The following is a 112,407-nucleotide window of genomic DNA, read 5'->3' as shown; positions in this document are numbered from 1 at the left end:
TCGATGTCGCGCAGCAGCTGCACCAGCCAGTACGTGCCCTCCCGGCACGGCGTGCACTTGCCGCAGGACTCGTGGGCGTAGAACTCGGTCCACCGGGTCACGGCGCGGACCACGCAGGTGGTCTCGTCGAAGCACTGGAGGGCCTTGGTGCCGAGCATCGAGCCGGCCGCGCCGACGCCCTCGTAGTCGAGCGGGACGTCGAGGTGTTCGTCGGTGAACATGGGGGTGGAGGAGCCGCCGGGGGTCCAGAACTTGAGCCGGTGCCCGGGGCGCATCCCGCCGCTCATGTCGAGGAGCTGGCGCAGGGTGATGCCGAGGGGCGCCTCGTACTGGCCGGGGCCGGCGACGTGCCCGGAGAGCGAATACAGCGTGAAACCGGGGGACTTCTCGGTCCCCATCGCCTTGAACCACTCCTTGCCCCTGTTCAGGATCGCGGGAACCGAGGCGATGGACTCGACGTTGTTGACGACAGTGGGGCACGCGTAGAGGCCCTCCACAGCGGGGAAGGGAGGACGCAGCCGGGGCTGACCGCGCCGGCCTTCGAGGGAGTCGAGGAGCGCCGTCTCCTCACCGCAGATGTACGCGCCCGCCCCCGCGTGCACCGTGATGTCGAGCCCCATCCCGCTCCCGAGGATGTTCTCCCCGAGGTATCCGGCCTCGTACGCCTCGCGCACCGCCTCGTGCAGGCGCCGCAGGACCGGCACGACCTCGCCGCGCAGGTAGATGAAGGCGTGTTCCGAGCGGATCGCGTAGCAGGCGATGACCATTCCCTCGATGAGGGAGTGCGGATTGGCGAAGAGGAGGGGGATGTCCTTGCAGGTTCCCGGTTCCGACTCGTCCGCGTTCACGACGAGGTAGTGCGGCTTCCCGTCGCCCTGCGGGATGAACTGCCACTTCATCCCGGTGGGGAAGCCGGCGCCGCCGCGCCCGCGCAGACCGGAGTCCTTCACGTACGCGATGAGGTCGTCCGGGGTCATCGCGAGGGCCTTGCGCAGGCCCTCGTAGCCCTCGTGGCGCCGGTAGGTCTCCAGCGTCCACGACTCGGGCTCGTCCCAGAACGCCGACAGGACGGGCGCCAGGAGCTTCTCCGGGCTCCCTCCCCCGGCCTGCGGCCGGGAGGCACCCTCGTTGCTCAGGTCGGAAGACACGGACATCACTCCCCTCCCTCGGTGTCGGCGTCGCCGCGCGCTTCGCCGCGCGGGTGGACGATCGGGGTGTGCGGGGACTCGCCGCGGGCGATGCGCAGGCCGATCAGCGAGGCGGGGCCCGCGCCGCCGCCCGCTTCCACCGCGCCCTCGCGCTCGTCGGGGAAGCCGGCCAGGATCCGGGCGGTCTCCTTGTACGTGCACAGCGGCGCGCCCCGCGTCGGCACGACCTGGCGGCCGGCCAGCAGGTCGTCCACCATCGCCTTCGCGGACTCGGGGGTCTGGTTGTCGAAGAACTCCCAGTTGACCATCACGACGGGCGCGTAGTCGCAGGCCGCGTTGCACTCGATGTGTTCGAGGGTGACCTTGCCGTCGGGGGTGGTCTCGTTGTTCCCGACGCCCAGGTGCTCCTTGAGCTCGTCGAAGATGGCGTCGCCGCCCATCACGGCGCACAGGGTGTTCGTACAGACGCCCACCTGGTACTCGCCGGACGGCTTGCGCCGGTACATCGTGTAGAAGGTGGCGACGGCCGTCACTTCGGCCGTGGTCAGGCCCAGCGTCTCGGCGCAGAACCGCATGCCGGTGCGCGTGACGTGGCCTTCCTCCGACTGCACCAGGTGCAGCAGCGGCAGCAGCGCGGAGCGGCTGTCGGGGTAGCGGGCGATGACCTGGGCGGCGTCGGCCGCCAGCCTCTCGCGGACCTCCGCCGGGTAGTCGGGGGCCGGGAGCTGGGGCATGCCCAACGACACGTCTGTCATCGGTCGACGCCTCCCATCACGGGGTCGATGGAGGCGACGGCGACGATGACGTCGGCGACCTGGCCGCCCTCGCACATCGCCGCCATGGCCTGGAGGTTGGTGAAGGACGGGTCGCGGAAGTGGACCCGGTAGGGGCGGGTGCCGCCGTCGGAGACGACGTGGACGCCGAGTTCGCCCTTGGGTGACTCGACGGCCGCGTACGCCTGCCCGGCCGGGACCCGGAAGCCCTCGGTCACCAGCTTGAAGTGGTGGATGAGGGCCTCCATCGAGGTGCCCATGATGGTGCGGATGTGGTCGAGGGAGTTGCCGAGGCCGTCGGGGCCCATCGCGAGCTGGGCCGGCCAGGCGATCTTCTTGTCCGCGACCATCACCGGGCCCGGCTCCAGCCGCTCCAGGCACTGTTCGACGATCCGCAGCGACTGGCGCATCTCCTCCAGGCGGATCAGGAACCGCCCGTAGGAGTCGCAGCTCTCGGCGGTCGGCACGTCGAACTCGTAGTCCTCGTAGCCGCAGTACGGGTCCGACTTGCGCAGGTCGTGCGGCAGGCCGGCGGAGCGCAGGATGGGGCCGGTGGCGCCCAGGGCCATGCAGCCGGTCAGGTCGAGGTAGCCGACGTCCTGCATGCGGGCCTTGAAGATGGGGTTGCCGGTGGCGAGCTTGTCGTACTCCGGCAGGTTCTTCTTCATGGTCTTCACGAAGTCGCGCAGCTGGTCGACGGCGCCCGGGGGCAGGTCCTGGGCGAGGCCGCCGGGGCGGATGAACGCGTGGTTCATGCGCAGGCCGGTGATCAGCTCGAAGACGTCGAGGATCAGCTCGCGGTCACGGAAGCCGTAGATCATGATCGTGGTCGCGCCCAGCTCCATGCCGCCGGTGGCGATGCACACCAGGTGGGAGGAGAGCCGGTTGAGTTCCATCAGCAGGACGCGGATGACGGTGGCGCGATCCGGGACCTGGTCGGTGATGCCGAGCAGCTTCTCGACGCCCAGGCAGTACGCCGTCTCGTTGAAGAACGGCGTCAGGTAGTCCATGCGCGTCACGAACGTGGTGCCCTGCGTCCAGTTCCGGAATTCGAGGTTCTTCTCGATGCCGGTGTGCAGGTACCCGATGCCGCAGCGGGCCTCGGTGACCGTCTCGCCGTCGATCTCCAGGATCAGCCGGAGCACGCCGTGGGTCGACGGGTGCTGCGGACCCATGTTGACGACGATCCGCTCGTCGTCCGCGCGGGCCGCCGACTGGACGACCTCGTCCCAGTCGCCGCCGGTGACCGTGTAGACGGTGCCCTCGGTGGTCTCGCGGGCGGACGCGTGCTGCGATGTGTTCGGCGTGTTCATCAGCTGTACGACCTCCGCTGGTCGGGAGCCGGGATCTGGGCGCCCTTGTACTCGACGGGGATGCCGCCGAGCGGGTAGTCCTTGCGCTGCGGGAAGCCCTGCCAGTCGTCCGGCATCATGATCCGGGTGAGGGCGGGGTGCCCGTCGAAGACCAGCCCGAAGAAGTCGTACGTCTCGCGCTCGTGCCAGTCGTTGGTCGGGTAGACGGAGACGAGCGAGGGGACGTGCGGGTCGCTGTCGGGGACCGAGACCTCCAGGCGCAGGACCCGGCCGTGGGTGATCGACCGCAGGTGGTAGACCGCGTGCAGCTCGCGTCCCTTGTCCTGCGGGAAGTGCACGCCGGAGACCCCGGTGCACAGCTCGAAGCGCAGCGCCGGGTCGTCGCGCAGGGTGGACGCGACCCGCACGAGGTGCTCGCGGGCGATGTGGAAGGTGAGCTCGCCCCGGTCGACCACCGTCTTCTCGATGGCGTTCTCGGGGACCAGGTCCTGTTCCTCCAGGGCGCCTTCGAGCTCGTCGGCGACCTCGTCGAAGTACGAGCCGTAGGGGCGGCTCGTCGCCCCGGGCAGCGCCACGGTGCGCAGCAGACCGCCGTAGCCGCTGGTGTCGCCGCCGTTCTTCGCGCCGAACATGCCCTTGCGGACGCCGATCACCTCGGGGCCGGCCGAGCCCCGGGGCGCGGGCACGTTGTTGCCGTTGTCCACGGCCGGGTCGTCGCTCACCGCAGGAGCCCCTTCATCTCGATGGTGGGGAGGGCCTTGAGGGCCGCCTCCTCCGCCTCGCGCGCCGCCTCTTCCCGGTTCACGCCGAGCTTGGAGCCCTGGATCTTCTGGTGGAGCTTGAGGATCGCGTCCATCAGCATCTCGGGGCGGGGCGGGCAGCCGGGCAGGTAGATGTCCACGGGCACGATGTGGTCGACGCCCTGGACGATCGCGTAGTTGTTGAACATGCCGCCCGAGGAGGCGCAGACGCCCATGGAGATCACCCACTTCGGGGCGGGCATCTGGTCGTACACCTGCCGCAGCACCGGCGCCATCTTCTGGCTGACCCGGCCGGCCACGATCATCAGGTCGGCCTGGCGCGGGGAGCCGCGGAAGACCTCCATGCCGAATCGGGCGAGGTCGTAGCGGCCCGCTCCGGTGGTCATCATCTCGATGGCGCAGCAGGCCAGGCCGAAGGTGGCCGGGAAGACGGATGACTTGCGCACCCAGCCCGCGGCCTGTTCGACGGTGGTCAGCAGGAAGCCGCTCGGCAGCTTCTCTTCCAGTCCCATGGAAAATTCAGCCCCTCAGTCCCATTCCAGGCCGCCGCGGCGCCAGACGTAGGCGTAGGCGACGAAGACGGTGAGCACGAAGAGCAGCATCTCGACGAGCCCGAAGATCCCCAGGGAGTCGAAGGTGACGGCCCAGGGGTAGAGGAAGACGATCTCGATGTCGAAGACGATGAAGAGCATCGCCGTCAGGTAGTACTTGATGGGGAAGCGGCCGCCGCCGGCCGGCATGGGAGTGGGCTCGATGCCGCACTCGTACGCTTCGAGCTTCGCCCGGTTGTACCGTTTTGGGCCGATCAGCGTGGCCATGACCACGGAGAAGATCGCAAACCCTGCGCCGAGGGCGCCGAGCACGAGGATGGGTGCGTACGCATTCACGCTCCTCGCTCCTTCCAGTCGTCCTTGACCGTTGGACCGCTGTGCCGGCGCCGAGCGCCCCGCCTCGCGAAGATCTTGTACATGTGAGGCAGTTCACAAGCCGGACTGGTGCGCATCTTATGCCTGCCGATCTGTGATCTGCGACACGGGTAACAACAACGAGTTTGTGATCTCCACCACCCGACGAACGATCATGAAGTCCGATGAGCGGTGATCTTCATACGCAAGGCATCCACATGACTACCAAAGGTGACATCTGCACCCGTCACCCCAGGTGGGAGCGGGGTTGCACTATCAAACGATGGCCATTGCAGGCAAATTGGCCACGGGGCGGACCCGGTGGTAAAGGAATCCGAGTCGCCCGCCCGGGGGAGCGGCCGGGGACGGGAGTGGACGCGGGGGCGGCGCCGGGGTCCGTCGCCCGGGATCCGTCGCCCGGGATCCGCAAGATCGCGGAGCCTCGGAAGCTGTGCATCCGTTCACGAACGCCACCGGAAGCTCACAGCGTGATCACGGACCGGCCACAGCGCCCGCACAGCGGTAGGTAACTGTGACCTGCGCCACACGGAATCGAGGCCGCCGAAAGGGGGCTTGGCCAACTGTCGGGCGGAATGGTAGGCGCGGATCAATTCGGACTTATTAGAGAAACCCCTTGATCACAGGCTTGTGAGCGCCTGTCCGATTCGCCCGTTACGGCGTCAATATCCCGCGCAACGCGCCCGGTTAGCGCGCTTCGCACGCAACTGTGGCGCACACCACGTTTCTTGAAGCCGACCGCTGCGCCCTGATAGCGGTTGTCCCATGTCCCACACCGCTCACATACCCAGCCACCGGAAGCCCCGCCGCAGTACCTCGAAGCTCGCGGTCCGCGCCGGAGTTGCCGGTGGCGTCCTCAGCACCCTCGCCATGGCCGGCACCGCGAGCGCGTCCCCGTCCGCCGAGCCCGTGGCCGAGACGACGCTCGAAATGCCGGTCCTGAGCCTGGACCTGACCGCCGACGTCGCCTCCGCGGTCACCACCGCAGCAGAGAACACCCGCGTGGCAGCCGTCGAGGCGGCCGTCACCGGCGAGCTGAACGCCCAGGAGGAGAGCGCCCGCAGCGGCGCCGCCGCCGAGGCCAAGCAGGCCAAGGAACAGGCCCAGCAGAAGGCCGAGAAGACGGCCAAGGAGGAGGCGGACCGCAAGGCCGAGGCCGAGCGCGCCACCCGCAGCTCCGGCCGCACCACCCTCCAGACCGCCTCCGCCTCCGCGTCCGCCGGCGCCTCCGCCGACGACGGCGAGGGCACGGTCACCGCCCCGGCGACCGGTTCGGCCTCCGCCATCATCAACTTCGCCCGCAACCAGGTCGGCAAGGCGTACGTCATGGGCGGCACCGGCCCGTCCTCGTACGACTGCTCCGGCCTCGTGCAGGCCGCGTACCGCAAGGCGGGCATCTCCCTGCCGCGCATGTCCCAGGACCAGTCCTCGGAGGGCACCTCGGTGTCGCTGAGCAACCTCCAGCCGGGCGACGTCCTGTACTGGGGCTCCCGCGGCAACGCGTACCACGTCGCCCTGTACGTCGGCGGCGGCAAGTTCATCGGCGCGCAGAACCCCAGCACGGGCATCGTCGAGCGCAGCCTCAGCTACGACATGCCGACGGGCGCCGTCCGCATCCTCTGACGCCCCCGAGGCCACAGAGAGCCGCACAGGCCCCACTGGGCCCAGTGGGGCTCTCTGGCCTCCCGAAGGGACCCGCAAGCCGCCTGAGCCGCCCTCAGGGGCCCTGGCGGGCCCTTCCGGCCACCTTGCGCCACGCGAAAGGGCCGGTACTCCCCCGCTCGGGGGCGGAGTACCGGCCCTCGGCCGTACCCGGTTCAGCCGGCCGAGGCCGCCAGCTTGAAGCGGGCGGCCCGCTGCCGCTCGTAGAGGGCGAGCGTCTGCGCGTTCTCCTCGGCCAGCCGCTGCTGGTAGGCCTTCTCGACGGCGTACCAGATCCCCACGAGGTTCACCTCGCGCTTGCACGAGACGTCGGCCTTCGCCGCCGAAACGGCCTTGGCGCCTCCCAAGTCGCTCTGGAGATCCAGCTTCTCGACCACCTCGTACGGGGTTTTGATCCCGGTGTAACCGGACTTGTCCATGCAGGCGGGCCACCTGCGCAGGACGTCGACGACCCGGGAGTCCCCCTTGGAGCGGTCGTGCGCCTCGCCCGCCAGACCGAAGGCGAAGAGCAGGTCCACGCTGTCCTTGGCCGGCGCGTACAGCTTGCGGTACGCCTCCCGCCCGCAGCCCCCGGCCGGCACCTTGCGGCCACCGACCTCGATGCCGCTGTCCACGCGCGCGGCGTCCTCCTCGTTGAGCGCGTCGGGGGCCGGCGGTGCGCCCAGCCCGCCGCCGCCCGGCGGTTCACCGTGCAGGACGGTGTACGCGCTGTCGCTCAGCTTCGGGGAGGGCGGCTTGGCCGGTTTCCCCTCGCCCGCGGTCTTCTCGTACCCGTGGGCCGCCGCACGCGCCGGGTCGGCCAGGCCGAACAGATAGGCGTGCCGGTCCTCGGTCGCCCCGGCCGGGGCGCGTTCGACCGCCGTCACCCCCTCGTACGCGAACCCGTACCGGGCCATGCCCCGGGCGACGAGGCCCTCCTGCACCACCATCCGCGACGGGCGGCTCAGCCGGTGAGCGCCGTCCGCCCCAGCCGGCTGTCCCCGTTGCGACACCGTCTCCGAGGCCGTCGCGGGCATGCTGCGCCGCCCCGGGCGGGCCGTGCTCACCGCGCTCGGCACGGTCCTCGGCGTCGGCAGCTTCGTCGCCGTCCTGGGCCTGACCGCCACCATCTCCTCGCAGATCGACGGCCGGTTCAACGTCCTGACCGCCACCGAGGTGAGCGTCGCCGACGTCGCCGCCCAGCACGACCCGTTCGCCGGCCCGGCCTTCCCCGCCGACGCCGGACAACGGCTGCACCAGGTCGCCGGCATCGCCCACGCCGGGGTGCTCTGGACCGTGCGGCTCGACCCGGGCACCCCGATCGGCGCGCTCCCACCGGCCGGCGGCCCCGGCGCGGCGGGCACCGCGGGCGGCACCTCCGTGGTCGCCGCCTCCCCCGGGGCCGTCGCCGCCCTGGCCCCGACGCTGCGCCAGGGCCGGCTCTACGACGAGTACGCCGAACGCGGCCACCTGCGGGTCGCGCTCCTCGGCGGCGGGGTGGCCGACCGCCTCGGCATCACCACCCTGGCGACCCGGCCCGTGGTCTTCGTCGGCGAGGAGCCGTTCACCGTCTGCGGCATCATCGGCGATGTCGAACGCCGCCCCGAGCACCTGCTGTCGGTCCTGGTCCCGAGGTCCACGGCCGAGGAACTGTGGGGGCCACCGGGCCCGTCCGGCGCCCACCTCCTCATCGCCACCGAACTCGGCGCCGCCCGGCAGGTCGCCGGCCTCGCCCCGCTCGCGCTGCGCCCCGACCACCCCGAATACCTGAAAGCGGTGCCGCCTCCCGACCCCCGGCTGCTGCGCTCGGGGGTGACCTCCGACCTCAGCGCCCTGTTCCTGCTGCTGGCCGGAATCTGCCTGGTCATCGGCGCGGTCGGGTCGCCACCACGACGCTCGTCGCCGTCCTGGAACGGACCGGGGAGATCGGGCTGCGCCGTGCGTTGGGGGCCCGCGGGCGCCACGTGGCGGCCCAGTTCCTCGCCGAGTCCGCCGCGCTGGGGGCGCTCGGCGGCCTGGTGGGAACGTCCCTCGGCGAGCTGACGGTGGTCGGGGTGTCCCTCGTACGGGACTGGACGCCGGTCATCCACCCGCTGACGGTGGCCGCGGCTCCGCTCGCCGGGCTCGTCACCGGACTGCTGGCCGGCGTGCATCCCGCCTGGCGGGCTGCCCGTGTGGAACCGGCCGAAGCCCTGCGAAGATAGCGGAGGCGCAGTGCCCGCCCGCCCCGATTTCACCTGAGGAGGTGGTGGCCGTGTTGAGCGAGAACGCCCCCGAGGACGCAGGGTTCGACGTGAACACAGCGGACTCCGCGGACTGCGCGCACGCCACCGCAGACCCCACCGCCGTGCCGGCCGCCGCCGGGCTCTTCCTGCTCGCCGTCGGCGGCTGGCTCCTCAACACCGCCCGCCCCTGGCACAAACCAGGACATCCACTCACCCTGGGCCTCGGCTGGGCGGCCAGCCTGACGATGCTCCTGTACGGCCTGCTCCTCCTGGCCCGCTCCGTCCGCACCGTCCACGGCACGGACGCCGAAGACGCGTAGCCACCCCGTCAGGCCTTGGGGGCGACCTTCGAGAGGCCGTTGATGATGCGGTCCATCGCGTCGCCGCCCGTGGGGTCGGTGAGGTTGGCCAGCATCTTGAGGGTGAACCGCATCAGGACCGGGTGGCTCAGGCCACGCTGCGCGGCGACCTTCATCACCTTCGGGTTGCCGATCAGCTTCACGAAGGCGCGGCCCAGCGTGTAGTAGCCGCCGTACGTCTCCTTGAGCACCTTCGGATAGCTGTGCAGGGCCAGTTCCCGCTGCGCCGGGGTGGCGCGGGCGTGGGCCTGGACGATGACGTCCGCCGCGATCTGCCCCGACTCCATCGCATAGGCGATGCCCTCGCCGTTGAACGGGTTGACGAGCCCGCCCGCGTCACCGACCAGCAGCAGGCCCTTCGTGTAGTGCGGCTGCCGGTTGAAGGCCATCGGCAGGGCCGCGCCGCGGATCGGCTGCGTCATGTTCTCCGGGGTGTACCCCCAGTCCTGCGGCATGGACGCGCACCAGGCCTTGAGGACCTCGCGCCAGTCCAGCTCCTTGAACGCGGAGGACGAGTTGAGGATGCCGAGGCCGACGTTCGACGTACCGTCGCCCATGCCGAAGATCCAGCCGTAGCCCGGCAGCAGCCGGTCCTGCGGACCCCGCCGGTCCCACAGCTCCAGCCAGGACTCCAGGTAGTCGTCGTCGTGCCGCGGCGAGGTGAAGTACGTGCGCACCGCCACGCCCATCGGGCGGTCCTCGCGCCGGTGCAGGCCCATCGCCAGCGAGAGGCGGGAGGAGTTGCCGTCCGCGGCGACGACCAGCGGCGCCTTGAAGGTGACCGGCGTCTTCTCCTCGCCCAGCTTCGCCTGCACACCCGTGATGTGGCCGGTGCGCGGGTCCCGGACGGGCTCGCCGACGTTGCAGCGCTCGTACAACCGCGCCCCGGCCTTCTGCGCCTGGCGGGCCAGGGTCTCGTCGAAGTCGTCGCGCTTGCGTACGAGTCCGTAGTCCGGATAGGAGGCGAGTTCCGGCCAGTCCAGCTGGAGCCGCTGCCCGCCGCCGATGATCCGCAGGCCCTTGTTGCGCAGCCAGCCGGCCTCTTCGGAGATGTCGATGCCCATGGAGACCAGCTGCTTGGTGGCGCGCGGGGTCAGCCCGTCGCCGCACACCTTCTCGCGCGGGAAGGCCGTCTTCTCCAGCAGCAGCACGTCCAGCCCCGCCTTGGCGAGGTAGTAGGCGGTGGTGGAGCCGGCGGGTCCGGCCCCGACGACGATCACATCAGCGGAGTGTTCGGAGAGGGGCTCGGTCACTGCCTCGGTCACTGCGGGCTCTCCCGAAGGCTCGATAAAGGGTGCCCAACGGCACGGGACATGTCGCAGTCTATGCAGCGGAAGAGATCGCGATCCGAAGGGCTGCCCCTGTGACCACCTCGCCGACCCGGCCGCCGCTCCCGGCCGTACAGCTCCGCGTGCCCACCGATGAGGACGCGCACGCCTGGCACGCCGTCTTCGACGACACCGACGTCATGGAGTTCCTGGGCGGCCCCGCCGAGCTCTCGCTGTACGAGGAGTTCACGGCGCGGCAGCGCATGCACGACGCCCGGCTCGGCTACTGCCTGTGGACCCTGCTGGACGAGCAGGGGGCGGTGATCGGGTTCACCGGCGCGCAGCCGTGGCCGCAGGAGGACTGGGGGCCCGTCGGGGAGATCGAGATCGGTTGGCGGCTGGGGCGTTCAGCATGGGGGAAGGGGTACGCGTACGCCGCTGCGCTGGCCACCCTCGACCGGCTCAGGGAGGCCGGGGTCCCGCACGTGGTCGCGATGATCCACGCCCGGAACGCGCGTTCGGTGGCGGTGGCGGAGCGGCTGGGCATGGACCTGGCCGAGGAGTTCACCAGCCCGGGCGGCAACCCGGGCCGCCGCTACGAGCTGGCCCTCGCCTGAGCCGCCCGGCGCGGTACCACCGGCGGCCCGGAGCCCGGAAGGCGCCCCGGCGCCGACCGGTGCAAGGGGCCCAGTGGGAGGGGCGCCGAGGAAGGGCCCAGCGGAAGGGCTCAGTGGAAGGGGCGTCAGAAGACGGACATGCCGGTCAGGGTCGTGAAGCGGTCCAGTGCCGCCACGCCCGCGACCGAGTTGCCGTGCGCGTCCAGCCCCGGACTCCACACCGCCAGCGCACACCGGCCCGGCACCACGGCGACGATGCCGCCGCCGACGCCGCTCTTGCCCGGCAGGCCGACGCGGTAGGCGAACTCGCCTGCCGCGTCGTACGTCCCGCAGGTCAGCATCACCGCGTTGATCTGCTTCGCCCCGCTGCGCGTCAGCAGCCGCGAGCCGTCCGCGCGCAGCCCGTGCCGGGCCAGGACCCGGGCGGCGCGCGCCAGGTCGGCGCAGCTCATCTCGATGGAGCACTGCCAGAAGTAGTGGTCCAGCAGTGCCGGTACGGGGTTGTCGATGTTCCCGTAGGAGGCCATGAAGTGGGCCAGCGCCGCGTTGCGGTCGCCGTGCTCGTGCTCGGAGGCCGCCACCTCGGCGTCGAAGGCGACGTCAGGGTTGCCGCTCTCCTCCCGCAGGAACTTGAGCAGTTCGCTGCTCGCGTCGCCCGTCAGCGTCTGGAGCCGGTCGGTCACGACGAGCGCGCCCGCGTTGATGAACGGGTTGCGCGGGATGCCGTTCTCGTACTCCAGCTGCACCAGCGAATTGAACGGGTTGCCGGACGGCTCCCGCCCCACCCGCTCCCACAGGCTGTCGCCGCCCTCGGCCGACAACGCCAGGGCGAGCGTGAACACCTTGGTGATCGACTGGGTGGAGAAGGGCACCTGCCAGTCCCCCACGCCGAAGACCTTGCCGCCCATCGTGACCAGCGCCATCCCGAACTGCGCCGGGTCCACCGAGGCGAGCGCCGGGATGTACTCGGCGGGGGTGCCGGCGCCGACCAGCGGCGCGACGTCCCGCGCGACCTGGTCGAGGACCGCCTGGTAGTCGAACGGCGTGGCGTCCACGGGATCGTCTCCTCCGTACGCCGCTACGCCTTGACCCCGCGGTGCAGCGCGACGATGCCACCGCTCAGGTTCCGCCAGGCGACCTTCGACCAGCCGGCCTTCTGCAGCAGCGCGGCCAGCGCGGGCTGGTCCGGCCACTCCCGGATCGACTCGGCGAGGTACACGTACGCGTCCGGGTTGGAGGACACCGCGCGGGCCACCGGCGGCAGGGCGCGCATCAGGTACTCGGTGTAGAGCGTGCGGAACGGCGCCCACGTCGGCTGGGAGAACTCGCAGATGACCACCTGCCCACCCGGCTTCGTCACCCGGTACAGCTCGCGAAGCGCCGCGTCGGTGTCCTGGACGTTGCGCAGACCGAAGGAGATCGTGACGGTGTCGAAGACGTCGTCCTTGAACGGCAGCTTCGTCGCGTCACCGGCGGTCAGCGGCAGCCAGGCGTGGCGCTTCTTGCCCTCGCGCAGCATCCCGAGGGAGAAGTCGCAGGGGACGACGTACGCGCCGGTCGCGGCGAAGGGCAGCGAGGACGTCGCCGTGCCGGCCGCCAGGTCGAGCACCTTGTGCCCGGGGCGCGCGCCGACCGCCTTGGCGACCTCCTTGCGCCACAGCCGCGCCTGGCCGAGGGAGAGGACGTCGTTGGTGAGGTCGTAGTTCGCCGCGACACCGTCGAACATGGAGGCGACTTCGTGCGGCTGCTTGTCCAGGGAAGCGCGGGTCACTGGCGTAGGCCCCTCGGTGCGGTGTGGCTCGGGTCGGTCGATACCGGGCCATTCTCGCAGGCGGCCCGGCCGTCGCTGCGGGCGGCTCAGCGCCGGCGGTGCAGGAGCCGGCCGCCGATGACGGTGGCCACACAGCTCGTCGCGCCCTGCTCCAGCAGGTCCCGCGCGTCCGCCACCGCGAACACCGCGAAACGGGCCGGGGCGCCCGCCTCCAGCACCCCGTGGAACGCCTCCTCGGCCGCGGCCCGCCCGGCCAGCGGGTCCAGGGACGGCGCGGCCCCGTACGGCAGCGGCGCGATGAGCGCGAGCCCCGACCGCACCACCGCCGTCCGCACCGCCGGCACCGTCAGCCGCCCGGCCACCGCCACCACCCCGCGCGCCAGCAGCTTCTGCGTGGCCCGGCGTGCGCTGTTGCCCCAGCGGGACTCGGTCAGCTCCAGGCCGGCGAGCGCGGTGGTCCCGTACGGGCCGTGGGCGTCGTCGGCGTCCCCGGCGTCGTCGGCGTCCCCGGCGTCGTCGGCGTCCTCGGACTCATCGCGGTAGTACGTCCGCTCCAGCAGCTCGTCCGCCCCGCGCACCAGCAGACCCGGGGTCAGCACCCCGGGCCAGCGGCGGACCCGCGCGTGCGCGAAGGCCGCCCCGAGCTGCTCGTACGGTCCCACCTCGGCGATCCGGCCGCCCTCCACGAGGACGGCCCCGCCGGGCAGCGCGGCGCGGCCCGGTCCGGGGACGAGGAGTTCGGCGGTGTGGAGCGTCAGCACGGGCGGTCAGTTGGTCGAGATGAGCTTCAGCTCGGGGTGCGCCGTGCCGCCCTCGATGGCGGTGGAGGAGATGTGCGAGACCACGCGGTCGTCGACCGGGTCGTTCGCCGGGTCGTCGTGCACGAGGAGGTGCTCGTACGTCGTCGCGCGCTGCGCCGGGACCCGGTCCGCCTTGCGGATCAGGTCGATGATCTCCTGGCGGTTCGAGCGGTGCCTGGCGCCGGCCGAGGAGACGACGTTCTCCTCCAGCATGATCGAGCCGAGGTCGTCCGCACCGTAGTGCAGGGACAGCTGGCCCGCCTCCTTGCCGACGGTCAGCCAGGAGCCCTGGATGTGCGCGATGTTGTCGAGGAACAGGCGGGCGATCGCGATCATCCGCAGGTACTCGAAGACGGTCGCCTGCGTCCGGCCCTTGAGGTGGTTGTTCTCGGGCTGGTACGTGTACGGGATGAACGCGCGGAAGCCGCCCGTGCGGTCCTGCGTGTCACGGATCATCGCGATGTGCTCGATGCGCTCGGCGTTGGTCTCGCCGGTGCCCATCAGCATGGTGGAGGTGGACTCCACACCCAGCTTGTGGGCGATCTCCATGATCTCCAGCCAGCGCTCGCCGGACTCCTTGAGCGGGGCGATCGCCTTGCGCGGCCGCTCCGGCAGCAGCTCGGCGCCGGCGCCCGCGAAGGAGTCGAGACCGGCGGCGTGGATGCGGCGGATCGCCTCTTCGGCGCTCACACCGGAGATCCGGGCCATGTGGTCGACCTCGGACGCGCCGAGGGAGTGGATGACCAGCTGCGGGAACGCCTTCTTGATGGCGGAGAAGTGGTGCTCGTAGTACTCGACGCCGTAGTCCGGGTGGTGGCCGCCCTGGAACATGATCTGCGTGCCGCCCAGCTCCACGGTCTCCGCGCAGCGGCGCAGGATGTCGTCGAGGTCCCGGGACCAGCCCTTCTTCGTGTCCTTGGGGGCGGCGTAGAAGGCGCAGAACTTGCAGGCCGTCACGCACACGTTGGTGTAGTTGATGTTGCGCTCGATGATGTACGTCGCGATGTGCTCGGTACCCGCGTAGCGCAGCCGGCGCGCCGCGTCGGCTGCCTGGCCGAGCGCGTGGAGCGGGGCGTGCCGGTAGAGGTCGAGCGCCTCTTCCTTGGTGATCCGGCCCCCTGCGGCGGCACGGTCGAGGACAGACTGGAGAGCGGCCTGGTCGGTCACCGGTGCTTCACCTTTCGGCGGTGTGTCAAGGTCCGGACCGATCCAGCCTACGCCAGGGGGCTCACGGGCCGGGGCTCAGGGCTGGGGGCTCACGGGCTGGGGCTCACGGGCTGCGGGTGAGGTCGCCTTCGGGGTTTCCGGCCGCGCGGTCTCCGGAGCGGTAGTGGAGGGTTCCGTTGGGGTTGAGCGTGAAGCGCTCGTCGGCCGAGCCGTCGGAGCAGATGCCGGGGGCGGGGTTGGGGCCGCCCGCCGTGTCGAGGACGAGGGAGCGGTCGGTGGCGGAGGCCAGCTTCCAGTCGCCGCTGCAGTCGGTGCCGAAGAGCGGGATGATCGACTTGTCCCGGGCCACCACCTCGCCCGTCCTGCCGCCCTTGATGGTGATCTCGAACTGCCCGGGCGCCCCCAGGTTGGTGGTGGTCGTCCCCTTCCACGTGCCGATCAGCGCCTTCGGCACGGCGTCCCGGGTGCCCCCGGGGGTGGTCGAAGGGGTGGGGGCGGGGCCGGCGGTGGAGGGACCCGCCGAGGTCGACGGCTCGCTGCCGACCGGCGGCCGCCGGCCCTCCTCACCCTGACCGGGCAGCAGACGGAGCCCGTACAGGCCGCCCGACAGCGCCGCCAGCACGGCGGCCACCGTGACGACCACCGTGCAGCTGACACGGCGGCGCCTGCCGGGGCCGCCCTCGCGGTCGCCGTCGCTTCCGGGCGCCTCCGGCACGCGCGGCGCGCCCGTGCGACCCGTGCGGGTGTCGGTGTGGACCGGGGGACTCGGCGAACCCGGGGAACCACCGCCGTCGGGCGGGCCGTAGGGGCCGACCGGGGCCGGGGCCCGCCCCACCTCGGAGTCGAGGTTCAGCAGCGCCACCGCCGCGCGGCTCGCCTCCTCCACCAGGGGCGCGGGCATCCACCCCGGCGTGCGCAGGGCGCCGTCCAGCGCGTCCGCGAGCGCCCCCGGAGCCGGGCGGTCGGCGGGCGCCTTGGCCAGGCAGGCCTCGATGAGTTCGCGCAGCTCCCCGGGCGGAACCCCGTCGAGCTCCGGCGGCTCGTGCACCACCTTGTACAGCAGCGCCGCCGAGTGGTCCCCGGTGAAGGGCGGCCGCCCGCTCGAAGCGAAGGCGAGCACCGCCCCGAGCGAGAACACGTCCGCCGCGCCCGTGACGCCACCGCCGATGATCTGCTCCGGCGCCATGTAGCCCGGCGAGCCGACGGAGACCCCGGTGGAGGTGAGGGAGGCGGTGCCGGCGGTGGCCCGGGCGATCCCGAAGTCGATCAGCCGGGGCCCGGGTCCCTCCAGCGTCAGCATCACGTTCGACGGCTTCACGTCCCGGTGTACGAGGCCCAGCGCGTGCACCGCCACCAGGGCGCGGGCCAGACCCTCGCCGACGGCCCGCACCGAGGCCTCGGGCAGCGCTCCGTACGCGGCCACCGCCCGGTCCAGGGACGGGCCGGCCACGTAGCCGGTCGCCACCCACGGCACCGCCGCGTCCGGGTCGGCGTCCAGCACGGGGGCCGTCCACTGCCCGCCGACCCGCCGGGCGGCCGCGACCTCCCGGCGGAACCGGGCGCGGAACTCCGGGTCGGCGGCGAACTGCGGGTGCACGACCTTGACGGCGACGGTCCGGCCCCCCGCGTTCCGCCCGAGGTACACCCGGCCCATGCCGCCCGCGCCGAGCCGGCCGAGCAGCCGGTACGCGCCGATGGTCCGCGGGTCGTCGGTTTCGAGCGGCTGCATCGCGTCCCTCCCCCGTCCGGCCCCGTGGTCCCCTGTGGCGTGGCCAAGAAGCACCTTAGGGCGGGGCGGGCGGGAGCGGCGGCGGTATCCGCCATCGCGGCAGGGGCGTTGGGCTCCGCTCCCCACGACGCACACCTCGCGGGCGGTGCCCGCAGGCCCGTCGGCTGCGGGCACGTGCTTTGCCGCTATCGCGGCGCGGGGCCGCCGTCGATTCCCGGCGGGAAGTGAAAGGGGAGCGAATTCCCGGGAAACGGGCTATTCCCCTTTCCGCGATACGGAAAGGGGTTCGCTCGCGTTCTCCGCTCCGCGGGCATAAGCCGCGCTAACGCACCGGCGCGGTCGCAGCCAGCAGTTCTACCGCCACATCCGCCGCGTACCCCGAGGCGGAACCGGTCCGGCGGGCGAATTCACGTACGCCGGCCAGCTGGTCCGGGCCGAAGCGGAAGTCGAGGGTGGTGAAGTACCGCTCCAGCAGCTCGGCGTCGAAGGCCTCCCAGCGCGCCGCCTGCTCGGCGACCTTGGTGACCTCCTCCAGGGAGACGTCCCGGGAGGCGAGGAAGGCCTCGTGGACCTTGCGCACGACGACGGGCTCGCGGGCGAGGTAGTCCTTGCGGGCGGCCCAGACGGCGAACACGAACGGCAGTCCGGTCCACTCCTTCCACATCAGCCCCAGGTCGTGCACGGCCAGGCCGAGCCGCGGCGCGTCGTGCAGCGAAGCCCGCAGCGCGGCGTCCCCGATCAGGACCGCGGCCTCGGCCTCCTGCATCATCACCCCCAGGTCAGGGGGGCAGGTGTAGTAGTCGGGCTGCACTCCGTACTGCTCGGCGAGCAGCAGCTGGGCGAGGCGGACGGAGGTCCGGGAGGTCGATCCGAGGGCCACCCGGGCGCCGTCGAGCTGGTCCAGGGGGACCTGCGAGACGATCACGCAGGACATGACGGGGCCGTCACAGCCCACGGCGAGGTCGGGGAAGGCGACGAGCTGGTCGGCGTTGCGGAGGAACTCCACGAGGGTGATCGGCGCGATGTCCAGGTCCCCCTGGACGAGCCGTTCGCTCAGCTTCTCGGGGGTGTCCTTCGTCAGCTCCAGGTCCAGCAGCGTGCCGGTTCTGGCCAGCCCCCAGTAAAGAGGGAGGCAGTTCAGGAACTGGATGTGGCCGACTCGGGGCCGGCTGCGATAGACGTCCACATCGCGAGACTAGCCCCCGGGGTGCCGTCAGCCTCCGGGCGGGTCTCAAACGTCCGGGTGACGTGATCTTTCCCTCTGGTCTCGGCCGCAGGGTGCGTGCTAGGCTCGTCGCAAGTTGCAGTTTGGTTTCCCTTGCAGTACGAGGCCTGCGGAGAATGTGACCCGCAGGCTTTTGTAGTTTTCAGACTTCTTAGCAGGTTCTGGAGCAGGGCGACCCTTTGGCCCATAGGAGGGCTCATGGCTACCGGAACCGTGAAGTGGTTCAACGCTGAAAAGGGCTTCGGCTTCATCGCCCAGGACGGCGGCGGCCCGGATGTCTTCGTCCACTACTCCGCGATCAACGCCTCTGGCTTCCGCTCCCTCGAGGAGAACCAGCAGGTCAACTTCGACGTCACGCAGGGTCCGAAGGGCCCGCAGGCGGAGAACGTCACCCCGGCCTAGTCGCCTGGCCGACCGGATCGCGGTTGGATTAGCAGTACCCAAGGAGCCCTGCCTCCTCCGTGCGAGCGGAGGTGGCGGGGCTCCTGCCTTTTCAATGGGGGTCCGGCACGGCAAACGCCCCCCGGCACCGTGCGTACGGTGCCGGGGGGCGGCTGGTCCGGTTCCCGCTACGGCTTGGCGGCCGTGGCAGTGGGCGTCGGGGTGGGGGTCGGGGTGGGCGTCGCCGGAGCGGTGATCTTGAGCTCCAGGACCAGCTCGACCTTCTCCGGGGTGATGACCCGGAGGAAGTACGTACCGGGTTCCACGTCCGTGGTGAACAGCTCCGGCAGGGTGATCTTCCCGTCGGCGCCGCTCGGGGCGAGGTCGACGGTGAACAGCTTCTTTCCGTCCTGGCCCTTGAAGTACGGACCGGTCGCCTTCGCCGGGTCCACCGGGACCCACACGCCGTCCGCGCCCTTCACGCCCAGGCCCGCGCTGGTCTTCGTACCGACGACCGGCCGGCCCTCGGACGTGGCGACCAGTTGGAAGTCCCTGACGCTGGTACCGACGACGGCCTCCAGCGGCTTCGTGCCGTGGTCGGCCCGCACCAGCAGGTTCGCGACCGGCTTAGCGGTGACGGTGCCCTTGAGCACCACCGTGAAGTTGTCGGCGTCGTAGGCCGAGGCGCGGAAGGAGAAGGTGCCGTCCTTCGGGCCCGCGGTGAGCGCGGGCACGCCGGCGAAGCCCTGGGCGTCGGTGAGGACGACGGCGCTGTCCTTCTTGTCCGCCTGGAAGACCGTGCCGCCGGTGGTGTCCGCCTCGACGGCGAACACGACCTTCTGCCCGACGGCCGGCTTGCCGTCGGAGAGCACCGCCTTGAACTTGGCGCCCGGGGTCAACGCGTCCCCGGCCTCGGCCTTGAGCTCCGGGTCGCCGACCAGCTCGAACTTGGCCAGCCTTGGGGCCGTGGGCTTCGGCTTCTCGGGCACGGTGGGCGGCTTGGGCGCCGGGGGCTTGGGGGCGGACGGCTGGGGCGCGGGGGGCCGCGGGGTGGGCAGGGGGGCCGTGACCGGGGGCGTCGGGTAGTTGCCCGCGGGCGGGTTCGGCACCTCGGCTACGCCGCCGTCCTGGTACTGGCGCATGTAGCCGAGTACGGAGTTCACGTAGTCGCGGGAGTCGTTGTAGCTGAGGATCGCCTGGTCGAGCTTGGCCGGGTCGGAGAGGTCCCGGTCGCCGGCGCACAGGTAGAGTCCGGCGCCCAGCGCGGCGTCGTAGAGGTTGTTCGGGTCGCGCAGGCCGTCGCCGTTGCCGTCGGCGCCCCACGTCTTCCACGTGGAGGGGATGAACTGGAGCGGCCCGACGGCGCGGTCGTACTCGGTGTCCCCGTCCCACTCGCCCTTGTCGGTGTCCTTGATCTGCGCGTAGCCGTTGCCGTCGAGGCGGGGGCCGCGGATCGGCTTCTCGGTGGAGCCGTCGGACTTGAGCCCGTAGCCGGAGGCGTGCACGGACTCGACCCTGCCTATGCCGGCGACCAACTGCCAGGGCAGGTTGCAGTGCGGCAGCGCGGCGGCGACCGACACCGCGGCCCGCTTGTAGGCGTCGAGGGCGGTGGCCGGTATGCCGCTGGCCCCTTCGGGGGCGGCGGCTCCCGGCGGCACGGGCGGGTCGGCGACCAGTCCCGGCAGATCCAGCCGGGCGTCACCGCGGTCGGTGGCCTGCGGACTGTCGGGCGTGGGCTCGGACTCCCCCGCCCCGGCGGTGGGCGTGTTGGTCACCACCGCGGCGGTGGTCAGGCTGGCGGCGAGTGCGGCGGTGCACAGGACTTTGCGCGAGGTGTTGACTACGTGGCGGTGAAGCGGCTTCACAGTGCGGCGATCCCCCCGAGGCGGCCGGCAGTACGTGTGGCAGGGCGTATGGCTGGTCGAGCCGTGAATATTCTGTCTATCAGGTATTCGTCTGCGACTCGCCGTCACCCTGGCAGATTTGACACGCCATTCGTCTCACCTTCGCCAGATGTTCGACGGGTACCGAGGCCCGGGGGGCGGTTTGGGCATGTCCGGGCGGGTTGCGGTTGATGGATCCCCACGTGCGCACGTCCCGGTCACTCGTACGTCAGCTCCTCGACCCGGACTTCGTGGAGGTCGGCGCCCCCGTTCCCCCGGAGGCCGGGTAGCCACTGCGGATGCCGCGTTCGGTCGTCCGCCTCCCGGACCTCGCCTCCGCCTTCCCATTCGGGCTCCGCACCCCTACCCTGACGAGCCGTCAGATGGACAGGAGGAGGGGTCATGCTGCTTCGCGGGAGGACCGTCGTCATCTCCGGGGTCGGGGCCGGGCTCGGACATCAGGTGGCGGCCGCCGTCGTGCGGGACGGGGGGAACGCCGTGCTCGGAGCGCGGACGGCGGCGAACCTCGTCAAGGCCGCCGCCGAGATCGACCCCGACGGCGCGCACACCGCCCACCGCCCCACCGACATCACCGACGAGGCCCAGTGCGAGGCCCTCGCCGCGCTCGCCGTGGAACGGTTCGGCGGCATCGACGCCGTCGTGCACGTGGCCGCCTGGGACTCGTACTTCGGCGGCCTCGAAGACGCCGACTTCGGCACCTGGCAGCAGATCATCGACGTCAACCTCCTCGGCACCCTGCGCATGACCCGGGCCTGTCTGCCCGCGCTCAAGCGGGCCGGCGGGTCCGTCGTCATCATCGGCACCCAGTCCGCCGTGGCCTCCCCGTCCCAGGTGCAGCAGGCCGCGTACGCCGCGTCCAAAGGGGCGCTGACCTCCACCATGTACTCCATGGCGCGGGAGCTCGGCCCCCACCGGATCCGCGTCAACACCGTGCTGCCGGGGTGGATGTGGGGTCCGCCCGTGCAGGCCTTCGTGACGTTCACCGCACACTCCGAAGGCGTGCCGGAAGCCGACGTACGGGCCCGGCTCACCGAGCGGATGGCGCTGCCGGACCTCGCCACCGACGGGGACGTCGCGGACGCCGCCGTCTTCTTCGCCTCCGACCGCGCGCGGGCCATAACCGGCCAGTCCCTGCTGGTCAACGCCGGTGAGCTGATGCGATGACGCTCCCCCGGTCCGGTCGACCGGATCGTATGCTCGGCGCATGACCACTGCGAGTGACGCCCCGACCGACAACGCGATGCGCCGCGCGCTCCGGCGGGCCCGGGACGGCGTCGCGCTCGACGCGACCGAGGCGGCCGTGCTCCTCCAGGCGCGAGGTGCGGCCCTGACGGACCTCGCCGCCTCCGCCGCCCGGGTGCGCGACGCCGGTCTCGCCGCGGCCGGCCGGCCGGGCGTGATCACCTACTCGAAGAGCGTGTTCATCCCCCTCACCCGCCTGTGCCGCGACAAGTGCCACTACTGCACCTTCGCCACCGTCCCCGGCAAGCTCCGCAGGGCCGGTCACGGTATGTACATGTCGCCCGACGAGGTCCTCGACATCGCCCGCCGCGGCGCCGCGCTCGGCTGCAAGGAAGCACTCATCACCCTCGGGGACAAGCCCGAGGACCGCTGGCCCGAGGCGCGCGAGTGGCTGGAGGCGCACGGCTACGACGACACGATCTCCTACGTACGGGCCGTCTCGATCCGCATCCTGGAAGAGACGGGCCTCCTCCCCCACCTCAACCCGGGAGTGATGTCCTGGGCCGACTTCCAGCGCCTCAAGCCGGTCGCCCCGTCGATGGGGATGATGCTGGAGACCACCGCCACCCGCCTGTGGTCCGAGCCGGGCGGCCCGCACCACGGCTCCCCCGACAAGGAGCCGGCGGTCCGGCTGCGCGTCCTGGAGGACGCCGGGCGTTCCTCCGTACCCTTCACCTCCGGCCTGCTCATCGGCATCGGCGAGACGTACGAGGAGCGCGCGGAGTCGCTGTTCGCGCTGCGCCGCGTCTCGCGCGCCTACCACGGCATCCAGGAGCTGATCATCCAGAACTTCCGCGCCAAGCCGGACACGGCGATGCGCGGCATGCCGGACGCGGAACTGGACGACCTCGTCGCGACGATCGCCGTGGCCCGGCACATCATGGGCCCCTCGGCCTGCCTCCAGGCACCGCCCAACCTGGTCGACGGCGAGTACGCGCGGCTGATCGGCGCCGGCATCGACGACTGGGGCGGCGTCTCGCCGCTGACGCCCGACCACGTCAACCCCGAGCGGCCCTGGCCCCAGATCGACCTGCTGGCACAGCAGTCGGCGGCCGTCGGCTTCGAGCTCCGCGAACGGCTGTGCGTGTACCCCGAGTTCGTGCGGCGCGGCGAGCCGTGGCTGGACCCGCGCCTGCTGCCGCACGTACGGGCGCTCGCCGATCCGCAGACGGGGCTGGCGAACGAGGCCGCCGAGGTGACGGGCCACCCGTGGCAGGAGCCGGACGACAGCTTCACCGCCTACGGGCGCACCGACCTGCACGCCACCATCGACACCGAGGGGCGTACGGGCGACCGGCGCGAGGACTTCGACCTCGTCTACGGCGACTGGGAGGCGCTGCGCGAGGCCGCCGCGCCCGGCATGGTGCCCGAGCGCATCGACACGGACGTACGGGCCGCGCTCGCGCAGGCCGCCGACGACCCGACGAAGCTGAGCGACGCCCAGGCGCTGGCGCTGCTGCACGCCGACGGGCCCGCGCTGGACGCGCTGTGCCGGGTCGCGGACGACCTGCGCAGGTCGGTCGTGGGCGAGGACGTCACGTACATCGTCACGCGGAACATCAACTTCACCAACGTCTGCTACACCGGCTGCCGGTTCTGCGCGTTCGCGCAGCGCCGCACGGACGCGGACGCGTACACGCTCTCCTTGGACCAGGTCGCGGACCGGGCCGCGCAGGCGTGGGACGTCGGCGCGGTCGAGGTCTGCATGCAGGGCGGCATCCACCCGGACCTGCCCGGGACGGCGTACTTCGACATCGCGCGGGCGGTGAAGAAGCGGGTGCCGGGCATGCACGTCCACGCGTTCTCGCCGATGGAGGTGGTCAACGGCGCCACGCGGACGGGTCTGTCGGTACGGGAGTGGCTGACCGCCGCCAAGGAGGCCGGGCTGGACTCGATACCGGGTACGGCGGCGGAGATCCTGGACGACGAGGTCCGCTGGGTGCTGACCAAGGGGAAGCTGCCGACGGCCGACTGGATCGACGTGATCACGACGGCGCACGAGCTGGGCATCCGCTCGTCGTCCACGATGATGTACGGGCACGTGGACCAGCCCCGCCACTGGCTCGGCCACCTGCGCACACTGGCCCGCATCCAGCAGCAGACCGGTGGTTTCACGGAGTTCGTGACGCTGCCGTTCATCCACACCAACGCGCCCGTGTACCTGGCGGGCATCGCACGGCCCGGGCCGACGGTGCGGGACAACCGGGCGGTGACGGCGATGGCCCGGATCCTGCTGCACCCGCACATCACCAACATCCAGACGAGCTGGGTGAAGCTGGGTGCGGAGGGCGCGGCCGAGATGCTGCGCTCCGGCGCCAACGACCTGGGCGGCACGCTGATGGAGGAGACCATCTCGCGGATGGCGGGCTCCTCCTACGGCTCGTACAAGTCCGTCCGGGACCTGGTCGCGGTCGCGGAGGCCGCCGGGCGGCCGGCGAAGCCCCGTACGACCCTGTACGGGGAGGTTCCACAGGAGCGCCGGCGTGCGGCCGAGGCGTCGGACGGGCACCTGCCGGAGCTGCTGCCGCTGGTGGACTGACGGGCTGCCGCGGGGGGGCGGGTTGCGGACGGTTTAAGGCCGGGCGGCGGCCCGGTTCCGCCGGCCGTGGGCCGGGTGAACAGGCGCGGAACACAAGGCTGTTGCTATTCCGGCCGCCGGTCTACGCGCGTCAGCATGGCCGGCATGAGGATCTCCCCACGCATCGCAGCCCTCGGCGCGGCCACCGCCTTCGCCGCCGCCCTCCTCGCGGGCCCGGCCGCCTCCGCCGCGCCCGCCTCCGTCACCCCCGCCTCCGTCGCCCCCGTCACCTCGGTGTCCGCCTCGGTCGGCCGGATCTGTTACTCCGCCCTGCCCTCCCAGGCGCACGACACCCTCGACCTCATCGACGAGGGCGGCCCGTTCCCGTACTCCCAGGACGGCGTCGTCTTCCAGAACCGCGAGGGCCTGCTGCCCAGCCACTCCACCGGGTACTACCACGAGTACACCGTCATCACCCCGGGCTCCCCGACCCGTGGCGCCCGTCGCATCATCACCGGGCAGCAGACCGCCGAGGACTACTACACGGCGGACCACTACGCCTCTTTCCGCCGCGTCGACTTCGCCTGCTGACGCCGCTGTCGCGCAGGCACGCGCGCGCCCCCGGGCGGTCGCCGACCGTCCGGGGGCGTCGTCGCGTCCGCATCAGCCGACGAGGAGGTCCTTCTTGAGCTGCTTGAGTTCACGGGCGTCGACGCCGAGGCCCTGGCCGAGGTAGCGGTCGAAGGTGCCGTACGAGGCCTTCACCTCGTCGTAGCCCGCGTTCAGGTACTCGGGGCGCACGTCGAGCATCGGCTTGTAGACGGCGGCCTGCTGCGCCGGGAGGCGGGACAGGACCGCGTCGTTGGCGGCCTTGCGGTAGTCGTTGCTGGCCAGGTAGTCGGCCATGACGGTCTCCCGCGGCACCCCGAGGGCCGTCAGCAGCGCGGCGCTCGCCCAGCCGGTGCGGTCCTTCCCGGCCGTGCAGTGGAAGATGACGGTGCGGCTGCGGCCGGCGCCCTCGATGCCCTCGAAGACCTTGGCGTACGCCGCCTTGCCGCCCGTGCCGCTGACCATGGTCTTCTCGGCGTCCGTCATGGCCTTCACGGCCTCGTCGGGGGTCTTGGGCCTGGTCAGGAAGGACGGCGAGCCCGCGAAGACGTCGGCGACGGTGTACGTGGCGTCCGCCGGGACCTTGTCGGGGGCCGTCGTGCGCTCGCCCTCCATGCGCAGGTCGAAGACGGTCTTCACGCGCAGGCGCTGGAGCACGGCGAGGTCGGCGGCGGTGAGCTTGTCCAGCGCGTCGGAGCGGTAGACCTCGCCCATCTTGACCCACTGGCCGCCCGCGGTGCGGTAGCCGCCGGCGTCACGGAAGTTGACGGCGCCTTCCAGCTTGACCAGCCGGTCCGCCAGGCGCAGGCCCTGGCCGCGGTCGGGCGTGAAGTCGAACCACTGGCGGTCGGCGGCGGGCAGCCCCGTCACCACGGCCCGCCCTTCGGCGCCGCCCTTGGCCACGGCCTTTCCGTTGGCCCTGATCTCGACCCGTCGGACGCCGCGGGCCTTCCACTTCACCGTGTACGAGCCGTCGGCGCCGGCGGTCACGGTGGCCTCGGTGAAGGGAACGGCCTGCCCCTGGTGGTGGCCCGACCAGGGCAGCTCCCAGCCGGAGGCGGTGGCGGCGGGGGCCGCGATGAGGGAGACGGTGAGTGCGGAGGCGACGACGGTCGCGGTGAGCAGTGCCTTCTTCATGCCCCGAGGCTGTGGGGCCGCCGCGAACGCCGGGTGAACGAGATGTGGCCGAAAACGACCTGCACCAAGGCCAGTGGCAAAACGTGCCATGAAAGTCCGACGGCTGAGACGGCGGCCTGAACTGTTCGGATTCCGGCCGTTCTCCGACCACTTCTGCCCGACGTGACTCCTACCTTCCGGGTTCGACCGAACATGTCCACTAAAGTGCGCGCCAAAGCCTGGGGGGAAACAGCATGGACACGAGTACGGCGACGCCTACGGCCCTTCCGGACACGGCGGCCCCCACGGGCACCCGCACACTGGCCGGCACGTCCACCTCCACCGCGTTCTGGGGCCGGGCCGAGCAGCAGGACTTCCGCAGCCGGGTCCGCGGCACCCTGCTCGGCTCCGCGATCGGAGACGCCCTCGGCGCGCCCGTCGCCGGCCTCTCCCTCGACGGCATCCGCGAGACCCACGGCCTGGCCGGCCTGACCGAGCCGGCCCCCGCCTACGGGCGCCGGGGCAGCGTCACCGCCTCCACGCAGCTCGCCCTCTTCACCGTCGACGGGCTGATCCGGGCCCACGTACGCCGGGACACCGGCGGCTGGCACCCGCCGACCGACGTCCACCGGGCCTACCTGCGCTGGGCCGCGACCCAGCACGACTGGGGCCCCGACGAGCGCCGCCGGGACAACGGCTGGCTCGCGCAGCAGGAGTGGCTCTACGCCCGCCGCGGCCCGGACCGCGCCTGCATGACCGGCTTCGCCGACGACATCCTCGGCACCCCGGACCAGCCGAAGAACCCCACCGCCCGGGACGCCGCCGCGACCGCCCGCTCGGCGCCCTTCGGACTGCTGGTCGGCTGGGAACCGGCCCTCGTCCTGCAACTCGCCGTCGAATGCGCCACGCAGAGCCACGGGCACCCCACCGCCTTCCTCTCCGCCGGGGCCTTCGCCGTGACCGTCCACGGCCTGACCCGGGGCGACTCCCTGGACGGCGCGGTCCAGCGCGCCCTCGGCCTCCTCGGTGCCCGCCCCGCCCACCAGCCGGTCACCGACGCCCTCCAGCGCGCGGTGTCGGCCGCCACGCAGGGGGAACCGAGCCCGAAGACGGTCGAATCCCTGTCCCCGGGGGACGGCCGCGACGCCGAGGACGCGCTGGCCGTCGCCGTGTACTGCGCCCTGGTCGCCGAGGACGTGCCGCACGGGCTGCGGCTGGCCGTCAACCACGGCGGCGACTCCACCGTCACCGGCGCGATGTGCGGGGCGCTGCTCGGGGCCCTGCACGGGGAGACGGCACTGCCGGCCGCCTGGCTGGCCGATCTGGAGGGCCGCGCCACGATCCTGGAGCTGGCCGACGACTTCGCGCTGGAGATGACCCAGGGGGCCGCCCTCCACGGCCCCTCCGCCTCCGCGCCGGGCTGGCTGTCGCGGTACCCGCGCGGCTGACGGGGTGTCGCAGGGGTGAAGTAGCGTTCCGATCATGAGCATGCCGCCTCCGCCCCCGCCCCCGCAGTCCCCGGGCCCGTACGGACCCCAGCCGCAGCCGAACCCGTACGGGGGCCCGCCGTTCCCCCAGCAGCAGGGCCACCCGGGGCAGCCCTACCCGCCGCAGCCGTACCCCGGCCAGGCGCCGTGGGGGCAGGCGCCGTGGGGGCAGCCGCCCATGGGGCCGCCGCCGCGCAGGAACCGGACCGGGATGGTGATCGCCGTCGTCGCGATCGCCCTGGGCGGGCTGTTCGTCGCGGGGTTCGTGGTGAACCGGATCAGCGGGGCGGGGGCCGTCGTGAGCGGGGCCGGGTTCCCTGCGGCCGAGTACCAGCTGACGGTGCCGAAGACGATGCTGAGCGGCACGTACCAGCTGTCGCAGGACGCGTCCCAGACCAAGGGCAAGGAGATCGTCGACGGCGCCTACGACCCCAAGGTGCGTGACCCGAAGCCGGTGGTCGCCCAGTACGCCTCCGCCGATTCCGCAACCGATCCCGGCGTCCTCGTCGTCTCCGGCATGTACGGCCAGTTCAAGGACCCGGCGGGCGCCCGGCGCAAGATGATCGCGGGCGCCCAGGAGGGTGACGGCGCCCAGTTGGCCGTCCCGCCGAAGGACATCACCCCGACCGGCTCGGACGTCACCTTGACCTGCCAGGTGCTGACCTCCCTCCAGAACGGCACCAAGGTCCCCCTCCCCATGTGCGCCTGGGCGGACGCCAACACGGCCGCCACGGTGGCCGTGGTCACCGCCGGAACCACCCTCCAGGACCCCGCCTCCATCGACCTCGACCGGATGGCCGAGACCACCCTCAAGGTCCGCACGGAAGCCCGCCAGCCACTGCACTGACGCGACGCGGCACGTGGTGTCGTCGGTCGGCGGCGAACGGGCCCCGGCCGGCCGTGAGCAGCGCGCGGCGCGGCCGGCCGGCCGGGTGGGCGCGGGTTGCCGGGCGGCGGGACACAGGCGGCAGGCGGCGTGGCCCGGGCTTCGGGGTGTCGGAGGGGACGGGGGAGCCGTACGTTGGGCGTCCGACGTCTCGGAGGTGTCTTCACCCATGCGGATCGCCACGACCATCTTCCTCACCGACCGCACCATCACCCCCACCCGCCTCGCCCGCACCCTGGAGGAGCGCGGCTTCTCCGGCCTCTACCTCCCCGAGCACACCCACATCCCCGTCACCCGTGACACGGCCGCACCCATGGGCGGTGAACTCCCCGAGGAGTACGGCCGCACCCTCGACCCCTTCGTCGCGCTCGCCCAGGCCTCCGCCGTGACCGAGCGGCTCGCCCTCGGCACCGGGATCACCCTGGTCGCCCAGCACGACCCCATCGTCCTCGCGAAGCAGGCCGCCACGCTGGACCACCTCTCCGGCGGCCGCTTCACCCTCGGCGTCGGCTACGGCTGGAACGTCGAGGAGGCCTGCGACCACGGCGTCGAGTGGCGCACCCGGCGGGAACTGGTCCGGGACCGCCTGGCCCTGATGCGCGCCTTGTGGGCCCCCGAACCCATGCCCTACGAAGGCGCCTTCAACTCCGTCCGGGCCAGCCACGCCCACCCCAAGCCGGCCCGCCCGGCCCGTGAGCTGCGCCCCGGCGTCCCGCTGTACGGCCCCCGCACCCTCATCGGAGGCGCCGCCGGCCCGAAGCTCTTCGCGGCCGTCGCCGACCACGCCGACGGCTGGCTCCCCATCGGCGGCGGCGGCCTCACCGAGTCGCTGCCGGTGCTGCGCCGCGCGTGGGAGGACGCGGGCCGCGACCCGAAGGCCCTCCAGGTGGTCCCGTACGCGGTCCGCCCCGACCCGGGCAAGCTGTCCCATTACGCGGACCTCGGGATCGAGGAGGTCGTACTGCAACTGCCGCCCGCGGCCGAGCAGGACGTCCTGCGCGTACTGGACGACTTCGCCCAGTACCTCTGACCGACACCGGGGCCGAACCCGGGCCGAACCATCGAGAGGTCCCCCCATGAGCGCCCCCACCCCGAGCGACCTCGCGGTCAACCTGCTCGACGCGCACTCGCTCCTCGCCACCTTCGGCGTCATCGGCGTCGCGGTGGTGATGTTCGCGGAGACCGGGCTGCTGGTCGGCTTCTTCCTGCCCGGCGACTCCCTGCTGTTCACGGCCGGTCTGCTGTGCGTCGCCGGTACCCCGGACGGTGACGCCCGGCTGTCGCTCCCGCTGGTACTGGCGGCCTCCGCGGCCGGCGCGCTGGCCGGCGCCCAGTGCGGCTACCTGATCGGGCGGCGCGCGGGCGGCGCCCTCCTGGAGCGCAGCCGGTCCGGGAAGCTGCACGAAGGCGCCGCGCGCGCCGAGGAGTTCCTGGCGAAGTACGGGCACGCCAAGGCGATCGTGCTGGCCCGCTTCGTCCCCATCGTCCGTACGGTCCTCAACCCGCTGGCCGGGGCCCTGAACGTCCCGGCCCGCGTCTTCGCCCTGTGGCAGGTCGTCGGCGGCCTCGTCTGGACGGTCGGCCTGGTCCTCGCGGGGTACGCGCTCGGCTCCTCCATCCCGAACGTCGACCGGTACCTGCTGCCGATCGTCGCCCTGGTCGTCGCCGTGTCCCTGCTGCCCCTCGGCATCGAAGTGCTCCGCTCCCGGCGGGCCCGCAAGCAGCAGAAGGGGACGGCTACTCCGTGAGGTCCGCGACAGTCGGTGCGACGACGCCGAACAGGTCGGCGATCGTCGTCAGCGCTGCCGCCTGCAACGCGCCGGCCGACAGGACGGTGCCGTCGGCGGCGGTCAGCGGGCGCGTGGCGGTGGCCTCGGCGACGACCGTGGGACGGAAGCCGCGGTAGAAGGCGCCCTCGGCGGTGAAGGTGACGCACATGTGGGTCATGAACCCCGCCAGCACCAGCTCCTTGCCCGCGCCGACCTCGTGCAGGGCCTTCTCCAACCCGGTGCCGTGGAAGGCGTTGGGGGCCTGCTTGACCACCACCGGCTCACCCGCGATCGGCGCGACTTCCTCGCTGATCGCACCGATCTCGGCGCGGATGTCGTACGGGGTGCCCTCGCCGCCGTCGTTGACGACGTGGACGACGGGGATCCCCGCCTCGCGCGCCGCCGCCAGCAGCCGGGCCCCCGCCGCGAGGGCCTGCTCGGCGCCTTCGAGGGCCATCACGCCGGTGCGGTAGGTGTTCTGGTAGTCGATCATCACGAGGGTGGTGTCGGCGAGGCGCGGCAGTTCGTCGTCGAGACCGATCACGTCGCGCAGGCGCGTGGAAGCAGGCATGGCAAAGCTCCTCGTACAGTTGATGGAACAAGATCACGGAAAACGGTCAGAGAGTGGTGCGGAAGCGACGGCGGTAGGCCGCCGGGGTGGTGCCGATCTGCTTGCGCAGCGCCCGGTGCAGCGTCTCCACCGAACCCAGCCCGCAGGCGGCGGCGACCTGCTCCAGCGGCTGGTCGGTGCCCTCCAGCAGACGACGCGCCGCCTCCACCCGGGCCGCCTCGACGTACGCGGCGGCGGTCGTGCCGGTCTCCTGGCGGAACACCCTCGCGAAGTGGCGCTCGCTCAGGCACATCCGGGCCGCGAGTGCCGCGGCGGACAGATCGCCGTCCAAGTGCTCACAGACGTACGTCCGCAGCTCGTCGATGTCCCGGCGGGAGGCGGGCGGGCGGCTCAACGGGACGGAGAACTGGCTCTGGCCGCCCTGCCGCTTGAGGTACATGACCAGCTGTCGCGCCACCGCCAGCGCCACCTCCTCCCCCGAGTCCTCGGCCACCAGGGCCAGCGCGAGATCCATGCAGGCACTGATCCCGGCGCCGGTCCACACGTTCCCGGACCGTACGAAGACGGGGTCCGGGTCGACCGTCACCGCCGGATGATCGGCGGCCAGTTGGGCCGCTGTCGACCAGTGGGTGGTGGCCCTCTTCCCGTCGAGCAACCCGGCCGCGGCCAGGAGGTGCGCCCCTACGCACACCGAAGCCACCCGCCGGGCCAGTGGCGCGACCGTCTCCAGCCACTGCACCACGTCCCGGTCGATCCGGGCGCGGGGCCCGTCGGGGTGCGGATCGACGGCGCCGGGCACCAGCAGTGTGTCCAGCACCCCGTCCACGTCGCCGAACGCGAGGTCCGCGACCAGGCGCACCCCCGCCGACGTGGTCACCACGCCCGCCGTCGGCCCGGCGAGCTCCACCCGGTAGCCGGCCCGGCCCCCGGTCTCCCGGTTGGCGAGCGCGAACACCTCGGCCGGGCCGGTGACGTCGAGGAGGTCGACGTCGGGGAAGACCGCGATGACGACGCGGCGGGTGGTGGACATGCCCCCATCGTCGTGCCCGCCGCCGGATGGCCGCAATGACGTGGTTCTGTCACATCCGGCCACCGGACACCCCCTAGGGCGGGGGGATCGGCCCCGGGGCGGTCACGCCCACGGCGGGACGCCAAAAGCGCCCGTCAGGCAAGGCCTGACGGGCGCCGAGGTAGTAGTCCGCATCACGCTGGAAGCCGAGCCCCGGGACGGCCTGCCGCAGGTGCCCCCAGATGCCGGGCGCGACGCGGTACTCACCGGCCACCATCCAGGGATCGTCCCCGAGCACGAACAGGTGCCGTATCGCCAGGAACTGGTCCCGGGTGAGGGTGACGGACTCGACCATCTCCTCGTCGGCACCGAAACCGGTCAGGTCCCAGACGAGGTTGTGCCCATCGGCAAATGGATAGTCGCTGCTCACGGCCTCAAGCTAGGCGTCCGCCATGCGGGCCGCACCTGCTTTTCCCGGCGCCGGGCGGCACCGGGGGCGCCGGCCCCCCTCCACCCGGCTCGGGGAATACGGCTAGCCGCCCGCTTCCCAGAACTGCGCGAGCGCCGCCTGCTTGTACGGGGCCGGGCTGACGCTCAGGTCCCCCGCGAACGGGCGGTCCAGGACGAGCACCAGCAGCAGGCTGAACCCGATGAGCGCCGCCACCGCCGACACGAACAGCAGCTGCATCTTCAAGCTCCGCAGCCCGAACAGGAACGTGAGCGGAAGGATCACGAGCGCTCCCCCGTACACGAGCACCTGCAACAGCGTCGGCAGTGAGGTCTCCGCCATCGTGACCCGCGCCCTGCGCTGCGCCGCGACGTCGTTGAGGTGGCTCGCGGCCTCCTGGTAGAAGGTCTCGCTGCGCGGCCCGACGGGCTCGTACGCCTGGAGCGCCGCGTAGATCGCGCGCGTCTGCTCGGCGGTCGCGTCGAAGCTGGGTCTGCCCTCGCGCATCAGCGGCCACTGGACCTCGACCACGGCGTGTACGTACGAGCCCACCGCCCGGTCGACGTTGGCGCGGTCGGCCGGGGGGAACACGTCAGCGCTGCGGACGACCAGGGCGAGGTCGGTGGCCTCGTTGGCCACGACGTTCTGGGTGTTCTCCAGCTGCGTCCAGAGCGTGACGACGACGAACGCCAGGATGATCCCGTAGATGGCTCCGAACATGCCGAGGGCGACCCCGACCATCTCGTTGTGCTCACCGGCCGCCAGGTGTGGGAAGCGGCGCCGCGCGGCGAGGCTGCCGGCCACCGCGAGGGCCGTGAAGCCGCCCACCAGGAGGACGCCCAGAACGAACGTGCTGAGGTTGTTGAGTAACCAGAGGATCATGCCCTGCCCAACGAGTACGGCCGCCCGCGGCGACGGCCGCCGCGTCCCGTCAGCCGACCTTGGGAGCCTTCGGCAGCCCGGACGTCAGTGCCGTGCCGGTGCTCTTGACGGATCCGTCGGCGGCCTTGGCCGCGCTGCCGGCCGCCGAGGTGGTGATGCCCACCGCCGTCTTCGTGTCCTGCACTGCGTGACCGGGGTGGTCGACGATGTCGCCGACGCGCTCGGTGATCGGGGGCCCTTGGACGGCGGGCTCGTCGGCGTGGGCGAGGGAGGGGGTGAGGGCGAGGGCCGCACCGCCGGTGAGGATCAGGGCGGCGAGGCTGCGCTTGATGGGATTCATGCCCGGCCCAACGACCCCACCGCGCCGGGGTCACCCCCGGGCGGACCCCGCCAGCGCGCCCTCAGTCCTCGACCACCAGCGCCGGCGTCGACTTCGTCAGGACCTCGCCCCGGAAGAAGGCGGGGCTTCGGCGTTCGGTGACCAGCATGACGACCAGGCCGAGGGCGAGCAGGCCGACGCCGATGATGAACACGCTCCCGACGCCGAGGACGGTGGAACCGGATCCGTAGGACGGGTTCCACATGTCGGTCAGGGTCTTGCAGAAGACGCAGGCCAGCAGCAGACCGCCCAGGACGGGGAAGACGCCCTTGAAGAACAGGTCGCGGACCGAGTCGCGCAGCTCGCGCCGGAAGTACCAGGCGCAGGCGAAGGCGGTCAGCGAGTAGTAGAAGCAGATCATCAGGCCGAGCGCGAAGATCGTGTCGGTCAGAACGTTCTCGCTGACCAGGGACATCACGGTGTAGAAGACGCCGGTCGCGACGCCCGCCATGACGGTGGCACGGCCCGGGGTCTTGAAGCGCGGGTGGACCTTGGCGTAGGAGGCGGGCAGCGCCTCGTACGTGGACATCGCCAGGACCGTGCGGGCCACCGGGATGAAGGTGGTCTGGAGGGAGGCGGCGGCGGAGGCGAGGACGGCCACGAAGAGCAGGATGCCGAGCAGCGGCCCCATCACGGGTCCGGCGAGGGCGGCGAAGACGTTGCCGGAGGTCTCCGGGTTGCCGAGGCCGAGGCCGGAGGTGCCGGAGCCGACTGCCATCTGGGCGGCGATGCCGGTGGCCAGGTAGGAGCCGACGAGGACGACCATGGCGATCAGCGAGGCGCGGCCCGGGGTCTTGGCCGAGCCGATGGTCTCCTCGTTGGCGGTCAGGCAGGTGTCCCAGCCCCAGTACATGAAGATCGAGAGGGAGAGTCCGGCGGTGAAGGCGCCCATGGACTCGACCGCGAAGGGGTTCATCCACTGCCAGGAGAAGTGCACGCCGGTGTCGAAGGCGCCGGTGTCGAAAGTGCCGGCGGAGGCCTTCTGGAAGGCCATCGCGACGAAGATCGAGAGGACGGCCAGTTGCAGGCCGACCAGGGTGTACTGGACGCCCTTGGTGGCGGTCATGCCGCGGTAGCTGATGGCGGTCGCGGCGGCGATCAGGGTGAGGCAGGTGACGATGTGGACGGGTTTGTCGTCGTCCAGGGCGGCGATCGCGTCGTTGCCCGTGATCTGCCCGGCCAGCAGCCAGAAGTAGGAGGTGGCGACGCCGGCCAGGTTGGACAGCACGATGATCGTGGCGATCACCAGGCCCCAGCCGCACATCCAGCCGACGCGCGGACCGAAGGCCTTCACGGTCCAGGTGAAGGAGGTGCCGCAGTCGGGGACGGCCTTGTTCAGCTCGCGGTACGCGAAGGCGACCAGCAGCATCGGGAGGAAGCCGGCGAGGAACACCGCGGGCATCTGGACGCCGACCTCGCCGGCCGTGGAGCCGAGCGTGGAGGTCAGGCAGTAGACGGGGGCGACGGTGGAGATGCCGATGACGGCGCTTCCGACGAGGCCGACGGAGCCCTTGCCGAGGCCCTTGCCGCGCACGTCGCCGTCGCCGCCCTCGCCGCCGGCGACGCCGTTCACCGTGTCCGCGCCCCGAGGCATAACGTCCAGCTGTGTCATGAGTCAGGACGTTAGAGGCTGCGTTTTCCATATCCGGAGGGATTGAGTCCGGGCAGCTACCGGCGGGAACACCTTGGAATCCTGCAACCGACTGCGTTCACGGGCATGTAATTCAAGGTTCACACTCCCGCCCGCCCCCTGGACCCCAGGAGGCGGACATCGCGTTCCGGAATGCGGAAACCGCAGCAGTGCCCCTTTTGTGGCGGTTCGAACTTTCCCGTGTGACGCCCGTCTCATGTCGTCCAGACGATCGACTGCATCTCGCTGTACGCGTGCAGCGCGTACGAGCCCACGTCCCGCCCGACGCCCGAGCGCTTGAAGCCGCCGAACGGGGCCTCCATGTTCCGGCCGATCGTGTTCACGCCGACCCCGCCCGCCCTCAGCCGCCGCGCCACCCGGAAGGCGCGCGCCGCGTCCCCGGACCACACGTAGCTGAGCAGCCCGAAATCGCTGTCGTTGGCGAGCCGGACCGCCTCCTCCTCGTCCCCGTCGAAGGGCACGACCACCACGACCGGGCCGAAGATCTCCTCCCGCACCACCCGCATGTCGTTCGTGCAGTCCACCAGCAGCGTCGGCGCCACGTAGAAGCCCCGGCCGTCCCCCACCACCGGGCGCTCGCCGCCGTGGGCGATCCGCGCGCCCTCCTTGCGGCCCAGCTCGACGTACGACTCCACCCGGTCCCGGTGGGCCGCCGAGATCACCGGGCCGACGACCGTGCCCCGCGCCCGGGGATCGCCCACCTTCATGAACGCCAGATAAGCGGTGAGCTTCTCCACCAGGGCCCCGTACACCGACCGGTGCACGATCACCCGGGTCGGCGCGGTGCAGATCTGGCCGCTGTAGAAGGAGAAGGTGGTCCCGATCCCCGCCACCGCCGCGTCGAGACCGGCGGCGCCCACATCGTCCAGCACCACCGCCGCGCCCTTGCCGCCCAGCTCCATCAGCTGCCGCTTCATGGAGCGGCCGCACGCCTCGGCGATGCGCTGCCCGACCGCCGTGGAGCCGGTGAACGACACCATGTCCACGTACGGGGAGTCCACCGCCGCCTCGCCCACCTCCACGGAGGCACCCGAGACGACGTTGACGACGCCCGCCGGGACCCCCGCCTCGTGCAGCGCCTCGGCCATCTTGAACACCGACAGCGGGTCCTGCGGGGCCGGCTTCACCACCACCGTGTTCCCCATGGCCAGCGCCGGGGCCACCTTGCCCGCGGGGTTGGCCCACGGGTTGTTGTACGAGGTGATGCAGGTGACCACGCCGACCGGCTGGCGCACCTCCAGCGCGCCGAGCACGGCCGCCTTCCCCATCGGGCCGGCCTCGGTGACCTGCGGCGGGAGCCCCCGCTCCACCGGTTCCAGGGCGCCCTTCGCGTACCGCCGGAAGCGGGCCGCCCCGACGCCCACCTGCATGCCGCGCGCGGTGCCCGTGGTCGCGCCCGTCTCGGCCTGAGCGAGCGCCGACCACGGCTCGTACTCCCGCTGGATGATGTCCGCGGCCCGGTCCAGGACCGCCGCCCGTTCCTCCGGCTCCGTACGGGACCATCCCTCGAAGGCCTCGGCCGCGGCGCGCGCCGCCTCCTCCACCTGGCTGCGCGAGGCCTCCGGGGCCAGTCCCACCACCGACTCGTCGGCCGGGTTCACCACCTCGTAGTGGCCGCCCGCCGGCTCCACCCACTCGCCGCCGATGTACAGCCTCTGCGGAGCGTTCACCGGGTGCTCACCGTCCTCGTGTCGCGGCCCGAGCGCAGCACGGTGCCGGGGACCGCGCCCGTCACCTGGTCGTCGCGGATGGTCTCCACGCCGTTGACGCGTACGGAGACGATCCCGACCGCCCGCGCGTCCAGCCGGGGGCTGTTGCCGGGCAGGTCGTGGACGAGCGTCGCCGGCCCCGCCTCGATGCGCTGCGGGTCGAAGAGCACCAGGTCCGCGTGGAACCCCTCGGCGATCCGCCCGCGCTCGCGCAGCCCGAACAGCCGGGCCGGGTCGTCCGTGAGCATCCGTACCGCCTGCTCCAGCGGCACCAGTCTGCGGCCGCGCAGGCAGTCGCCGAGGAACCGGGTCGTGTAGGGGGCCCCGCACATCCGGTCCAGGTGCGCGCCCGCGTCGGAGCCGCCGAGCATCACGTCCTCGTGCTGCCAGGTCTGTGCGCGCAGCGCCCAGCTCGCCGGGTCGTTGTCGGTGGGCATGGGCCAAAGGATCGTGCGCAGGTCGTCGTTGGCGCAGATCTCCACCAGGCAGTGGAAGGCGTCCTGACCGCGCTCGGCCGCGATGTCGTTGACGACCCGGCCGGAAAGGCCCTCGTTCTCCTTGCTGTACGTGTCCCCTATGACGTAGCGGCCGAAGTCCGCGAGGCGGCGGAAGACCCCGGCCTCCTTGCTGTCGGCGCGGCGCAGCATCTCGGCGCGCACGTCCGGGTCGCGGAGCTCGGCGATCCGCTCGGGGACGGGCAGTGCGAGGATCCCGCCCCAGCCGGGGATGAGGTTGAGTGCGCAGAAGGTGCCGAGCGACATGTTCATGGGGGTGAGGATCGGCATGGTCAGTGCGACGATCCGGCCGCCGGCCCTGCGGGCCCGCTCGCTCGGTACGAGCTGGCGCGGCACCCGTTCGGGGACGGAGGCGTCGATGGTGAGGACGTTCCAGTTCAGGGGGCGTCCGGCGGCGGCGCTCATCTCCACCAAGAGGTCGATCTCCTCGTCGGAGAACTGGTCGAGACAGCCCGCGACGATCGCCTCCAGCTGGGTGCCTTCGTGCTCGGCGACCGCCCGGGAGAGGGCGAGGAGTTCGGCGGGCCCGGCGTGCCGGGAGGCGACGGGGGCGCCCGCGCCGTCGGAGTGGGTGGAGGACTGGGTGGTGGACAGGCCCCAGGCGCCGGCGTCCATGGCGTCGTGGAAGAGGTCGAGCATCTGCCGCATCTGCTGCTCGGTGGGCTGCCCGCCGATGGCGTCCTCGCCCATGACGTGCCGGCGCAGCGCGCAGTGGCCGACCATGAAGCCGGCGTTGACGGCGATCCGCCCCTCCAGGGCGTCGAGGTACTCCCCGAAGGTGGACCAGGTCCAGTCGACGCCTTCCTCGAGGGCGGCGAGGGCCATCCCCTCGACCTTGCTCATCATGCGGCGGGTGTAGTCGGCGTCGTCGGGGCGGGACGGGTTGAGGGGGGCGAGGGTGAAGCCGCAGTTGCCGCCGGCGACGGTGGTGACGCCGTGGTTCATGGAGGGAGTGGCGTACGGGTCCCAGAACAGCTGGGCGTCGTAGTGCGTGTGCGGGTCGATGAACCCGGGGGTGAGGACGAGTCCGGTGGCGTCCTCGTCGGTACGGGCCGTCTCGGTGACGGTGCCGGGTTCGCCGATGACGACGATCCGCCCGTCCCGGATGCCGATGTCGGCGACGTACGCGGGCGCGCCCGTGCCGTCGACGACGGTGGCTCCCTTGATCAGGTGGTCGAGCATGACGCTCCTTCTTCCCGGTCCGGGGCGCGGGTACGGGCGGAGCCCGGCGCGGGCCCGGGGGCCGTGCACCGGGGCTCCGCCCCGAGACCGCGCGCCCCAGGACGCCGGCGAGGCTGAAACGGTCGGACGTCGGACGCTCGGACGCTCGGACGGCCCGGCGGTCGGACGTCGGGCGGTCAGACCGCCTGGCGGAAGCGGGTCGTGCGGTGGACCGGGTCGGTGTCGATGTGCGGGATCACGTGCTCGCCGATGAGCTTGATGGTCGTCATCGTGTCCTCGTAGGACACCCCGGTCGGCAGGCCGAAGGACAGCTGGTCGGCACCGGCCTGCTCCCAGCGCTTGCACTGGGCGCGCACCTCGGACGGGTCTCCGCAGATCAGCAGCTCCTCGGCGATCAGGAGCTCGATGATCTCCGCGTTGTACTCGGGCAGCGTCTCGGGCCACTGCGGGATCGCCTCGGGGCGCGGGAACGTGTCGTGGTAGCGGAAGACCAGCGACTGGAACCGGTTCATGTTCGCGTTGACGGCGATCTCGACGGCCTTGTCGTGGGTCTCGGCGCAGATCGCGGTGGAGGTGACCATCACGTTGTCGTTGACGAACGCGCCGATGGCCTTCGCCTCCTGGACGGCCGTCTTGTACTGCTCCAGCACCCACTCCATGTCGGAGACCTTCTGGACGCTGAAACCGAGGACGCCCAGGCCCTTCTTGGCGGCCATCGCGTACGAGGACGGCGACCCGGCGGCGTACCACATGGCGGGGTGCGCCTTGCCGTACGGCTTGGGGAAGATCTTGCGCGGGGGCAGCGACCAGTGCTTGCCCTGGAACCCCTCGTATTCCTCCTGGAGGAACATCTTGGGGAACTCCGCGATGGTCTCCTCCCAGATCTCCTTGGTGTGGTTCATGTCGGTGATGCCGGGCAGGAACCCCAGGATCTCGTGGCTGCCCGCGCCGCGGCCGGTGCCGAACTCGAAGCGTCCCTTGGAGAGGTGGTCGAGCATGGCGACCTTCTCGGCCACCTTGACCGGGTGGTTCACCGGGGCGAGGGGGTTGAAGATGCCGGAGCCGAGGTGGATGCGTTCGGTGGCGTGGGCGAGGTAGGCGAGGAACACCTCGTTCGCGGAGAGGTGCGAGTACTCCTCCAGGAAGTGGTGCTCGGAGGCCCAGGCGTACTTGAAGCCGGACTTGTCGGCCTGGATGACGTACTCGGTCTCCTCGATCAGCGACTTGTGCTCCGCCTCGGGGTCGACCTTGGACCGCGCCTCAGGCACGTATCCCTGCACGAAGAGCCCGAATTCCAAGGGGTTCACCGTCCTTAGTTTTCTGACGTAGCGTCAGATTTGATGAGGCCGACTGTTTCACCGCGCGCCGGGAGCGTCAATACCTGATGCACCATCAGCTAGAGGATGCTCACCCCGGCCATCCACCCGCCGTCGATGACGAACGGCTGACCGGTGATGTACGAGGAGTCCTCGCTGGTCAGGAACAGCGCGAGCCGTGCGACCTCCTCCGGTCGGCCCACACGGCCCAGCGGGACCACCCGCTTGTAGAGGTCGGCCATCGCGTCCCTGGCCTCGTCGGTCATCCCCGCCGGATCCAGCAGCCCCGGGTTGGCCATCGGGGTGTCCACGGCGCCCGGACACATCGCGTTGACCCGGATGTTCTTCGCCGCCAGCTCCAGCGCGGCGACGCGCGTCAGCCCCAGAACGGCCGCCTTGGTGGCGGCGTACGCACCGACGTACGCCATGCCTGTCAGGCCGGTGTAGGAGGAGGTGTTGACGATCGTCCCGCCGCCGGCCGACTCGATCTCGGGGGCCAGCGCCTTGATGCCGAGGAACGCGCCGACCTGGTTGACCCGCACGACCTGCTCGAACTCCTCCAGCGGGGTCGCGGTCAGCTCGTTGAAGCGCAGGATGCCCGCGTTGTTGACCAGGCCGTCGATGCGGCCGAAGGCCTCCTTCGCGGCGGTGGCGGCGGCCGCCCAGTCCTCCTCGCGGCTGACGTCCATCCGCACGTACCGCGCCCGGTCATCGCCGATCTCCTTGGCGACCGCCGCGCCCTGCTCGTCCAGTACGTCCCCGAGCAGCACCTTCGCCCCCTCGGCGGCGAAGAGGCGGGCCTCCTGCTCGCCCTGGCCGCGCGCGGCGCCGGTGATGAGGACGACGCGGCCCTCCAGCTTGCCGGTGTTCGTTCCCGTGCTCTTCGTCATACCCGGGCCCCTGTCGTCAGTCGTTGAGGTGTGGGGCGACCTCGGCCCCGAACGCGGTGATCTGGTCGGTGAGCTCGGCGCGGTCGCGACTGCGGAAGCGCACCTGGATCTGGTCCACGCCGAGCGCCCGGTACGCGCGCAGCGACTCCGCCAGCGCCTCCGGCTTGCCCGTGAGGGCGCGGCGGCCGGTGTCCCAGGCCGGCTCCCCGACATAGAGCGCCTCGGTGATCGCGCCGATCTCCAGCGGGCCGTCCACCCCGGCCGCCTCGCGCAGTTCCCGGATGCGGGCGATCTGCGCGGGAAGCGCGTCGCGGGGGTCGCCCTGCGGGAGCCAGCCGTCGCCGCGTACGGCGGCCCGGCGTACGGCGGCGGGCGAGGAACCGCCGACCCACACGGGAATCCGCGCCTGGGCGGGGCGGGGCAGCTGGCCGAGGTCCTTGAAGGCGAACCGCTCGCCCTCGAACTGCGGGTACTCCTCCGGGCCGAGGGCCGCGCGCAGGGCGTCCAGGGTCTCGTCGAGGACGGCCCCGCGCCGCCCGAAGTCCACGCCGAGCACCTCGAACTCCTCCGCCACGTGCCCGGCCCCGACCCCGAGGATCAGGCGGCCGCCCGAGAGGTGGTCCAAGGTGGCGTACTGCTTGGCGGTGAGCAGGGGGTGACGCAGTCCGACGATCGCGACGTGGCTCAGCAGCCGCACGTGCTCGGTGATCCCGGCGAGGTAGGCCAGGGTGGCGACCGGGTCGTACCAGACGGTGCCCATGGGCCCGGCGAGGCGGCGCGGGACGGCCACGTGGTCGCAGGTGGCGAGGTAGCCGAAGCCGGCCCGGTCGGCGGCCCGGGCCACCTCGGCGAGGTCGGCGGCGGTGGCCGCGGCCTCCCAGGGCTCGGCGTACAGGGTGCTCTGCGACTGGACCGGGAGTTGCATCCCGTATGCCAGCCGGCCTTCCGTAAACACGCGCGCCATGCCGTGACCGCCTCGCCTTCGTGTGGGCCGTGCGTCCACCGGTTCGTCGTACCGGCTCGGGGCATCGTCGTAGCTGACGGTCCGTCAGGCAATAGGCCTGACGGGATCCCGCCCTGGCGCGGGCCCGCGGCCCGGGCCTAAGGTGCGGCGCGCGGGATGGCGCGAGCACGGGAGACGTGGCGTGGAACTGTTTCTGACCCTGGTCAGCGGGGTCGCGTGGACCGGTGTGTACGCGGAGGCGATCCGGGTCGGGCTCCGGGACCGCACGTACGCCGTTCCGGCGGCCGCGCTCGCGCTGAACTTCGCGTGGGAGGCCACGTACGCGGTCGCCGAGCTGCGCACCGGGCTCTCGGCGCAGGGTGTGGTGAACGTGGTGTGGGCGGCGGCCGACATCGCCATCATCGCCACCTACCTGCGCTTCGGGCGGTCGCAGCTGCCCCCGTTCGTGACCCGGCCGCTGTTCACGCTGTGGAACGCGCTGCTCTTCGGCGCCGCCTTCGCCGTGCAGTGGCTGTTCCTGGCCCACTTCGGGATGCACGACGGGGTGCGCTGTTCGGCGTTCCTGCAGAACCTGCTGATGTCGGTCCTGTTCGTCGCGCTGTACGCCGGGCGCCGGGGCCGGAGGGGGCAGTCCATGGTCATCGCCGTCGCGAAGTGGCTGGGAACCTTGGCACCGACCGTGCTGTTCGGGGTGATCGAGGACTCCCCGTTCGTCCTCGGGCTGGGCGTGCTGTGTTCCGTGTTCGACCTGGCGTACATCGCACTGCTGGCCCGTGACCCGGCGGCCACCGGGGACTAGGCGCGGCGCTTCACCAGGACCGATCCGAGGAGCATGGCGCCGGGAGCGATCCCAGCGATCAACGCGATGACTGCTGCGGAGGAGCCGTAGGCGCCCAGCACCAGTCCCACCGCGCCGCACACCGACATCGCCGCCGCCAGCCAACACAGTGACGGCCGCCGCCAGACGGCCGCCAGGCCGAAGAAGTGCAGACCGACCACCAGTGCGATCCAGCCCACCGTCGCCTGCGCGGCGTGCAGTACGGGATTGATCACGACGAGGCCTGCCGCACCGACGACGACTTCGGCGGCGACGACATAGCGGTAGTTCCGACCGAAGTCCGCGCCGCCACCGTCGGTGACCGGCTGCTCCCCCCGGGTGCGACGCAGTGCGAGCACCAGGGCGAGGAAGGCCGCGACCCCGAGCATGCGCGTGGGGATGGCGACGGCCTCCGGCAAGGCGCCGGCGTTCGCCATGATGAAGAAGAAGCCGAATATGCCGCCGATGAGCCGGCCTGTCTGCGTTCGTGTCATGGCGTCAGTGTCAGCTATGTGGATCACCGGGGGGAATTCCGTTTTCCGGTCTCTGACCAGGCGTCTTGCGTCCGTTCCGGTTGCGCACCACGTGCGGACGCCTCCGGGGCGCGCCGGTGGCAGTTCGGGCGGCGGCTCCGACGTCAGGGCACGTCAGCCGTCTAGCGATCGCCGGCGGCCCATGCCCAGCCCAAGGCGGCCTGCGGACGCCATACGGGAGAAGCGCGTAGCGATGGCCGGCGGCCCATGCCAGCCCAAGGCGGGCCGCAGACGCTGAGCCGGGAGGAGCGCGTAGCGATCTGTCGCGCCCGTCGGTAGGCCCCACGAGGCTGAAATCGGCGGCGCGACAGTCCCTCGGAGGTAGCTCCGGCGAGGCTGAATTGGCGGGGCTCCGGAGGCGGCCCTGCGCTCGGGGCTTCGGTCCGGGGTCCCTGAGACGGGGTCATCGGAAGCTGTACCTCCCGGCCGTTCCCCTGGGGGCTTCCCGGCAGTCTTTGGCGTTTCGGGGCGGGACGGCCTGTCAAGGGTGGCCGAAGGCCATCGCGAAGCGACGCGACGACGAGGAACGAGGAGGAGCGCCCTTGACAGGCCGGACCGACACGAAAGGACAGTGGACTGACGGGAAGCCCCCAGCACCTCCCCGACACCGGGAAAAGGAGACACCGCCCACCCGGCACCGCCCCGGAACCTCCCCGGCACCGGGAAAGGGGACACCGCCTCCCGAAGCCGGCCCCCGGCCCCCGGCCCCAAGACCGTCCCGCCTCCGCCCCTCCCCCCGTACGCTGGGTCGATGAAGAGAACTCCACGGCAGGCAGCGCGAATTGTCGTACTCTCCCCGACCGGATCCGTGTTCCTCTTCCGGGAGAACAACATCGAAGTCGGCATCCACTGGCTCCCGCCCGGCGGGGGGATCGATCCCGGGGAGAGTCCCGAGGAGTGCGTGCGGCGCGAGTTGCGGGAGGAGACCGGGTGGACCGACCTGGAGCCACAGCGGCTGCTCTGCACCTGGGAGCACGACTTCACCCATCAGGGCATACCAGTCCGCCAGTACGAGCACATCTACGTCACCAGCGGCCCCCGCCGCGACCCCGTCCCGGAGTATCCCGAGGCCCACTGGCGCTGGCTCTCACAAAATGCCCTGGCCGCGCTCGGTGAGCCGCTGTGGCCGCCGCGGCTGGACGAGCTGCTGGCCCGCACCCCCGCCGGACCGGTGCACCTCGGGCTCATCGCCTGATCAGCGTGCGGACGTCGCGCGGGCGTAGAGGGACGCCGCGTACTCCCCCAGGACCGTGCTCGTGGAGACGTCGTCCGTGTCGCCGCCCGTGAGGATGCCGACGATCTTCCCGTCCCGGGCGATCCACGCGCTGCCGCTCGTGCCGCCCGGGAAGTCGGCGCAGTCGAAGCGCTGCTCCGTCGCCTTGTCCCGGATCGATACCGCCGTGCACGTGCGGGGCACCTTGCGGTCGGCCGGGTAGCCCGTCACCGTGACCTCCTCGCCGGTGCGGCCGGAGGTGTCCAGGACGGCGGCGCCGGTGAGGTCCTCGATGTTGCGGCCCGAGGCGTCCGGGGCCAGGCGGGCGAAGGCCAGGTCGTAGTCGTCGTTCCCGTCGTCCGTCCAGCGTTCGTCCTCGTAGACCTCTTCGAGCTTCCAGGCCCCGTACGGTGCAACCCCGTTCGCGTACGCGGGTGCGAAGACGGCACTGCCCACACCGCCCTTGCCCGCCACCAGACAGTGCCCGGCGGTGACGATCAGGTTGCGGCCGGGGCTGTGCACGACGGTCGCGGTGCAGAAGTGGTCCCCGTCCACACCGCCCTCGAACAGCGGTCCCGTGAAGGCGGACGGGCCGCCCGGGCGCGGGATCACGGGTGATGAGCTCGGCCGGGGCACCTTGGACAGCTGTGGCTGCTTCGGCGATTGCGAACGCGACGTCGGGCTGGACGAAACACCCCCCGAAGGGGCCGACTTCGGGTGTGCCGCCACCGTGCCACCCGCGGCCGGCACCACCGTCGTCATGGCCGCGGACGCGCCCAGCGCCGCCACCCCGCACAGCACCGCGGTCACCACGGTCCGCTTGTCCACCACCGCCACCCTCCCCACTTTGCTCTGGCGAAGCATGCCCGGCCATCCCCGCCGCCGCAAGGGCCGGAGCCCGCCAAGGTCCCGGGCTCCACCATCGCACCTCCGCGCCACGGCGTGGACACCACCTGGCGAACGGCCCCCGCTGCCCCTGCCCACCAGAGACAGCTTCCCGCGGACACGACCACGGGGGCCCGCCGGCCGGGGGCCCGGCCGCGTTGCCTCCGCCTACCGGTACCTCCCGGGGCGGCCGCGCGCCGCGGGGAACGATCTGCTCACCCCGCCCACAGTCCCTCCGGCGTCAGCCCCAGCAGCTCGATGGCGTTGCCCCGCACGATGCGCTCCACGACGTCCGGAGCGAGGTGGCCCATCTGGGCCTCCCCCACCTCCCGGGATTTCGGCCAGGTGGAGTCGGAGTGCGGGTAGTCCGTCTCGTAGAGGACGTTGCCCACGCCGATCGCGTCGAGGTTCCGCAGCCCGAACGCGTCGTCGAAGAAGCAGCCGAAGACGTGCTCCGCGAAGAGCTCGGACGGCGGCCGGTGGACCTTGTCCGCCACTCCGCCCCAGCCGCGGTTCTCCTCCCACACCACGTCCGCGCGTTCCAGGATGTACGGGATCCACCCGATCTGGCCTTCGGCGTACATGATCCTCAGGTTCGGGAAGCGCTCGAACTTGCCGCTCATCAGCCAGTCCACCATCGAGAAGCAGCAGTTGGCGAAGGTGATGGTGGAGCCGACGGCCGGCGGGGCGTCCGCCGAGGTGGACGGCATCCGGGAGGACGAGCCGATGTGCATGGCGATGACCGTGCCGGTCTCGTCGCAGGCCTGGAGGAACGGATCCCAGTCGTCGGTGTGCACGGAGGGGAGCCCGAGGTGCGGGGGTATCTCGGAGAAGGCGACGGCCCGTACCCCGCGCGCGGCGTTGCGGCGGACCTCGGCGGCGGCCAGGCGGGCGTCCCAGAGGGGCACGAGGGTGAGGGGGATGAGGCGGCCCTGCGCATCGGGGCCGCACCATTCCTCGACCATCCAGTCGTTGTAGGCGCGTACGCCGAGCAGCCCGAGTTCGCGGTCGGCGGCCTCGGTGAAGGTCTGTCCGCAAAAGCGCGGGAAGGTCGGGAAGCAGAGGGCGGACTGGACGTGGTTGACGTCCATGTCGGCGAGCCGGTCGGGAACCGAGAAGGAGCCGGGGCGCATCTGCTCGTAGGTGATGACTTCCAGTTTGATCTCGTCGCGGTCGTATCCCACGGACGTGTCGAGGCGGGTGAGCGGCCGGTGCAGGTCCTCGTACACCCACCAGTCGCCCATGGGCCCGTCGTCGCCCTTGGCCCCCATGACGGGGGCGAACTTTCCCCCGAGGAAGGTCATTTCCTTCAACGGGGCGCGGACGACGCGGGGGCCGATGTCGCGGTACTTGGACGGCAGCCGGTCCCGCCAGACGTGCGGGGGCTCCACCGTGTGGTCGTCCACCGAGATGATCTTCGGGAAGGTCTCCATGCGGTCTACGGTAGCGTCGATCTGACGGATCGTCAGCTACTCGTGCGGTCCCGGCGACCGCGTACGCCGCCGACCGGTAGCAGCCGCCGGCCGGTCGGTGGTCAGACGGCCGCCGGTCGGCCGTCAGCCGACGGGCAATCCACCGTCATCCCACCGGCAATCCACCGCCGGCCGACCGGCAGTCGACCGCCGTTCCGTCCTCCGCCCGTCGCCGGTCGGCCAGTTGGGCGTCGGTCAGGAGGGGATCACTCCGCTGCGGGCTGACGGGTACGTGCAAGACAGGGCAGACTGGCCCTTACAACAACGGAAGGCAGGGGGGACGACAGATGGACGGCATACCGGCCATCCCGCACCAGCGGAACCACCCCGAGGCAGCCCGGAGGAACCCCACCCCGGCCGAAGCCCTCATCCCGTCCGCCGCCGCCCCCGCCGACCCCGAGCCCACCGTCCCCGCCACCCGCTTCGCCGTCCTCGGCACCGTCCGTGCCTGGCGCGGCGCCGAGTCGCTGCCCTCCGGCAGCCCCCAGCAGCGCGCCCTGCTCGCCGCACTGCTGCTCCGCGACGGCCGCACCGCCACCGCGCCCGAGCTCATCGACGCCATCTGGGGCGAGGAGCCGCCCCAGCAGGCCCTCGCCACCATCCGTACGTACGCCTCCCGCCTGCGCAAGGTCCTCGACCCGGGGCTGCTCGTCACCGACGCCGGCGGCTACGCCATCCGCCTGCACCACGCGGCCGCCCTGGACCTCGGCGTCGCCCGCGCCCTCGCCGCCGACGCCGACAAGGCCCGCGCCGCCGGGGACCGGGCCCTGGCCCGTACGCTGCTCGCCCGCGCCCTGGACCTGTGGGACGGCGAACCCCTCGCGGGAGTCCCCGGCCCGCACGCCGACACCGAGCGCACCCGCCTCGCCGAATGGCGCCTCCAGCTGCTGGAGACCCGCCTCGACCTGGACCTGGAGGTCGGCCACCACGCCGAGGCCGTCTCCGAGCTCACCGCCCTCACCGCCGCGCACCCCCTGCGGGAGCGGCTGCGCGAGCTGCTGATGCTCGCCCTGTACCGCAGCGGCCGCCAGGCCGAAGCCCTCGCCGTCTACGCCGACACCCGCCGTCTCCTCGCCGACGAACTCGGCGTCGACCCCCGCCCCGAACTCTCCGCGCTCCAACAGCGGATCCTGCGCGCCGACGCCGAACTCGCCCGCGCCGAGGACCCGGTCCCGGCCGCCGCCCCCGTCGCCGTCAGGCCCGCCCAACTGCCCGCGACGGTCCCCGACTTCACCGGGCGGGCCCCCTTCGTCAGCGAGCTCGGCGAGATCCTGTCCGGCGCCGAGGGCCAGGTCATGGCCGTCTCCGCGCTCGCCGGCATCGGCGGGGTCGGCAAGACCACCCTCGCGGTGCACGTCGCGCACGCCGCCCGGCCGCACTTCCCCGACGGCCAGCTCTACGTGGACCTCCAGGGCACCGAAACCCGTCCCGCCGAGCCCGTCGCCGTCCTCGGCTCCTTCCTGCGGGCGCTCGGCACCCCCGACACCGCCATCCCCGACACGGCCGCCGAACGGGCCGCGCTGTACCGCTCCACGCTCGACGGCCGCCGCGTCCTGGTCCTGCTCGACAACGCCCGCGACGCGGCCCAGGTGCGCCCGCTGCTGCCGGGCACCGCGGGCTGCGCCGCCCTCGTCACCAGCCGGGTCCGCATGTCGGGCCTCGCCGGAGCCCACCTCGTCGACCTGGACGTGATGAGCCCCGACGAGGCCCTGCAGCTGTTCACCCGCATCGTGGGGGCCGAGCGCGTCGGAGCCGAACGCCAGGCCGCCCTCGACGTCGTCGGCGCCTGCGGGTTCCTGCCGCTCGCCATCCGCATCGCCGCCTCCCGGCTCGCCGCCCGTCGCACCTGGACCGTGTCCGTCCTCGCTGCGAAGCTCGCCGACGAGCGCCGCCGCCTGGACGAGCTCCAGGCGGGCGACCTCGCCGTCAAGGCCACCTTCGAGCTGGGCTACGGACAGCTGGAACCCGCCCAGCAGCGTGCGTTCCGTCTCCTCGGGCTCGCCGACGGCCCCGACATCTCGCTGCCCGCGGCGGCCGCCGTACTGGACCTGCCCGAGCACGAGACCGAGGACCTCCTCGAAGCCCTGGTCGACTGCTCGCTGCTCGAATCGGCCGCGCCCGGCCGCTACCGCTTCCACGACCTCGTACGCCTCTACGCGCGCGCCTGCGCCGACCGCGACGAGCAGCCCCCGGGCGGCCGCACCGCAGCCCTCGACCGGCTCCTCGACTTCTACCTGGCCACCGCCGCCGGGGTGTACGCGCTGGAGCGCCCCGGCGACCGGCTGCCCGCGCACATGTCCGCCACCCGCCACCCCGGCCTCGCCTTCACCGAGGCGCGCGCCGCTCTGGACTGGCTGTTCGCCGAGGCGGACCCGCTGCTGGCGTGCGTACGGCAGTCCTCCGTGCGCGGCGCCGAGCGGCCCGACGTGCTGCGCCGGGCGGTGGACCTGCTGTGGGCGGCGAAGGACCTCACCGAGTCCGGGGCCAACTCCAAGCAGTACGAGTCCGCCGCCCGCGCCGTGTGCGAGACGGCGCGCGCGGTGAAGGACCCCTACGCCGAGGGCCGGGCCCGCACCACGCTGACGATGGTCCACCTGGTCGCGGGCCGCTTCGCGGAGGCCGACGACGAGGCCCGCCAGGCCATGGCCCTGGCCCGGGAGGCAGACGACCCGCTGCCCAGCTGCTGGGCCCCGAACGACCGCGGGATCATCGCGCTCTACCAGGGGCGGCACGCCGACGGCGAGCGGTTCCTGCTGGAGGCGATCGCGAACTTCCGGGCCGACGGCAACTTCGTCGGCGAGGCGAGCGCCCTGTGCAACCTCTCCCGGATCCACGTCGAGCTCGGCCGCCTCCCCAGCGCCATAGACCTCGCGCAGCAGGGCATCGCGATCTACGACCGGATGGGCCTGACCCTGCGCCTGGCCAACGGCCGCTACGCGCTGGGCATCGCGCTGACGCAGGCGGGCCGGCTCGGAGAGGCGCTGGAGCAGCTGGGCGAGGCCCTGTCGCTGTTCCACGAGAACCGGCAGCCGCTGTGGGAGGGCGTGACGCACTTCCGGCTCGCCGAGGCCCATCTGGCGGCCGGCCGGCCGACGCTGGCCGCCTCGCATGCCGAGCAGGCCATCGCGCTGCGCGGGATCGGCGGCGAGTGGCGCCGGGCGACGGTGCTGACGGTGCTGGGGAAGGCCCTGGTGCGGCTGGGGCAGCGGGACCGGGCGCGGGTGTGCTGGCGGGACGCGGAAAGCGTGTTCGCGCAACTGGGTTCGGCGGAGCTGGCCGAAGTCCGTACGTTACTGGCATCGCAGTTGGCCGCCTGACCTGCACGGTCGCCCGATGAACGGGACGTTCATCGTTCGTTTATCGCCGCTCGGCATGATGAACGCATCGGCTCGGCGCGTCGGGGGGCTCGCGGGTCGACTGGAGGACTACCCGTTCGGCGGTCCACGGGGGAATCGCCGAACGGGCCCGACTCATCCATCAGGAGATCCGACGATGACGACGAACGAGAACGCCCTGCCGAACAACACCCTGCCGAACGAAGGCGACATCAAACCGCTCGACAACCACGCGTCGGGCATCGAGATCAAGCCGCTCGACAACCATGCCTCTGGCGGTACGCCGCTGCCCGGGCAGGAAGACAAGGCTCTGGACGCGGACATCGTGACGCTGGACAACCACGCGTCCGGAACGCGCCCGTAGCCGAGGCGAGCACGGCACGTACGGGGGAGACGTACGGGGACACGTACGGGGGAGACGTGCCGGTGTAAAGCACGGGGGAAACGTACGGGGGACGTACGGGGGAAGCCCACGGGGATGCGTACGGGGGGATGCGTACGGGGGAGACCCGGGGGCTCGTACGGGGGAACGGCGGCCGCGGTGGCCCGGGGGGACCACCGCGGCCGCCGCACGTCGTTGTGACGGCCCTGTGACCGGAAGCATGGCCTCCGTCACAGCCACGGGCATCCGCCCCTGATCTCCTTGGGCGATGCGCCCCGCCCCCGCCGCCACCACCGGCCCCGCCGTTCTGAGTGCCGCCCTCGCCACCGGCGTCCTCGCCGTCACCGTGCTCCTCGCCGGATGCGGAACGCGAACCGCCGCATCCGGCACCTCCGACGGCCCGGTTCCGGCGAGCTGCGCCCCCACCGCGTCGGCGCGGGCCGCCGGGGAGGACGGCGTGAGCCTCATCGACCCGGGCTGCGGCCCCTCCCCCGCCCCGGGCCCCGCGTTCCGGGTCACCAATACCGGCACGGAAGCCCTCACCTACACCATCACCTTCACCCTCCTGAACGGCTCCGGCGAGGCCATGGACGCCGTCCGGCAGACCGTGGCGTCCGTGGGCCCCGGCCAGGGCGTCACGCGCACCGTCGAGGGGGCGGCCACCACGCCCGGGGCCGGGCCGCGGGTGCGGATCGCCAAGGTGCGGGCCGTTCCCGCCGCCGAGGCGCCCGACCAGGCCGGCACGTGCCCGCCGTCCGGGATCCGGGTCACGAACGACGAGGGTGACGCCGCCATGGGACTGCGCGTCGTCGGGATCCGGCTGACGTATTGCGGCCCCGGCCGCTACGAACTCGACGGCTACCCCGGCCTCCAACTGCTCGACGAGAGCCGCAAGCCGGTGACCGGCGTCGAGGTCCTCCACGGCACCGCCGACATCTCCACGGGCCTGCCGGGCGACGTACCGCCCGCCCCGTTGACGCTGGGCCCGGGAGAGTCGGCGAGCGCCACCCTGGCGTGGCGCAACACCACCGGCTCCGGCGACGCCGTGAACGCTCCGTACGCCAGGGTGACGGCGAAGCCCGGGGCTCCGGCCATGACCGTGACACCGGAACTCGACCTCGGTACCACGGGCCGGCTCGGCGTCAGCGCCTGGCGCAAGGACCGGCCGCGGACCCCGTGAGGCCGGGCGGGCACCAGCCGCGGCAAGAGGAACGCGTCTAGGCTGGAAGGGTGTTCACCTCCCAGGGGCCGACCCTCCGCGAGCTGGCCGTGCAGGCGCTGACCTCCGTCGAGCGCGGCTACGACCTCCTCGCGCCGAAGTTCGACGAGACGCCGTTCCGCACCCCGGTGCGGATGCTCGACGCGGTCGAGGAGGCCCTGGCCGAACACGGGGGGTCCTTCGGCTCGGGGCTGGACCTGTGCTGCGGCACCGGCGCGGCCCTGCCGCTGCTGCGGCGCCTGTGCCGGGACCGGGTCACCGGGGTGGACCTCAGCGCCGGCATGCTGCGGCAGGCCGCGCTGTCCCTCCCCGAGGGGGCCGACCTCGTACGGGCCGACGCGCTGGCACTGCCTGAGGCGCTCACGGCCTCGTACGACCTGGCCGTGAGCTTCGGGGCGTTCGGCCACTTCCTGCCGACGCAGCGGCCCGCCCTCTTCTCCGGTGTCCACCGGGCGCTGCGTCCCGGCGGCGTGTTCGCGTTCCCGATCGGGGCGCCGATCCCGCCGACGTCGCCGCTGTGGTGGGCGGTGGCCGGCTTCGACGCGGCGATGCGGGTCCGCAACGCGGTGTGGCGGCCGCCGTTCGTCATGTACTACCGCTCCTTCCCGTGGGGACCGGTCCGGGCCGAACTGGACGCGGCGGGCTTCACGGTGGGGACGGTCCCGCTGGAGCACTTCGGCCGCCGGCCCGACGGGACTCCGCGCTGGCGCCTGGTGCTGGCCCGCAAGGACCGCCGGGCTCCGGCCGGAGATCCACCTGGTGGGCTGTAGCAGGCTTCGGCCCCGGACTGGGGTATTCCGTAAACGTTGTCCATTCTCCGGCAAAGAGTTGGCCGGATCCTTGCCCTGTCGGGGGCGACCGGATGAGATGCGCGAAGCCCTTTCCCGAGGCCCCACCCCCGTGACGTGCCGGACGATCCGGTACGTCACGCTTGCGAACATCGAGGTCGAGTCACACCGTGCGTCAGATATCCCTGGCCGCCAGGCTTTTCACCGTCGCGGCACTTCCGCTGGCGCTGACCGCCTGCTCCACCATCGCCCCGAAGGCCGCGGGCTTGGCGGCTTCCGCCGCGGCGCCTGTCCCCGATCCCAACAAGGGGCTGCTGACGGGCAGCCAGCTCAAGACGGCGCTCGCGCCGGCCTCGTTCTTCGCGACCGGCTTCACCGCCGACCCGGAATCCTCGCGCGACACCGGCGACGGCTACCGACCGCCGGCCGCCACCGAGGTGCCCACCCCGGACTGCACCAAGCTCGACAAGACCGCATGGACGGAGATCACCGGAATCACCGGCGTCTCCTTCGCGCAGGACGCGTACGTGAACAAGAACTCCTCCGAGGAGTTCGCCCAGGAGATCGACGTGTACCGGGGCACCACCGCCACGACCGTGCTGGACGCGCTGGGCAAGATCTCCAAGGGCTGTCCGAAATACACCGACGGCGACACCAACGCCAAGGTGGCGGTCACCGAGAAGCCCCTGGCGGGCGTGGGTGACGGTGCCTGGGCCATCACCCTGACCAGCTCCGCCTGGCAGGGCGGTACCACGCTGGTGGCCGCGCGGGTCGGCACCGCGGTGGTGACCGTACTCGCCAGCAGCAGCACCGACACCGGCATGCCGGGCGCGACCAAGCTGACGAAGCAGCTGGTGACGTCCCTCGCGGGCAAGGCCTGACAGCAGCGGTTCTCCGCCCGCAGTGCCGCTCCCGTCCGGCGGGAGCGGCACCACCCGGGGCCGACGGACCGACGCCGGGCACAGGGGGCGGCCCGTCGGGCGGCCGTCCCGCCCGCGTTGCGGAAGCCACGGCCTCCCGCAGCCCGGTCAGGGTCATCGCCCCTCCGTCGGGCGAAATGTCGTTCTCCGACAGGTCGCGCAGCAGCCAGAACTGGCGCGCGACCTCCCGGATGCCATCCCGGCCGCGCCTCATACCCGGCTGCGCAGCTCCCGCTTGAGGACCTTGCCGCTCGCGTTGCGGGGGAGCTCGGTGACGAACTCCACCGTGCGGGGGACCTTGTAGTTGGCCATCTCCCGCCGGGACCACGCGATCAGGTCGTCGGCGGTGAGGGTGGCGCCGGGGCGCCGGACCGCGTACGCCTTGCCGACCTCGCCGAGGCGCGGGTCGGGGACGCCGACGACGGCGACGTCCGCGATGTCCGGGTGCAGGCCGAGGAGCTGCTCGATCTCGGCGGGGTAGGCGTTGAACCCGCCGACGATGAACATGTCCTTGATCCGGTCGGTGATGCGCAGGTTCCCGGCGGTGTCGAGGACGCCGACGTCGCCGGTGCGCAGCCAGCCGTCGGGGGTGATGGTGCGCCGCGTCTCGTCCGGGTCCTCGAAGTAGCCCCGCATGACGTTGTGGCCGCGCACCCACACCTCGCCGGGGGTGCCGGCGGGCGCCGGTCCGCCGCCGTCGCCGGCTATCCGTACCTCGGTGTCGGGGATGGCGCGCCCGGAGGTGGCGGCGATGACCTCGGGCGGGTCGGCGCGGCGGCACATGGTGACGATGCCGCCGGCCTCGGAAAGTCCGTAGGCCGTCAGGACGGTGGCGATGTGCAGTTCGCCGCGCAGCCGCTCCACGAGCCGGAGCGGGACGACGGCCGCGCCGGTGACGACCAGGCGCAGGGCGGACAGGTCGTGGTGGTCGCGCTGGGGGTGGTCGAGGAGGGACTGGTGGAGGGTGGGCGGGCCGGGGAGGACGGAGATCCGCTCGGCGGCGACGTTGGCGAGGACGGTGTCGACGTCGAAGACGGGCTGGGGGATCATCGTCGCCCCGCGCATCAGGCAGGCGATGATCCCGGCCTTGTAGCCGAAGGTGTGGAAGAAGGGGTTCACGATCAGGTAGCGGTCGCCTTCGCGCAGTCCGGCGAGCTCGCTCCACACGTCGTAGCAGCGCAGGGTCTGGGCGTGGGTGATGACCGCGCCCTTGGGGCTGCCGGTGGTGCCGGAGGTGAAGATGATGTCGCAGGGTGCGTCGGGGCGGAGGGCGTCGGCGCGCTCGCGGACGGCCGCGGCCGGTACGGCGTCGCCGCCGGCCAGGAAGTCCTTCCAGGTGCGGAACGCCTCGGGGGCGTCTTCCGCGAGGACGACGACCTGTTCGAGGTGGGGAAGGCCGGGCAGCGGGCCGCTTCCGGGGCCTTCGGCTGCGGCGCGGCGCAGGGAGGCGACGTAGGAGGTGCCGAGGAAGGTGCCGGTGACGAAGAGGAGCCGGGCCCGGCTGCGCTGGAGCACGTACGCGGCTTCGGCGCCTTTGAAACGGGTGTTGAGGGGGACGAGTACCGCGCCGGCGGTGACGACGCCGAGGGCGGAGACGATCCAGTCGAGGGTGTTGGGTGCCCAGACGGCGACCCGGTCGCCGGGCTCGATGCCGGCGCCGAGGCAGGCGGCCGCGGCGCGTTCTACGCGTTGGCCGAGCTGGGCGTAGCTGATGCGGACGCGGCCGTCGGCGACGGCTTCGCGGTCGCGGTACCGGGCGGCGGCGTCACGCACGAGCCCGCCTATGGTCCCCCACCGCAGATCCCCGCGCCCCCCACCCCCACCGCCGCCGGGTCCCGCGACGGAACCTCCGGCCGGGCCCACGGGTGCTCCCACAAGGTCCGCGGCGTCGCCGACGGGCCCCGCGGGGGCTCCGGCCAGGCCCGCGACGTCTCCGACGGAGTTCGAAGGAGGGGTGGTGCGTTTGCCGGACCGACGGGCGTCGTTCCGTCGGTGCGTCCCGTGCAGCTCCTCGTCGCCCATCGCGCGTCACCCTCCCCGGTGCCAGTAGCTGACTATCCGTCAGATTAGCTGTAGCCTTCGCGGCTGTCAGCACTGGCGCTCACCCGGAGGTGGCGATGGCGGCAACGCTCAAGGACGCTACGGCAATCGTCGGCATCGGCCAGACCGCCTTTGCCAGACAGCTGGCCGCCGGCGAGAAGGAACTGGCCTGCCGTGCGATCCTCGCCGCGCTCGCGGACGCCGGCATCGCACCGGCCGAGGTGGACGCCTTCGCCTCGTACACGATGGAGGAGACCGACGAGGTGGAGGTCGCCAAGTCCATCGGCGCCGGCGACGTCACCTTCTTCTCCAAGGTCGGCTACGGCGGCGGCGGCTCCTGCGCCACGGTCGGCCACCTCGCCGCCGCCATCGCCACCGGCCAGGCCTCCGTCGGCGTCGCCTGGCGCTCGCGCAAGCGCGGCTCCGGGCCGCGCCCCTGGAAGAACACGACCGTGCAGCTGCCCACCCCCGGCCAGTGGACCCGCCCGTTCGGGCTGCTGCGCCCGGCGGACGAGATAGGCATGCTGGCCCGCCGCTACATGCACGAGTACGGGGCCACCCGCGACCACCTCTTCAACGTGGCGATGGCCTGCCGCAACCGGGCCAACGAGAACCCCGCCGCGATGATGTACGAGCGGCCGCTGACCCGCGAGATGTACATGACCTCCCGCATGATCAGCGAGCCGCTCTGCCTCTTCGACAACTGCCTGGAGACGGACGGGGCACTGGCCTGCGTCATCGTGTCCGCCGAGCGGGCGCGGGACTGCCGCCAAAGGCCGGTCTACGTCCACTCCGTCGCGCAGGGCCTGCCGTCGCAGCACCACGGGATGGTCAACTACTGGAACGACGACCCGCTGTCCGGTCCGGCATGGACGGCCGCCCGCCACCTGTGGAAGCAGGCCGACTTCGGGCCCGAGGACGTCGACGTCGCCCAGATCTACGACGCCTTCACCCCGCTGATCCCGCTGTCCCTCGAGGGCTACGGCTTCTGCGGGCGCGGCGAGGGGGCCGCGTTCACCGAGGGCGGGGCGCTGGAGATGGGCGGCCGGCTGCCGATCAACACCGGCGGGGGCGGCCTGTCGGAGGCGTACGTCCACGGCTTCAACCTGATCAACGAGGGCGTCAAGCAGCTGCGCGGCATCTCCACCGCGCAGGTGCCGGACGCCGCGACGTGCCTGGTGACGGCGGGCGAGGGTGTCCCGACGTCCGCGATCTTGCTGAGGAGTTGACACCGACCATGACCGCGCCCGCCGAAAGCCTCCTCCTGCCGGTCCCGGACGAGGACGGGGCTCCCTTCTGGGAGTACGCCGCCCGGGGCGAGCTCCGCATCCAGACCTGCGCCGACTGCGGCAGGCTCCGCTTCCCGCCGCGGCCCTGCTGCCCGCACTGCGGGTCGTTCGCGTCCGAGTGGCGGCTGATGAGCGGCCGGGGCCGGATCTGGTCGTACGTACGGCCGCACCCGCCACTGCTGCCCGCCTACGCGGCGCACGCCCCGTACAACGTCATCCTCGTGGAGCTGGTGGAGGAGCCCCTGATCCGGCTGGCGGGGAACCTCGTCACGTCGGCCGACGCCCCGCTGGACTCGGTGGATCCGGCCCGGCTGCGGATCGGGGCGCGGGTACAGGTGGTGTTCACCGAGACGGGCGGCATGAGCGTGCCGCGCTGGGTCCTGGAGCGGCCGTGACGGTACGGACGGAGCGGGACGGGGCGAGCGGGGTCGCGGTCGTCACCTTGGACCGGGAGCGCAGGCACAACGCGATCGATCTCGCGACGGCAGACGAACTCGCCGCGACCTGGCGGGAGTTCCGCTACGACGAGACCGTGCGGGCGGTGGTGCTCACGGGGGCGGGGACGGCCGCGTTCTGCACGGGCATCGACCGGGGCGTGGAGGCGCCGCAGCCGGCGTCCCCCTACTCGGTGGACGACCCGCTGCTGGCCATCGGACCGAAGGCCAACGACCTGTGGAAGCCGGTGGTCGCGGCCGTCAACGGCATGGCGTGCGGCGGCGCGTTCTACCTGCTGGGCGAGTCGGAGTTCATCGTCGCGTCGTCGTCCGCGACGTTCTTCGACCCGCACACGACGTACGGGATGGTCAGCGCCTACGAGGCGGTCTACATGGCGCAGCGCATGCCGTTCGGGGAGGTGGCCCGGATGTCTCTGATGGGGACGGCCGAGCGGCTTTCCGCGCGGCGGGCGTACGAGACGGGCCTGGTCTCCGAGCTGGCCGAGCCGGGGGAACTCCTGGAGGCCGCGGTGCGATCGGCACGGACGCTGGCGGGCTTCCCGACGACGGCCGTGCAGGGCACGGTACGCGCCCTGTGGTCGGCCAAGCAGGCGGCGCTGCGGCAGGCCCTGGACCAGGCTCCGGCCCTGATCGCCCTGGGCAACCTCCCCCCGGCCGGCCAGGCGGCGCTCTTCACCGGCCGCCGGGCGTCGCCGGAGCCCCGGGTCCGGTAGCTCAGGCGGTGGTGACGGGCCCGAGCCGGCAACTCGTGACCTCGGCGGCCTTCTCGGGGCGGCTCGGCTTGACCTCGATCGTGCGGGTCTCGCCCTTCTTGAGGGTGACGTCCGCGGAGGCGCTTTCGACGGTCCCGCTCACACCGCCGAAGGTGAGCCGGATCTGCACGGTGCGCTCCACGGCCGCGAGGGAGGTGACCTTGACGGTGGCCACCGGCGAGCCGGGGCCGGCGCAGGTGACGACTTCGGCGCGGGCGGGTGCGCCGGTGGGGCCGGCGCTGGGACTGCCGGTCGACCGGCTGTTGCGGTTGCTGCCGCTGCTGCTGTCGTAGCTGCTGCGCTTGCTGCTCTTGGAACCGGAGCTGGAACCGGAACAGCCTCCGTGGCCGCTGCTCTTGTGGCCGGACGAGAATCCGCTGAGCGCGAGCACCACCGTCACGAGTACCGCGCCGAATCTGATGCGACGTCCAGCCGTCATGGCCGACTCCTCCCCCTGGGCAACGGCGCGCCACGCTACCAGGGCCCCCGGACGCCCTACCCGGCGTGCGGGGGCCCGGGGCCGCGCATAGCGTCGGGTCATGATCCGCAACCTGCTCGGCTCGCTCCTCGGCCTGATCGGAGCCGCAGCCGCCGTCTGGAGTCCCTTCCGCGCCTGGTACGACGGCCGGCACGGGCGCGACTACCGGCTCGCGGACCTCTTCTCGTCGGGCGGGATCACCGACGCCAAAGCCGCGCTGTTCGCCTCGCTGCTGCTGCCGTTCTGCTTCGCCGCGGTCTTGGCCCTCGTCGCGATCGTGCTGCGCTCGCGCGCCCTCATGGCGCTCGCCGGGGTCGTGGTCCTCGGCTTCGCCGTGCTGTGGATGGTCCGTCAGGGCCAGGCCGTCGGCGGCATCTCGGTGGGGACCGACGGCAAGGGCATCGGCGCGGGCGTGGCCAGCGCGTTCGGCGCCGGCGCGCTGCTCATCCTGGCGGCGGCCGTCATGCGCGGCCGTCCCCGCCGCCGCGCCCGCGACCGCGACCTCCCACCCACCACCCCGGCCCGGTCCCCCCGCGCCGGCGCCGAACCCTGGCCCCCACCCCCCGACGACCGCCCGTAGGCCCGGCGCCCGGCGGCCTCCACTCGTCTAAGCTTCGGCCGTGATCAACGGTACGGAGGGCACGCACGGCACGCGGATGCGCATACGTCCGGGCGGCCCGGCCGACGCACCGGCGATCCTGGACATGCTCGACTGCGCCGTGCTCTGGATGAACGCGCGCGGCAACACCGAGCAATGGGGCACGGTTCCTTACTCGCAGCGGCCCGGCGGGGCCGAGCGGGTCGAGCGGTACACGACCGAGAACCTGCCCTTCGTCGCCGAGTGGGACGGCGTACCCGCAGGGGCCCTGGTGCTGGACTCGGGACCGAGCCCGCAGCTGCCGATCGCGCCGGCCGGGGAACCCGAGCGGTACGTCCGGCTGCTGGTCAGCGACCGCCGGTGCGCGGGCCTGGGAATCGGGTCGGCGCTGCTGGAGCGTGCCGCCGAGGAGACCCGGCGGGCCGGAGCCGGGCTGCTGCGGGTCGACTGCTGGGCGGGCGGCGGTGGCGAGCTGGTCGCCTACTACGAGCGCAACGGCTTCACCCCCACCGGCCGCTTCCGGTCCGGCACCTGGCCGGGCCGGGTCCTGGCCCGGCGGGTCTGAGCCGACAGGTCTGAGCCGGCGGGTCTGAGCCGGCCCGTCACGCCGCCGACGCAGCGGCGCCGGCCCTGACGGCGGCGGTCGAGGCCCTCCTCGCCACGGGCCGACTCACCCGCACGGCCCGCAACCTCACGCCGGCCGCCCGGTGACCGCGCGCGGCGTTCAGTCGAGGGGGAGGGCCTGGTGGGCGGCCATGATCGCGTCGATGCGATGGGCGAGGTCGAAGTCCGCCGCGGTCAGCCGGTTTCCGGTGTCGGGCGTGCTGATCGATGCGCGGAGGTGGTCGACGCGCAGGTCGAGCGCCGGGTGGTGGCGCACGCGCCGCGCCCGGTCGGCGATCGTCACGATGGCGGCGACCGCCGCGTGGTAGCCGATCGGGTAGGTACGGGTGATCGCGTCACCGTCCTGCTCCCATCCGGGCAGCTCCGCCAGACTTTCGGCGATCTCCTCGTGCGTCAGCGGCTTCGGTACGCCCATGTCGGCTCCCCTCGGTCACGGGCGCCGGGACCCGGTGGGTTCCCGGCCTACCGGGGCATGGTGCCACGGCCCCGGGGCCCGTCGCAGAGCGGTCGGTTCCCGGGCGGCCGGAACCGGCCCCGGCGTGGCGGCGGCCCCGGTCCCCCCGAGGGGGACGGGGCCGACCGGCCGGGGCGGGAGGGATCAGGCGGCGTCGACGACGCCCGAGGCGGCGATTTCGACCTTGCCCTTCGGGGCGCCGGACTGGGAGCCCAGGGCCTCGATCTGGTCGACGAGCTCCTTGCCCTCGACGACCTCGCCGAAGACGACGTGCTTGCCGTCGAGCCACGGGGTGACGACGGTCGTGATGAAGAACTGCGAGCCGTTGGTGTTGCGGCCGGCGTTCGCCATCGACAGCAGGTACGGGCGGTCGTGCTTCAGCTGGAAGTTCTCGTCGGCGAACTTCTCACCGTAGATGCTCTTGCCGCCGGTGCCGTTGTGGTTGGTGAAGTCACCACCCTGGAGCATGAACTGGGGGATGACGCGGTGGAAGCCGGAGCCCGCGTAGCCGTAGCCGTTCTGGCCGGTGGCCAGCTCGCGGAAGTTGCGCGCCGTCTGCGGGACGACATCGTCGAAGAGGTTGAAGACGATGCGGCCGGCCGGGGCGCCGTTGATGTTGATGTCGAAGTAGACGTTGCTCATGGGGTCCATCCTGTCACTCCCGGTGCCGCGCGCGACTCAGGGGCCCGGCGGCGGCGCCGGGCGGCGCTCACGCGCCGGTCCGGGTGCCCGTTCCCTTCGCCGCGTCCAGCGCGTACACGCAGCGGTCCTTGCTGCATGCGTAGACCACGCCCGAATCGGCCACCGGCGCGCCGGTGATCTCCCCGCCCGTGGCCAGCTTCCAGCGCAGCTGCCCGCCCACCGCGTCCAGGGTGTACAGGCAGTGGTCCGCCGAACCGAAGTGCACCCGGCCGTCCGCGACCGCCGGAGAGCCGGTGATCTCCCCGCCCGCCGCGAACCGCCACTTCGGGGTGCCGGTGACCGCGTCGAGCGTGTACAGGGCGCTGCCCGCGCCCAGGTGGACGTTGCCGGCCGCCACCAGGACCGGGTCCGGCGAGGGCCGCGACTCCGTCGCGATGCGCCACCGGTCCTTGCCGGTCACCGCGTCCAGCGCGTACACCGTGCCGAGGTAGTCGACGAGGTACACACCGCCGCCCGTCACCGCCGCGCCCGGCGCGAAGGCCGGGGGCGCCAGGAAGACCGCCGGGGCCTCGAAGTGCCAGCGCACGCGCCCCGAGGCCCGGTCGACAGACAGGACACGGGTGCCGGCGGCGATGTAGACGTTCCCGTCCGGCGCCGGGGTGACCCGTACCGGGACGTTCCCGCACGACGCCGCGTCGCCGACCGGGTACGACCAGGCCTCCAGGCCGGAGCGGGCGTCCAGGGCCCGCAGCCGGGCGTCCTGCCACACGTAGACGGTGCCGTCGTGCAGGACGGGAGCCGCCTCCGGGGTCTCGAAGTCGGACTGGGCGCCGCTGAGCTCCCACAGCTTGTGGCCGCTGGAGGCCTCCCAGCCCTGGACCCCGCCACCGCGCGTGGCGGTGACGACGGTGCCCCGCTCGGCGCGCAGCGCGTACACCCACGCCTCGGTGGCCAACCGCCACCGCTCGGAGCCGTCGGAGGCGTCGAGCGCGTACAGGGAGGGCCCGTCGGAGGCGTGGATGCGGCCGTCGGCGACGGCCATGGACCAGGCGACGTCCCGCGTCTTGAACTGGCGGCGGCCGCTGCCGACGTCCAGGGCGTGCACCTCGAAGGAGGTCACGTACAGCAGGTCGCCGGCGACGGTCGGGGTGCCCCAGACCTCGTTCGACATGCGGAAGCGCCAGGGGCGCCAGCGGCCGCTCTCGGGCGAGGGACCGGACGGGACCGCCTGGTGCGGCAGCGCCGGGACGGCCTCCGCGGCGGACGCGCCGCCCGGCGGGCGGACCCAGCCCGTCGCCACGTCGGCCCCGGCCCCGGCGGGCGCGGCGGCCGTCGCGCGCGGCCCGGGCCCGATCGGCACCGGGGAGGCGCCGAGCCGGACGGGCTCGCCGGAGGACACCGGGGAGCCCGGGGGGTGCGGCGGAAGCGGAGGTGCGGCCTGGCCGGTGCGCGGGTCCACCCACGATTCGGCGGAGTCGCGCCGCGGCCGGTGCGTGGCGGGGCCCGACAGCGGCCCCTCGGCGCCGCGCGGCTTGCGGGCCGGGGCGGGGACCACCGCCGTACGCAGTCCCGCGCGCCGGGCCTCGATCATCGCGACGGCCGGACCGGGCAGCCAGGCCGAGGCCGTGCCGCTGTCGTCGCCGCCGTCGAAGAGGTGCGGGGCCAGCTGCGCCTGGAGGTCGGCCGGGGTGGGACGGCGGGTGGCGTCCATCTGCATGCAGGAGTCGATGAGGGGCCGCAGCTCGTCGGGGAGCCCCTCCAGGTTCGGGCCCTCGCGCAGCAGCATGAACACCGTCTCGACCGGGTTCGCCCCGTGGTACGGCGGGTGCCCGGTGGCGGCGAACACGAGCGTCGAGCCGAGCGAGAAGACGTCGCTGGCGCCCTTGACGCTGCGCGAGTCCTTCGCCTGCTCGGGCGACATGTAGGCGGGAGTGCCGACGGCGACGTTCGTCATGGTCAGGCGGGTGTTGGAGACCCCGCTCGCGATGCCGAAGTCGATGACGCGCGGGCCGTCCTCGACGACGAGCACGTTGGACGGTTTCAGGTCGCGGTGGACGAGGCCGGCGCCGTGGATGGACTGGAGGGCTTCGGCGATGCCGGCCGCGAGCCACCGTACGGCCTGCACGGGCATGGGCCCGCACTCGTTGACGATCTCCTCCAGGGAGGGGGCCGGCACGTACGCGGTCGCCAGCCACGGCACGGCGGCGCGCGGGTCGGCGTCGACCACGGCCGCCGTGTAGAAGCCGGAGACGGCGCGCGCCGCCTCCACCTCGCGGGTGAAGCGCACGCGGAACAGCTGGTCCTCGGCGAGCTCGGTGCGCACCGTCTTGATCGCGACGCGCCGTCCGGACGCCGACCGCGCGAGGTAGACCAGCCCCATGCCGCCGGCGCCGAGCCGTCCGAGCACCTCGAAGGGGCCGATCCGTCTCGGGTCGTGCTGCGTCAGCTGCTCCACCACTGGCCTCCACACCTCCCCGTACGGGCCTTACGGGCCCACGCCGGGCCCGCCCGCAGCGCGCGTCCACCGGCGCGCACGCCCGATTCTGTCAGGCCCGCGCCGGGTCCGGCCCCGGGTCAGGGCCGGGATTCGCCTCCGGCTTTGGTCCGCGGCTCCGAGAGCAGCCCGAAGACCGCCCCCTGATTGTCGGCGACGACGGCGATGCGCCCGTACGGGGTGTCGACGGGATCGGCGGTGACCCGGCCGCCGAGGCGCTGCGCGGTGGCCACGCTCTGGTCGCAGTCGGGGACGGCGAAGTAGGCGAGGAAGTGCGACGGCATGATCTCCGGGAACGCGTCGGTGATGACGCTGCGCCCCAGGACGGCGGTGGCGGAACCGGGGGCGCTGCCGGGCGGGGACCAGACGCGGTACTCGATGCCGGAGGCGGGGTCGTCCTGGTCCTCGGGGACGTAGCCGAAGACCTTGGCGTAGAACACGTCGACGGCGTCCCGGGCCCGGGTGTAGACCTCCGCCCAGCGGTACGTGTACGGCTCGCCCTGGGCTTCGAACCCGTGGTGGGTGCCGGGCTGCCACAGGCCGAAGACGGCCCCGCCGGGGTCGGCGGCCATCGCGGCGGTGCCGTACGGGCCCACGGGCTGCGGGTCCATCACCATCTGGCCGCCGGCCGCGCGGATGCGGGCGGCGCAGGCGTACGCGTCGACCGTGTACAGGTAGATCCCCCAGACGGTGGGCATGCGGCCGTCGGGCTTGGGGGCGAGGGCGGCGACGTTGCGGCCGCGGCTGTAGGCCTGCGTGTAGTGCCCGTACTCGGCGCCCGCGCTGTCCCCGAAGGTCCACCCGAAGAGCTCACCGTAGAAGCGCTTTCCCGCCTCGACGTCCGGGAGCGAGGCGTCGACCCAGCAGGGGGAGCCCTCCGCGAATGCCGTCATGGCCCGGTTCCTTCCGTCGTCCACCCCGTGTCCGCCCTGCTCCTGCGGCCATGATGGGTCCGGGAAGGGGTCCGGGGCCTGTTGGCGAGACTATTCGGGGGATTACGCCACGATACGGGTGTGCCTGTGACGGGCTGCAACCGGCACCCGGAGGCGGGGAGGGCCGGGACGGGAACCGGCCCCCGCGGTGGCCGAAAACCATCGGATGGCGGGGCGCAGGGGCCCGTGGGCCCAGGTCCGGAGCCGGGTAACCCCATTTGCAGGCGGCCGAATAGCGCGCCGATCACCCCTCGGTAAGCTGACGGCATGACAGGACAAGTACGCACCGTCGACGGGCGTGTCGCCGGCCGGCGCGGCCAGGCGACGCGGCAGAAGCTGCTCGACTGCCTCGGCGAGATGCTCAGCTCCTCGCCGTACCGCGACGTCAAGGTGATCGACGTCGCACGCAAGGCCGGTACCTCCCCCGCGACCTTCTACCAGTACTTCCCGGACGTCGAAGGTGCCGTCCTGGAGATCGCCGAGGAAATGGCCACGGAGGGCGCGCAGTTGACGGCGCTCGTCGAGGGCCGCAACTGGGTCGGCAAGGCCGGCTGGGCGGCGGCCGAAGAACTGGTCGAGGGCTTCCTGGACTTCTGGCGCCGCAACGACGCGATCCTGCGGGTCGTCGACCTCGGCGCGGCCGAGGGCGACAAACGGTTCTACAAGATCCGCATGAAGATCCTGAACTCCGTCACCAACTCCCTCACGGAGTCGGTGAAGGAACTCCAGGCCAAGGGCAAGGTCGACAAGGACGTCAGCCCGGCCGCGATGGCCGGTTCACTGGTCGCGATGCTGGCCGCAGTCGCCTCGCACCAGAAGGGCTTCCAGGCCTGGGGTGTGAAGCAGGCCGAACTCAAGCCGAACCTGGCGCTGCTGGTGCACCTGGGCATCACCGGCAAGAAGCCCACCAAGTAGCGGCGGACCCGGGACCCCCGCCAGGGGGCCAGGTCCGCCGACGTCCACGGCGTCGGCGGCGTCCACCGCGTTCGCCGGCGTACACCGCGTTCGCTGACGTACACCGCGTTCGCCACGTCCGGGTTGCCGCGATCAACGGCGCGCGATCAGCGGCGGTCCAGGCGGAACAGCCGGATCTCGCGCTCGATGCGCGCCTGGTACGTCGCGTACGGCGGCCAGAACGCCAGGGCCTCCCGCCAGGCTGCCGCACGCTCCTCGCCCTGGAGCAGGCGGGCGCGTACCTCGATGTCCCGGCCGCGCCAACTCACCTGCGCGTCAGGGTGTCTGAGCAGGTTCGCGGTCCAGGCCGGGTGGCCGGGGCGGCCGAAGTTGGAGCCGATCAGCAGCCAGCTCGCGCCGCCCTCCAGCGGCATGCAGGCGAGCGGCGTGGTGCGCGGCTCGCCCGTCTTGGCTCCCTTGGCGGTGAGGATCACGCCGGGGAGCATCTGTGCGCTGAGGATGACCCTGCCCCGGGTGAGCTTGTGCACCGCCTTGTCCATGGCGGGGATGACGTGCGGTGCGATCTTGGCGAACAGCAGGGTCGCGGAGACCTTCTGCATCAGGCGGACGCCGACGGCGGCCATCAGACGGCCGTCCTCTCCGGGGCCGCGTCCCGGGCCGGGAAGAGGCCGGCGCGCTGCGCGGCGTGCGCCCGGAGCCGGTGGGCGGGGCCGAAGAGCAGTTCGTCGGCGGCCGCCCGCTTGAAGTAGAGGTGCGCGTCGTGTTCCCAGGTGAAGCCGATGCCGCCGTGCAGCTGGATGGCCTCCCCCGCCGTCAGCCGCAGCGCCTCCAGCGCCTGGGCGAGGGCGAGGCCGCCCTGATCCGGGTCCCAGGCGGCGTAGTACGCGGCGGAGCGGGCCGCCTGGACCTGTACGTAGAGGTCGGCGAGCCGGTGCTTGACCGCCTGGAAGGAGCCGACGGCGCGGCCGAACTGCTCCCGCTGGCGTACGTACTCCACCGTCCGGGACAGTGCCTGGCTGGCCGCGCCGACCGCCTCGGCGGCGAGCAGGGTGGCGGCGGTGCGGCCGGTCGCGGCGAGCACCCCGGACACGTCGCCGCCGTCGCCACCACCGCCCAACAGCTCGGCCTCCACGTCACGCAGCTGGACGCGGCCCTGCGGGCGGGTCTCGTCGAGGGTCGCCTGCCGGGTGCGTACGAGGCCGGGCGCGTCGGCGCGCACGAGGAACAGCAGGGTGCGACTGCGGGCGAAGCCGCCGGTGTGCGCGGCGACGAGCAGCAGGCCCGCGCTGTGGCCGTCCAGCACCTGGGCGGCCTCCCCGTACAGCCGCCAGCCGCCGTCCTCACCACCCCGGGCCTGCACCCCGCCGGCGCGGCCGCCCCCGGACCACTCGCCCAGGGTGTTGTCCCCCGTCAGGGCGAGGGCGATGGCCAGGGCCGGTCCGGGCACGGCGAGCGCCGCGGTCAGGGTTCCGGCGGCGAGCGGGGGCAGCAGCGCCGAGCGCTGGGCGGGAGTCCCGAGGGCGCCGATCAGCGGTGCGACGAGGCCGGCGGTGGCGAGCAGCGGGGAGGGCAGCAGCACGCGCCCGGTCTCCTCGCAGGCCAGCGCCAGGTCGGCGGGCGTGCAGCCGACTCCCCCGTACTCCTCGGCGACGGCGGTACCCGGCAGGCCCAGCTGCCGCGAGAGCTGCTGCCACAGCTCGTGGTCGTATCCCGCGGCGGTGCGGACGGCGGCTTTGACCTCGTCCGGGCCGCAGCGTTTGCCCAGGATCTCGCGCAGGGTGCGGCGCATCTCGTCCTGCTCCGCGGTGAAGGCGGCGTCCATCGTCGGGCTCCTCCCGTTTCTGACGGGCCGTCATGCTAGGGCGGCCGACCGTGGATGCCCAGGGCCTGTCACCCCCCAAGTGCCGCCGGACGCCCGGGATGCGGACCGGACGCGCCCTAGCGCCTGACGGGTCGTCAGATATACGGTCGCCTCATGCCTGGACCCCTTTCTGCCGCCTCCGCACCCCGCCGCAGGGTCGCGGTCGTCGGCGTCGCGCTCTCGGACTGCGGCCGGGTCGACGGACCCACCCCCTACGCCCTGCACGCCCAGGCCGCCCGCCGGGCGCTCGCCGACTCGGGCCTGGACCGCTCCGTCATCGACGGCCTGGCCTCGGCGGGTCTGGGCACCCTGGCCCCCGTCGAGGTGGCCGAGTACCTGGGGCTGCGCCCCACCTGGGTCGACTCCACCTCCGTCGGCGGCTCCACCTGGGAGGTCATGGCGGCCCACGCCGCCGACGCCATCGCCGCGGGCCACGCCAACGCCGTCCTGCTGGTCTACGGCTCCACGGCCCGCGCCGACATCAAGGCCCGCCGCCGCACCGCGAACCTCTCCTTCGGGGCGCGGGGCCCGCTCCAGTTCGAGGTCCCGTACGGCCACACCCTCGTCGGGAAGTACGCGATGGCCGCGCGCCGCCACATGCACGAGTACGGCACCACGGCGGAGCAGCTCGCCGCCGTGGCCGTCCAGGCGCGGGCGAACGCCGCGACCAACCCCGACGCGATGTACCGCGACCCGATCACGGTGGAGGACGTGCTGTCCTCCGAGATGATCGCGGACCCGTTCACGAAGCTGCACTGCTGCATCCGCTCGGACGGCGGCTGCGCCGTGCTGCTCGCGGCGGAGGAGTACGTACCGGACACCGCGAAGGCGCCCGTGTGGGTGCTGGGTTCGGGTACCTCCGTCTCCCACACCACCATGTCGGAGTGGGAGGACTTCACGGTCTCCCCCGCGGCGGTCTCGGGCCGCCTGGCCTTCGAGCGGGCCGGCCTGGCCCCGGCGGACGTGGATCTGGCGGAGATCTACGACGCCTTCACGTACATGACCCTGGTGACCCTGGAGGACCTCGGCTTCTGCGCCAAGGGCGAGGGCGGGGCCTTCGTGGAGAAGGGGCGGCTGCTGCGGGACGGCGAACTGCCCGTCAACACCGACGGTGGCGGCCTCTCGGCCTGCCACCCGGGGATGCGGGGCCTGTTCCTGCTGGTGGAGGCGGTCCGCCAGCTCCGCGGCGAGGCCGGCCCCGACCGCCAGGTCACCAAGCGGAACGGCCGCCTGCCCGAGGTGGCCCTCGCCTCGGGCACCGGCGGTTGGTTCTGCTCCTCGGCCACGCTCGTCCTCGGCCGCTAGCCGGTACCCCCGCCGGGCCTGTACCTCCGGCGGCCGGCGCCCCAGCAGCCGGGCAGCCCCGACGCGGCCGGTACCTCCGCGGCTCGGCGGCCCCGGCAGGCCAGCGCCTCCCACTGCTCAGCCGCCCCGGCGCGCCAGTACCCCGGCCGGGCCGGTACCTCAGGCGAGCCGACACCCCAGCAGCCGGGCGGCCCCGCCGCGGCCAGTACCTCAGGCGCCCCGGTGCCCAAACGGCCGGGCGCCCCTGGCGGACTGGTACCCCCTGGGCTCAGCGGCCCCGGTAGGCCAGCGCCTCCGGGGGGCTCGGCGGGCCGGCGGGGCCGGTTCCCCCGCCGGGCCTGTACCTCCGGCGGCCGGCGCCCCAGCAGCCGGGCAGCCCCGACGCGGCCGGTACCCCCGAGGCTCAGCAGCCCCGGCAGGCCAGCGCCTCCCACTGCTCAACCGCCCGGCGCGCCAGCACCCCGGCCGGGCCGGTGCCTCCGGCGGCCCCCAGCCCGGCCGGCCGGTACCCCCGGCGGGCCGGTGCCTCCGGGGGCTCGGCGGGGCGCGGGTCAGCGCCTCCCGCCGGTCGGTGGCGCCGGAGTGCCGGTGCCTCCGGTGGGGCGGTGGGTCAGTAGTTCCAGCGGGCCCGGCTGCCCTCCGAGCGGCAGTGGATCAGGCGGCCGTTCGCGGCGTGCGTCTCGCGGCCGACGTCGGCCTTGCGGCAGAACTGGCCCGCCTTGTAGCAGTTGCCGGCGTCGGAGACGATCTCGCAGGCGGCCTCCTCCGCCTGCGTCGGCTCCTGCGTCGGCTCTACGGTCGCGGCCCGCGTCGGCGCCGGGGCCTTCGTCGTCGGGGCGGGTGCGCTCGTCGTCGGTTCCGCCGACGGCGTCCGCACGGCCTCGGGCGCCGACCCCGACGCCGACGGGCCGGGCAGCGGGGAGGACGAGGCCGAGGGCGACGGCGAGGCCGAGGCCGAGACGACCGCCGACGGTGTGGCCGGTGCCAGGGAGGCGGCCGCACCGCTCCCCGTGTCGGGCCCGCACGCAACGGCCGCCCCCGCCAGCAGCAGCGCCGCCAGCGTCCGCCTGAGAACCGTCCCCGTACGCCCCGCGCGTCTGCTGCCGTCCGCGCCGTCCGCCGGTATGCCCATCGGTACCCCCAGCCCTGAGTGGTTTGATGAGGGCACATCATATGGACGCACGGGGCGTGCCGGAGGCACTTTCCGACCGCCCGGCCCCCATGGTGTTCGATGGGCCGTATGACCAGCGAGACGAGCGGCGACGACTTCCGCAAGACCCTGCACTCCCTGCGGGTCTGGGACACCCCGCTGCCCTCCTTCGACCCCGAGGCCGCACCGGCCGAGCCGCTGCCGCTGTTCCGCGAGTGGTTCGTCCACGCCGCCCGCGCCGGGCAGCCCGAGCCGCACACGATGAGCCTGGCGACGGTCGACGCCGAGGGGCGACCCGACGTACGCACCCTCATGCTGCACGACGCCGACGCGCGCGGCTGGCACTTCGCCTCGCACTCCACCAGCGCGAAGGGGCGCCAGCTGGCCGGCCACCCGCAGGCGGCGCTCGGCTTCTACTGGCCCGCCGTCGCACGGCAGATCCGGATCCGGGGGCCGGTCACGGCGTGCGGGGCGCGGGAGAGCCGTGAGGACCTGGCGGTGCGTTCGCGCGGGGCGCTGGCGGCCGCCCTGACCGGCCGCCAGAGCGAGGTGCTGGGCTCCCTGACCGAACTCGCCGAGGCCTCCGCGGCGGCCTGGGCCCGCGCGGGGGCCGACCCGCAGGCGGCGGCGCCGACCTGGACCCGGTACGTGCTGGACGCTGCGGAGGTCGAGTTCTTCCAGGGCGACCCCGCCCGCCGCCACACCCGCCTGCACTACCGGCGCGACCCCGCCGGGAGGTGGACGCGCACCCTGCTGTGGCCGTGAGGCGGCCGGCCGTGGGGCCCGCGCGTCAGCTCCGGGAGTACGAACCCAGGCCGATCAGGCAGTACACGTACTGGTTGATCGGCGTTCCGTTGAGGGTGTAGCGGTACGAGAACGCGTACTCCGTGCGCGGGGTGTCGTCGCAGCGGTGCAGGTCCGAGGTGAACCCGAAGCGCTGGATCACCTTGTAGTGCGCGTCCGACGCCGAGCAGGAGACCTCCTCCACGTCGTTGACGCGCTGCGCGGTCGTCGAGTCCGGCAGCTGCCCGTTGAGGCAGGTACCCGTGTCGAACGGGCTCGGATCCGCCGTGGTGGGGGCGGATGTGGGGTACGGGTACGCGGGGGCCGAGCTGCTGTCCGAGCCGGAGGTGTAGGAGGTGCGGGTCGGCAGCGGCTCGGGCGAATAGGAGCTGTACGTCGGACCGGGCGTCGGGCTGTACGTCGAGCCGGGCGAGGAGGAGGCGGTGGGCTTTCCGTCGTCGTCGCCACCGCTGTTCACCGCGATCGCCCCGATGATGACGACCGCGAGGACGCCGAGCACCGCCAGGCAGCCGCCGACACCGGACGACGACTTGGCCGGCTGCCCGGGCACGGCGCTGCTCGCGACGGTCGGCTGCCCCTGGGCAGCCGCCGGACCGGCCCCCGCCGCGGCCCCCGCCGCCGCCCCGCCCGCGACCCGTATCCGCAGCAGCACCTCGGTCCCGCCCACGCGTACCCGTACGAGTTCACCGTCCCGGACACCCGCCGGGATCCGCAAGCGCGTCTCGCCGGTGGGCAGTGACACCGGCAGGATCACGCCGTAGGCGGCCTGCTCGGGGGTGATCGTGAGGGGGATCTCCTGCGAGGACGCGGACACCGGCTGCTCCGAGGGGTGAGGGTGAGGTGGTACGGACCTTTCTGGCGACACCCCAGGATCACCGGATCAGGGCCGGGGACGCAGCCGTTCCGCCGGACCGGTGCGGGGCTGTGACATACGACGGACACGGCGTCACACCCCGCCAACGCCCGTGCTCCGCCGCCCGGTTGGCCGACCGCGCTCACCCGCCCGCTTGGCCGACCGCGCTCACCCCCCGGTCTGCCGCGCTCACCCCCCGGCCGGCCGGAAGACGGGCACGGCCGCGCCCGGCCCGCTCTCGCGGAACGCGACCCGCAGCGGCATCCCGACGACCAGGTCCGCCGCCGCGCAGTCCACGAGTTCCGTCATCATCCGCGGCCCCTCCGCCAGGTCCACCACCGCCGCCACGTACGGCACCCGCTCCCCGAAGGGCGGCAGGTCGTTCCGGTGGATCACCGACCAGGTGTAGAGGACGGCCGACCCCTCGGCCTCCTCCCACCGCACCCGGTCCTCGCCCGCCCAGCAGAACGGGCAGAACTCCCGCGGGTAGTGGTGCGCCCGGCCGCAGTCCGCGCAGCGCCGCAGCAGGAGCCGGCCCCCGGCGGCCGCGTTCCAGTAGGGGCGGGTGAAGTCGTCGACCTCGGGCACGTCGTGTCGCGGGCTCACAGGAAGAGTCCCGTCGCCGCGTCGAGGGACCAGACCTGCCAGCCCATGGCGAAGAGCGCGACCAGCGAGATCAGCGCCATCATGGCGTTCTGCCCCTGCTCGGCCCAGTCGTGGATCATCAGCACCAGGTACAGCAGGTTGAGCAGCAGCCCGCCGACCAGCGCCACGGGGGTCAGCAGCCCGAGCACCAGGCCGAGCCCGAGCGCGAGTTCCGCGTACACCACCACGTACGCCATGAGCTCGGGGCGCGGCCGGACGACCCGGTCGAAGCCGCCCTTCACGAACGTCCAGCGGTGTTTGCCGGCCACGTCGGCGGCCCACGCGATGCCGGTTCCGCGCTCGAACCAGCCCTTCTTGTCCTTGTGCCGCCAGCTCTCCAGCCACCACAGGCCGAGGCCTATCCGGAGCACGGCTATCCATTCGGCCCCACTGAGCCAGACGGTCTGCATCGGCAGCCCCCATCCTCCACAATCTGACGGTACGTCAGTTGACCCGATCGGGGCCCGTCCCGCAAGGCCCCCGGAGCAGGCCCGTGACCGATCCGCAATCGATTCCCTCCTTGTCCGAGACCCATCAACTCTCTGTGTCGATACGATCACACCTCATGCCCGCAGACCCCACAGTCCCCGACCTGACCACCCAGCCCCGCCCGGTGTACGTGATCGGCGCCGGTCCCGGCGGCCTCGCCGTCGCCGCCGCGCTGCGCGCACGCGGGGTCCGTGCCGTGGTGGTCGAGAAGTCCGACGCGGTCGGCGCCTCCTGGCGCTCCCACTACGACCGGCTCCACCTGCACACCACCAGGCGCCTCTCCGGCCTGCCGGGCCTGCCCATGCCGCGCCGCTTCGGACGGTGGGTCGCGCGGGAGAACGTCGTGCGGTACCTGGAGAAGTACGCCGAGTTCCACGAGCTGGAACTGGTCACCGGCGTGGAGGTGACCCGGATCGAGCGGGCCACCGACGCCGACGGCGAGGCCGGCGGCTGGACCCTGCACGCCAGTGGCGGACGCGTGCTGGCCGCCGGGGCCGTCGTCGTCGCCACCGGCTTCAACCACACCCCGGCGCTCCCCGACTGGCCCGGCCGGGACGGCTACGGGGGGCGGCTGCTGCACGCCGCCGAGTACCGCGACCCCACCCCGTACGCCGGCCGGGACGTGCTCGTCGTCGGCGTCGGCAACACCGGCGCGGAGATCGCCGTCGACCTGGCCGAGGGCGGGGCCGCGCGGGTGCGGCTCGCCGTCCGCACCGCCCCGCACATCGTGCGCCGCTCCACCGCCGGCTGGCCGGCGCAGCGCACCGGGATCCTGGTGCGCCGGCTGCCGGTACGGCTCGTGGACCGGCTCGGCGCGCTCGTCGCCAAGGCGTCCGTCCCGGACCTGTCGGCGTACGGGCTCCCGCGCCCCGCCACCGGCCTGTACAGCAGGGTCAAGGAGGGCGCCATCCCGGTCCAGGACGTCGGGCTGATCGACGCGGTGCGCCGCGGGGCGGTCGAGCCGGTCGCCGCCGTGGCCGCGTTCGACGGGGACGCGGTGGTGCTGGCGGACGGCAGCCGGATCGCCCCGGACGTGGTGATCGCGGCCACCGGCTACCGGCGCGCACTGGAAGGCCTGGTCGGCCACCTCGGCGTACTGGACGAGCGCGGCCGCCCCCTCGCGCACGGCGCCCGCACCGCCGCGCAGGCCCCGGGTCTCCACTTCACCGGTTTCACCAACCCCATCAGCGGGATGCTGCGCGAACTGGCCCTGGACGCGGAGAGGATCGCCAAGGCCGTGGCCCGCCGGGGCGGCGCCGTACGCGGGCGCCGCAGGGTCGGCTGAATCCTCCCTGGACCCCCGCCCCGGGGGTCTGGGACCGTTCCACACACCACCTCCACCATCTTTCCTGCGCAACCCTGTTCCTGACGGCGTGTCAGTTCAGTAATCTGACTGTGCGTCAGCTAGCGTGACTCATGGAGTTCATCGAGCAGGAGCGGGCGGAACGATGCTTGGATCTACTCACGGCACCCTCACCACCGACTTCCGCGCACGGGTCGAGGCCTGCGGCGAAACCCCCCGGGCGGCCGTCCACTCCACGGCGGCACCGACCGCCGAGGACGCCGCCGCCCTGGACGTCAGCGGACGACCGCTGCGCTCCGACGTGCCCGACCTGGACCGGTTCTTCCGGCCCGAGGCCGTCGCCGTCATCGGCGCCTCCGACGCCGAGGGCAGACCGAACACCGGCATCACCCGCCAGCTCATCGCCTGGGCGGAACGCGTCGGGGCCCGGATCCACCCCGTGCACCCGACCCGCGCCACCGTCTTCGGACTGCCCTGCCACGCCTCCGTGGCCGAGCTGCCCGAACAGGTGGACCTCGCGGTCCTGCTGGTGGCCGACCCGCTCCCGGTGATCGAGGAACTGGCCGAAGCCAAGGTCAGGTTCGCGGTCGCCTTCGCCTCCGGCTTCGCGGAGACCGGCGACGCGGGAGCGGCCGCCCAGGCCCGGCTCTCCGCCGCCGTCCGCCGGTCGGGCCTGCGCCTGCTCGGCCCCAACACCAACCTCAACGCCTTCGAGGCGTTCCGCGACGACCTGGACGGCCCGGCCATCGCGCTGATCACCCAGTCCGGCCACCAGGGGCGGCCCCTCTACACCCTCCAGGAACTCGGGATCCGGCTCTCCCACTGGGCCCCCACGGGCAACGAGGCCGATCTGGAGACCGCCGACTTCATCTCCTACTTCGCCCAGCGGCCCGAGGTCGGGGCCATCGCCTGCTACGTCGAGGGGCTCAAGGACGGCCGCGCCTTCCTGCTCGCCGCCGACCGGGCCGCGCGGGCGGGGGTGCCCGTCGTCGCCGTCAAGGTCGGGCGCACCGAGACCGGCGCCCGCATGGCGGCCTCCCACACGGGCAAGCTGACGGGCGCCGACGCCGTCGTGGACGCGGCCATGCGGCAGTTCGGGGTGATCCGGGTCGACGGCCTGGACGAACTCCAGGACACGGCCGCCCTGCTGGCCCGCGCGCGCAGGCCCCTGGCCGACGGCGTCGTCGTGTACTCCATCTCCGGCGGCACCGGCGCCCACTTCTCCGACCTGGCGACGGAGGCGGGCCTGACGCTGCCCACCCTCTCCGAGGCCAAGCAGGCCGAGCTGCACCAGTGGATACCGCAATACCTGAACGTCGCGAACCCCGTCGACAACGGCGGCCATCCCGTCGGCGACTGGCGCGGGCCCAAGATCCTCGAAGCGATCCTGGCGGATCCGTCCGTAGGCGTCCTCATCTGCCCGATCACCGGGCCGTTCCCGCCCATGAGCGACAAGCTGGCGCAGGACCTGGTGGACGCCGCCGAGCGGACGGACAAGCTGATCTGTGTGATCTGGGGCTCACCCGTCGGCACGGAGGAGGCCTACCGCACCACGCTGCTCGGCTCCTCCCGCGTGGCCACCTTCCGCACCTTCGGCAACTGCATCACCGCCGTACGGGCCTACCTGGGCCACCACCGCTTCACCGCGTCCTACCGCTCGCCCTTCGAGGACGCCCCGCGCACGCCGTCCCCCTCCTACCGCAAGGCGCAGGCCCTGATGCGACCGGGCCAGCAGCTCAGCGAGCACGCGGCGAAGCAGCTGTTGCGGGCCTACGGGATACGGGTCCCGCGCGAGCAGCTGGTGACCAGCGCGGCGGCGGCGGTGCGGGCGGCGGGGCTGGTCGGCTACCCGGTCGTCATGAAGGCCTCGGGGCCGCAGCTGGGGCACAAGACGGAACTGGGCCTGGTCAAGATCGGCCTGACCTCGGCGAGCCAGATCCGCGACGCCTACCGGGAGCTCACGGACATCGCCCGGTACGAGAACGTCCCGCTGGACGGCATCCTCGTCTGCCAGATGGTCGAGCGGGGCGTGGAGATGGTCGTCGGCGTCACCCAGGACGACCTCTTCGGCCCGACGGTGACGGTGGGACTCGGCGGAGTCCTGGTGGAGGTCCTGCGCGACGCGGCGGTACGGGTGCCGCCGTTCGGGGAGGACCAGGCCCGCGCGATGCTGACGGAACTGCGCGGGCACGCGCTGCTGGAGGGCATACGGGGCGCCCCTCCGGCGGACGTGGACGCGCTGGTGGAGGTCGTCCTCCGGGTCCAGCGCATGGCGCTCGAACTGGGCGACGCCCTCTCCGAGTTGGACATCAACCCCCTGATGGTCCTCCCCCGCGGCCAGGGCGCGGTGGCGCTGGACGCCCTGGCCCTCTGCCGCTGACGCTGCGCCGGCTCCCCGGTGCCCACCCCGCGGCCCGGCCGTCGCCGACCCCGATGTGCCGCCACCACGCGGCCGGACTCGCCCCCGGACCGGACCCGTGCGCCCGATCGCCTGCGCGGGCCGGGTGGTGTGCCTGTGCACCCAATCGCCGCGCGGGCTGGCCCTTCCGGCCCCGGGCCGGGCCCGTGCGCCCAACCGCCGCGCGGGCTGGTACGGGGCTCCGCCCCGGACCCGCGCCTCAAACGCCGGCGAGGCCGGCATTGCCCTCCGGGCAATCACCCAGCCCGCGCAGCGATCGGGCACACCACCCAGCCCGCGCGGCGATTGAGCGCACGGGCGCGGAGCGCACGTATCGGGGTCCGGGGCGGAGCCCCGGGGAACGGAGGAAGGGCGGGGCGGGGAGACCGCTCCGCGCAGCGGCACCCGCACCCCACGCGCACCCGCACCCGGCCCGCACCGGCACCCCACCCGCCCCGCGCCGGATCCGGCCACCACGGCCACCACGGCCACCCACACCACCCGCCATCCCCCGAACGGGAGTTCACATGACCAGCGCAGCCCCCGGCGACGAAGTACTGCACCGCATCGAGACCGGCGCCATCTCCTGGATCACCCTCAACCGCCCCGCGGCGATGAACGCCCTCACCTGGGAAAACCGCGAACGCGTCATCGCGCTCCTCGCCGACGCCTCAGCCGACCCCGCCACCCGCGCCGTCGTGCTCACCGCCACCGGCAAGGGCTTCTGCGCCGGCGCCGACCTCCGCGGCGGCCCCGCCGCCGACGGCCCCGCCGCAGGCGACCGCGTCGCCGGGGACGTCGCCCGCATGATCCGCCTCGGCGCCCAGCGCCTGATCACGGCGGTCCTCGACTGCGAGAAGCCCGTCATCGCCGCCGTCAACGGCACGGCCGCCGGCATCGGCGCCCACCTCGCCCTCGCCTGCGACCTCGTCATCGCCGCCGAACCGGCCCGTTTCATCGAGGTGTTCGTCCGCCGCGGCCTGGTCCCCGACGGCGGCGGCGCGTACCTCCTGCCCCGCCTCCTCGGCCCGCAGAAGGCCAAGGAGCTGCTGTTCTTCGGCGACGCCGTCCCCGCCGTCGAGGCCGAACGCCTCGGGCTGGTCAACACCGTCGTCCCGGCCGACGCCCTGGAGGCGACCGCCCGCGCGTGGGCGGAGCGCCTGGCCCAGGGCCCGACGCGGGCCCTGGCCCTGACGAAGCAGCTGGTCAACGCATCCCTCGACGGGGACCGGGCGGCCGCCCTGGCCGCCGAGGCCGCCGCCCAGGAGATCAACATGACCACCGCCGATGCCAACGAGGGCGTGACCAGCTTCGTGGAGCGCCGCACCCCCAAGTACCTCGGGCGTTGACCCGGGGCGGCCCGCGGCCCTACATCTGCGGGTTCGGCTTCAGCAGGGCGAACGGCGCCCCGAACGGGTCCGCCACCCACGCGATCCGGCCGACGTCCGGCACGTCCGCCGCCGGCATCAGCACCGAGCCGCCCTTGCCCTGCGCGGTGCTCACGGTGGCGTCCACGTCGCTCACGTGGAAGTACGGCACCCAGCTCGGCCCGACCCCGCCGCCCCCGGCACCCTCACCCATCGGTGCGACCCCGCCGAAGGACGCCTCGCGCTGGTCTCCGTCCTTGGTGCTCAGCACCCGGTACGTCATCCCGGGCGCCTGCATCTCCTCGCTGCGCCAGCCGAACACCCCGTTGTAGAAGGAGACGGCCGCGTCCGGGTCCGGTGCGTGCAGCTCCACCCAGATCAGCGAGTTCTCGTCCGAGGCCACCCCGAGGCCGGAGGTCTTCCCGGGCTGCCAGGAGGCGAACTGGGCGCCCTGCGGGTCGGTGAACTGCGCGAGCCACCCCTCGCCCATCACGTCCATCGGTTCCATCCGTACGCTGCCGCCGCCGTCCTTGACGGCCGAGGTGGTGGCCTGGATGTCCGGGCTCATGAAGTGCACCATCCAGGCGGACCTCGCACCCTCCTCGGTGAGCGGCCCGATCGCGGCGACGGTCTTGCCGCCCCGCTGGAAGAAGCCGTACCCGCCGGTGTCGGGCCCGGCGGAGACGAAGTTCCAGCCGAAGACGCCGCTGTAGAAGGCGGCGGCGTCGTCGATGTCGGGGCTGCCGAGGTCGAGCCAGTTGGGTGAGCCGGTACGGAAATCGGTGCCGAGCATGGGTTCTCTCCCGGGGTCTGGGGTCGTTCGGCGTACGGCGGCACGCCGGTCCCCCGCCACCATGCCGAGCCCGCACGGGGCTGTCCGGTGCACGGCCCCGGCGGGCCGGGGGATTCACCCGTCCGGGGGAACGGCCGAAGGCCTCGGGTCCCCTGTCCGAGCCGGTCCGGCACCTTCCAATCTGACGTATCGTCAGCTTCAATCGGTGGTGTGATGGGACACGCAGGGATGGCGGCCACCGTCGTCCGATACCTCAGGTCAGCAGGCTCCCCCACCTCCGCCGCGCCGGAGCCGGATCCGCTGCCGGACGGCGCCCTGCCGCGCCCCGACCTGCGGGCCGTCCGGGAGGACGAGCGGGCCCCGGTCGCCCCCGCCGAGTTCCGGGCCGTCCTCGGCAACTTCGCCAGCGGGGTCACCGTCATCACCGCCCCGGCCGTCGACGGCGCGGACGGTCCGGCCGGCTTCGCCTGCCAGTCCTTCGCCTCGCTGTCCCTGGATCCGCCGCTGGTCACGTTCATGGTGGCCCGTACGTCGGCCACCTGGCCCCGGATCGCCCGGGCGGGGGTGTTCTGCGTCAACATCCTGGGCGCCGAACAGGGGCCGCTGTGCCGGTCGTTCGCGGTCAGCGGCGCCGACAAGTTCGCCGGCGTCGCCCACCGCCCGTCCCCCGCGACCGGCTCACCGCAGCTGGACGCCGTACCCGCCTGGATCGACTGCCGGATCCACGCCGTCCACACGGGCGGGGACCACCTCATCGTGGTCGGCCGCGTCGAGGCGCTGGGCGCGGCCGGCGAAGGCGACCCGCTCCTGTTCCACCAGGGCAGGTTCGGCCGCTTCACGCCGTGAGCTCCACGCGCTCCATGAGCTCCACGAGTCCGTGAAGGCCCCTTGAACTGCCCACCGGCCCCGGGGCCCCCGCACACGGGACCCGGGGCCGCCGCGTTCAGAAGGTCAGCACCCCGCGCGCCACGCGCCCGTGCCGCGCGTCGTCCACCGCCTTCGCGAAGTCCTCCACCGGGTAGACCTCCGTCACCAGCTCGTCCAGCAGCAGCTTCCCCTGCCGGTACAGCTCGGCGTACAGCGCGATGTCGCGCTGGGGCCGGGAGGACCCGTAGCGGCACCCCATGATCGTCTTGTCCAGGTACAGGGAAGACACCTGGAAGGAGGCCTCCTCCTTGAAGCCCGGCACGCCCAGCAGCACGGCCTGCCCGTGCCGGTCGAGGAGGTCGATCGCCTGCCGGATCAGCCGTACGTGACCCACGCACTCGAAGGCGTGGTCGGCGCCGGTCGGCAGGATCTCGCGGACGGCCGCCGAGGTGTCCCCGGCGGCGGAGGCGTCGATGAAGTGGGTGGCTCCGAACTGCCGCGCCACCGCCTCCTTCGCCGGGTTGGCGTCCACCGCGACGATGGTGGCGGCCCCCGCGATCCTGGCGCCCTGGAGCACGTTCAGCCCGATGCCGCCGGCGCCGATGACGACCACCGACTCGCCGTGGTCCACCCGCGCCCGGTTCAGTACCGCGCCCACCCCGGTCAGGACCCCGCACCCGATCAGCGCGGCCGACGTCGCCGGGATGTCCTCGGGGATCCTCACGGCCTGGACCGCCTTGACGATCGTCCGCTCCGCGAACGCCGAGTTGGAGGCGAACTGGAACAGGGGCGTTCCGCCGCGGGAGAAGGGCTGCCCGGGCATTCCGATGGCCTTGCGGCACATCGTGGGCCGGCCCCGGTCGCAGTCCGCGCACGCCCCGCAGCTGGCGAGGGTGGACAGCGAGACGTGGTCACCGGCCTCCACGTGGGTGACGCCGGGGCCGACGGCCTCGACCACCCCGGCCCCCTCGTGCCCCAGCACCACCGGCGGGGGGAAGGGAATGGTCCCGTCGATCACCGAGAGGTCGCTGTGGCACAGTCCGGCCGCCGATATCGCGACCAGCACCTCCCCCGCTCCCGGGTCGCGGATCTCCAGATCGTCGACCACCTGGGCCTGCTTGCCGTCGAACACGACGCCTCGCATGTCGTCACCGCGTCTCTCTGGGCAGGCCGAGCACGCGCTCGGCGATGATGTTCCGCTGGATCTCGTCCGAACCGCCGTAGATGGTGTCGGCCCGGCTGAACAGGAACAGGCGCTGCTCCTCGTCGAGCCCGTTCTCGTACGGGCTCTCCCGGCCCCAGTCGGCAGGTCCGGCGGTGGCCTCCGCGCCGCGCACCGCAACCGCCAGCTCGCCGAGCCGCCGGTGCCAGCCGCCCCACAGCAGCTTCGCGACGCTCGGCGCGCCCTGGTCGCCGCTGCCGCCCAGGGTGCGCAGGGCGTTCCAGCGCATGGTGCGCAGCTCGGCCCACTGGCGCACCAGTCGCTCGCGCAGTACGGGGTCGTCGGCGCCCGAGGCGGCGTGGGCGGCCAGGACCCGTTCCAGTTCGGCGGCGAAGCCGATCTGCTGGACGAGGGTGGAGACGCCGCGTTCCAGGGCGAGCAGGCCCATGGCGACGGTCCAGCCGTCGCCTTCGCCGCCGACGGCCTCGGCGGCCACCGCCCCGTCGAAGAACACCTCGTTGAACTCGCTGGTGCCGGTCAGCTGGCGGATGGGCCGGACCTCGATGCGGCCCGGCTGGTCCATCGGCACCAGCAGGAAGGTCAGGCCGCGGTGGCGGCGGGAGCCGGGGTCCGTGCGGGCCAGGACGAAGCACCAGTCGGCGTCCCGGGCGAGGGAGGTCCAGATCTTCTGTCCGGTGATCCGGTGGCGCCCGTCGGCCGGGTCGCGGACGGCCGCCGTACGGATCCCGGCGAGGTCGGATCCGGCGCCCGGCTCGCTGTACCCCTGGCACCACAGCTCCTCGCCGCGGGCGATGCCGGGCAGGTAGCGGTCCCGCTGCCGCTGGGACCCGTGGGCGACGAGGGTGGGCGCCAGGAGGTTCTCACCGATGTGGCCGACCCGCCCTGGGGCGCGCAGCGCCGCGTACTCCTCCGCCCACACCACCTGCCCGGTCAGGGAGAGCCGGCGCTGCCCGTAGGCGCCGTCGGGGGCCTCCCAGCCCTGGCCGATCCAGCCGCCGCGGCCCAGCTCCCGTTCCCAGGCGCGCCGCGCCTCGACGCCCTCGTGTTCGCTGCCGGGCCCGCCGAGCCCGCGGGCGTGCGCGTACGTGCCGACGAGGTGCTCCCGCAGCCACGACCGGGCGCGGCCGCGCAGTTCCTCGTCCTCGGGCCCGAAGCCGAAGTCCATGGGCTCCCCCTCACGCGTTGGGGCGGTCCTTGGCGGCCGCCGCCTTGGCCATGGCCTCCAGCTGCGCGAGCATCGGCATCGGGTCGGTGCCCACCGTCCCCGGCAGGAAGTCGGCGATCTTCTCGGGGGTCCAGGACCCCTCGGCGTACGCGGCGCGCAGTTCGCGCGGCTGCGCCCACACGGCGATCTTCGGTCCGGCGATGGTGTACACCTGGCCGGTGATCCCTTCCGCCTTCGCGCGGTCGCTGAGCAGGTAGGTGACGAGCGCCGCGACGTCCTCGGGCTCGCCGATCTCCTTGAGCTCCATGGGTACGCCCGCGGACATCCGGGTCCGGGCGACGGGGGCGACGGCGTTGGCGGTGACCCCGTACTTGGCCAGGCCAAGGGCCGCCGAGCGGACGAGGGAGATGATCCCGCCCTTGGCGGCGCTGTAGTTGGCCTGGGCGACCGAGCCCTGGTGGTTGCCGCTGGTGAAGCCGATGAGGGTGCCGGAGCCCTGTTTGCGCATGACGGCGGAGGCGGCCCGGAAGACGGTGAAGGTGCCTTTGAGGTGGATGGCGACGACGGGGTCCCACTCCTGCTCGGACATGTTGAACAGCATCCGCTCGCGCAGGATGCCGGCGACGCAGACGACTCCGTCGACGCGCCCGTAGCGGGCCAGGGCGGTGTCGACGATGCGCTGTCCGCCTTCCATGGTGGAGATGTCGTCGGCGACGGCGACGGCCTCGCCGCCGGCGGTGAGGATCTCCTTGACCACGGATTCGGCGATCTCGCTGGTGGGCTCGCCCCCCTCGATGCCCACGCCGTAGTCGTTGACGACGACCTTGGCCCCTTGGGCGGCCGCGGCGAGTGCCACGGCCCGTCCGATGCCCCGGCCCGCCCCGGTGACGGCGATGACCTTGCCTGCCAGGAAGTTCCCCACGCCCGACCCCTTTCCGCAGTTTCTGACGGACCGTTAGATTCTATGGGCAGTCCGACGCCACAGCACAAGCCCCGGGAGTTGATGAGGCCATGACCTTGCCGGCCGAGTTCCACGACATCGCCGAGCGCGTCAACAACTGGGGCCGGTGGGGCGCCGAGGACGAGAGGGGCACCTTGAACCTGATCACCGACGCCGTGGTGCGCGCCGCGGCCGCCGAGGTCCGCACGGGCCGGCGGATCCCGCTGGCCCTGCCCCTCAAGGAGGACGGGGTACAGGCCGGCCTGATCCCCGGCCGGGTCAACCCGCTCCACACGATGGTGCAGATCAACCAGGAGCTGTTCGGCCCCGGCACGGTGGCGTGCAGCGACGACGCCGTGACGATGGGGCTCCAGGCCGGGACGCACTGGGACGCCCTCACGCACGTCTCGCACTCGGGCCGGATCTACAACGGCCGTCCGGCCTCCACGATCACCGCGCACTCCCGCGCCGCGTTCAGCGGCATCGACAAGGCCGGCGCCGTCGTCTCCCGGGGCGTCCTGCTGGACGTGGCCCGCGCCAAGGGCCTGGACCGGCTGCCGGGCGACCACGCGGTGACGCCGGAGGACCTCGCGGAGGCGCAGGAGTTCGGCCGGGTCGAGGTCCGGGCCGGTGACGTCGTCCTGGTCCGGACGGGCCAGATCCAGGTGTACCTCGCGGGCGACAAGCACGGCTACGGGTTCCCCTCGCCCGGCCTGTCGGTCCGCACCCCCGAGTGGTTCCACGCACGGGACGTGGCGGCCGTCGCCAACGACACCCTGACCTTCGAGATCTTCCCGCCGGAGATCGAGGACCTGTGGCTCCCGGTACACGCGCTCGACCTGGTCGAGATGGGCATGCTCCAGGGTCAGAACTGGAACCTCGAAAAGTTGTCCACAGCCTGTGCACAAGAGGGCCGGTACGCGTTCTGGCTCTCCGCGATGCCGGAACCCTTCGTCGGCGGCACCGGTACGCCGGTGGCTCCCGTCGCCGTCCTCTGACCGCCGCCCTCTGACCGCCGGGTGCCGGATGCCGGGTGCCGGAAGGCGCGACCTACTGGGTGGCGGCGTACGCGCATGCACGCCCCGAGCGCGGCACGGCAGCCGCCACCCCACGACCCGCACTCGTCAAGGCAGGACCCTTGGCGTCCCCTCGCGACGAGTCGCTCCACACAAGAGTGATCAACAGGTGACGAACCGTCAACACCTCGTTAGAGGTACACGCGGGGTTCCCGGTTCGGGGCAAAGAATTCGGCAGACCTTTCCGGGGCGTCCACGCCGCGCCCGGCGTCCGCTTCCCGCGCCCGGTCGATCTCGCACCAGATCCGCTTCCCCGCGCCCTCGCGCTGCCAGCCCCAGCGGTCCGCGAGCCCGTCGACCAGCTCCAGGCCGCGCCCGCCGGTGTCGTCGCCGGCGGCCCGCCGCCGGGCGGGTGCCCGGTCGCTGGCGTCCGCGACCTCCACCCGCACCCCGGGCCCCCCGAACAGCATCCGCAGCACGGCGGGACAGCCGGTGTGCACGACCGCGTTGGTGACCAGCTCCGAGATCAGCAGGATCAACGTCTCGGCGAGCGGCTCGTCTTCCCCTATCCCGGAACCCGCCAGCCGGGAGCGCGCCCACCGGCGCGCCCGGCCGACCTCGGCGGGGTCCGCTCCTACCTCAAGCTGAACCTGAAGCACCTGCACCGCTCACACCATCCGAACCGGCGGACACTTCGCCTCACGACGGAACGGGGTCACGGCCAGTGACCCCCTTGTGGAGCAGCATGGTTGACATACAGTCACCACAACAAGCGCTTCGGGCATATTCCAGCGCGAAGGAGTAGGCCTGGTGCATACTGTGCGACGCTCACGCCGCGGGGCCGCTCGCATTCGTGGGAGCGTACCGGAGCGCGCCCCCGACTCCGGTCGGTAAGGGGGCAACCCAAGGACACAAACCGATATCAACTCTGTGTAATCGGACATGAGTCCCGGCTCGTTCCTTCCGTTGCCGAACGGGGCCTCAGCCGTCGGCGCCCAGCAGGTCCGCCGCCAGCAGTTCCTCCGCCTGCGCCGCCGTGCGCCACTGCTCCGCGCGGACCCAGGCCCGCTTGAGGTGGAGGTGGACGTCCGCCTCCCAGGTGAAGCCCATCCCGCCGTACACCTGGAGGCAGTCCCGGGCCCCCTGCACGGCCGCCTCGTCGGCCAGCAGTTTCGCGGCCGCGATCTCGGCGCCGTCGCCCGTCAAGGCCGCCGCGTACACCGCCGTACGGGCCACCTCCGCCCGCACCAGCATGCCCGCGCACAGGTGCTTGACCGCCTGGAACGCCCCGATCGGCTGCCCGAACTGCTCGCGCCGGCGGGCGTGGGCCACCGCCAGCTCCAGCGTGCGCAGGGCGCTGCCGAGCTGGAGCGCGGCCGTCAGCAGCGCGCCCTCGTCACGGTACGGACCGGCCCGCCCCGGCCGGGCCACCCGGTGCAGCGGGGTCAGCGGGTCCACCGAGCGCACCGGCTCGCCCTCGGGCAGCGCGGGCGCCCCGAGGACCGCGTCGGCCTCCGCCAGGTGGGCCACCAGCGGGCCGTCCAGGTCGAACGCCGTCACCACCGCCGTCCCGGCCGCGGCGCCCGGCACCACCCCGGCCGCCAGGAACGTGGCCACCAGCGGCCCCGGCAGCAGGGCCCGGCCCGCCTCCTCGAAGACCAGGACCGCCTCCGGGAGCCCGAGCCCGACCCCGCCGTCCGCCTCCGGCAGGCGCAGCGCGAAGAACCCGGCCCCGCCCAGCTCCCGCCACAGCCGCCGGTCCACCGCGACGCCCGCCTCCACCGACGCCCGCAGCGCCTCGCGCCCGTACCGCCCCGCCAGCAGGTCCCGTACGCCCGCCCGCAGGTCGCGCTGTTCCCCGGTCGGCTGGAAGTCCACGCCGCTCACCGCCCCTTCGGCAGGCCGAGGACGCGCTCGGCGACGATGTTCCGCTGGATCTGGGAGGTGCCCGCGGCGATGGTGTACGACAGGGACGAGAGCCGGTCCAGGACCCACTCCTCGTCCAGCGCGAGGGAGCCCGCGCCGAGCACCTGCGCCGCGGCGTCGTACAGCTCTTGCCGCGCGTGGGAGTACGCCAGCTTGAAGACGCTGCCACCTGTGCCGGGCACGCCGCCCGAGCGCTGTGATTCGCTGACGTTCCACTGCGTCAGCCTCCAGAGGGCGCCGAGTTCCCCGTGGAGCCGTCCGAGGGTGCGACGTAGGACGGGATCGTCCCAGCGCCCGTTCTCCTTCGCGGCCCGGGCCAGCAGGGCGAGCGTGCGGCGGCACGCCACCACCTCCCCCACGAAGGCGGTGCCCCGCTCGAAGGACAGCGTCACCATCGTGACCCGCCAGCCGTCGTTCTCCGCCCCCACGCGGTTCTCCACCGGCACCCGCACCTCGTCCAGGAACACCTCCGCGAACTCGGCCGACCCCGCGAGGGTGCGCAGCGGCCGTACGGTGATCCCGGGCGCGTCCATCGGCATGGCCAGCCAGGTGATGCCACGGTGCTTCGGCGCCCCGGGGTCGGTCCGCACCAGCAGCTCGCACCAGTCGGCGACCTCCGCGTGCGAGGTCCAGATCTTCGAGCCGCTGACCACGTAGTCGTCGCCGTCGCGTACCGCGCGGGTCCGCAGTGACGCCAGGTCGGAGCCGGCGTCCGGCTCGCTGAACCCCTGGCACCACATCTCGTCGCCGCGCAGCACCGGCGGCAGCCAGCGCGCCCGCTGTGCGGCGGTGCCCTCGGCGGCGATGGTGGGCCCCGCGTGCAGCAGTCCGACGAAGTTCGCGCCGACGTACGGGGCGCCCGCCCGTTCCGTCTCCTCCAGGAAGATCAGGTGCTGGGTGGGGGTCGCGCCTCGCCCACCGGCGTCGAGGGGCCAGTGCAGGCCTGCGTACCCGGCCTCGTACAGCCGCCGCTGCCAGCCCGCGTCGTAGGCGCGGCGGCCCGGCCAGTCGTCGGGGGACGGCCTGGGGGGCAGGGCGGGCAGCTCCTTGGCGAGCCACTCGCGCAGCCGGGCGCGGAACTCCTGCTCCTCGTCGGTGTAGGTGAGGTCCACTACTCGTCCAGGTCCAGGCCCAGCATGCGGATGGCGTTGCCGCGCATCAGCTTGTAGACGGTCTCGTCGTCGAGGCCCTTCACGTGGTCGAGGGCGACGTCCTTGGTGTGCGGGAAGGTCGAGTCGACGTGCGGGTAGTCGGTCTCGAAGGTCGCGTTGTCGCGTCCGACGACGTCGAGCGAGGCGATCCCGTGCTTGTCGCGGAAGAAGCAGCAGAACATCTGCCGGTAGTAGTACGTGGACGGCGGCTCGGGGATCAGGTCGCGGACCCCGCCCCAGGCGCGGTGCTCGCGCCACACGTCGTCGGCGCGTTCGAGGGCGTACGGGATCCATCCCATCTGGCCCTCGCTGTAGGCGAGCTTGAGCGCCGGGAACTTCACCAGCACCCCGCTGAACAGGAAGTCCATCATCGAGGCCATCGCGTTGTTGAAGCTGAGCGAGGCCTGGACGGCGGGCGGGGCGTCGGGGGAGGCGGCGGGCATCTGGGAGGAGGACCCGATGTGCATGTTGACGACGGTGCCGGTCTCCTGGCAGACGGCGAAGAAGGGGTCCCAGTAGCCGGAGTGGATGGACGGCAGGCCGAGGTAGGTCGGGATCTCGGAGAAGGTCACGGCGCGCACGCCCCGCGCGGCGTTGCGCCGGATCTCCGTCACCGCGAGGTCGACGTCCCAGAGCGGGATGATGCACAGCGGGATCAGCCGGCCGCCGCTGTCGCCGCACCACTCCTCCACCATCCAGTCGTTGTACGCGCGCACGCAGGCGAGGGCCACTTCCTTGTCGTGCGCCTCGGCGAAGGTCTGGCCGCAGAAGCGGGGGAAGGTGGGGAAGCACAGGGAGGCCTCGACGTGGTTGAGGTCCATGTCGGCGAGCCGGGCCTTGGGGTCCCAGCACCCCGGCCGCATCTCCTCCCGCGTGATCCCCTCCAGGGTCATGTCGTCGCGGTCGAAGCCCACGGCGGCGATGTTGCGCTTGTACGGGAACTTGAGGTCCTCGTAGATCCACCAGTCGGTCGGGGGGCCGTCGGGATCCATGGAGATCACGTACTTGCCGCTGGTGTAGACGAGATCGCCGATTCCCGCGGTCAGCGCCTTCGGTCCCCGGTCGCGGTACTTGGCCGGCAGCCACACGTCGAAGAGGTGGGCGGGTTCGATCACGTGGTCGTCGACGCTGATGATCCGAGGCAGTTCCGTGTCCATGATGTCCGGTGTCCCCTCGCCGTATCTGATGGACCGTCAGAAACAAGCTAGCCCCGGCACCTCTGGACCGGCAAGCGCCGGGGCCCTACGCTCTCGCCAGATCTGACACAGCGTCAGCCAAGGGGAGGCCGGGATGACGGGAACGGACGACGGCGCGGGGGCGGGGGCGGCGGCTACGGGGGCGGGGGCGGGGGCGAGGGCGGCGGCTACGGGACCGGAAACGTCGACCGCCCGGACCCCCGAGGACTCCCGGACCCTCACGGAGTCCCGGACCCTCACGGAGTCCCGCGAGACCGCCCGCACCCTCGCGCACGCCCGCACCCTCTGGGACCTCGTCGCCCGCCGCGCCGCGCTCACCCCCAGCGCCCCCGCGCTCATCGAGGCGGCCCCGGACCCGGCCCATGACCGCACCCTCACCTTCGGCGCGCTCCACGAGCGCGCGGAGCGGGTCGCGGCAGGCCTCCACGGCATGGGAGTCGGCCCGGGCACGGTCGTCGCCTGGCAGTTGCCGACCCGCATCGAGACGGTGCTGCTCTCGCTCGCGCTGGCCCGGCTCGGCGCCGTCCAGTCGCCCGTCATCCCCTTCTACCGGGACCGCGAGGCCGGCTTCGCGCTACGGGAGTCCAAGGCGGAGTTCTTCGCCGTCCCCGGGGAGTGGCGCGGCTTCGACCACGCGGCGATGGCCGCCCGGCTCGGGGCGCGGGGCGTCTTCCGGGCCTACGAGGACCTCCCGGACGGCGACCCGGCCGGCCCGGCAGCACTGCCCGCGCCACCCGCCTCCGGGACGGACGTGCGCTGGATCTACTGGACCTCCGGCACGACGTCCGACCCCAAGGGCGTGCTGCACACCGACCGGTCCCTGATCGCGGGCGGCTCCTGCCTCGCGCACGCCCTGCGGCCCGGGCCGGGGGACGTCGGCTCGATCGCCTTCCCGTACGCCCATATAGGCGGCCCGGACTACCTGGTGATGCTGCTGCTGTACGGGTTCCCGGCAGTGCTGTTCGAGAAGTTCGCGATGCCGGACGCGCTGGAGGGGTACCGCCGCCACGGCGTCACCATCGCCGGCGGCTCCACCGCCTTCTACTCGATGTTCCTCGCCGAGCAGCGCAAGGACCCCGCCACGAAACTCATCCCGAGCCTGCGGCTGCTGGCGGGCGGCGGCGCACCGAAGCCGCCGGAGATCTACCACGCGGTGGTCCGGGAACTGGGCTGCCGGCTCACCCACGGCTACGGCATGACCGAAGTCCCGATGATCACCATGGGTGACCCGGACGACACGGACGAGAACCTCGCGACGACCGAGGGCCGCCCCCCGCAGGGGATGTCGATCCGCATCACGACCCCGGACGGCACCCCGCTGCCGCCGTCCACCGACGGGGAGGTCCGCCTGCGGGGCGAGGCGGTCTGCCGGGGCTACCTGGACCCCGACCGGTCGGCGGAGGCCTTCGACGCCGACGGCTACCTGATCACCGGCGACCTCGGTCACCTCACCCCGGACGGCCACCTGGTCCTCACCGGCCGCAGCAAGGACGTCATCATCCGCAAGGGGGAGAACATCTCGGCGAAGGAGATCGAGGACCTCCTCCACCTGCTCCCGGACGTCAGCGACGCCGCCGTCATCGGCCTTCCGGACCCCGAACGCGGCGAACGCGTCTGCGCGGTGGTCGAGCAGCCGCCGTCAGCACCCCCGTTGACGCTGACGGCGGTCACGGCCCACCTGCGCGCCCAGGGCCTGTCCCCGCACAAGCTCCCGGAACAACTGGAACTCGTCGAAGCACTTCCCCGGAACGACGCCCTCCGAAAAGTGCTCAAGTACAAACTCCGCGAGCGCTACGCGTAAAGACACTGCACGTAGAGGCGCTGACGTAAAGGCGCTGCGCGCAAAACAGGGGCGCCGGCCTCCGGGCCCGATCATCAAAGGTTTCCGGAGGCCGGCGAATGCGGTTCCCTGGTGGGGGAAATTCGGATATCCGCCGCACCCGATCTCAATCCGTGGCCGGCATCTGCAATTAGATGTTCTTCAGGTACCCGCTCTTGAACCCGTATGCGTTGGCGACGACCTGCTGGCGCTTGTCGATCTCGACGCCGAAGCCCTTGTAGATGATCGAGCCTTCCCAGACCACCTGGCCGATGGCGTTGCCGCTGGCCAGCTGGGCCTTCGGGACGCCGTGGCCGATGGAGACGGCGCCGTTGAAGTTGCGCTTGCCGCAGTCGGCGTGGTCCACGCGGTCGATCTTGGAGCCGTTGGTGTGGTAGTTCACCCACACGCTGAGCTTGGTGATGGTGATGCCGAAGATCTTCTGCCGGACGGTGTAGGTGGTGTCCCACCAGCCGGCGTGGAGCTTGCCCGCGGCCGAGATCCCGGAGGCGTCGCCCGCGTCGGCGGTGAAGGCGGCCTCACTGTCGGAGGCGATCTGCACGTCACCGCCCTTGAGGTTCACCAACTGGTGGACGGGGGCGGGGTTGGCCGTCTCGGGAACGTCGGCGACCTCTTCGAGGAGGGCCTTGAGGTTCTCGGGGTCCTCGGCGTAGTTGAGGAACTTGACCTGCTTGTCGTGGGTCAGGGCGTCGAAGTCGCGCAGCGCGTCGGCGGCGCCTTCCTCGGTGCTGCTCTTGAGGCTGTTCTGGTAGGCGGCGATGCGCATGCCGTCCTGCGAGATGAGCGAGGCGCTGGCGTTGGCGGTACCCATCAGCGTGGTGGCGGCGACGACGGCGAGAACGGCAGCGGTGCGGCGGGGGGTTATGACCTTGGACATGGCTGAGCGGAAGCCCTTCACGTTGGGGGGTGGCTTGCGAAACTCAGCTAACCAGCGGAACAAACGGTTCCCGCTCAACAGATCCTCAGATTTTTGATCTTCGTCGAGCGCGCATGCACACAGGTCGTAAACCCCGGTCCATAACCGGCAGTCGGGCAAAAAGGTGCGCCGGCGCCCGGCTCACCACGAAATGAGGACAGTCGACCTACGCGGTGCGCCGACACCCCGGGGGCCGACATCGAAGTAAAGGCCCACCGGAGAATTCGGGCGACGCACCCTCACATCCCGGCCGTGCCACCGCCGGTGAGGCCCGGGGCCAGCGCCGGGACCCAGAAGACGGCGACGGCCAGGGCGATCGAGGCGATCCCCACGGCACGGGCCACCAGCCGACCGGCCGGAGCGAGTTTTTCGGCGGTGATCACGGCGGCCAGGACCACCATGGCCCACAGGTTCATCACACCGAACGCCGCCAGCAGCACCATCAGTGACCAGCAGCAGCCCAGGCAGAAGGCCCCGTGGTGCGCTCCGGCACGCAGATCGCGCGAGGCCCTCGGGTACGAGGCGTAGCGCAGCATCAGGCCGATCGGCGAACGGCACCTCGCCAGACAACGGTCTTTGAGGGGCGTGAGCTGGTAGACGCCGCTGACCGCGAACACGGCCGCGGCCACCGCCGTCCCCGCCGCGGGGGGCAGGCGCGCCGCCCGGCCGAGGCCGACGGCCAGCGCGTACGCCGGCAGGCCGGCCGCGGCCCAGACGAGCAGGTAGGCGACGGTGAAGACGGCCATGCGCGGTGCCCGGTGCACGGTGATGGTGCGTGCGTACAAGGCGGCGACGGGTGCCGTGGCGGGCAGCATCATCGCGGTCATCATCAGCGTCCACACGGCCAGGAAAGCGCCAAGGCCCAGGCCCATGGTGCCGGGCATCGCCGGCATACCGCCCCAGCGCGTCACCATCCAGACCCAGGCGGCGGCCGCCACGAGCAGCAGTCCGACGGGGGCCGCCCGGATGCGGACGGCAGCCGGCCCACCGGTCATCCGGACCACGTGAAGGGAGCCGCGTGTCCGTTGCCGCCGGTGAAGTCCCAGGACCGGCCGTACACGCCCTCACCCGTCGCCCGGGTGGAGCGGGCGATCGTCAGTGTGCTGTTCACCGGGTGGAACATGCCCGTGAGGCGCATCACCGGGCCGTCCTCGCCGAACTGCGGGGCGATCTGGTCCTCGATCTCGATGTCGATGGCGTCGCCCACCCGCGCGGCGTGGCGGCGACCGTCGTCGCGGTACTCGATGGGGACGCGCTCCACGCCGAGGACCTCGCCGATGAGCGGAGTGAGCCCCGCCATCGGGCCGCCCGCCTGGCCCGAGAAGACCTTGCCCAGCGCCTCCGCCTGGCCGTCGTCCGCCGAGGCGTCGACGTACAGCGCCACCTGCCAGCCGCCCTCGGCCATCACCCGCGGCCCGTCGATGAAGACGGCCACGTTTCGGTCGGAGACATCGACGTCCTCCACGTTCCCGCTGTCCACGTGGAACGCGAAGGTCACCTGACAGCGCTCGTGGTCGGCCGGTGCGGTGAGGCCGGAGGTGGTGCAGGGGCACACCACGTCACAGTTGCAGCTCTCCAGATACGTGCCGTTCAGATTCCAGGGCATGGCTCTTCCTCCCTGTTTTGCGGTCCCCGGGGTCAAGGGGATGCATGGAGAGGTCCGCTCCGCCCCGGTGCCGCTCTCTTCCAGGCTATTCCCGACGGCCCCCCACGCGCAGATCCGCTGTCGGCGCAGCTCACCGGCCTGATCCCGAGGTCTTGGCGACGGCCGACCTGCCCCGCCCCACCAACCTGCCGGAGCCCCTCTCGCCCCGAAGCCGCGGCCGCCCATGCCGGCGAGGGCCGCCGCGCACCCGGGGCAGAAGCCTGGCTACAGCAGATCGGTGACAGGTATTACCACGGAGGCAGAGCTGCCGGGATTTATTTTGAAATACGTGTCGATCGGCATGCTCGCCGCCAGGCTCCTTGCCGCCACCCTCCGCAGCTCCGGCACCTCGGTTGGCGCATACCTGGGATGAGTGAACACGGGCAGAATTTTCCTGGCGCCCTCTTCCGGGTGAACGTCGAGGTACACGGTCGGCTCGGAGGGGACGAACACGAAGGCTTCTGTAAGCATCCGGACGATGTCGGCCTCACTGCCGTACCGGGTAGCGGCAAGCGGGATGGCAGAATCCACCGCATCGGTCGGCTCGGGCATTCCCATGCTGCGCGGAGAAGGTCGATATTTTGAATTAGGAGTGAATTGATCGGTTATTTCGCCCCGTCCGTCGACCCTCCACGCGCCGAAGATGGCATACGGCGGGACACGACCGGCCGGGTCGACAAAGGGATCAATCGCGTAGACCCAGGAGCCAGGATTTCTTGACGCTTCCGCTCGCATCGATTCCGTTATCCACTCCACGGGCGGCCTTAGCACTGATTCACCCACTTCCCTCACTCCTGAGTCTGTCCACAGAGACACGCTGCTCTTCCACATAGGCGAGTCGGCCGTATTCGGAGCTCGGCACAGGATCGAAGATCCCCACTGTAACCGGCCGGTCGGTGACCGGCCAGCGGTACGCTTTCCTCCCGCCGCCCATCTCCAGCGCCATTCTGCTGGGATACACATCCCGGCAGGCCCCCTCAACTGCAGGCTTCAATCCTGCTTGCTGAAGGTCAGTCCGCACCTTGGCCAGCGCCTCAAAAAGATTCCAGGCCACGTGTTCGACTACTTCGTCCCTGTCGGAGATGCGTACCGCATAGGACGCTGCGGAAAATCCCGCCTCTACCCTTCCCAGCAAACACCCGTCTTCGGAAACTAGAACGATCTCCGAATCATGTAGAATTTCCATCTCACGGAACACGTTCAGCCTCGGGGCGGTAGTTTGAATTCGGGATGAGATCACCCACCTCGCCGGTCTTCGCCGCGTCCTGCGCGTGCTTGGCCGCGTCCAAGTCGCCCTCGATGTACTCGTTCGTCGCCTTCGCCGCACCCGGCACCGCGGCCTGGATCCGGTCGACCAAGTATGACCAATGCTCTCAACAACTCTGGCTCCGAGCCCGTCAAATACCGCATCGGTGGCGGGAATCGCGCGCCCGTGAGGGCCTCAGTCCCGGTCCAGGGCGTCGAGAGCGACCGGGGAGAGGGAAGGGATCGGTGGGGTAGCCACGTGGTCTTGCCATGAGGTGAGGCGGACGCGGTGTGCCACGAAGTCGATGAAGCCGTTCTCGATGCAGAATCCGCCGCCGCGCTCCAGCAGGAGGACGAGCGGCTCGAAGGGGTCCGGCAGGGGCGGGAATCTACCCAAGGACTCGCTGGGAAGCGACGCCCAGTGGAGAGCCGCCCGGCTTGCCGCGCCGACGAGGAATCCGCTCGCATGCTCGGCCAGGAACGTGTCCAGCCGGGCCGCGAGCGCTGCTTCGGCGCGCACCCGCGGGTCGACTCGGCGGGCGATGTCGAAGAAGGGCCAGTTCTCCGGTCGGCCGACGCCGAAGACCGGGTGCGGGTCGCTCTTCTGGAACTCCCGCACCCAGAGCGCCGCTCTGCGGAGGTACTCGCGCATGAGGCGGGCGCGGGACGCACCGTGCTCGACGTCGTGCTCGGCGGCCCGCCAGTCGATGGCGACGATGCGGTCCACCAGGCGGTCCGGGCGCTCACGGGTGGGCGAGGCCGGTTGCCCTCGCTCGGCCCCGGCCTCGGCGGGCGTCACTGGCGGGCGCGGCGGGCCGCGCGGGACGTGTCGGAAGGAGTGTCGAGGGCGCCCTGCGCGAGAAGGCCGAGGATGCGCGTCAGGGCCTCGCGGTCGGCGGGTGATAGGGAGCCCAGGGCGTCGGCGTGCACCTGGTCGACGATGCGTTGGCTCTCGGCGGCGACGGCGGCGCCCCGTTCGGTGACGGCGATGACGCGGGCCCGCCGGTCCTTGGTGGAGGGGCGACGCTCGGCCAGTCCGGCCTTCTCCAGCGCGTCGACGGTGACGACCATCGTCGTCTTGTCCATGTCGCCGATCTCGGCGAGCTGGATCTGGGTCCGTTCCTCCTCCAGCGCGTGGACGAGGACGCAGTGCATGCGGGCGGTGAGCCCGATCTCGCCAAGGGCCGCAGCCATGCGCGTGCGCAGGACGTGGCTGGTGTGGTCCAGGAGGAAGGAGAGGTCGGGCTTCGTCCGGGCGGGTGCCATCGCGGTCATGGACCCAGCCTAGCAATTAGGTCCGCGATAAATCGTCTACAACGAAACCATCTGCTACGGTCTCACCATCGCTCGTTCTTCCGCCCCCTCACCGGAGAGAGACAGACCGATGTCGACCCTCACGCGCATCCCCCTGACCGCCGCCCGGGGCCCGCGCTCCCGCTGGACCGCCCTCGCCGTACTCTCGACCGGCGTCCTGATGACCGTCCTCGACGGAAGCATCGTCACCGTCGCGATGCCCGCCATCCAGGATGACCTCGGCTTCACCCCCGCCGGCCTCAGCTGGGTCGTCAACGCCTACCTGATCGCCTTCGGCAGCCTCCTGCTGCTCGCGGGCCGGCTCGGCGACCTGATCGGCCGCAAGCGGATGTTCCTGGCCGGGACCGGCGTCTTCACGGCCGCCTCGCTCATCGCCGGGTACGCGGCCTCCCCCGCCGTCCTGCTGGCCGCGCGGTTCCTCCAGGGCGTGGGCAGCGCCATGGCCTCCGCCGTCAGCCTCGGCATCCTCGTCACCCTGTTCACCGAGCCACGCGAACGGGCCAAGGCGATAGCCGTCTTCTCCTTCACCGGCGCGGCCGGCGCCTCGCTGGGCCAAGTGCTCGGCGGGGTCCTCACCGACGCGCTCGACTGGCACTGGATCTTCTTCATCAACCTGCCGATCGGGGTCGCCGCGCTGCTCCTGGCACTGCCCTCGATCCCCGCGAGCCCCGCCACCCCGACGCCGTCCGCCGGCGCCGGTGCGGTCGGAGGCCGCCTGAGTCTGAGGGCGGGGGCCGACGTTCTCGGCGCGGCACTCGTCACGGCCGGGCTGATGGCGGGCATCTACAGCGTGGTCAAGGCGGAGGAGTACGGCTGGTCCTCCGCGCACACCCTCGGCCTCGGGGCGTCGGCCCTGGTGCTGCTCGCGGCCTTCGCCGCGCGACAGGCGACGGCCCGTACCCCCCTGATGCCGCTGCGGATCTTCCACTCCCGAGTCGTCGTCGGTGCCAACCTGGTGCAGATGCTGATGGTGGCGGCGCTGTTCTCGTTCCAGGTCCTCGTCGCCCTCTACCTCCAGAAGGTGCTGGGGTACGGGGCCGCCGCGACGGGTCTGGCGATGCTGCCGGCCGCCGTGGTGATCGGAGCGGTCTCGCTGGGCGTCTCGGCCCGGCTGAACTCCCGCTTCGGTGAGCGCGCCGTCCTGTCGGCCGGGCTCGGCCTGCTGGTCGTGGCCCTGGGTCTGCTCACCCGCCTGCCGGTGCACGCCGACTACGTGTGGGACCTGCTGCCGGTGATGCTGCTCGCCGCCGGCTTCGGCCTGGCCCTGCCGGCGCTCACCGCCCTGGCCATGTCACAGGCCGGCGAACAGGACGCGGGGCTCGCCTCCGGACTGTTCAACACCACCCAGCAGATCGGCATGGCCCTCGGCGTGGCCGTCCTGTCGACCCTGGCGGCCTCCCGCACCACCACCCTGGCCACCGCCGGCCTGAGCCCCGCCGAGGCGCTCACCGGTGGCTACCACCTGGCGTTCGGCATCGGAGCCGGCCTGCTGCTCAGCGCGATGGTCATCGCCGCGACCCTGCTCCGGGGAGAGCGCCGCGGCTGATGATGTTCCACGTGAAACCACGCCCCGCCCGGGGCAGGCGTCGGCCGTCGGGCTCCAAGCGTCGGACGTCGGGCTCCAAGCTCAGGCGTCGGGCGTCAGGCGTCGGGCGTCGGGCGTCAGGCGTCGGGCGTCAGGCGTCAGGGGCGGCCACGCCGCAGTAGGCGGCGAAGGCCGTGAGGATCTCGTCCTCCGAGATGCGGCCGTCGCCGTCCGCGTCCAGGGCCGTGGCGATCTGGGCCGCCGGCTCCGGCGGGGTGCCGAGGACGCGCAGCACGCGGGTCGCCGCCGCCGGGGTGGCGCCGGGCTCCGCGCCGTCTTCGGAGGCCACCGCGATCACCGCGCGCAGGAACGGCCTGGCGATCTCCGCGAAGCGCTCGGGGTTGTCCCGCAGCCGCTTCACCGCGCCCGTCACGAACTCCTCGCGCGACACCCGCTGGTCACCGTCGACGTCCGCGATCCCGGCCATGCCCTGCCAGAACGCCTCGGCGCCCGCGAAGACGGCCTGACCCTTGTCCGACCGCGCCCGGACGCCGAATTCGGCCAGCACGGCCCGCGCGGCCACGCTGAAATCCTCGCGGTCGATGAAGCCGGACCCGTCCTGGTCGAAGGTGGCGAATCGGGATGCGATCTTGCGCTCGTACTCTGCGCTGTCCATATTCGGCGTTCCGCCTTCACATGTGCGTGTGGGTGCAGTTGAGGTGCAGTTCAAGACAAGGCAGGAGCGTACGGCCTCGGTGGCCCGCGCGTTAAGCCGAGCCGTCGGGGAGATGGCCGCATCGAACCCGCGCACGGGAAGCGCGGCAGGGCGCGTACTGATGTGCCTATGCGGGCGTCATGTTCCGGCCCGAGAGCGGGCAGTGCCCTAGCACGACGGGGACACTTCCCGGGTGGGCTTTCATCGAAGACGGGCGCATCCCGCCACGTGCCGACTACATTCGACGGGTCGACACACGGCTGGGGGCTGGGGGCACTATGCCGAAGGACGTACCACCGCGCTGGGACCGCCGCATGCAGCAGCGCCTCGCCCGCGGCGAGGCCGCCGCGCTCGGGGAGCTGTACGACCGCTTCGCCTCGCTCGTGCACAGCCTCGCGCACCGGGTGCTGGGCGACGAGACGGCCGCCGACCGGATCACCCGCGAGGTGTTCGGGTACATCTGGGAGAACCCGGACGCCTACGACCCCAAGCAAGGGTCCCTGCGTTCCTGGGTCGCCCGCATCACCCAGGGCCAGGCCGTGGCCCGGCTGCGCCAGGCCGAACTGGGCCGCGGCTCCCGCGAGGAGCTGGAGCAGAAGGTGCGCAGCGCCAACGCCGCCGCCCGGGCGGACTACATCGTCACCTCCATGCCGGCACCGCTGCGCTCCGCGCTGGAACTCGCGTACTTCAAGCGGCGCGACTACCGGCAGGCCGCCGCCGACCTCAAGATCAGTGAGGACGAGGCGCGGCGCCGGCTGCGCCTCGGGCTCCAGTTGCTGTCGACCGCCAACGCCCTCCCGCGGGAGGACACCGCCCCGCCCGGATACGGCCCGCCCGGATATGGAACGCCCCGATGACCGGCCCCGCCGAAGACGCGCCCGACGACGGTTACGAGCGGCCCGTGGGCGGTGCGGCGCGGATACCGGGCCCGCGCGGGGCCGCCGACGACCTCCACCCGCTTCCGGTGCCGAGGCCGGTGCCCGCGCCTCAAGACGTCCCCGAACCGCCGCCCACGCACGCCGTACTGAAATCCCTGCTCGGCGCGTGGGCGCTGGCCGCCTGCTCCGCCGAGGAGACCCAGGCGGTGGAGGACCACCTCACCGAGTGCGCGCCCTGCGCGGAGGAGGCGCTGCGCCTGCGGGACGCGGTGGGGCTGCTGCACCCCGAGGAGAGCCTCGACCTCAAACCGCTGCTGCGCTCGCGGGTGCTGGAGGACTGCCTGGGCAAGCGCCCGGCCCGCATCCCCGTCCCGGCGTGGGCGACCCCGTACGACACGGAGACCGCGCGGCTCGACGCCCTGCTACGGGACTTCGGCGACGCCGAGTGGCACACGCCCGTACAGCTCAAGTGGTTCGGGGACGAGCGGCGGCGGTCGCGGGACACCACGGTGGCGGGGGTGATCGGCCATCTCCTGACCGTGGACGGGCTCGTCGCGACGGCGCTCGGCCTGGACGACCCGCTGGGCGCGCAGGCACCGGCCGGCGGTACGACGCGGCGCACCGAGTTCTTCTGGGACTCCGATCGGCATCCGGCCACCGGGCAGGTCCGCGAGCCGTGGCGGGAGCAGGGGCACACCCTGGTCCGTACGGTGTCGTTCGCGGGCCACGGGGTGGCCGAGCTGGCGGTCGACTACGGGAGCTTCGCCCTGCCGCTGGGCGACGCGTTCCTGGAGCGGGCCTTCGAGTGCTGGGTGCACGCGTGGGACATCGCGGAGGCGGTGGACTACCCGTACGATCCGCCGTCCGGACCGCACCTGCACCGCATGATCGACCTGGCGGCGCGCCTGCTGCCCGCCGCGCTGGCCGAACGGCGCCGCGCGGGTCTGGCGGGGCCGGCGCGCGGCCTGGTCGCGGCGGGCGCCCCGGGGCGGACCCTGCACCTGGAGATCGAGGGCGCGGGCGGCGGCGGTTGGGACATCGCGCTGGACTCCCCTGCGGCGAAACCGTCGTCGGACCACACGGTGGCGGAGATCGCGCTGGACGGCCTGGAGTTCTGCCAGCTGGCCGCCGGTCACATCTCCCCCGAGGATGCGGCGGCGGGCCAGCACGGCGACCGCGAGGCGATCCGCGACGTCCTCTTCGCGGCGGCCTCCCTCAGCCGGCTCTAGCCTGCGGCCGGTTCGGCTCCTCGCCGGCGGTTGAGGCGCGAGCCGTGTGCCGGGGCTCCGACCCGGGCTCAGCGCCTCAACCGCCCCGGGCTGCGCGCCCCAACCTCCCCGGGTCCCGCGCCTCGACCTCCCCCGCTACCGCTGGGAGGTGCCCCCACGAGGCGGACATCGCCGACCGGTCAGGCGAAGACGACCGTCCGCGTGCCGTTCAGCAGCACGCGGTGCTCGCTGTGCCACTTCACCGCGCGGGCCAGGGCTTGGCACTCCACGTCCCGGCCGATCGCCACCAGCTGCTCCGGGGTCACCTCGTGGCCCACCCGCTCGACCTCCTGCTCGATGATCGGCCCCTCGTCCAGGTCGGCCGTCACGTAGTGCGCGGTCGCGCCGATCAGCTTCACGCCCCGTGCGTGCGCCTGGTGGTACGGCTTCGCGCCCTTGAAGCTCGGCAGGAAGGAGTGGTGGATGTTGATGATCCGCCCGCTCAGCTCCCTGCACAGGGTGTCCGACAGCACCTGCATGTACCGAGCCAGCACCACCAGCTCGACGTTCTGCGCCCGCACCAGCTCCAGCAGTTCCGCCTCGGCGTCCGCCTTGGTGTCCCTGGTCACCGGGATGTGCACGAACGGGATGTCGTACGAGCCGACCAGCTCCGCGAAGTCGGTGTGGTTGGAGACCACCGCGGCGATCTCCACCGGCAGCGCCCCGATCCGCGACCGGAACAGCAGGTCGTTCAGGCAGTGCCCGAACTTCGACACCATCAGCACGATCCGCATCCGCTCGTCGGAGCGGTGGATCTGCCAGTCCATCTCGAATGAGTCCCCGATCGCGGCGAAGCTGGCCCGCAGCTTCTCCACGGTGACCGGCGCGTCCGCCTCGAAGTGCACCCGCATGAAGAACAGGCCGGTGTCGCGGTCGCCGAACTGCCGGCTGTCCTCGATGTTGCATCCGGTCATGAAGAGGTAGCTGGACACGGCATGCACAATGCCCTTTTTATCCGGGCAGGAGAGGGTCAGGACATACTGCTGCGGCTGCGCCTGGCGCTGCGGGTCATCGCTCATGACGGCAAAGCCTTTCACACCGCGCGGGTGAGGATCCTCAGTACTTCGATCGAGCTGGGCGCGGCGTCCGGATCTTCCCCGTCCGCCGTCGCGAGCCGTACGTGCGCCTCGCGCGCCGCGCGCACCGCCTCGGGCCAGGCGTGGTGCTCCAGGTACGCGGACACGGGCGCGTCCGGACCGACCTGGTGCAGGATGCGCAGCACGCGCAGGACCGCGAGGTCGACGAGGGCCGCCTCGCCGGAGTCGCGGAAGATCGTGCCGACGTACTTCTCCGCCGACCAGCTGTCGAGCCAGGTGTCCTCGACGAGCCGGTACACGGCGTCGGTGACGTCTCCGTACCCTTCGACACCGGCCTGCCAGACCTCCTCCTGGAACACCGGGTCGGAAAGCATGTGCAGCGCCGAGCGCACGTTGCTGCGCCAGCGCCACCACGGCATGTCGTTGAGGGGCATGCCGCCCATGGTGGAGGAGCGGCCGCCGCGGCGGGAAGAGTTCTTCGAACCTTGGGCGAATGTCACGCTTTCGATCGTACGTTCCCCCCAGGCGCGATCTTGAAGCACCTGTGTGTGCCGCGGCCCCCGCAATTCACCTCCGCGTCACCGAATGTTGTGTACACCTCATGCCCGCGTTCCCCCTGGGGCGGAATGGTGCATGAACATGACCGACCGGCGACGCACGACCTCCCTCTCCCGCACCTTCCTGGCCACGGCGATGGGTGCGTGCCTCGTCGCCGGATGCGGGCTGGTCCCCGGGGGCTCGGGGGGCTCCGGGGGCACCATCACCGTGATGACCTTCGCCCCCATCGGGACGCAGGCGACCAACATGCCCGGCATGCCCGGCATGGCCAAGGCGTACGAACGCTGGGTGAACGCCAAGGGCGGCATCAACGGCCACAAGCTGCGCGTCCTGACCTGCAACGAGAAGAACACCCCCACCGGCGCCGCCGACTGCGCGCGCCAGGCGATCGCCGAGAAGGCCGTCGCGGTCGTCGGCTCGTACAGCCAGCACGGCCGCGCCTTCATGGCCCCCCTGGAGGCCGAGGGCATTCCCTTCATCGGCGGCTACGGGGTCTCCTCCGAGGAGTTCGAGAGCACCCTCTCCTACCCCGTCAACGGCGGCCAGCCCGTGCTCCTCGCCGGCGCCGGACACCAGCTCGCCAAGACCTGCACCCAGGTGGCACTGGTCCGGCCCGACACCCTCGCGGGCGATGCGATGCCCGTACTGCTCAACGCCGGGCTGCGGGCCAACAAGGTGCCGGACTCCGCCGACATACGGGCGGCCGAGGACGGCGCCGACTACACGGCCGAGGCCCGGGAGGCGCTGACCGACACCACCGGCCCCGCCGCCAAGGACCGGGGCTGCGTGACGGCGGTGCTCGGCGAGCGCACGGAGACCTTCCTCGACGCGTTCCGCCGCACCGACGAGAAGCGCAAGAAGCCGCAGATCGCCTCCGTCCTCGGCAGCGTCAGCCAGGCGCTGGTCGACCGCACCGGCGGCCGGGAGAGCCCCTTCGAGGGCGCGTACCTCACCAGTTGGTACCCGGTGTCGGGCGACCCGCTGTGGGGGCCGATGCGCAAGGTGATCTCCGAACGGGCCTTCGGGGACGACACCGTGGACCCCGACGACAGCGGGACGCAGACCACCTGGATCGCGTACACCGTGCTCAGCGAGATCGTCGGCCGCCTCAAGGCCGACGAGGACGTCACCGCACGCAAGATCGCCAAGGCCCTCAACCAGACCGCGGGCGTTCAGACCGGCGGCCTCACCCCCGAGCTCAGCTGGCGCGACCAGGACGTACGGGCCGTCGCCGGCTTCCCGCGCATCTCCAACGGGCGGGTCACCTTCCAGGTCGTCCAGCAGGGCCGCCTCGTCGCGCAGCCGGGCGAGGAACCCCAGGACATGACCCCGACCCTGGAGGCGGCGCCACGCGCGGCGTGAGACCGGGCGGCTTGACAGGCCGAGCGGCTTGACAGGCCGGGCGGTTCGACAGGCCCGGCGGTTCGAGATCGCGCGGTTTCAGACCCCGGGCTCAGGCGGCTCTCACAGCTCGGTCTTGTCCCGGCGGGTGAGCCCGTACTTGGCCGCGATCGAGTTCCACATGGTCGCGGCCGACTCCTTGGCCCGTGTCGCCTCACCGCTGGACTTGTTGGCGTCGGCGGCGTTGCCGGTGGACTTGGCCTTGCCGTCCTTGCACGTGCCCTTGTCGTGGCCGACGTCGTCCGCCCAGCCCGCGTAGCTGCGGTCGGCGGCGGCCGAGGACTTCCAGGCCTTGGTCAGGGCGGCGGCGAGCTTCACGTGGTCGGGCAGCTCGTCCATCTTCAAGTCCTGTAGCCGGGTGACCATTTCCTCGCGCTGACGGGCCGCGTCCCGCAGGTCCAGGGCCGCCTGGTCGAGGTTGCGGCAGCTCTTGATGTCGTCGACGGCCTTGATCACCGCCGCCCGGCTCTCGTTGCTGTCCGCGAGCACCTTGTCGAGCTGGACGGCCTGCTGGCGGGCCGGGTCGACCTGGGCGTCCCCGGCCGCCGTCGCGCCGGAGCCGGTCGGCGCGGGGACCGCCGCGCCCGGGTCGCTGTTGGCGGCCTTGCCGCCGTCGGCGAGCAGCGAGCCGACGCCGAGCCCGGTCACGGCGAGGCCGATGACCGCGGCGGCGATGACCCCGGCCGACACCTTGCGCGGGGGCGCGGGAGGCGGCGGGGGCGGCGCGGGCGCGTACTGCTGCCGGGGCGGTACGGGTCCCGCGGGAGGTCCTACGGGGCCCCGCGGGTGCGGGGCCCGGTGCAGCACGGGCTCCTGGACGGGCGGCAGCTGCTGGGTGTGCCCGGCGGCATCGTCGCCGCCGTCGCTGCGGAAGAGGCCGTCGAAGCCCTGTACGGCCGAGTCCCCGGGCGCTGCCGGTACGGGGGCGATGAACTGCGTCGCCGCCTCGTGGTGCGCGGGCGCTGCCGGGACCGGGGCGATGTACTGCGTCGCGGCCTCATGGTGACCCGGGACCGGCGGGATGTACTGCGTGGCCGCCTCGTTGTGGGCGGGCGCTGCGGGGACCGGGGCCATGTACTGCGTCGCCGCCTCATGGTGACCCGGGACCGGCGGGATGTACTGCGTCGCCGCCTCGTTGTGGGCGGGCGCTGCCGGGACCGGGGCGATGTACTGCGTCGCGGCCTCATGGTGACCCGGGACCGGCGGGATGTACTGCGTCGCCGCCTCGACCGGGCCGGGCGTGCCCGGTATGGGCGGGATGTACTGGGTCACCGCCTCCGGCAGCGGTGGGTACCCGTAGCCGTGCGGGTCCCCCGGACCCTCGAAGCCCGGGCCGACCACGTGCCCCGGCGGCGGGTACCCGTACCCCGGCCCGGGGGCGTACCCGGACGGGGCCTGCGCCGGGTAACCGTAGGCGGGGCCGCCCGGCGTGCGGGGCTCCCGCGCCCCGTACCCCGGGTGCTCCGGCTGCTGCGCGCCGTCCGGCTGCGACCCGTACCCCGGGTCCCGGCCCCACGGGGCGCCGGCCTGCGGGGCGGCCTCGTGGCCGCTCCCCTGTCCGCTCTCCGTCACCGGGAACTCCTTCACCGACCTGCCCGCAACGTACGGAACCGTCGGCCCACGCTACCCGGTCACCGGCCGCCCCCGTCAGTCCCGCCGGGAGCCCCGCCCCCGGCCTCAGGCCACCGCCACCTCCAGCCGCGCCGCGAACTCCCGCACCGCCGCCTCCTCGCGGTACGGCTCCAGCCGGGCCCGGAAGTCTTCCAGGTACTCCGCCCCGCGCCGGGTCCGCAGCGATTCCAGCAGGTCCGCGGCCTTCGCCGCCGTCTGGCAGGCCTGCTCCACCTCCCGCTGCTGGACCTGCGCCGCCGCCAGCAGCAGCAGCCCGATCGCCCGGCGCCGCGCCTTGGTCTCGGGCAGGCCCCGCAGCGCCTCCTCGGCCCGTCTGGCCGCCGCGTCGGCCTGGCCGAGGTCCCGGTGGCAGTGGGCCAGCTCGTCGGCGAGGTAGGCCTGGTCGAAGTGGCGGATCCACACCGGATCGTCCCCCGACTCCGGCTCCGCCCGCTCCAGCGCGGTCACCGCCCGCCCCGACAGCACGGCCGTGGCCCGGGCGTCACCCAGCAGCGCGTGCCCGCGCGCCTCGGCGGCGTAGAACATGGCCTCCACTCTCGGGGTGACCTGCCCGCGCGTGCCCTCCTGGGCGGCCCGCGCCAGCTGCGCGATCTCCCTGGGGTTGCCGAGTTCGGCGGCGAGGTGGCTCATGGACGCGGCCAGGACGTAGCCGCCGTACGCGCGGTCGCCGGCCGCCTGGGCCAGCCGTAGCGCCTGGATGTAGTAGCGCTGGGCCAGGCCCGGCTGGCCCGTGTCCACCGCCATGTAGCCCGCCAGTTCCGTGAGCCGGGCCACGGCCGCGAACAGCGCCCGCCCGACCGGTTCCCGGTAGGAGCCGCCGATCAGCCCCGACACGACGGAGTTGAGGTAGTGCACCACCACCGGGCGCACGTGCCCGCTGCCGAAGCGGTGGTCGAGTTCCTTGAGGGCCTCGGTGGTGGCCCGTACCGCTTCGACGTCGGGCATCCCGACGCGCGAGCCGCTGTTGCGGGCCACCTGCGGGTCGGCGCCGGTGATCAGCCAGTCGCGGCTGGGTTCGACGAGGGCGGAGGCGGCCACGCTGGATCCGGAGAGGAAATCGCGGCGGCCGACGTCGCTGCGCCACAGCTCGCAGACCTGCTCGATGGCGCCGACGACGGTCGGGGAGAACTGCAGGCCGACGCCGGAGGCGAGGTTCTTGCCGTTGGCCATGCCGATCTCGTCGATGGTGACGGTCCGGCCGAGTTTGCGCCCGATCGCCTCGGCGATGATGCCGGGCGCCCGGCCACGCGGCTGCTGGCCGCGCAGCCAACGCGCCACGGAGGTCTTGTCGTAGCGGAGATCGAGGCCGTGCTCGGCCCCGCACATGTTCACGCGCCGGGCGAGCCCGGCGTTGGAGCACCCGGCTTCCTGGATGAGCGCCTGCAGCCGTTCGTTCGGCTGGCGGGCGAGGAGAGGCCTGGCTGCCATGAAAACCCCCTGAAGCCGCGGGAGAGCGATGGAATGATCACTTCCCGCCTGATGTGCGGAGAATCTTCCTCTCTGCGTGGTGTCGCTACCCACGGACCGCGCCCCGGGCTCCTACGCGCCCCCGCACGTGCTTCCGTGCGCCCCATTTGCAGGATCGATGCTCCGCGTACGACCCGGTTTACGCCCGTAACCCCCGGTGGGTGCGGGAGTTGTGATGGACGTGGAAGAGACCATCGGAGTCACGGAGACCGCACCCATCCCCAAGCAGCGCGGCGAGCAGCTGCTGGACCATGCCGTGCGGTACGCGGAAGAACGGCACTGGGATGTCTTCGCGGGCACCTGGCTGGAGGTCGGCGACGGCCGGGAGGTGTGCTCCTGCGGCGATCCGGACTGCGCGGCGCCCGGGGCGCACCCGGCGGTGAAGGACTGGGCGGCGCTGGCCACCGGCAGCGCGGTACAGGTGCGGCGCATCTGGGCGAAGCAGCCGCGGGCCTCCATCCTGCTGCCGACGGGACGGACCTTCGACGCCATCGACGTGCCGTCGGCCGCCGGGATCCACGCCGTGGCGCGGCTGGAGCGGATGCAGCGCACGCTGGGCCCGGTCACCCTCACTCCCGACCACCGGATGCTGTTCTTCGTCCTGCCCGGAGCCGGGGCGAAGGTGCCGGACCTGGTACGGAAGCTGGGCTGGTCGGCGCCCGCGATCGACATGGTCGCGCGGGGCGAGGGCGAGTACGTCGCCGCGCCGCCCACCCGTTTCGGCGGCCGGGGCCCGGTGCAGTGGGCGCGCAAGCCCACTCCGGCGAACCGGTGGCTGCCGGACACCGAGGAGCTGATCGACGCGCTCGCCTACGCGTGCGGCAGCCAGGCGGCCGCGGCCCGCGCCTAGCACGGCGCCTGAGCCCGCTCCCCGTCCATGAAGGCCTGAGTTCATGACATGAGTACTTCATGACATAAGTAACTGCTGCCGACTCGTTCCCTCCTCATATGGTGAGGAAAGTACGACCACGGGGATCAGAACGAGAGGCAGGCGCATGCCGGACCAGGGTGATGCGACGGGCAGGACGGGCGGTTCGACGGGTGGCGTGCGATCCACGCCGCCCGCCGCCGTGCGGATAGAGGGGCTGTGGAAGCGGTTCGGCGAGCAAGTGGCCGTGGCCGGCATCGATCTGGAGATCCCGGCGGGCCGGTTCATCGGGCTCGTCGGCCCGAACGGCGCGGGCAAGACGACCACGCTGTCGATGGTGACCGGACTGCTGCGCCCCGACATGGGGCGGGTCTTCGTCGCCGGACACGACGTCTGGGCGGACCCGGTCGAGGTGAAGTCGCGGATCGGCGTCCTGCCGGAGGGGCTGCGGCTCTTCGAGCGGCTCTCCGGGCGGGAGCTGCTCGGCTACATGGGCCGGCTGCGCGGCCTGCCGGGCGAGGAGACGGACAAGCGGGCGACGCAGCTGCTGGAGGTGCTGGACCTCGCGGGCTCACAGCACAAGCTGGTCGTGGACTACTCGACGGGCATGCGCAAGAAGATCGGCCTGGCGGCCGCGCTGCTGCACAACCCGGAAGTCCTGTTCCTGGACGAGCCGTTCGAGGGCGTCGACCCGGTGTCGGCGCAGACCATCCGCGGAGTGCTGGAACGTTACACCGCGTCCGGTGCCACCGTCGTGTTCTCCTCCCACGTGATGGAGCTCGTCGAGTCGCTGTGCGACTGGGTGGCCGTCATGGCCGGCGGCCACATCCGCGCTGCGGGCCCGCTGGCGGACGTCCGGGGTGACGCGCCCTCGCTGCAGAACGCGTTCCTGGAACTCGTCGGAGCGCAGGACCGGGCCGCGGGCGACTCCCTGGACTGGCTGGGCGGCGGCCGATGAGCACCCCGGTCACCGCCGCCGCCCCGGCGGCACCCGTCACCGCCGTCCCGGCCCTGCCCCTGACGCCGCTCTTCGTCCGCCTCAAGCTGTCGTTGCTCAAGAACGGGCTCAAGGGCTCCTCGAAGCGCAAGGCGGCCTGGTTCGGCACCCTCGCGCTGGCGCTGGTGGTGGGCTTCTTCGTCACGCTGGGGCTGGCCCTGCTGCACGGCCGCGCGCACGCGGGGACGGTCGTCGTGATCCTCGCGGCGATCCTCGCGCTCGCCTGGAGCTTCATGCCGCTGTTCTTCCCGACCGGCGACGAGACGCTCGACCCGAGCCGGCTGGTGATGCTGCCGCTGCGCCCGCGTCCGCTCGTACGGGCCCTGCTGGCGTCCTCGTTGGTCGGCATCGGGCCCCTGTTCACGCTCTGCCTGGCCGTCGGCTCGGTGGTGGCGGTGGCGCGGGGCGCGGCCGGGGCGGTGTTCGCCGTCGTGGCCGTCCCGCTGCTGCTGCTGGTCTACGTGAGCCTGGCGCGGGCCGTGGCCACCGCCAACGTGCGGCTGCTGTCGAGCCGCAAGGGACGTGACCTCGCGCTGCTCAGCGGCCTGCTCATCGCGATCGGCGCCCAGGTGGCCAACTTCGCCAGTCAGCGCCTGTTCCAGCCGGGCGGACTGGCCCACCTGGAACCGGCCGAGGCGGTCGTCCGCTGGCTGCCGCCCGCGACGGCGGTCGGCATGGTCGACTCCGCGAGCAAGGGCGACTACGCGGCCGCCGGGGCCCAGTTGCTGCTCACCCTCGCCGCCCTGGCCGGGCTCCTGTGGTTCTGGGAGCGCAGCCTGACCAAGCTGATGGTGACCCCCGACGGGTCGACCCTCGCGGCCGCCGCGCCCCGCAAGGACCGCGACTCGGGCCCGGGCGTCTGGGCGCTGCTGCCCGGCGGCCGGACGGGCGCCGCGATGCAGCGCACCCTGCGGTACGTGCTGCGCGACCCGAAGACCAAGTCGGCCTGGGTGACGGCGCTGGCGGTGGGCCTGATCGTGCCGGTGTTCAACGCCCTCCAGGGGACCGGCTCCCTCTACCTCGCCTGCTTCGGCGCGGGCATGCTCGGCATCCAGATGTACAACCAGTTCGGGCAGGACACCTCCGCGTTCTGGATGGTCGCGCAGACCCTGTCCAGCCCGCACGACGTCTTCGTGGAGATGCGGGCCCGCGCCGGGGCGCTGGCGCTGGTCACCGTCCCGTACACGGTCCTGGTCACGGCGGTCACCGCCGCGCTGGTGGGCAACTGGGCCGACTTCCCCACCGCCCTGGGCCTGGCGCTGGCCCTGCTGGGCGCGATGCTGTGCACGGGCGCGCTGGCCTCGGCCCGGTTCCCGTACTCCATTCCCACGGACGGCGCGTTCAAGAACGTGGCGCCGGGCCAGGCCGGGCTCGCCTGGCTGAGCATCTTCGGCGGCATGCTCGCCTCGGCGGTGATCTGTGCCCCGGTGATCACGGTGACGGTCTACTTCGCCACCACCCCGGAGCAGCACTCCCTCGCCTGGACCGTCCTCCCCCTGGGCATCGCCTGGGCCACGCTCGCCTCCTGGGCGGGCCTGCGCCTGGCGGCCCCCCTGGCGGCCCGCCGCATCCCCGAGATCCTGACGGCGGTCAGCAAGGGCTGACGGCCGGAGCCCGGCCCGCGCTCCCGGAGGGGAGTGCGGGCCGGGCTCTCGCGTGTCCACGGCTCTTGCGCGTCCGCGGTCCTTGCGCGTCCGCGGTCCTTGCGCGTCCGCGGTCCTTGCGTGTCCGGTCCTTGCGCGTCCGCGGTCCTTGCGCGTCCCGGTCAGACCGTGGGGAACTTCGCCGTGAAGGCGGTCGGGACGCCGACCACGTCGTTGAAGCTGAGCTTGCCCTCGCCGAACTGGTCGGCCGTCATGGCCTTCTTCTTGCCGCCGACGACCTGCCAGACGGTGTTGCTGTCGGGCGACAGCAGCATCGTGCCGTCGGCCGGGGCGGCCTTCGCGGCGGCGGACACCAGCCACTCACCCGGCGCACCCTCCAGCGGACGCTTGTCGTACCCGAAGCCCGTGAAGTCCGCGTACGACAGCGGAACCGCCACACCACCCGCCATCACGTAGACCGTCGCATTGGCGCCCGAGGCGTCCTTCACGATCGTGCCGTTGGAGACCTGTGCGGACACCGTCGAGGCCAGCCAGCCGCCGGGGACGCCCATCAGGGAACGCTTGTCGTATCCGTTGGCCGTCCACTCGGCCGCCGAGATGTGCACGGCCGCACCGTTCAGCATCACGTAGCGGGAGGGGTCGGTGCCCGACTGGTCCATCAGGACGGTGCCGGTCGAGGGGACCTTCTTCGCGGCGGCCTTCAGCCACTCGCCCGGAACGCCCATCAGCGTCTGGGTGTTGTACTCGTCGGCGGTCCACTCGGAGCCCGAGATGTAAAGGGCCGCGCCGTCGACCATGACGTAACGCTTCGGGTCCTTGCCGGTCTGGTCCATCACCACGATGCCGGTCGTCAGCTGCCGCTGTGCGGCGTTCTGCAGCCAGGCCGTGGGTACCCCCATGTCGGCGCGGTCGTTGTAGCCGGCGGCGGTCCAGTCCTCGGCGCCGATCAGCAGCGCCGTGCCGTCGATGACCACGTAGCGGTTGGCGCCGCCGGCCTGGTCGTGGACCACGGTGCCGGAGGCCGGGGCGCTCGGCAGGGCCCGGAAGGCCGTGTCGTCCACGAGCACGATCTTGCTCAGGTCGTACTTGTCCGGGGTGACGTCGGAGGCCGCGACCGGGATGCCCGCACCGTTGATGATGACCTTCACGTCCGGGCCGTTCGGCGACTTCACCAGCGTTCCGGCCGGCAGGGAGGCCGGGTTGGGGAGCGAAGGCGTGTTGCTGCCGGCGGGCGAGACGTAGCCGCTGATCCGCTGGCCCCAGGGAAGCGAGCCCACGCTGTAGGAGGAGGTGGCGTTGGTGCTGACGTGGCCGGGCCTGGCGCCCTGGTTGCCGCCCGTGATGGTGACCGTGCCGCCGGAGACCGCCGTGACGAGGGCCACGTGGTCGGCGTAGTCGCTGCCGTTGTAGTTGTAGACGACCGCGTCACCGACGTGCGGGGTGTTGGAGATCGTCCCGTACTTCTTGCCGTAGTCCATGAAGCTGGCCGCTCTGTCGTCCAGGGTGGACAGACCGGTGACCCCGTTGCGGGCCCAGACCCAGCCGGCGAAGTCCGCACACCAGGCGTGGGCCGTGGTGGTGCCGCCGTAGCAGCTGCTGGACTGGTTCGGGCCGCCGACGTAACCGCCGTGGGCGCAGGCCCCGTTGCCGTTCTCGGCGCGGGCCGTGGCCGAGATGCCGTCGGTCAGCGTCGAGGCGCTGGCGGGGGCCGCGCCGACCGCGGTGAGCACGGTGACGGCCAGGGCGGAGGCGGAGGTGAGGCGGATGGCGGTGGCCTTGAGGGCGCGGGACATGACGAAGCTCCTGATGGCGTGAAGTGAAGTGAGGGGGGCGCTGCGGTGGCCGCAGGCCGGGCCTGGCGAAGGCCGGAAGAAAGGGGGCGCCGCGCCGTGATCACGTGGACGGCTGCCCTGCAGGAGCAGCTGTCAGGCGGGTGGGCACGGGGCGCCGGGTGGGGCGGTGGGGCAAGTGGTGCGCCCCGGAGGGTCGTTACTCCCAGACGGTGGTGGACTTGCCGGCCGGGGCCATCTCCCACACGGTGGTGGCGGTGGTGTGGGCGGTGTGGGCGGCGGTCAGCTGGGAGGCCGCTACGGGGGCGAGGGCGGCGAGGGTGAACGTGGTGACCGCGGCGGCCTGGGCGAGGCGGGTGCGAAGCATGGCGGTGGTCCCTTTGCGAGAGCTGGAGCGAAGCGGTTTCGGTGTCCGGATTCGCGTCCCGCGGTGACGTCTCCTCCGGTGTCGCCTGCCGGGTCCGTGTGCTGTTCCCTGCTGGCGATCACTACTTTCGTCGCAGGTCAGGGGGGATGGAAGGGCTTTCAGGTGGACGGAAACGGCCCTGGACCAATCCGGCCAGGAAGTCCGGAAACGGCCTCCAGGAGCCGCTCGTAGTACGCCGTCACCAGGGGTGCGCCGACCCGGCCGACCGACCATCCGCTCAACTCGGGGACCGCCCTCGTCGCACGGCGGCACAGCGCCTCCGCGCGGTGCTCCGCCTCCTCCAGGCCGTCCGCGAGGAGATAGACCCCGAGGACGGGGGACGGCTGCGCGTGCGGATGCGCGGAGACGTGCTCCACCGGGATGTGGGCGGGCGCCTGCGCGCGCACGAGATCGGCCGCCTGCGGCGGAAGCGCGGCTTCCGCCGACGGGGCGCGCAGGCCCACGTGGATGAGGTACATGCGCGCCACTCTGCCCAACTCCGCGGATCGGACACAGGGCTCTGACCTGGACTGTTGGGGCCCTGGCCGGAACCGTCCACGCACTTTGACCACCGGTCACGACGTGCGACGATGCAGACACCTTGTTCGAAAAGGGCTCACACGGGGGGAACCGCTGTGCTCGCCACTCTCGGCCTCGACGCCACGTCAGAGGCCGTCTACCGCACCATGCTCGCTCACCCGCAGGAGGGAGTGGCGACGCTCGCCGACCGCCTCGCCACGCCCGAGGGGGACATCCGGCGCAGCCTGGACCTCCTCAGCGAACTGGCGCTGGTCCGTCCGTCGTACGAACGGCAGGGGCAGCTGCGCGCGGTCTCTCCCGAGGTCGGCATGGAACTCCTCATGGCGCGCCAACAGGCCGAACTCGCCGCCCAGCAGCTGCGGATCGAAGCCTCCCGGGCTGCGGCGACCCAGCTGATCGCCGAGTTCGCCGACCTGACGCCGGCTTCGTCCAGCCCGGGTGTGGAGCAGTTGCTGGGCCTCGACGCCATCCGTGACCGGATCGCGGGCCTGGCGCACGAGGCCCGCACCGATCTGATGACCTTCGCGCCGGGCGGCGGGCACCGGGCCGAGAGTCTGGAGGCGTCGAAGCCCAACGACCAGGCGCTGCTCGGCCGGGGCGTGCGGATGCGTTCGCTCTTCCTCGACAGTGTCCGCAACAGTCAGACCACGGTGGCCTACGCGGCCTGGCTGGGAGAACTCGGCGGCGAGGTGCGGACCGCTCCCGAACTGCCCACCCGGCTGATGATCTTCGACCGGTCGACCGCCGTCATCCCGGTCAGCAGCGAGGACAGCGCGGCAGGCGCGGTGGTGCTGACCGGGCAGGGCACGCTGATGGCACTCTGCGCGCTCTTCGACAACGTCTGGGGCGCCGCGCGCCCGCTGGGGACGGCCGAGACGGTCCGTGACGAGGGCGGCCTCAGCCCGCAGGAGACCACCGTCATCCGGCTGCTGGCCCAGGGCCTGACGGACGAGGCGATAGCCAAGCGGCTGGCGGTCTCCTCGCGCACCGCCCGTCGGCTGGCCACGGACCTGATGGACCGGCTGAGCGCCCGTAGCCGCTTCGAGTTCGGCGTACGGGCGGTCCAGCGCGGCTGGCTGCCGCACATGGCGGACTGAGCCCCCTGGGGCCGGAGCACCAGGTCCTGTCGTCCAGGCCTGTCGTCCCCGCCCTGTCGTCCGCGCCCTGTCCGGTGGACGGGGTCTAGGAGTCGGCCTCGATGCCGGCCAGGTCGAGGGAGGCGAGGCGGTCGGGATCCGCGATGGCGTCGATGCTGACGATCAGGCCGTCGGTGACGGTGAAGGCCATGACCGACAGCGGGCGGCCGTTCGCGGTGACGACCACGCCCGCGACGCCGTTGATCAGTGCCGGGCGGACGAACCGCGACGCGCCGCTGAACATGAGCGCCTGGCCGGCCACGGTACGGGCACCGTTCAGGACGACGGTGTGGCGGCCGCGCGCCACGCCGCCGTCGGAGCGCAGGACGATGTCGGGGTGCAGCACCGAGACGAGCGCCTCGAAGTCCCCTTCGCGGGCCGCGGCGAAGAACGCGTCGACCACGCGCCGCTGCGCGCCGAGGTCGGGGTCCGGGGTCGGGGCCCGGCCCCGTACCCGGCGGCGGGCGCGGCTCGCCAACTGCCGAACTGCGGCGGGGGACTTCTCCAGCATCGGGGCGATGTCGTCGAAGGGCACGGCGAACATGTCGTGCAGGACGAACGAGAGCCGCTCGGCCGGCGACAGCGATTCCAGCACCACCATCAGCGCCAGCCCCACCGAGTCGGCCAGCATCGCCTGCTGCTCGGGATCGGTCACCGTCTCCCGGCTGACGACGGGATCGGGTACGCGGCCGCCCTCCAACGGATCCTCGTGCCGGGTCGCGCGCGAGCGCAGGGTGTCCAGGCACAGCCGCGACACCACGGTCGTCAGCCACCCGCCGAGGTTCTCCACCGCGCCGACGTCACTGCGGCCGAGCCGCAGCCAGGCTT

The 112,407-nt window shown here is 72.5% G+C and carries 106 protein-coding genes and 2 pseudogenes (2 of these 108 running past the window's edge); 41 read left to right on the top strand and 67 right to left on the bottom strand.

All coding sequences use genetic code 11. From position 1 onward, the window contains the following. The 6 genes in view from nuoF to IE207_RS05660 are tightly spaced (at most 15 nt apart) and all read right to left on the bottom strand, a layout consistent with a single transcriptional unit that may run on beyond the window. On the bottom strand, positions 1–1,154 hold the 5' portion of the coding sequence (nuoF, locus tag IE207_RS05685) for an NADH-quinone oxidoreductase subunit NuoF (protein WP_190182946.1). The gene continues 220 nt to the left of window position 1, outside the view; the window shows 1,154 of its 1,374 coding nt (coding positions 1–1,154); the start codon lies at positions 1,152–1,154; its stop codon lies off the left edge, out of view. Further along, the gene (nuoE, locus tag IE207_RS05680) at positions 1,154–1,903 is read right to left on the bottom strand and encodes an NADH-quinone oxidoreductase subunit NuoE (RefSeq protein WP_190182945.1); all 750 of its coding nucleotides are present in this window, start codon (positions 1,901–1,903) and stop codon (positions 1,154–1,156) included. The genes nuoF and nuoE overlap by 1 nt, the downstream gene beginning before the upstream one ends. Beyond that, positions 1,900–3,234, bottom strand: coding sequence for an NADH-quinone oxidoreductase subunit D (locus IE207_RS05675; RefSeq protein WP_190182944.1), 1,335 nt, complete (start codon positions 3,232–3,234; stop codon positions 1,900–1,902). Before IE207_RS05675 ends, nuoE begins: the two co-directional genes overlap by 4 nt. After that, on the bottom strand, positions 3,234–3,956 hold the full coding sequence (locus tag IE207_RS05670; protein WP_190182943.1) for an NADH-quinone oxidoreductase subunit C: 723 nt from the start codon (positions 3,954–3,956) through the stop codon (positions 3,234–3,236). The genes IE207_RS05675 and IE207_RS05670 overlap by 1 nt, the downstream gene beginning before the upstream one ends. Beyond that, on the bottom strand, positions 3,953–4,507 hold the full coding sequence (locus IE207_RS05665; protein WP_007265818.1) for a NuoB/complex I 20 kDa subunit family protein: 555 nt from the start codon (positions 4,505–4,507) through the stop codon (positions 3,953–3,955). Before IE207_RS05665 ends, IE207_RS05670 begins: the two co-directional genes overlap by 4 nt. Before the next feature lie 15 nt (positions 4,508–4,522). Then, the gene (locus IE207_RS05660; RefSeq protein WP_190182942.1) at positions 4,523–4,882 is read right to left on the bottom strand and encodes an NADH-quinone oxidoreductase subunit A; all 360 of its coding nucleotides are present in this window, start codon (positions 4,880–4,882) and stop codon (positions 4,523–4,525) included. 801 nt (positions 4,883–5,683) lie between these two features. Between IE207_RS05660 and IE207_RS05655 the strand changes: the two genes are divergently transcribed. Next, entirely contained in the window at positions 5,684–6,541 is an 858-nt protein-coding gene (locus IE207_RS05655) for a C40 family peptidase (protein WP_190182941.1), read from the top strand. A 194-nt stretch (positions 6,542–6,735) separates the two neighbouring features. On the opposite strand, the gene IE207_RS05650 is transcribed toward IE207_RS05655, so the two are convergent. Next, a complete protein-coding gene (locus IE207_RS05650) occupies positions 6,736–7,509 on the bottom strand; it encodes a hypothetical protein (RefSeq protein ID WP_190182940.1) in 774 nt (257 codons plus the stop codon). Positions 7,510–7,567: 58 nt separating this feature from the next. Here IE207_RS05650 and IE207_RS05645 point away from each other — a divergent pair. Continuing rightward, positions 7,568–8,763 (top strand): annotated as a pseudogene (locus IE207_RS05645) (ABC transporter permease); the annotation flags it as partial. A 50-nt stretch (positions 8,764–8,813) separates the two neighbouring features. Next, positions 8,814–9,104 (top strand): hypothetical protein, encoded by a 291-nt coding sequence (locus IE207_RS05640; protein WP_190182939.1) that lies wholly within the window; start codon positions 8,814–8,816, stop codon positions 9,102–9,104. Between the two features lie 8 nt (positions 9,105–9,112). On the opposite strand, the gene IE207_RS05635 is transcribed toward IE207_RS05640, so the two are convergent. After that, positions 9,113–10,396, bottom strand: coding sequence for a geranylgeranyl reductase family protein (locus tag IE207_RS05635; RefSeq protein ID WP_190183584.1), 1,284 nt, complete (start codon positions 10,394–10,396; stop codon positions 9,113–9,115). Positions 10,397–10,506: 110 nt separating this feature from the next. Here IE207_RS05635 and IE207_RS05630 point away from each other — a divergent pair, with 110 nt between their 5' ends. Continuing rightward, positions 10,507–11,028: a GNAT family N-acetyltransferase gene (locus IE207_RS05630; RefSeq protein ID WP_190182938.1), complete on the top strand. Its 522-nt coding sequence runs from the start codon at positions 10,507–10,509 to the stop codon at positions 11,026–11,028. A gap of 125 nt (positions 11,029–11,153) precedes the next feature. Here IE207_RS05630 and IE207_RS05625 read toward each other — a convergent pair whose 3' ends face one another. From IE207_RS05625 to IE207_RS05600, 6 genes are all read right to left on the bottom strand, one after another. Then, positions 11,154–12,083 carry a glutaminase gene (locus IE207_RS05625; protein ID WP_190182937.1) on the bottom strand — a complete coding sequence of 310 codons (930 nt, stop codon included), beginning with the start codon at positions 12,081–12,083 and terminating at the stop codon, positions 11,154–11,156. 23 nt (positions 12,084–12,106) lie between these two features. Beyond that, entirely contained in the window at positions 12,107–12,799 is a 693-nt protein-coding gene (locus IE207_RS05620) for a demethylmenaquinone methyltransferase (protein WP_190182936.1), read from the bottom strand. A gap of 86 nt (positions 12,800–12,885) precedes the next feature. Then, on the bottom strand, positions 12,886–13,560 hold the full coding sequence (locus IE207_RS05615) for an imidazolonepropionase-like domain-containing protein (protein WP_190182935.1): 675 nt from the start codon (positions 13,558–13,560) through the stop codon (positions 12,886–12,888). Between the two features lie 6 nt (positions 13,561–13,566). Beyond that, complete coding sequence (gene mqnC / locus IE207_RS05610; RefSeq protein WP_190182934.1) at positions 13,567–14,766, bottom strand: cyclic dehypoxanthinyl futalosine synthase; 1,200 nt, start codon at positions 14,764–14,766, stop codon at positions 13,567–13,569. 103 nt (positions 14,767–14,869) lie between these two features. Beyond that, complete coding sequence (locus tag IE207_RS05605) at positions 14,870–16,495, bottom strand: serine/threonine-protein kinase (RefSeq protein ID WP_190182933.1); 1,626 nt, start codon at positions 16,493–16,495, stop codon at positions 14,870–14,872. A 322-nt stretch (positions 16,496–16,817) separates the two neighbouring features. Further along, complete coding sequence (locus IE207_RS05600) at positions 16,818–17,681, bottom strand: menaquinone biosynthetic enzyme MqnA/MqnD family protein (protein ID WP_190182932.1); 864 nt, start codon at positions 17,679–17,681, stop codon at positions 16,818–16,820. Positions 17,682–17,918: 237 nt separating this feature from the next. Between IE207_RS05600 and IE207_RS05595 the strand changes: the two genes are divergently transcribed. Continuing rightward, positions 17,919–18,122 (top strand): cold-shock protein, encoded by a 204-nt coding sequence (locus tag IE207_RS05595; RefSeq protein WP_007265804.1) that lies wholly within the window; start codon positions 17,919–17,921, stop codon positions 18,120–18,122. Positions 18,123–18,289: 167 nt separating this feature from the next. On the opposite strand, the gene IE207_RS05590 is transcribed toward IE207_RS05595, so the two are convergent. Beyond that, a complete protein-coding gene (locus IE207_RS05590; protein ID WP_229873385.1) occupies positions 18,290–19,966 on the bottom strand; it encodes a lytic transglycosylase domain-containing protein in 1,677 nt (558 codons plus the stop codon). 420 nt (positions 19,967–20,386) lie between these two features. Between IE207_RS05590 and IE207_RS05585 the strand changes: the two genes are divergently transcribed. The 3 genes from IE207_RS05585 (at position 20,387) to IE207_RS05575 (ending at position 24,356) form a co-directional block, all read left to right on the top strand. Next, positions 20,387–21,169 carry an SDR family oxidoreductase gene (locus IE207_RS05585; RefSeq protein ID WP_190182930.1) on the top strand — a complete coding sequence of 261 codons (783 nt, stop codon included), beginning with the start codon at positions 20,387–20,389 and terminating at the stop codon, positions 21,167–21,169. 40 nt (positions 21,170–21,209) lie between these two features. Then, the gene (locus IE207_RS05580) at positions 21,210–23,786 is read left to right on the top strand and encodes a bifunctional FO biosynthesis protein CofGH (RefSeq protein WP_190182929.1); all 2,577 of its coding nucleotides are present in this window, start codon (positions 21,210–21,212) and stop codon (positions 23,784–23,786) included. A gap of 144 nt (positions 23,787–23,930) precedes the next feature. Then, positions 23,931–24,356 (top strand): guanyl-specific ribonuclease, encoded by a 426-nt coding sequence (locus IE207_RS05575; RefSeq protein WP_190182928.1) that lies wholly within the window; start codon positions 23,931–23,933, stop codon positions 24,354–24,356. A gap of 72 nt (positions 24,357–24,428) precedes the next feature. Here IE207_RS05575 and IE207_RS05570 read toward each other — a convergent pair whose 3' ends face one another. Next, a complete protein-coding gene (locus IE207_RS05570; RefSeq protein WP_190182927.1) occupies positions 24,429–25,511 on the bottom strand; it encodes a tyrosine-protein phosphatase in 1,083 nt (360 codons plus the stop codon). Positions 25,512–25,744: 233 nt separating this feature from the next. Here IE207_RS05570 and IE207_RS05565 point away from each other — a divergent pair, with 233 nt between their 5' ends. From IE207_RS05565 to IE207_RS05550, 4 genes are all read left to right on the top strand, one after another. Next, the gene (locus IE207_RS05565; RefSeq protein WP_190182926.1) at positions 25,745–26,938 is read left to right on the top strand and encodes an ADP-ribosylglycohydrolase family protein; all 1,194 of its coding nucleotides are present in this window, start codon (positions 25,745–25,747) and stop codon (positions 26,936–26,938) included. A 34-nt stretch (positions 26,939–26,972) separates the two neighbouring features. Beyond that, positions 26,973–27,824, top strand: a complete 852-nt coding sequence (locus IE207_RS05560) for a hypothetical protein (protein ID WP_190182925.1) — start codon at positions 26,973–26,975, stop codon at positions 27,822–27,824. A gap of 208 nt (positions 27,825–28,032) precedes the next feature. Then, positions 28,033–28,893, top strand: a complete 861-nt coding sequence (locus IE207_RS05555) for a TIGR03619 family F420-dependent LLM class oxidoreductase (protein WP_190182924.1) — start codon at positions 28,033–28,035, stop codon at positions 28,891–28,893. A gap of 46 nt (positions 28,894–28,939) precedes the next feature. Beyond that, positions 28,940–29,611, top strand: a complete 672-nt coding sequence (locus tag IE207_RS05550; RefSeq protein ID WP_190182923.1) for a DedA family protein — start codon at positions 28,940–28,942, stop codon at positions 29,609–29,611. Here IE207_RS05550 and IE207_RS05545 read toward each other — a convergent pair. From IE207_RS05545 to IE207_RS05495, 11 genes are all read right to left on the bottom strand, one after another. After that, complete coding sequence (locus tag IE207_RS05545) at positions 29,601–30,203, bottom strand: isochorismatase family protein (protein ID WP_190182922.1); 603 nt, start codon at positions 30,201–30,203, stop codon at positions 29,601–29,603. The genes IE207_RS05550 and IE207_RS05545 overlap by 11 nt on opposite strands. A gap of 46 nt (positions 30,204–30,249) precedes the next feature. Continuing rightward, complete coding sequence (locus IE207_RS05540) at positions 30,250–31,233, bottom strand: GlxA family transcriptional regulator (protein ID WP_190182921.1); 984 nt, start codon at positions 31,231–31,233, stop codon at positions 30,250–30,252. 73 nt (positions 31,234–31,306) lie between these two features. Continuing rightward, positions 31,307–31,642: a hypothetical protein gene (locus IE207_RS05535; protein WP_190182920.1), complete on the bottom strand. Its 336-nt coding sequence runs from the start codon at positions 31,640–31,642 to the stop codon at positions 31,307–31,309. Positions 31,643–31,744: 102 nt separating this feature from the next. Further along, positions 31,745–32,542: a bestrophin-like domain gene (locus tag IE207_RS05530; RefSeq protein WP_190182919.1), complete on the bottom strand. Its 798-nt coding sequence runs from the start codon at positions 32,540–32,542 to the stop codon at positions 31,745–31,747. 49 nt (positions 32,543–32,591) lie between these two features. Next, positions 32,592–32,882, bottom strand: coding sequence for a hypothetical protein (locus IE207_RS05525; protein WP_190182918.1), 291 nt, complete (start codon positions 32,880–32,882; stop codon positions 32,592–32,594). 61 nt (positions 32,883–32,943) lie between these two features. Next, positions 32,944–34,533, bottom strand: coding sequence for an APC family permease (locus IE207_RS05520; protein WP_190182917.1), 1,590 nt, complete (start codon positions 34,531–34,533; stop codon positions 32,944–32,946). Between the two features lie 233 nt (positions 34,534–34,766). Then, a complete protein-coding gene (locus tag IE207_RS05515; protein ID WP_190182916.1) occupies positions 34,767–36,242 on the bottom strand; it encodes an aldehyde dehydrogenase family protein in 1,476 nt (491 codons plus the stop codon). Continuing rightward, the gene (locus IE207_RS05510; protein WP_190182915.1) at positions 36,239–37,978 is read right to left on the bottom strand and encodes an N-acyl-D-amino-acid deacylase family protein; all 1,740 of its coding nucleotides are present in this window, start codon (positions 37,976–37,978) and stop codon (positions 36,239–36,241) included. The genes IE207_RS05515 and IE207_RS05510 overlap by 4 nt, the downstream gene beginning before the upstream one ends. Before the next feature lie 176 nt (positions 37,979–38,154). Further along, on the bottom strand, positions 38,155–39,276 hold the full coding sequence (locus tag IE207_RS05505) for an LLM class flavin-dependent oxidoreductase (protein WP_190183583.1): 1,122 nt from the start codon (positions 39,274–39,276) through the stop codon (positions 38,155–38,157). 98 nt (positions 39,277–39,374) lie between these two features. Beyond that, entirely contained in the window at positions 39,375–40,184 is an 810-nt protein-coding gene (locus tag IE207_RS05500; protein WP_190182914.1) for an SDR family NAD(P)-dependent oxidoreductase, read from the bottom strand. A 16-nt stretch (positions 40,185–40,200) separates the two neighbouring features. Next, positions 40,201–41,148 carry an LLM class F420-dependent oxidoreductase gene (locus IE207_RS05495; RefSeq protein WP_190182913.1) on the bottom strand — a complete coding sequence of 316 codons (948 nt, stop codon included), beginning with the start codon at positions 41,146–41,148 and terminating at the stop codon, positions 40,201–40,203. Positions 41,149–41,329: 181 nt separating this feature from the next. Here IE207_RS05495 and IE207_RS05490 point away from each other — a divergent pair, with 181 nt between their 5' ends. After that, positions 41,330–41,947: a transmembrane-type terpene cyclase gene (locus IE207_RS05490; protein WP_190182912.1), complete on the top strand. Its 618-nt coding sequence runs from the start codon at positions 41,330–41,332 to the stop codon at positions 41,945–41,947. On the opposite strand, the gene IE207_RS05485 is transcribed toward IE207_RS05490, so the two are convergent. After that, positions 41,944–42,459: a hypothetical protein gene (locus IE207_RS05485; protein ID WP_190182911.1), complete on the bottom strand. Its 516-nt coding sequence runs from the start codon at positions 42,457–42,459 to the stop codon at positions 41,944–41,946. The genes IE207_RS05490 and IE207_RS05485 overlap by 4 nt on opposite strands. A 790-nt stretch (positions 42,460–43,249) precedes the next feature. On the opposite strand from IE207_RS05485, the gene IE207_RS05480 reads away from it, so the two are divergent. After that, a complete protein-coding gene (locus IE207_RS05480; RefSeq protein WP_190182910.1) occupies positions 43,250–43,693 on the top strand; it encodes an NUDIX hydrolase in 444 nt (147 codons plus the stop codon). On the opposite strand, the gene IE207_RS05475 is transcribed toward IE207_RS05480, so the two are convergent. Then, positions 43,694–44,575: a trypsin-like serine peptidase gene (locus IE207_RS05475; protein ID WP_190182909.1), complete on the bottom strand. Its 882-nt coding sequence runs from the start codon at positions 44,573–44,575 to the stop codon at positions 43,694–43,696. A gap of 236 nt (positions 44,576–44,811) precedes the next feature. Beyond that, positions 44,812–46,029 carry an amidohydrolase family protein gene (locus IE207_RS05470; protein ID WP_190182908.1) on the bottom strand — a complete coding sequence of 406 codons (1,218 nt, stop codon included), beginning with the start codon at positions 46,027–46,029 and terminating at the stop codon, positions 44,812–44,814. Positions 46,030–46,355: 326 nt separating this feature from the next. Here IE207_RS05470 and afsR point away from each other — a divergent pair, with 326 nt between their 5' ends. The 5 genes from afsR (at position 46,356) to IE207_RS05445 (ending at position 52,673) form a co-directional block, all read left to right on the top strand. Then, positions 46,356–49,385 carry an SARP-family global regulator AfsR gene (gene afsR / locus IE207_RS05465; protein WP_190182907.1) on the top strand — a complete coding sequence of 1,010 codons (3,030 nt, stop codon included), beginning with the start codon at positions 46,356–46,358 and terminating at the stop codon, positions 49,383–49,385. A gap of 175 nt (positions 49,386–49,560) precedes the next feature. Next, positions 49,561–49,767, top strand: a complete 207-nt coding sequence (locus IE207_RS05460) for a hypothetical protein (protein ID WP_190182906.1) — start codon at positions 49,561–49,563, stop codon at positions 49,765–49,767. A 286-nt stretch (positions 49,768–50,053) separates the two neighbouring features. Further along, positions 50,054–50,965 carry a DUF4232 domain-containing protein gene (locus IE207_RS05455; protein WP_190182905.1) on the top strand — a complete coding sequence of 304 codons (912 nt, stop codon included), beginning with the start codon at positions 50,054–50,056 and terminating at the stop codon, positions 50,963–50,965. Positions 50,966–51,015: 50 nt separating this feature from the next. Next, positions 51,016–51,774, top strand: a complete 759-nt coding sequence (locus IE207_RS05450; RefSeq protein ID WP_190182904.1) for a class I SAM-dependent DNA methyltransferase — start codon at positions 51,016–51,018, stop codon at positions 51,772–51,774. Between the two features lie 188 nt (positions 51,775–51,962). After that, positions 51,963–52,673 (top strand): hypothetical protein, encoded by a 711-nt coding sequence (locus IE207_RS05445; protein ID WP_229873383.1) that lies wholly within the window; start codon positions 51,963–51,965, stop codon positions 52,671–52,673. A 249-nt stretch (positions 52,674–52,922) separates the two neighbouring features. Here IE207_RS05445 and IE207_RS05440 read toward each other — a convergent pair whose 3' ends face one another. Then, positions 52,923–54,512 (bottom strand): FadD3 family acyl-CoA ligase, encoded by a 1,590-nt coding sequence (locus IE207_RS05440; protein ID WP_229873507.1) that lies wholly within the window; start codon positions 54,510–54,512, stop codon positions 52,923–52,925. A gap of 317 nt (positions 54,513–54,829) precedes the next feature. On the opposite strand from IE207_RS05440, the gene IE207_RS05435 reads away from it, so the two are divergent. From IE207_RS05435 to IE207_RS05425, 3 genes are read left to right on the top strand one after another with little or no spacing between them, the layout of a single operon-like run. Next, on the top strand, positions 54,830–55,981 hold the full coding sequence (locus IE207_RS05435; protein WP_190182902.1) for a lipid-transfer protein: 1,152 nt from the start codon (positions 54,830–54,832) through the stop codon (positions 55,979–55,981). An 8-nt stretch (positions 55,982–55,989) separates the two neighbouring features. Beyond that, complete coding sequence (locus IE207_RS05430) at positions 55,990–56,436, top strand: Zn-ribbon domain-containing OB-fold protein (RefSeq protein ID WP_190182901.1); 447 nt, start codon at positions 55,990–55,992, stop codon at positions 56,434–56,436. Beyond that, positions 56,433–57,209 (top strand): enoyl-CoA hydratase/isomerase family protein, encoded by a 777-nt coding sequence (locus IE207_RS05425; protein ID WP_190182900.1) that lies wholly within the window; start codon positions 56,433–56,435, stop codon positions 57,207–57,209. The genes IE207_RS05430 and IE207_RS05425 overlap by 4 nt, the downstream gene beginning before the upstream one ends. Position 57,210: 1 nt before the next feature. On the opposite strand, the gene IE207_RS05420 is transcribed toward IE207_RS05425, so the two are convergent. Next, positions 57,211–57,687: a hypothetical protein gene (locus IE207_RS05420; protein ID WP_190182899.1), complete on the bottom strand. Its 477-nt coding sequence runs from the start codon at positions 57,685–57,687 to the stop codon at positions 57,211–57,213. A gap of 100 nt (positions 57,688–57,787) precedes the next feature. On the opposite strand from IE207_RS05420, the gene IE207_RS05415 reads away from it, so the two are divergent. Together IE207_RS05415 and IE207_RS05410 are read left to right on the top strand one after the other, a co-directional pair. Next, positions 57,788–58,306 (top strand): hypothetical protein, encoded by a 519-nt coding sequence (locus IE207_RS05415; RefSeq protein ID WP_229873381.1) that lies wholly within the window; start codon positions 57,788–57,790, stop codon positions 58,304–58,306. 76 nt (positions 58,307–58,382) lie between these two features. Beyond that, positions 58,383–58,889: a GNAT family N-acetyltransferase gene (locus tag IE207_RS05410; protein WP_190183581.1), complete on the top strand. Its 507-nt coding sequence runs from the start codon at positions 58,383–58,385 to the stop codon at positions 58,887–58,889. Positions 58,890–59,048: 159 nt separating this feature from the next. Here the strand turns inward: IE207_RS05410 and IE207_RS05405 are convergent, their stop codons facing one another. The 4 genes from IE207_RS05405 to IE207_RS05390 form a co-directional block, all read right to left on the bottom strand. Next, positions 59,049–59,363: a 4a-hydroxytetrahydrobiopterin dehydratase gene (locus tag IE207_RS05405; protein WP_190182898.1), complete on the bottom strand. Its 315-nt coding sequence runs from the start codon at positions 59,361–59,363 to the stop codon at positions 59,049–59,051. 183 nt (positions 59,364–59,546) lie between these two features. Continuing rightward, positions 59,547–60,044 carry a peptidylprolyl isomerase gene (locus tag IE207_RS05400; protein WP_190182897.1) on the bottom strand — a complete coding sequence of 166 codons (498 nt, stop codon included), beginning with the start codon at positions 60,042–60,044 and terminating at the stop codon, positions 59,547–59,549. Between the two features lie 67 nt (positions 60,045–60,111). Continuing rightward, positions 60,112–62,502: a protein serine/threonine kinase AfsK gene (gene afsK / locus IE207_RS05395; protein ID WP_190182896.1), complete on the bottom strand. Its 2,391-nt coding sequence runs from the start codon at positions 62,500–62,502 to the stop codon at positions 60,112–60,114. Positions 62,503–62,618: 116 nt separating this feature from the next. Next, on the bottom strand, positions 62,619–63,431 hold the full coding sequence (locus tag IE207_RS05390) for a VOC family protein (protein ID WP_190182895.1): 813 nt from the start codon (positions 63,429–63,431) through the stop codon (positions 62,619–62,621). A gap of 306 nt (positions 63,432–63,737) precedes the next feature. Here IE207_RS05390 and IE207_RS05385 point away from each other — a divergent pair, with 306 nt between their 5' ends. Next, positions 63,738–64,385, top strand: a complete 648-nt coding sequence (locus IE207_RS05385; protein WP_190182894.1) for a TetR family transcriptional regulator — start codon at positions 63,738–63,740, stop codon at positions 64,383–64,385. A gap of 146 nt (positions 64,386–64,531) precedes the next feature. Here IE207_RS05385 and IE207_RS05380 read toward each other — a convergent pair whose 3' ends face one another. Further along, positions 64,532–65,008: a nitroreductase family deazaflavin-dependent oxidoreductase gene (locus IE207_RS05380; protein WP_190182893.1), complete on the bottom strand. Its 477-nt coding sequence runs from the start codon at positions 65,006–65,008 to the stop codon at positions 64,532–64,534. Further along, the gene (locus tag IE207_RS05375) at positions 65,008–66,207 is read right to left on the bottom strand and encodes an acyl-CoA dehydrogenase family protein (RefSeq protein ID WP_190182892.1); all 1,200 of its coding nucleotides are present in this window, start codon (positions 66,205–66,207) and stop codon (positions 65,008–65,010) included. The genes IE207_RS05380 and IE207_RS05375 overlap by 1 nt, the downstream gene beginning before the upstream one ends. A gap of 153 nt (positions 66,208–66,360) precedes the next feature. Here IE207_RS05375 and IE207_RS05370 point away from each other — a divergent pair, with 153 nt between their 5' ends. Continuing rightward, on the top strand, positions 66,361–67,551 hold the full coding sequence (locus IE207_RS05370; protein ID WP_190182891.1) for a thiolase C-terminal domain-containing protein: 1,191 nt from the start codon (positions 66,361–66,363) through the stop codon (positions 67,549–67,551). Between the two features lie 610 nt (positions 67,552–68,161). Here IE207_RS05370 and IE207_RS05365 read toward each other — a convergent pair. Then, positions 68,162–68,683 carry a hypothetical protein gene (locus tag IE207_RS05365; RefSeq protein WP_190182890.1) on the bottom strand — a complete coding sequence of 174 codons (522 nt, stop codon included), beginning with the start codon at positions 68,681–68,683 and terminating at the stop codon, positions 68,162–68,164. 108 nt (positions 68,684–68,791) lie between these two features. Between IE207_RS05365 and IE207_RS05360 the strand changes: the two genes are divergently transcribed. Beyond that, positions 68,792–69,466 carry a pyridoxine/pyridoxamine 5'-phosphate oxidase gene (locus IE207_RS05360; protein ID WP_229873379.1) on the top strand — a complete coding sequence of 225 codons (675 nt, stop codon included), beginning with the start codon at positions 68,792–68,794 and terminating at the stop codon, positions 69,464–69,466. Between the two features lie 25 nt (positions 69,467–69,491). On the opposite strand, the gene IE207_RS05355 is transcribed toward IE207_RS05360, so the two are convergent. The 3 genes from IE207_RS05355 to IE207_RS05345 all read right to left on the bottom strand — a co-directional run bounded on the left by IE207_RS05355 (position 69,492) and on the right by IE207_RS05345 (position 71,413). Then, positions 69,492–70,319, bottom strand: a complete 828-nt coding sequence (locus IE207_RS05355; protein WP_190182888.1) for an LppU/SCO3897 family protein — start codon at positions 70,317–70,319, stop codon at positions 69,492–69,494. 228 nt (positions 70,320–70,547) lie between these two features. Next, a complete protein-coding gene (locus tag IE207_RS05350; RefSeq protein ID WP_190182887.1) occupies positions 70,548–70,964 on the bottom strand; it encodes a Zn-ribbon domain-containing OB-fold protein in 417 nt (138 codons plus the stop codon). Next, complete coding sequence (locus tag IE207_RS05345; RefSeq protein WP_190182886.1) at positions 70,961–71,413, bottom strand: DoxX family membrane protein; 453 nt, start codon at positions 71,411–71,413, stop codon at positions 70,961–70,963. Before IE207_RS05345 ends, IE207_RS05350 begins: the two co-directional genes overlap by 4 nt. Before the next feature lie 155 nt (positions 71,414–71,568). Here IE207_RS05345 and IE207_RS05340 point away from each other — a divergent pair, with 155 nt between their 5' ends. The 3 genes from IE207_RS05340 to IE207_RS05330 all read left to right on the top strand — a co-directional run bounded on the left by IE207_RS05340 (position 71,569) and on the right by IE207_RS05330 (position 76,542). Next, positions 71,569–72,777: a flavin-containing monooxygenase gene (locus IE207_RS05340; protein ID WP_190182885.1), complete on the top strand. Its 1,209-nt coding sequence runs from the start codon at positions 71,569–71,571 to the stop codon at positions 72,775–72,777. 163 nt (positions 72,778–72,940) lie between these two features. Continuing rightward, positions 72,941–75,175, top strand: coding sequence for an acetate--CoA ligase family protein (locus IE207_RS05335; protein WP_190182884.1), 2,235 nt, complete (start codon positions 72,941–72,943; stop codon positions 75,173–75,175). Between the two features lie 545 nt (positions 75,176–75,720). Continuing rightward, positions 75,721–76,542 (top strand): enoyl-CoA hydratase/isomerase family protein, encoded by an 822-nt coding sequence (locus tag IE207_RS05330; RefSeq protein ID WP_190182883.1) that lies wholly within the window; start codon positions 75,721–75,723, stop codon positions 76,540–76,542. 19 nt (positions 76,543–76,561) lie between these two features. Here IE207_RS05330 and IE207_RS05325 read toward each other — a convergent pair whose 3' ends face one another. After that, positions 76,562–77,353: a VOC family protein gene (locus IE207_RS05325; protein ID WP_190182882.1), complete on the bottom strand. Its 792-nt coding sequence runs from the start codon at positions 77,351–77,353 to the stop codon at positions 76,562–76,564. A gap of 228 nt (positions 77,354–77,581) precedes the next feature. On the opposite strand from IE207_RS05325, the gene IE207_RS05320 reads away from it, so the two are divergent. After that, the gene (locus IE207_RS05320) at positions 77,582–78,199 is read left to right on the top strand and encodes a flavin reductase family protein (protein ID WP_190183580.1); all 618 of its coding nucleotides are present in this window, start codon (positions 77,582–77,584) and stop codon (positions 78,197–78,199) included. Positions 78,200–78,296: 97 nt separating this feature from the next. Here the strand turns inward: IE207_RS05320 and IE207_RS05315 are convergent, their stop codons facing one another. From IE207_RS05315 to IE207_RS05305, 3 genes are read right to left on the bottom strand one after another with little or no spacing between them, the layout of a single operon-like run. Next, positions 78,297–79,364 carry a Zn-dependent alcohol dehydrogenase gene (locus tag IE207_RS05315; RefSeq protein ID WP_190182881.1) on the bottom strand — a complete coding sequence of 356 codons (1,068 nt, stop codon included), beginning with the start codon at positions 79,362–79,364 and terminating at the stop codon, positions 78,297–78,299. Between the two features lie 4 nt (positions 79,365–79,368). Next, positions 79,369–80,568, bottom strand: a complete 1,200-nt coding sequence (locus tag IE207_RS05310) for an acyl-CoA dehydrogenase family protein (RefSeq protein WP_190182880.1) — start codon at positions 80,566–80,568, stop codon at positions 79,369–79,371. 10 nt (positions 80,569–80,578) lie between these two features. Beyond that, positions 80,579–81,490, bottom strand: coding sequence for an SDR family oxidoreductase (locus IE207_RS05305; RefSeq protein WP_190182879.1), 912 nt, complete (start codon positions 81,488–81,490; stop codon positions 80,579–80,581). Positions 81,491–81,579: 89 nt separating this feature from the next. Between IE207_RS05305 and IE207_RS05300 the strand changes: the two genes are divergently transcribed. After that, positions 81,580–82,506 carry a cyclase family protein gene (locus IE207_RS05300; RefSeq protein ID WP_190182878.1) on the top strand — a complete coding sequence of 309 codons (927 nt, stop codon included), beginning with the start codon at positions 81,580–81,582 and terminating at the stop codon, positions 82,504–82,506. 209 nt (positions 82,507–82,715) lie between these two features. Here IE207_RS05300 and IE207_RS05295 read toward each other — a convergent pair whose 3' ends face one another. The 4 genes from IE207_RS05295 to IE207_RS05280 form a co-directional block, all read right to left on the bottom strand. Then, a complete protein-coding gene (locus IE207_RS05295) occupies positions 82,716–83,189 on the bottom strand; it encodes an ATP-binding protein (protein ID WP_190182877.1) in 474 nt (157 codons plus the stop codon). Between the two features lie 316 nt (positions 83,190–83,505). Continuing rightward, on the bottom strand, positions 83,506–84,402 hold the full coding sequence (locus tag IE207_RS05290) for an acyl-CoA dehydrogenase family protein (RefSeq protein ID WP_190182876.1): 897 nt from the start codon (positions 84,400–84,402) through the stop codon (positions 83,506–83,508). A 5-nt stretch (positions 84,403–84,407) separates the two neighbouring features. Next, positions 84,408–85,562 carry an acyl-CoA dehydrogenase gene (locus IE207_RS05285; protein WP_190182875.1) on the bottom strand — a complete coding sequence of 385 codons (1,155 nt, stop codon included), beginning with the start codon at positions 85,560–85,562 and terminating at the stop codon, positions 84,408–84,410. Then, on the bottom strand, positions 85,562–86,758 hold the full coding sequence (locus IE207_RS05280) for an amidohydrolase family protein (protein WP_190182874.1): 1,197 nt from the start codon (positions 86,756–86,758) through the stop codon (positions 85,562–85,564). Before IE207_RS05280 ends, IE207_RS05285 begins: the two co-directional genes overlap by 1 nt. Positions 86,759–86,891: 133 nt before the next feature. On the opposite strand from IE207_RS05280, the gene IE207_RS05275 reads away from it, so the two are divergent. Beyond that, positions 86,892–88,598 carry a class I adenylate-forming enzyme family protein gene (locus IE207_RS05275; protein ID WP_229873377.1) on the top strand — a complete coding sequence of 569 codons (1,707 nt, stop codon included), beginning with the start codon at positions 86,892–86,894 and terminating at the stop codon, positions 88,596–88,598. Positions 88,599–88,767: 169 nt separating this feature from the next. Here the strand turns inward: IE207_RS05275 and IE207_RS05270 are convergent, their stop codons facing one another. The 8 genes and pseudogenes from IE207_RS05270 to IE207_RS05235 form a co-directional block, all read right to left on the bottom strand. Further along, positions 88,768–89,514: a hypothetical protein gene (locus IE207_RS05270; RefSeq protein WP_190182873.1), complete on the bottom strand. Its 747-nt coding sequence runs from the start codon at positions 89,512–89,514 to the stop codon at positions 88,768–88,770. A 278-nt stretch (positions 89,515–89,792) separates the two neighbouring features. Continuing rightward, positions 89,793–90,548 (bottom strand): DUF2182 domain-containing protein, encoded by a 756-nt coding sequence (locus IE207_RS05265; protein ID WP_190182872.1) that lies wholly within the window; start codon positions 90,546–90,548, stop codon positions 89,793–89,795. After that, on the bottom strand, positions 90,545–91,159 hold the full coding sequence (locus tag IE207_RS05260) for a DUF1326 domain-containing protein (RefSeq protein WP_190182871.1): 615 nt from the start codon (positions 91,157–91,159) through the stop codon (positions 90,545–90,547). Before IE207_RS05260 ends, IE207_RS05265 begins: the two co-directional genes overlap by 4 nt. A 264-nt stretch (positions 91,160–91,423) precedes the next feature. Then, the gene (locus tag IE207_RS05255) at positions 91,424–91,981 is read right to left on the bottom strand and encodes a type VII secretion system-associated protein (RefSeq protein WP_229873375.1); all 558 of its coding nucleotides are present in this window, start codon (positions 91,979–91,981) and stop codon (positions 91,424–91,426) included. Beyond that, positions 91,974–92,396, bottom strand: a complete 423-nt coding sequence (locus IE207_RS05250; RefSeq protein ID WP_190182870.1) for a hypothetical protein — start codon at positions 92,394–92,396, stop codon at positions 91,974–91,976. Before IE207_RS05250 ends, IE207_RS05255 begins: the two co-directional genes overlap by 8 nt. Further along, positions 92,386–92,556: pseudogene (locus IE207_RS05245) on the bottom strand (DUF6507 family protein); the annotation flags it as partial. The pseudogene IE207_RS05245 and the gene IE207_RS05250, both read right to left, overlap by 11 nt. Positions 92,557–92,639: 83 nt before the next feature. Beyond that, positions 92,640–93,170, bottom strand: a complete 531-nt coding sequence (locus IE207_RS05240; RefSeq protein WP_190182869.1) for a hypothetical protein — start codon at positions 93,168–93,170, stop codon at positions 92,640–92,642. 68 nt (positions 93,171–93,238) lie between these two features. After that, positions 93,239–93,718, bottom strand: coding sequence for a MarR family winged helix-turn-helix transcriptional regulator (locus IE207_RS05235; protein ID WP_190182868.1), 480 nt, complete (start codon positions 93,716–93,718; stop codon positions 93,239–93,241). A 109-nt stretch (positions 93,719–93,827) separates the two neighbouring features. On the opposite strand from IE207_RS05235, the gene IE207_RS05230 reads away from it, so the two are divergent. Further along, positions 93,828–95,303: an MFS transporter gene (locus tag IE207_RS05230; RefSeq protein ID WP_190182867.1), complete on the top strand. Its 1,476-nt coding sequence runs from the start codon at positions 93,828–93,830 to the stop codon at positions 95,301–95,303. Between the two features lie 130 nt (positions 95,304–95,433). Here IE207_RS05230 and IE207_RS05225 read toward each other — a convergent pair whose 3' ends face one another. Continuing rightward, positions 95,434–95,958 carry an EF-hand domain-containing protein gene (locus tag IE207_RS05225; protein WP_190182866.1) on the bottom strand — a complete coding sequence of 175 codons (525 nt, stop codon included), beginning with the start codon at positions 95,956–95,958 and terminating at the stop codon, positions 95,434–95,436. 317 nt (positions 95,959–96,275) lie between these two features. Here IE207_RS05225 and IE207_RS05220 point away from each other — a divergent pair, with 317 nt between their 5' ends. Continuing rightward, positions 96,276–96,854 (top strand): sigma-70 family RNA polymerase sigma factor, encoded by a 579-nt coding sequence (locus tag IE207_RS05220; protein ID WP_190182865.1) that lies wholly within the window; start codon positions 96,276–96,278, stop codon positions 96,852–96,854. After that, positions 96,851–98,104 (top strand): maleylpyruvate isomerase N-terminal domain-containing protein, encoded by a 1,254-nt coding sequence (locus tag IE207_RS05215; RefSeq protein ID WP_190182864.1) that lies wholly within the window; start codon positions 96,851–96,853, stop codon positions 98,102–98,104. The genes IE207_RS05220 and IE207_RS05215 overlap by 4 nt, the downstream gene beginning before the upstream one ends. Positions 98,105–98,283: 179 nt before the next feature. Here IE207_RS05215 and purU read toward each other — a convergent pair whose 3' ends face one another. Then, positions 98,284–99,162, bottom strand: coding sequence for a formyltetrahydrofolate deformylase (gene purU, locus IE207_RS05210; RefSeq protein ID WP_190182863.1), 879 nt, complete (start codon positions 99,160–99,162; stop codon positions 98,284–98,286). A 14-nt stretch (positions 99,163–99,176) separates the two neighbouring features. Then, positions 99,177–99,623 (bottom strand): SCO4402 family protein, encoded by a 447-nt coding sequence (locus IE207_RS05205; protein ID WP_190183578.1) that lies wholly within the window; start codon positions 99,621–99,623, stop codon positions 99,177–99,179. Between the two features lie 196 nt (positions 99,624–99,819). Between IE207_RS05205 and IE207_RS05200 the strand changes: the two genes are divergently transcribed. After that, positions 99,820–101,100, top strand: a complete 1,281-nt coding sequence (locus IE207_RS05200; protein WP_190183577.1) for an ABC transporter substrate-binding protein — start codon at positions 99,820–99,822, stop codon at positions 101,098–101,100. Between the two features lie 102 nt (positions 101,101–101,202). Here IE207_RS05200 and IE207_RS05195 read toward each other — a convergent pair whose 3' ends face one another. Together IE207_RS05195 and IE207_RS05190 are read right to left on the bottom strand one after the other, a co-directional pair. Further along, positions 101,203–102,711 carry a hypothetical protein gene (locus IE207_RS05195; protein WP_229873374.1) on the bottom strand — a complete coding sequence of 503 codons (1,509 nt, stop codon included), beginning with the start codon at positions 102,709–102,711 and terminating at the stop codon, positions 101,203–101,205. 105 nt (positions 102,712–102,816) lie between these two features. After that, positions 102,817–104,199: an NsdA family TPR-like regulatory protein gene (locus tag IE207_RS05190; protein WP_190182861.1), complete on the bottom strand. Its 1,383-nt coding sequence runs from the start codon at positions 104,197–104,199 to the stop codon at positions 102,817–102,819. Between the two features lie 214 nt (positions 104,200–104,413). On the opposite strand from IE207_RS05190, the gene IE207_RS05185 reads away from it, so the two are divergent. From IE207_RS05185 to IE207_RS05175, 3 genes are all read left to right on the top strand, one after another. Further along, positions 104,414–105,088 carry a bifunctional DNA primase/polymerase gene (locus IE207_RS05185; protein ID WP_190182860.1) on the top strand — a complete coding sequence of 225 codons (675 nt, stop codon included), beginning with the start codon at positions 104,414–104,416 and terminating at the stop codon, positions 105,086–105,088. Positions 105,089–105,233: 145 nt separating this feature from the next. Next, positions 105,234–106,064, top strand: coding sequence for an ABC transporter ATP-binding protein (locus IE207_RS05180; protein WP_190182859.1), 831 nt, complete (start codon positions 105,234–105,236; stop codon positions 106,062–106,064). Continuing rightward, on the top strand, positions 106,061–107,707 hold the full coding sequence (locus IE207_RS05175; protein WP_190182858.1) for a transporter: 1,647 nt from the start codon (positions 106,061–106,063) through the stop codon (positions 107,705–107,707). The genes IE207_RS05180 and IE207_RS05175 overlap by 4 nt, the downstream gene beginning before the upstream one ends. A 161-nt stretch (positions 107,708–107,868) precedes the next feature. On the opposite strand, the gene IE207_RS05170 is transcribed toward IE207_RS05175, so the two are convergent. From IE207_RS05170 to IE207_RS05160, 3 genes are all read right to left on the bottom strand, one after another. After that, a complete protein-coding gene (locus IE207_RS05170) occupies positions 107,869–109,500 on the bottom strand; it encodes a CHAP domain-containing protein (RefSeq protein ID WP_190182857.1) in 1,632 nt (543 codons plus the stop codon). Between the two features lie 196 nt (positions 109,501–109,696). Then, the gene (locus IE207_RS05165) at positions 109,697–109,864 is read right to left on the bottom strand and encodes a hypothetical protein (RefSeq protein ID WP_190182856.1); all 168 of its coding nucleotides are present in this window, start codon (positions 109,862–109,864) and stop codon (positions 109,697–109,699) included. Positions 109,865–110,022: 158 nt separating this feature from the next. Further along, complete coding sequence (locus IE207_RS05160; protein ID WP_190182855.1) at positions 110,023–110,382, bottom strand: hypothetical protein; 360 nt, start codon at positions 110,380–110,382, stop codon at positions 110,023–110,025. A 156-nt stretch (positions 110,383–110,538) separates the two neighbouring features. Here IE207_RS05160 and IE207_RS05155 point away from each other — a divergent pair, with 156 nt between their 5' ends. Further along, positions 110,539–111,540: a helix-turn-helix domain-containing protein gene (locus IE207_RS05155; protein ID WP_190182854.1), complete on the top strand. Its 1,002-nt coding sequence runs from the start codon at positions 110,539–110,541 to the stop codon at positions 111,538–111,540. 85 nt (positions 111,541–111,625) lie between these two features. Here IE207_RS05155 and sigJ read toward each other — a convergent pair whose 3' ends face one another. Beyond that, positions 111,626–112,407, bottom strand: partial view of an RNA polymerase sigma factor SigJ gene (gene sigJ / locus IE207_RS05150; protein ID WP_190182853.1) — the 3' portion only. Its footprint extends 112 nt past the window's final position; 782 of the gene's 894 nt are visible here — the last part of the coding sequence; its start codon lies beyond the right edge, outside the window; it ends in the stop codon at positions 111,626–111,628.

It is taken from the genome of Streptomyces cirratus (genome assembly GCF_014650775.1).
Lineage (GTDB): Bacteria > Actinomycetota > Actinomycetes > Streptomycetales > Streptomycetaceae > Streptomyces > Streptomyces cirratus.
The sequence above is the reverse complement of the archived record's forward strand: the minus strand, read 5'-3'. Positions and strand labels throughout refer to the sequence as shown.

What these genes read in the sequence shown, in the direction of transcription:
- IE207_RS05545 (WP_190182922.1), bottom strand. Translation starts at nt 30,203, where the DNA reads ATGCCTGCTTCCACGCGCCTGCGCGACGTGATCGGTCTCGACGACGAA.
- IE207_RS05480 (WP_190182910.1), top strand. Translation starts at nt 43,250, where the DNA reads ATGAAGAGAACTCCACGGCAGGCAGCGCGAATTGTCGTACTCTCCCCG.
- IE207_RS05595 (WP_007265804.1), top strand. Translation starts at nt 17,919, where the DNA reads ATGGCTACCGGAACCGTGAAGTGGTTCAACGCTGAAAAGGGCTTCGGC.
- IE207_RS05175 (WP_190182858.1), top strand. Translation starts at nt 106,061, where the DNA reads ATGAGCACCCCGGTCACCGCCGCCGCCCCGGCGGCACCCGTCACCGCC.
- IE207_RS05585 (WP_190182930.1), top strand. Translation starts at nt 20,387, where the DNA reads ATGCTGCTTCGCGGGAGGACCGTCGTCATCTCCGGGGTCGGGGCCGGG.
- IE207_RS05540 (WP_190182921.1), bottom strand. Translation starts at nt 31,233, where the DNA reads ATGTCCACCACCCGCCGCGTCGTCATCGCGGTCTTCCCCGACGTCGAC.
- IE207_RS05220 (WP_190182865.1), top strand. Translation starts at nt 96,276, where the DNA reads ATGCCGAAGGACGTACCACCGCGCTGGGACCGCCGCATGCAGCAGCGC.
- IE207_RS05345 (WP_190182886.1), bottom strand. Translation starts at nt 71,413, where the DNA reads ATGCAGACCGTCTGGCTCAGTGGGGCCGAATGGATAGCCGTGCTCCGG.
- IE207_RS05510 (WP_190182915.1), bottom strand. Translation starts at nt 37,978, where the DNA reads ATGCTCGACCACCTGATCAAGGGAGCCACCGTCGTCGACGGCACGGGC.
- IE207_RS05525 (WP_190182918.1), bottom strand. Translation starts at nt 32,882, where the DNA reads ATGAATCCCATCAAGCGCAGCCTCGCCGCCCTGATCCTCACCGGCGGT.
- IE207_RS05335 (WP_190182884.1), top strand. Translation starts at nt 72,941, where the DNA reads ATGCTTGGATCTACTCACGGCACCCTCACCACCGACTTCCGCGCACGG.
- IE207_RS05180 (WP_190182859.1), top strand. Translation starts at nt 105,234, where the DNA reads ATGCCGGACCAGGGTGATGCGACGGGCAGGACGGGCGGTTCGACGGGT.
- IE207_RS05460 (WP_190182906.1), top strand. Translation starts at nt 49,561, where the DNA reads ATGACGACGAACGAGAACGCCCTGCCGAACAACACCCTGCCGAACGAA.
- IE207_RS05365 (WP_190182890.1), bottom strand. Translation starts at nt 68,683, where the DNA reads ATGGGCATACCGGCGGACGGCGCGGACGGCAGCAGACGCGCGGGGCGT.
- IE207_RS05310 (WP_190182880.1), bottom strand. Translation starts at nt 80,568, where the DNA reads ATGGACTTCGGCTTCGGGCCCGAGGACGAGGAACTGCGCGGCCGCGCC.
- IE207_RS05475 (WP_190182909.1), bottom strand. Translation starts at nt 44,575, where the DNA reads ATGCTTCGCCAGAGCAAAGTGGGGAGGGTGGCGGTGGTGGACAAGCGG.
- IE207_RS05370 (WP_190182891.1), top strand. Translation starts at nt 66,361, where the DNA reads ATGCCTGGACCCCTTTCTGCCGCCTCCGCACCCCGCCGCAGGGTCGCG.
- IE207_RS05205 (WP_190183578.1), bottom strand. Translation starts at nt 99,623, where the DNA reads ATGGGCGGCATGCCCCTCAACGACATGCCGTGGTGGCGCTGGCGCAGC.
- IE207_RS05160 (WP_190182855.1), bottom strand. Translation starts at nt 110,382, where the DNA reads ATGTACCTCATCCACGTGGGCCTGCGCGCCCCGTCGGCGGAAGCCGCG.
- nuoE (WP_190182945.1), bottom strand. Translation starts at nt 1,903, where the DNA reads ATGACAGACGTGTCGTTGGGCATGCCCCAGCTCCCGGCCCCCGACTAC.
- IE207_RS05265 (WP_190182872.1), bottom strand. Translation starts at nt 90,548, where the DNA reads ATGACCGGTGGGCCGGCTGCCGTCCGCATCCGGGCGGCCCCCGTCGGA.
- IE207_RS05300 (WP_190182878.1), top strand. Translation starts at nt 81,580, where the DNA reads ATGACCTTGCCGGCCGAGTTCCACGACATCGCCGAGCGCGTCAACAAC.
- IE207_RS05495 (WP_190182913.1), bottom strand. Translation starts at nt 41,148, where the DNA reads ATGGCGCGCGTGTTTACGGAAGGCCGGCTGGCATACGGGATGCAACTC.
- IE207_RS05405 (WP_190182898.1), bottom strand. Translation starts at nt 59,363, where the DNA reads ATGGGCGTACCGAAGCCGCTGACGCACGAGGAGATCGCCGAAAGTCTG.
- IE207_RS05565 (WP_190182926.1), top strand. Translation starts at nt 25,745, where the DNA reads ATGGACACGAGTACGGCGACGCCTACGGCCCTTCCGGACACGGCGGCC.
- IE207_RS05375 (WP_190182892.1), bottom strand. Translation starts at nt 66,207, where the DNA reads ATGGACGCCGCCTTCACCGCGGAGCAGGACGAGATGCGCCGCACCCTG.
- IE207_RS05215 (WP_190182864.1), top strand. Translation starts at nt 96,851, where the DNA reads ATGACCGGCCCCGCCGAAGACGCGCCCGACGACGGTTACGAGCGGCCC.
- IE207_RS05550 (WP_190182923.1), top strand. Translation starts at nt 28,940, where the DNA reads ATGAGCGCCCCCACCCCGAGCGACCTCGCGGTCAACCTGCTCGACGCG.
- IE207_RS05430 (WP_190182901.1), top strand. Translation starts at nt 55,990, where the DNA reads ATGACCGCGCCCGCCGAAAGCCTCCTCCTGCCGGTCCCGGACGAGGAC.
- IE207_RS05530 (WP_190182919.1), bottom strand. Translation starts at nt 32,542, where the DNA reads ATGATCCTCTGGTTACTCAACAACCTCAGCACGTTCGTTCTGGGCGTC.
- IE207_RS05485 (WP_190182911.1), bottom strand. Translation starts at nt 42,459, where the DNA reads ATGACACGAACGCAGACAGGCCGGCTCATCGGCGGCATATTCGGCTTC.
- IE207_RS05185 (WP_190182860.1), top strand. Translation starts at nt 104,414, where the DNA reads ATGGACGTGGAAGAGACCATCGGAGTCACGGAGACCGCACCCATCCCC.
- IE207_RS05500 (WP_190182914.1), bottom strand. Translation starts at nt 40,184, where the DNA reads ATGACGAAGAGCACGGGAACGAACACCGGCAAGCTGGAGGGCCGCGTC.
- IE207_RS05360 (WP_229873379.1), top strand. Translation starts at nt 68,792, where the DNA reads ATGACCAGCGAGACGAGCGGCGACGACTTCCGCAAGACCCTGCACTCC.
- IE207_RS05390 (WP_190182895.1), bottom strand. Translation starts at nt 63,431, where the DNA reads ATGACGGCATTCGCGGAGGGCTCCCCCTGCTGGGTCGACGCCTCGCTC.
- IE207_RS05280 (WP_190182874.1), bottom strand. Translation starts at nt 86,758, where the DNA reads ATGGACACGGAACTGCCTCGGATCATCAGCGTCGACGACCACGTGATC.
- IE207_RS05605 (WP_190182933.1), bottom strand. Translation starts at nt 16,495, where the DNA reads ATGCAGCCGCTCGAAACCGACGACCCGCGGACCATCGGCGCGTACCGG.
- IE207_RS05455 (WP_190182905.1), top strand. Translation starts at nt 50,054, where the DNA reads ATGCGCCCCGCCCCCGCCGCCACCACCGGCCCCGCCGTTCTGAGTGCC.
- IE207_RS05560 (WP_190182925.1), top strand. Translation starts at nt 26,973, where the DNA reads ATGAGCATGCCGCCTCCGCCCCCGCCCCCGCAGTCCCCGGGCCCGTAC.
- IE207_RS05675 (WP_190182944.1), bottom strand. Translation starts at nt 3,234, where the DNA reads ATGAACACGCCGAACACATCGCAGCACGCGTCCGCCCGCGAGACCACC.
- purU (WP_190182863.1), bottom strand. Translation starts at nt 99,162, where the DNA reads ATGAGCGATGACCCGCAGCGCCAGGCGCAGCCGCAGCAGTATGTCCTG.
- IE207_RS05655 (WP_190182941.1), top strand. Translation starts at nt 5,684, where the DNA reads ATGTCCCACACCGCTCACATACCCAGCCACCGGAAGCCCCGCCGCAGT.
- IE207_RS05420 (WP_190182899.1), bottom strand. Translation starts at nt 57,687, where the DNA reads ATGACGGCTGGACGTCGCATCAGATTCGGCGCGGTACTCGTGACGGTG.
- IE207_RS05275 (WP_229873377.1), top strand. Translation starts at nt 86,892, where the DNA reads ATGACGGGAACGGACGACGGCGCGGGGGCGGGGGCGGCGGCTACGGGG.
- IE207_RS05325 (WP_190182882.1), bottom strand. Translation starts at nt 77,353, where the DNA reads ATGCTCGGCACCGATTTCCGTACCGGCTCACCCAACTGGCTCGACCTC.
- IE207_RS05650 (WP_190182940.1), bottom strand. Translation starts at nt 7,509, where the DNA reads ATGGTGGTGCAGGAGGGCCTCGTCGCCCGGGGCATGGCCCGGTACGGG.
- IE207_RS05320 (WP_190183580.1), top strand. Translation starts at nt 77,582, where the DNA reads ATGGCGGCCACCGTCGTCCGATACCTCAGGTCAGCAGGCTCCCCCACC.
- IE207_RS05470 (WP_190182908.1), bottom strand. Translation starts at nt 46,029, where the DNA reads ATGGAGACCTTCCCGAAGATCATCTCGGTGGACGACCACACGGTGGAG.
- afsR (WP_190182907.1), top strand. Translation starts at nt 46,356, where the DNA reads ATGGACGGCATACCGGCCATCCCGCACCAGCGGAACCACCCCGAGGCA.
- IE207_RS05330 (WP_190182883.1), top strand. Translation starts at nt 75,721, where the DNA reads ATGACCAGCGCAGCCCCCGGCGACGAAGTACTGCACCGCATCGAGACC.
- IE207_RS05555 (WP_190182924.1), top strand. Translation starts at nt 28,033, where the DNA reads ATGCGGATCGCCACGACCATCTTCCTCACCGACCGCACCATCACCCCC.
- IE207_RS05165 (WP_190182856.1), bottom strand. Translation starts at nt 109,864, where the DNA reads ATGCTTCGCACCCGCCTCGCCCAGGCCGCCGCGGTCACCACGTTCACC.
- IE207_RS05190 (WP_190182861.1), bottom strand. Translation starts at nt 104,199, where the DNA reads ATGGCAGCCAGGCCTCTCCTCGCCCGCCAGCCGAACGAACGGCTGCAG.
- IE207_RS05200 (WP_190183577.1), top strand. Translation starts at nt 99,820, where the DNA reads ATGACCGACCGGCGACGCACGACCTCCCTCTCCCGCACCTTCCTGGCC.
- IE207_RS05170 (WP_190182857.1), bottom strand. Translation starts at nt 109,500, where the DNA reads ATGTCCCGCGCCCTCAAGGCCACCGCCATCCGCCTCACCTCCGCCTCC.
- IE207_RS05235 (WP_190182868.1), bottom strand. Translation starts at nt 93,718, where the DNA reads ATGACCGCGATGGCACCCGCCCGGACGAAGCCCGACCTCTCCTTCCTC.
- IE207_RS05520 (WP_190182917.1), bottom strand. Translation starts at nt 34,533, where the DNA reads ATGACACAGCTGGACGTTATGCCTCGGGGCGCGGACACGGTGAACGGC.
- IE207_RS05340 (WP_190182885.1), top strand. Translation starts at nt 71,569, where the DNA reads ATGCCCGCAGACCCCACAGTCCCCGACCTGACCACCCAGCCCCGCCCG.
- IE207_RS05270 (WP_190182873.1), bottom strand. Translation starts at nt 89,514, where the DNA reads ATGTCCAAGGTCATAACCCCCCGCCGCACCGCTGCCGTTCTCGCCGTC.
- IE207_RS05230 (WP_190182867.1), top strand. Translation starts at nt 93,828, where the DNA reads ATGTCGACCCTCACGCGCATCCCCCTGACCGCCGCCCGGGGCCCGCGC.
- IE207_RS05575 (WP_190182928.1), top strand. Translation starts at nt 23,931, where the DNA reads ATGAGGATCTCCCCACGCATCGCAGCCCTCGGCGCGGCCACCGCCTTC.
- IE207_RS05400 (WP_190182897.1), bottom strand. Translation starts at nt 60,044, where the DNA reads ATGAGCAACGTCTACTTCGACATCAACATCAACGGCGCCCCGGCCGGC.
- IE207_RS05410 (WP_190183581.1), top strand. Translation starts at nt 58,383, where the DNA reads ATGCGCATACGTCCGGGCGGCCCGGCCGACGCACCGGCGATCCTGGAC.
- IE207_RS05315 (WP_190182881.1), bottom strand. Translation starts at nt 79,364, where the DNA reads ATGCGAGGCGTCGTGTTCGACGGCAAGCAGGCCCAGGTGGTCGACGAT.
- IE207_RS05225 (WP_190182866.1), bottom strand. Translation starts at nt 95,958, where the DNA reads ATGGACAGCGCAGAGTACGAGCGCAAGATCGCATCCCGATTCGCCACC.
- IE207_RS05385 (WP_190182894.1), top strand. Translation starts at nt 63,738, where the DNA reads ATGACAGGACAAGTACGCACCGTCGACGGGCGTGTCGCCGGCCGGCGC.
- IE207_RS05415 (WP_229873381.1), top strand. Translation starts at nt 57,788, where the DNA reads ATGATCCGCAACCTGCTCGGCTCGCTCCTCGGCCTGATCGGAGCCGCA.
- IE207_RS05570 (WP_190182927.1), bottom strand. Translation starts at nt 25,511, where the DNA reads ATGAAGAAGGCACTGCTCACCGCGACCGTCGTCGCCTCCGCACTCACC.
- IE207_RS05435 (WP_190182902.1), top strand. Translation starts at nt 54,830, where the DNA reads ATGGCGGCAACGCTCAAGGACGCTACGGCAATCGTCGGCATCGGCCAG.
- IE207_RS05260 (WP_190182871.1), bottom strand. Translation starts at nt 91,159, where the DNA reads ATGCCCTGGAATCTGAACGGCACGTATCTGGAGAGCTGCAACTGTGAC.
- IE207_RS05580 (WP_190182929.1), top strand. Translation starts at nt 21,210, where the DNA reads ATGACCACTGCGAGTGACGCCCCGACCGACAACGCGATGCGCCGCGCG.
- IE207_RS05665 (WP_007265818.1), bottom strand. Translation starts at nt 4,507, where the DNA reads ATGGGACTGGAAGAGAAGCTGCCGAGCGGCTTCCTGCTGACCACCGTC.
- IE207_RS05380 (WP_190182893.1), bottom strand. Translation starts at nt 65,008, where the DNA reads ATGGCCGCCGTCGGCGTCCGCCTGATGCAGAAGGTCTCCGCGACCCTG.